Annotated in this window: 93 protein-coding genes, 1 tRNA gene, 2 pseudogenes and 1 riboswitch (2 of these 97 cut by a window edge); of the genes and pseudogenes, 36 read left to right on the forward strand and 60 right to left on the reverse strand. The window is 58.5% G+C overall.

The window, feature by feature from the left end; all coding sequences use genetic code 11:
- Nucleotides 1-1429 carry the 3' portion of a long-chain fatty-acid--CoA ligase gene (locus CORAM0001_RS01280; protein WP_005509674.1) on the forward strand. It extends 290 nt beyond the left edge of the window, so 1429 of the gene's 1719 nt are visible here — the last part of the coding sequence; the start codon falls outside the window, past its left edge; it ends in the stop codon at nucleotides 1427-1429.
- Between the two features lie 45 nt (nucleotides 1430-1474).
- On the opposite strand, the gene thrB is transcribed toward CORAM0001_RS01280, so the two are convergent.
- The 4 genes from thrB to argS form a co-directional block, all read right to left on the reverse strand.
- A complete protein-coding gene (thrB, locus tag CORAM0001_RS01285; protein ID WP_005509404.1) occupies nucleotides 1475-2401 on the reverse strand; it encodes a homoserine kinase in 927 nt (308 codons plus the stop codon).
- Nucleotides 2402-3736, reverse strand: a complete 1335-nt coding sequence (locus tag CORAM0001_RS01290; protein WP_005509536.1) for a homoserine dehydrogenase — start codon at nucleotides 3734-3736, stop codon at nucleotides 2402-2404.
- Nucleotides 3733-5151, reverse strand: a complete 1419-nt coding sequence (gene lysA / locus CORAM0001_RS01295) for a diaminopimelate decarboxylase (protein WP_005509544.1) — start codon at nucleotides 5149-5151, stop codon at nucleotides 3733-3735. Before lysA ends, CORAM0001_RS01290 begins: the two co-directional genes overlap by 4 nt.
- A gap of 65 nt (nucleotides 5152-5216) precedes the next feature.
- A complete protein-coding gene (gene argS, locus CORAM0001_RS01300) occupies nucleotides 5217-6818 on the reverse strand; it encodes an arginine--tRNA ligase (RefSeq protein ID WP_425265854.1) in 1602 nt (533 codons plus the stop codon).
- 264 nt (nucleotides 6819-7082) lie between these two features.
- Here argS and CORAM0001_RS01305 point away from each other — a divergent pair.
- The 3 genes and pseudogenes from CORAM0001_RS01305 (at nucleotide 7083) to CORAM0001_RS01315 (ending at nucleotide 10216) form a co-directional block, all read left to right on the forward strand.
- Nucleotides 7083-7872 (forward strand): annotated as a pseudogene (locus CORAM0001_RS01305) ((Fe-S)-binding protein).
- On the forward strand, nucleotides 7872-9470 hold the full coding sequence (locus CORAM0001_RS01310; protein WP_005509540.1) for a LutB/LldF family L-lactate oxidation iron-sulfur protein: 1599 nt from the start codon (nucleotides 7872-7874) through the stop codon (nucleotides 9468-9470). The pseudogene CORAM0001_RS01305 and the gene CORAM0001_RS01310 overlap by 1 nt, the downstream one beginning before the upstream one ends.
- A gap of 2 nt (nucleotides 9471-9472) precedes the next feature.
- Nucleotides 9473-10216, forward strand: coding sequence for a LutC/YkgG family protein (locus tag CORAM0001_RS01315; RefSeq protein ID WP_005509417.1), 744 nt, complete (start codon nucleotides 9473-9475; stop codon nucleotides 10214-10216).
- A gap of 196 nt (nucleotides 10217-10412) precedes the next feature.
- Here the strand turns inward: CORAM0001_RS01315 and CORAM0001_RS01320 are convergent.
- The 10 genes from CORAM0001_RS01320 to CORAM0001_RS01365 all read right to left on the reverse strand — a co-directional run bounded on the left by CORAM0001_RS01320 (nucleotide 10413) and on the right by CORAM0001_RS01365 (nucleotide 23138).
- A tRNA-Arg gene (locus CORAM0001_RS01320) sits at nucleotides 10413-10485 on the reverse strand.
- A 117-nt stretch (nucleotides 10486-10602) separates the two neighbouring features.
- Nucleotides 10603-11394: an ABC transporter ATP-binding protein gene (locus CORAM0001_RS01325; RefSeq protein ID WP_005509556.1), complete on the reverse strand. Its 792-nt coding sequence runs from the start codon at nucleotides 11392-11394 to the stop codon at nucleotides 10603-10605.
- On the reverse strand, nucleotides 11394-12569 hold the full coding sequence (locus tag CORAM0001_RS01330; protein ID WP_005509669.1) for a FecCD family ABC transporter permease: 1176 nt from the start codon (nucleotides 12567-12569) through the stop codon (nucleotides 11394-11396). Before CORAM0001_RS01330 ends, CORAM0001_RS01325 begins: the two co-directional genes overlap by 1 nt.
- A gap of 30 nt (nucleotides 12570-12599) precedes the next feature.
- Entirely contained in the window at nucleotides 12600-13802 is a 1203-nt protein-coding gene (locus CORAM0001_RS01335; protein WP_005509388.1) for an ABC transporter substrate-binding protein, read from the reverse strand.
- Between the two features lie 169 nt (nucleotides 13803-13971).
- Nucleotides 13972-14424, reverse strand: coding sequence for a MarR family winged helix-turn-helix transcriptional regulator (locus CORAM0001_RS01340; RefSeq protein ID WP_005509415.1), 453 nt, complete (start codon nucleotides 14422-14424; stop codon nucleotides 13972-13974).
- 71 nt (nucleotides 14425-14495) lie between these two features.
- Nucleotides 14496-14987 carry a MarR family winged helix-turn-helix transcriptional regulator gene (locus CORAM0001_RS01345; RefSeq protein WP_005509393.1) on the reverse strand — a complete coding sequence of 164 codons (492 nt, stop codon included), beginning with the start codon at nucleotides 14985-14987 and terminating at the stop codon, nucleotides 14496-14498.
- A 14-nt stretch (nucleotides 14988-15001) separates the two neighbouring features.
- Nucleotides 15002-17659, reverse strand: a complete 2658-nt coding sequence (locus CORAM0001_RS01350) for an ATP-binding protein (RefSeq protein ID WP_005509555.1) — start codon at nucleotides 17657-17659, stop codon at nucleotides 15002-15004.
- A gap of 3 nt (nucleotides 17660-17662) precedes the next feature.
- Complete coding sequence (locus CORAM0001_RS01355; protein WP_005509591.1) at nucleotides 17663-18838, reverse strand: metallophosphoesterase family protein; 1176 nt, start codon at nucleotides 18836-18838, stop codon at nucleotides 17663-17665.
- A 2-nt stretch (nucleotides 18839-18840) separates the two neighbouring features.
- Nucleotides 18841-19899 (reverse strand): hypothetical protein, encoded by a 1059-nt coding sequence (locus tag CORAM0001_RS01360; protein WP_005509512.1) that lies wholly within the window; start codon nucleotides 19897-19899, stop codon nucleotides 18841-18843.
- Nucleotides 19899-23138: a DEAD/DEAH box helicase gene (locus tag CORAM0001_RS01365; protein WP_005509368.1), complete on the reverse strand. Its 3240-nt coding sequence runs from the start codon at nucleotides 23136-23138 to the stop codon at nucleotides 19899-19901. The genes CORAM0001_RS01360 and CORAM0001_RS01365 overlap by 1 nt, the downstream gene beginning before the upstream one ends.
- Before the next feature lie 580 nt (nucleotides 23139-23718).
- On the opposite strand from CORAM0001_RS01365, the gene putP reads away from it, so the two are divergent.
- The 3 genes from putP (at nucleotide 23719) to CORAM0001_RS01380 (ending at nucleotide 26590) form a co-directional block, all read left to right on the forward strand.
- Nucleotides 23719-25242, forward strand: coding sequence for a sodium/proline symporter PutP (gene putP / locus CORAM0001_RS01370; protein WP_005509733.1), 1524 nt, complete (start codon nucleotides 23719-23721; stop codon nucleotides 25240-25242).
- A 97-nt stretch (nucleotides 25243-25339) separates the two neighbouring features.
- A complete protein-coding gene (locus CORAM0001_RS01375) occupies nucleotides 25340-25981 on the forward strand; it encodes an HNH endonuclease family protein (protein WP_005509350.1) in 642 nt (213 codons plus the stop codon).
- A gap of 108 nt (nucleotides 25982-26089) precedes the next feature.
- Nucleotides 26090-26590 (forward strand): hypothetical protein, encoded by a 501-nt coding sequence (locus tag CORAM0001_RS01380; RefSeq protein WP_005509498.1) that lies wholly within the window; start codon nucleotides 26090-26092, stop codon nucleotides 26588-26590.
- A gap of 202 nt (nucleotides 26591-26792) precedes the next feature.
- Here CORAM0001_RS01380 and CORAM0001_RS01385 read toward each other — a convergent pair whose 3' ends face one another.
- Complete coding sequence (locus CORAM0001_RS01385; RefSeq protein ID WP_040360725.1) at nucleotides 26793-28976, reverse strand: DEAD/DEAH box helicase; 2184 nt, start codon at nucleotides 28974-28976, stop codon at nucleotides 26793-26795.
- Between the two features lie 637 nt (nucleotides 28977-29613).
- On the opposite strand from CORAM0001_RS01385, the gene CORAM0001_RS01390 reads away from it, so the two are divergent.
- Complete coding sequence (locus tag CORAM0001_RS01390) at nucleotides 29614-30546, forward strand: bile acid:sodium symporter family protein (RefSeq protein ID WP_050773568.1); 933 nt, start codon at nucleotides 29614-29616, stop codon at nucleotides 30544-30546.
- On the opposite strand, the gene CORAM0001_RS01395 is transcribed toward CORAM0001_RS01390, so the two are convergent.
- The 5 genes from CORAM0001_RS01395 to CORAM0001_RS01415 all read right to left on the reverse strand — a co-directional run bounded on the left by CORAM0001_RS01395 (nucleotide 30543) and on the right by CORAM0001_RS01415 (nucleotide 36660).
- Entirely contained in the window at nucleotides 30543-31925 is a 1383-nt protein-coding gene (locus CORAM0001_RS01395) for an MFS transporter (protein ID WP_005509592.1), read from the reverse strand. The two genes, CORAM0001_RS01390 and CORAM0001_RS01395, sit on opposite strands and share 4 nt — an antisense overlap.
- 52 nt (nucleotides 31926-31977) lie before the next feature.
- Nucleotides 31978-32979 carry a DNA cytosine methyltransferase gene (locus tag CORAM0001_RS10965; RefSeq protein WP_005509735.1) on the reverse strand — a complete coding sequence of 334 codons (1002 nt, stop codon included), beginning with the start codon at nucleotides 32977-32979 and terminating at the stop codon, nucleotides 31978-31980.
- Between the two features lie 164 nt (nucleotides 32980-33143).
- Nucleotides 33144-34073 (reverse strand): NaeI family type II restriction endonuclease, encoded by a 930-nt coding sequence (locus tag CORAM0001_RS01405; protein WP_005509391.1) that lies wholly within the window; start codon nucleotides 34071-34073, stop codon nucleotides 33144-33146.
- Nucleotides 34074-34182: 109 nt separating this feature from the next.
- Nucleotides 34183-35322 (reverse strand): trypsin-like serine protease, encoded by a 1140-nt coding sequence (locus CORAM0001_RS01410; protein WP_005509576.1) that lies wholly within the window; start codon nucleotides 35320-35322, stop codon nucleotides 34183-34185.
- A 255-nt stretch (nucleotides 35323-35577) separates the two neighbouring features.
- Entirely contained in the window at nucleotides 35578-36660 is a 1083-nt protein-coding gene (locus CORAM0001_RS01415; protein WP_244261960.1) for a chymotrypsin family serine protease, read from the reverse strand.
- A gap of 276 nt (nucleotides 36661-36936) precedes the next feature.
- Between CORAM0001_RS01415 and CORAM0001_RS01420 the strand changes: the two genes are divergently transcribed.
- Nucleotides 36937-37491 (forward strand): hypothetical protein, encoded by a 555-nt coding sequence (locus CORAM0001_RS01420; protein WP_005509559.1) that lies wholly within the window; start codon nucleotides 36937-36939, stop codon nucleotides 37489-37491.
- A gap of 28 nt (nucleotides 37492-37519) precedes the next feature.
- Here CORAM0001_RS01420 and CORAM0001_RS01425 read toward each other — a convergent pair whose 3' ends face one another.
- The gene (locus CORAM0001_RS01425; protein ID WP_005509671.1) at nucleotides 37520-38350 is read right to left on the reverse strand and encodes a hypothetical protein; all 831 of its coding nucleotides are present in this window, start codon (nucleotides 38348-38350) and stop codon (nucleotides 37520-37522) included.
- Between the two features lie 198 nt (nucleotides 38351-38548).
- Nucleotides 38549-39361: a (2Fe-2S)-binding protein gene (locus CORAM0001_RS01430; protein ID WP_005509358.1), complete on the reverse strand. Its 813-nt coding sequence runs from the start codon at nucleotides 39359-39361 to the stop codon at nucleotides 38549-38551.
- A 138-nt stretch (nucleotides 39362-39499) separates the two neighbouring features.
- On the opposite strand from CORAM0001_RS01430, the gene CORAM0001_RS01435 reads away from it, so the two are divergent.
- The 3 genes from CORAM0001_RS01435 (at nucleotide 39500) to CORAM0001_RS01445 (ending at nucleotide 48081) form a co-directional block, all read left to right on the forward strand.
- Entirely contained in the window at nucleotides 39500-40366 is an 867-nt protein-coding gene (locus tag CORAM0001_RS01435) for a hypothetical protein (protein WP_005509482.1), read from the forward strand.
- Nucleotides 40367-40472: 106 nt separating this feature from the next.
- Nucleotides 40473-44309 carry an ABC transporter ATP-binding protein gene (locus CORAM0001_RS01440; RefSeq protein WP_005509602.1) on the forward strand — a complete coding sequence of 1279 codons (3837 nt, stop codon included), beginning with the start codon at nucleotides 40473-40475 and terminating at the stop codon, nucleotides 44307-44309.
- A gap of 103 nt (nucleotides 44310-44412) precedes the next feature.
- Entirely contained in the window at nucleotides 44413-48081 is a 3669-nt protein-coding gene (locus tag CORAM0001_RS01445; protein WP_005509335.1) for a multifunctional oxoglutarate decarboxylase/oxoglutarate dehydrogenase thiamine pyrophosphate-binding subunit/dihydrolipoyllysine-residue succinyltransferase subunit, read from the forward strand.
- A gap of 181 nt (nucleotides 48082-48262) precedes the next feature.
- On the opposite strand, the gene CORAM0001_RS01450 is transcribed toward CORAM0001_RS01445, so the two are convergent.
- Complete coding sequence (locus CORAM0001_RS01450) at nucleotides 48263-49018, reverse strand: type 2 periplasmic-binding domain-containing protein (RefSeq protein ID WP_040360731.1); 756 nt, start codon at nucleotides 49016-49018, stop codon at nucleotides 48263-48265.
- 43 nt (nucleotides 49019-49061) lie between these two features.
- Here CORAM0001_RS01450 and CORAM0001_RS01455 point away from each other — a divergent pair, with 43 nt between their 5' ends.
- Nucleotides 49062-50285 (forward strand): magnesium and cobalt transport protein CorA, encoded by a 1224-nt coding sequence (locus tag CORAM0001_RS01455; RefSeq protein ID WP_005509597.1) that lies wholly within the window; start codon nucleotides 49062-49064, stop codon nucleotides 50283-50285.
- 46 nt (nucleotides 50286-50331) lie between these two features.
- Here the strand turns inward: CORAM0001_RS01455 and CORAM0001_RS01460 are convergent, their stop codons facing one another.
- A complete protein-coding gene (locus CORAM0001_RS01460; RefSeq protein WP_100066758.1) occupies nucleotides 50332-50865 on the reverse strand; it encodes a YflT domain-containing protein in 534 nt (177 codons plus the stop codon).
- A 268-nt stretch (nucleotides 50866-51133) separates the two neighbouring features.
- Here CORAM0001_RS01460 and CORAM0001_RS01465 point away from each other — a divergent pair, with 268 nt between their 5' ends.
- Nucleotides 51134-52267, forward strand: a complete 1134-nt coding sequence (locus CORAM0001_RS01465) for an Mrp/NBP35 family ATP-binding protein (RefSeq protein WP_005509629.1) — start codon at nucleotides 51134-51136, stop codon at nucleotides 52265-52267.
- Between the two features lie 330 nt (nucleotides 52268-52597).
- Here the strand turns inward: CORAM0001_RS01465 and tatB are convergent, their stop codons facing one another.
- The 4 genes from tatB to sigE form a co-directional block, all read right to left on the reverse strand.
- Nucleotides 52598-53194 (reverse strand): Sec-independent protein translocase protein TatB, encoded by a 597-nt coding sequence (gene tatB, locus CORAM0001_RS01470; protein ID WP_005509737.1) that lies wholly within the window; start codon nucleotides 53192-53194, stop codon nucleotides 52598-52600.
- A gap of 99 nt (nucleotides 53195-53293) precedes the next feature.
- A complete protein-coding gene (locus CORAM0001_RS01475) occupies nucleotides 53294-54613 on the reverse strand; it encodes a S1C family serine protease (protein ID WP_005509606.1) in 1320 nt (439 codons plus the stop codon).
- The gene (locus CORAM0001_RS01480) at nucleotides 54613-54990 is read right to left on the reverse strand and encodes an anti-sigma factor family protein (RefSeq protein ID WP_050773569.1); all 378 of its coding nucleotides are present in this window, start codon (nucleotides 54988-54990) and stop codon (nucleotides 54613-54615) included. Before CORAM0001_RS01480 ends, CORAM0001_RS01475 begins: the two co-directional genes overlap by 1 nt.
- 66 nt (nucleotides 54991-55056) lie before the next feature.
- Complete coding sequence (gene sigE / locus CORAM0001_RS01485) at nucleotides 55057-55710, reverse strand: RNA polymerase sigma factor SigE (protein WP_005509312.1); 654 nt, start codon at nucleotides 55708-55710, stop codon at nucleotides 55057-55059.
- Nucleotides 55711-55869: 159 nt separating this feature from the next.
- On the opposite strand from sigE, the gene CORAM0001_RS01490 reads away from it, so the two are divergent.
- The gene (locus CORAM0001_RS01490) at nucleotides 55870-56544 is read left to right on the forward strand and encodes an O-methyltransferase (protein ID WP_005509638.1); all 675 of its coding nucleotides are present in this window, start codon (nucleotides 55870-55872) and stop codon (nucleotides 56542-56544) included.
- Nucleotides 56545-56810: 266 nt separating this feature from the next.
- Here CORAM0001_RS01490 and glgC read toward each other — a convergent pair whose 3' ends face one another.
- Entirely contained in the window at nucleotides 56811-58028 is a 1218-nt protein-coding gene (glgC, locus tag CORAM0001_RS01495; RefSeq protein ID WP_040360733.1) for a glucose-1-phosphate adenylyltransferase, read from the reverse strand.
- Nucleotides 58029-58140: 112 nt separating this feature from the next.
- Here glgC and glgA point away from each other — a divergent pair, with 112 nt between their 5' ends.
- From glgA to budA, 3 genes are all read left to right on the forward strand, one after another.
- A complete protein-coding gene (gene glgA, locus CORAM0001_RS01500; protein WP_005509527.1) occupies nucleotides 58141-59337 on the forward strand; it encodes a glycogen synthase in 1197 nt (398 codons plus the stop codon).
- Nucleotides 59338-59590: 253 nt separating this feature from the next.
- Nucleotides 59591-61114, forward strand: coding sequence for a glycoside hydrolase family 5 protein (locus CORAM0001_RS01505; RefSeq protein WP_005509700.1), 1524 nt, complete (start codon nucleotides 59591-59593; stop codon nucleotides 61112-61114).
- Nucleotides 61115-61251: 137 nt separating this feature from the next.
- Nucleotides 61252-61992 (forward strand): acetolactate decarboxylase, encoded by a 741-nt coding sequence (gene budA / locus CORAM0001_RS01510; RefSeq protein ID WP_050773576.1) that lies wholly within the window; start codon nucleotides 61252-61254, stop codon nucleotides 61990-61992.
- 3 nt (nucleotides 61993-61995) lie between these two features.
- Here budA and CORAM0001_RS01515 read toward each other — a convergent pair whose 3' ends face one another.
- The 6 genes from CORAM0001_RS01515 to CORAM0001_RS01535 form a co-directional block, all read right to left on the reverse strand.
- The gene (locus CORAM0001_RS01515; RefSeq protein WP_005509473.1) at nucleotides 61996-62871 is read right to left on the reverse strand and encodes a methyltransferase domain-containing protein; all 876 of its coding nucleotides are present in this window, start codon (nucleotides 62869-62871) and stop codon (nucleotides 61996-61998) included.
- A 295-nt stretch (nucleotides 62872-63166) separates the two neighbouring features.
- Nucleotides 63167-63334, reverse strand: a complete 168-nt coding sequence (locus CORAM0001_RS10970; RefSeq protein WP_005509573.1) for a DUF3117 domain-containing protein — start codon at nucleotides 63332-63334, stop codon at nucleotides 63167-63169.
- Nucleotides 63335-63557: 223 nt separating this feature from the next.
- Nucleotides 63558-64370: a dihydropteroate synthase gene (folP, locus tag CORAM0001_RS01520; protein ID WP_040360837.1), complete on the reverse strand. Its 813-nt coding sequence runs from the start codon at nucleotides 64368-64370 to the stop codon at nucleotides 63558-63560.
- A 45-nt stretch (nucleotides 64371-64415) separates the two neighbouring features.
- Entirely contained in the window at nucleotides 64416-65243 is an 828-nt protein-coding gene (locus CORAM0001_RS01525; protein ID WP_005509515.1) for an LOG family protein, read from the reverse strand.
- Between the two features lie 69 nt (nucleotides 65244-65312).
- Complete coding sequence (gene dapE / locus CORAM0001_RS01530) at nucleotides 65313-66449, reverse strand: succinyl-diaminopimelate desuccinylase (RefSeq protein ID WP_005509625.1); 1137 nt, start codon at nucleotides 66447-66449, stop codon at nucleotides 65313-65315.
- Between the two features lie 5 nt (nucleotides 66450-66454).
- Nucleotides 66455-67345, reverse strand: a complete 891-nt coding sequence (locus CORAM0001_RS01535; RefSeq protein WP_244261961.1) for a hypothetical protein — start codon at nucleotides 67343-67345, stop codon at nucleotides 66455-66457.
- Between the two features lie 83 nt (nucleotides 67346-67428).
- Here CORAM0001_RS01535 and CORAM0001_RS01540 point away from each other — a divergent pair, with 83 nt between their 5' ends.
- From CORAM0001_RS01540 to dapD, 3 genes are all read left to right on the forward strand, one after another.
- Nucleotides 67429-68421, forward strand: a complete 993-nt coding sequence (locus CORAM0001_RS01540; protein ID WP_005509497.1) for a 2,3,4,5-tetrahydropyridine-2,6-dicarboxylate N-succinyltransferase — start codon at nucleotides 67429-67431, stop codon at nucleotides 68419-68421.
- Nucleotides 68422-68530: 109 nt separating this feature from the next.
- Entirely contained in the window at nucleotides 68531-69949 is a 1419-nt protein-coding gene (locus tag CORAM0001_RS01545; protein WP_005509539.1) for an amino acid permease, read from the forward strand.
- Nucleotides 69950-70065: 116 nt separating this feature from the next.
- On the forward strand, nucleotides 70066-71037 hold the full coding sequence (gene dapD / locus CORAM0001_RS01550; protein WP_005509389.1) for a 2,3,4,5-tetrahydropyridine-2,6-dicarboxylate N-succinyltransferase: 972 nt from the start codon (nucleotides 70066-70068) through the stop codon (nucleotides 71035-71037).
- Here dapD and CORAM0001_RS01555 read toward each other — a convergent pair.
- The 7 genes from CORAM0001_RS01555 to typA all read right to left on the reverse strand — a co-directional run bounded on the left by CORAM0001_RS01555 (nucleotide 71034) and on the right by typA (nucleotide 79455).
- Complete coding sequence (locus CORAM0001_RS01555) at nucleotides 71034-71987, reverse strand: pseudouridine synthase (protein WP_005509730.1); 954 nt, start codon at nucleotides 71985-71987, stop codon at nucleotides 71034-71036. The two genes, dapD and CORAM0001_RS01555, sit on opposite strands and share 4 nt — an antisense overlap.
- A 90-nt stretch (nucleotides 71988-72077) precedes the next feature.
- Entirely contained in the window at nucleotides 72078-73205 is a 1128-nt protein-coding gene (gene dapC / locus CORAM0001_RS01560; protein WP_005509504.1) for a succinyldiaminopimelate transaminase, read from the reverse strand.
- Between the two features lie 53 nt (nucleotides 73206-73258).
- Complete coding sequence (gene fdxA, locus CORAM0001_RS01565; RefSeq protein WP_005509435.1) at nucleotides 73259-73582, reverse strand: ferredoxin; 324 nt, start codon at nucleotides 73580-73582, stop codon at nucleotides 73259-73261.
- Between the two features lie 249 nt (nucleotides 73583-73831).
- Nucleotides 73832-74353: a hypothetical protein gene (locus CORAM0001_RS01570; protein WP_005509570.1), complete on the reverse strand. Its 522-nt coding sequence runs from the start codon at nucleotides 74351-74353 to the stop codon at nucleotides 73832-73834.
- Nucleotides 74346-75299 carry an N-acetyl-1-D-myo-inositol-2-amino-2-deoxy-alpha-D-glucopyranoside deacetylase gene (gene mshB, locus CORAM0001_RS01575; protein ID WP_005509479.1) on the reverse strand — a complete coding sequence of 318 codons (954 nt, stop codon included), beginning with the start codon at nucleotides 75297-75299 and terminating at the stop codon, nucleotides 74346-74348. The genes CORAM0001_RS01570 and mshB overlap by 8 nt, the downstream gene beginning before the upstream one ends.
- An 8-nt stretch (nucleotides 75300-75307) precedes the next feature.
- Nucleotides 75308-77458 (reverse strand): ABC transporter family substrate-binding protein, encoded by a 2151-nt coding sequence (locus tag CORAM0001_RS01580; protein ID WP_005509595.1) that lies wholly within the window; start codon nucleotides 77456-77458, stop codon nucleotides 75308-75310.
- An 83-nt stretch (nucleotides 77459-77541) separates the two neighbouring features.
- Nucleotides 77542-79455, reverse strand: coding sequence for a translational GTPase TypA (typA, locus tag CORAM0001_RS01585; protein ID WP_005509572.1), 1914 nt, complete (start codon nucleotides 79453-79455; stop codon nucleotides 77542-77544).
- Between the two features lie 636 nt (nucleotides 79456-80091).
- On the opposite strand from typA, the gene CORAM0001_RS01590 reads away from it, so the two are divergent.
- The 5 genes and pseudogenes from CORAM0001_RS01590 to CORAM0001_RS11480 form a co-directional block, all read left to right on the forward strand.
- Nucleotides 80092-80784: an Rv1157c family protein gene (locus CORAM0001_RS01590; protein ID WP_005509431.1), complete on the forward strand. Its 693-nt coding sequence runs from the start codon at nucleotides 80092-80094 to the stop codon at nucleotides 80782-80784.
- Between the two features lie 97 nt (nucleotides 80785-80881).
- Nucleotides 80882-81526 (forward strand): DUF402 domain-containing protein, encoded by a 645-nt coding sequence (locus CORAM0001_RS01595; RefSeq protein ID WP_005509586.1) that lies wholly within the window; start codon nucleotides 80882-80884, stop codon nucleotides 81524-81526.
- Nucleotides 81527-81556: 30 nt separating this feature from the next.
- Nucleotides 81557-82168, forward strand: coding sequence for a suppressor of fused domain protein (locus CORAM0001_RS01600; RefSeq protein WP_005509695.1), 612 nt, complete (start codon nucleotides 81557-81559; stop codon nucleotides 82166-82168).
- 107 nt (nucleotides 82169-82275) lie between these two features.
- On the forward strand, nucleotides 82276-82773 hold the full coding sequence (locus CORAM0001_RS01605; RefSeq protein WP_005509308.1) for a hypothetical protein: 498 nt from the start codon (nucleotides 82276-82278) through the stop codon (nucleotides 82771-82773).
- Between the two features lie 11 nt (nucleotides 82774-82784).
- Nucleotides 82785-82919, forward strand: a pseudogene (locus CORAM0001_RS11480) (amidohydrolase); the annotation flags it as partial.
- A gap of 8 nt (nucleotides 82920-82927) precedes the next feature.
- Here the strand turns inward: CORAM0001_RS11480 and CORAM0001_RS01610 are convergent.
- From CORAM0001_RS01610 to CORAM0001_RS01635, 6 genes are all read right to left on the reverse strand, one after another.
- Nucleotides 82928-84112 (reverse strand): acyl-CoA dehydrogenase family protein, encoded by a 1185-nt coding sequence (locus tag CORAM0001_RS01610; RefSeq protein WP_005509589.1) that lies wholly within the window; start codon nucleotides 84110-84112, stop codon nucleotides 82928-82930.
- A gap of 107 nt (nucleotides 84113-84219) precedes the next feature.
- The gene (locus tag CORAM0001_RS01615; RefSeq protein ID WP_005509462.1) at nucleotides 84220-85065 is read right to left on the reverse strand and encodes a YdcF family protein; all 846 of its coding nucleotides are present in this window, start codon (nucleotides 85063-85065) and stop codon (nucleotides 84220-84222) included.
- Nucleotides 85065-85580 carry a nucleoside/nucleotide kinase family protein gene (locus CORAM0001_RS01620; RefSeq protein WP_005509378.1) on the reverse strand — a complete coding sequence of 172 codons (516 nt, stop codon included), beginning with the start codon at nucleotides 85578-85580 and terminating at the stop codon, nucleotides 85065-85067. The genes CORAM0001_RS01615 and CORAM0001_RS01620 overlap by 1 nt, the downstream gene beginning before the upstream one ends.
- Nucleotides 85581-85599: 19 nt before the next feature.
- A complete protein-coding gene (locus CORAM0001_RS01625) occupies nucleotides 85600-86331 on the reverse strand; it encodes an energy-coupling factor transporter transmembrane component T family protein (RefSeq protein ID WP_244261970.1) in 732 nt (243 codons plus the stop codon).
- A gap of 83 nt (nucleotides 86332-86414) precedes the next feature.
- The gene (locus CORAM0001_RS01630) at nucleotides 86415-88031 is read right to left on the reverse strand and encodes an ABC transporter ATP-binding protein (RefSeq protein ID WP_005509315.1); all 1617 of its coding nucleotides are present in this window, start codon (nucleotides 88029-88031) and stop codon (nucleotides 86415-86417) included.
- An 8-nt stretch (nucleotides 88032-88039) separates the two neighbouring features.
- Nucleotides 88040-88648 (reverse strand): ECF transporter S component, encoded by a 609-nt coding sequence (locus tag CORAM0001_RS01635; protein WP_005509517.1) that lies wholly within the window; start codon nucleotides 88646-88648, stop codon nucleotides 88040-88042.
- 156 nt (nucleotides 88649-88804) lie between these two features.
- Between CORAM0001_RS01635 and CORAM0001_RS01640 the strand changes: the two genes are divergently transcribed.
- On the forward strand, nucleotides 88805-90856 hold the full coding sequence (locus CORAM0001_RS01640; RefSeq protein WP_081451077.1) for a DUF2339 domain-containing protein: 2052 nt from the start codon (nucleotides 88805-88807) through the stop codon (nucleotides 90854-90856).
- Between the two features lie 89 nt (nucleotides 90857-90945).
- The gene (locus CORAM0001_RS01645; protein ID WP_005509524.1) at nucleotides 90946-91143 is read left to right on the forward strand and encodes a hypothetical protein; all 198 of its coding nucleotides are present in this window, start codon (nucleotides 90946-90948) and stop codon (nucleotides 91141-91143) included.
- A gap of 155 nt (nucleotides 91144-91298) precedes the next feature.
- Here the strand turns inward: CORAM0001_RS01645 and CORAM0001_RS01650 are convergent, their stop codons facing one another.
- From CORAM0001_RS01650 to CORAM0001_RS01660, 3 genes are all read right to left on the reverse strand, one after another.
- Nucleotides 91299-92642 carry an alpha-amylase family protein gene (locus CORAM0001_RS01650; RefSeq protein ID WP_005509448.1) on the reverse strand — a complete coding sequence of 448 codons (1344 nt, stop codon included), beginning with the start codon at nucleotides 92640-92642 and terminating at the stop codon, nucleotides 91299-91301.
- A 4-nt stretch (nucleotides 92643-92646) separates the two neighbouring features.
- Entirely contained in the window at nucleotides 92647-94059 is a 1413-nt protein-coding gene (locus CORAM0001_RS01655) for a M20 metallopeptidase family protein (RefSeq protein ID WP_005509537.1), read from the reverse strand.
- A 134-nt stretch (nucleotides 94060-94193) separates the two neighbouring features.
- Nucleotides 94194-95576 carry a M18 family aminopeptidase gene (locus CORAM0001_RS01660; RefSeq protein WP_005509729.1) on the reverse strand — a complete coding sequence of 461 codons (1383 nt, stop codon included), beginning with the start codon at nucleotides 95574-95576 and terminating at the stop codon, nucleotides 94194-94196.
- Between the two features lie 265 nt (nucleotides 95577-95841).
- Between CORAM0001_RS01660 and CORAM0001_RS01665 the strand changes: the two genes are divergently transcribed.
- The gene (locus CORAM0001_RS01665; protein ID WP_005509390.1) at nucleotides 95842-96039 is read left to right on the forward strand and encodes a hypothetical protein; all 198 of its coding nucleotides are present in this window, start codon (nucleotides 95842-95844) and stop codon (nucleotides 96037-96039) included.
- Nucleotides 96040-96041: 2 nt separating this feature from the next.
- Here the strand turns inward: CORAM0001_RS01665 and CORAM0001_RS01670 are convergent, their stop codons facing one another.
- From CORAM0001_RS01670 to thiC, 3 genes are all read right to left on the reverse strand, one after another.
- Entirely contained in the window at nucleotides 96042-97547 is a 1506-nt protein-coding gene (locus tag CORAM0001_RS01670) for a glycosyltransferase family 87 protein (RefSeq protein ID WP_244261962.1), read from the reverse strand.
- A 151-nt stretch (nucleotides 97548-97698) separates the two neighbouring features.
- Nucleotides 97699-98883, reverse strand: coding sequence for an HtaA protein (locus tag CORAM0001_RS01675; RefSeq protein ID WP_244261963.1), 1185 nt, complete (start codon nucleotides 98881-98883; stop codon nucleotides 97699-97701).
- A gap of 180 nt (nucleotides 98884-99063) precedes the next feature.
- Complete coding sequence (gene thiC / locus CORAM0001_RS01680; protein ID WP_005509590.1) at nucleotides 99064-100770, reverse strand: phosphomethylpyrimidine synthase ThiC; 1707 nt, start codon at nucleotides 100768-100770, stop codon at nucleotides 99064-99066.
- Nucleotides 100769-100890: riboswitch (TPP riboswitch) on the reverse strand. Its footprint overlaps the gene before it by 2 nt.
- Nucleotides 100891-101151: 261 nt before the next feature.
- Here thiC and CORAM0001_RS01685 point away from each other — a divergent pair.
- The 4 genes from CORAM0001_RS01685 to CORAM0001_RS01700 all read left to right on the forward strand — a co-directional run bounded on the left by CORAM0001_RS01685 (nucleotide 101152) and on the right by CORAM0001_RS01700 (nucleotide 105890).
- A complete protein-coding gene (locus tag CORAM0001_RS01685) occupies nucleotides 101152-101805 on the forward strand; it encodes a hypothetical protein (RefSeq protein WP_100066766.1) in 654 nt (217 codons plus the stop codon).
- Nucleotides 101802-103649, forward strand: a complete 1848-nt coding sequence (locus CORAM0001_RS01690) for a hypothetical protein (protein WP_005509661.1) — start codon at nucleotides 101802-101804, stop codon at nucleotides 103647-103649. The genes CORAM0001_RS01685 and CORAM0001_RS01690 overlap by 4 nt, the downstream gene beginning before the upstream one ends.
- A 212-nt stretch (nucleotides 103650-103861) precedes the next feature.
- On the forward strand, nucleotides 103862-105358 hold the full coding sequence (locus CORAM0001_RS01695; protein WP_005509503.1) for an MFS transporter: 1497 nt from the start codon (nucleotides 103862-103864) through the stop codon (nucleotides 105356-105358).
- A complete protein-coding gene (locus tag CORAM0001_RS01700) occupies nucleotides 105345-105890 on the forward strand; it encodes a TetR/AcrR family transcriptional regulator (protein ID WP_005509365.1) in 546 nt (181 codons plus the stop codon). Before CORAM0001_RS01695 ends, CORAM0001_RS01700 begins: the two co-directional genes overlap by 14 nt.
- A gap of 6 nt (nucleotides 105891-105896) precedes the next feature.
- On the opposite strand, the gene CORAM0001_RS01705 is transcribed toward CORAM0001_RS01700, so the two are convergent.
- Entirely contained in the window at nucleotides 105897-107099 is a 1203-nt protein-coding gene (locus CORAM0001_RS01705; RefSeq protein WP_005509738.1) for an alpha/beta hydrolase, read from the reverse strand.
- Nucleotides 107100-107474: 375 nt separating this feature from the next.
- On the opposite strand from CORAM0001_RS01705, the gene CORAM0001_RS01710 reads away from it, so the two are divergent.
- Together CORAM0001_RS01710 and CORAM0001_RS01715 are read left to right on the forward strand one after the other, a co-directional pair.
- Nucleotides 107475-109064, forward strand: a complete 1590-nt coding sequence (locus CORAM0001_RS01710; protein ID WP_040360739.1) for a Re/Si-specific NAD(P)(+) transhydrogenase subunit alpha — start codon at nucleotides 107475-107477, stop codon at nucleotides 109062-109064.
- Nucleotides 109065-109070: 6 nt separating this feature from the next.
- The gene (locus tag CORAM0001_RS01715; protein ID WP_005509672.1) at nucleotides 109071-110546 is read left to right on the forward strand and encodes an NAD(P)(+) transhydrogenase (Re/Si-specific) subunit beta; all 1476 of its coding nucleotides are present in this window, start codon (nucleotides 109071-109073) and stop codon (nucleotides 110544-110546) included.
- 34 nt (nucleotides 110547-110580) lie between these two features.
- Here the strand turns inward: CORAM0001_RS01715 and CORAM0001_RS01720 are convergent, their stop codons facing one another.
- The 5 genes from CORAM0001_RS01720 to CORAM0001_RS01740 form a co-directional block, all read right to left on the reverse strand.
- Nucleotides 110581-111036, reverse strand: coding sequence for a GNAT family N-acetyltransferase (locus CORAM0001_RS01720; RefSeq protein ID WP_040360740.1), 456 nt, complete (start codon nucleotides 111034-111036; stop codon nucleotides 110581-110583).
- A gap of 87 nt (nucleotides 111037-111123) precedes the next feature.
- A complete protein-coding gene (locus CORAM0001_RS01725; RefSeq protein WP_040360742.1) occupies nucleotides 111124-112008 on the reverse strand; it encodes a 5-oxoprolinase subunit C family protein in 885 nt (294 codons plus the stop codon).
- Nucleotides 112009-112025: 17 nt separating this feature from the next.
- Complete coding sequence (locus CORAM0001_RS01730; protein WP_040360744.1) at nucleotides 112026-112679, reverse strand: 5-oxoprolinase subunit B family protein; 654 nt, start codon at nucleotides 112677-112679, stop codon at nucleotides 112026-112028.
- 70 nt (nucleotides 112680-112749) lie between these two features.
- Nucleotides 112750-113523, reverse strand: a complete 774-nt coding sequence (locus tag CORAM0001_RS01735) for a LamB/YcsF family protein (RefSeq protein ID WP_005509681.1) — start codon at nucleotides 113521-113523, stop codon at nucleotides 112750-112752.
- Nucleotides 113524-113613: 90 nt separating this feature from the next.
- On the reverse strand, nucleotides 113614-114825 hold the full coding sequence (locus CORAM0001_RS01740; protein ID WP_005509331.1) for an NRAMP family divalent metal transporter: 1212 nt from the start codon (nucleotides 114823-114825) through the stop codon (nucleotides 113614-113616).
- A gap of 148 nt (nucleotides 114826-114973) precedes the next feature.
- On the opposite strand from CORAM0001_RS01740, the gene CORAM0001_RS01745 reads away from it, so the two are divergent.
- On the forward strand, nucleotides 114974-115343 hold the 5' portion of the coding sequence (locus tag CORAM0001_RS01745) for a GntR family transcriptional regulator (RefSeq protein ID WP_005509634.1). The gene runs 320 nt beyond the window's last position; 370 of the gene's 690 nt are visible here — the first part of the coding sequence; it begins with the start codon at nucleotides 114974-114976; its stop codon lies beyond the right edge, outside the window.

Here is a 115343-nt window from a genome sequence, read left to right on the forward strand (position 1 = left end):
GCTCATGCCGGATCAGATTGTGCACATTATCAATCACGCCGATGACCAGGTCATTATCGCGGACCCGACCGAAATCGAACTGCTCGCCGAGGTTCTTCCCCACTGCCCGCGCGTCCGCGCTGTCATCATTATCGGTATTGGTGATCTGTCCGACGTGGCTGAGCAACTGCCAGATGGCATCCCGTGGTACTCCTACGAATCACTCATCGACGGACGCCCGAGCCGGTTCGACTGGCCTGAGCTCGACGAAAACTCCGGCGCGGCCATGTGCTATTCGACGGGCACCGAGGGCGCACCTAAAGGTGTCGTCTACAGCCACCGCTCGCTGTACTTGCACAGCCTGAATATGCGCACCACTGACTCCTTTGCAATTTCGCATGGTAACCCGTGGCTGTGCTGTGTGCCGATTTACCACGTCCTGTCCTGGGGCGTGCCGCTGGCCTCCTTCATGTGCGGGGCGTCGCTAATCTTCCCCGGCGCGGACCTGTCCGCACCACGCCTGGCGGAAATCATCGAAACCTCAATGCCGCGCGTAGCTCAGGGCGTGCCGACGCTGTGGATTAACCTCATGGCGCACTACCTCAGCAATCCTCCGAAGCGCATGAGTCTGCAGGAGATTTTCTCGGGCGGTTCTCCTGTCCCACCTGCACTGATTCGACTGTGGGAAGAGCGCTACGGTGTCGATGTCATCCACTTCTGGGGCATGACCGAGACTTCGCCTATCGGTACCGTGGCACGACCTCCGTACGGCGCCTCCGGTGAGGCTCGCGAACGCTACCGAGTCAGCCAAGGGCGTTTCCCGGACATCATGCAATTCCGCATTGTTGATGACAACGACCGCGTGCTCGACCTGCATGACCGCAACCAGGGTGAGCTGCAGGTGCGCGGCAACACAGTCACCGGAGGCTACTACAGTTCTCCGGAAGCGCAAGATGGAGGCACCGCGCACTTCTTCCGCGGTGCCGAGGTCGACGAGGCCAGCGAACAGTTCACCGAGGACGGGTGGCTCCGCACTGGCGATGTCGGCTCGATTACTCACGACGGCTATCTGACTATTCATGACCGTGCTCGCGATGTCATTCGTTCCGGTGGCGAGTGGATCTACTCTGCTCAGCTGGAGAACTTCGTAATGGAAAGCCCACAGGTACTCGAGTGCGCGATTATCGGCATGCCGGATAAAAAGTGGGGTGAGCGCCCGCTGGCCATTACGGTGCTGATGCCGGAAGTTGAACCGAGCAAGGAGACCGCTGAAATGCTCCGCGATGAGCTGCGGCCAAAGCTGCCGAAGTGGATGCTGCCGGAGTACTGGGCCTTCGTGGACTCAATCGATAAGACCTCAGTTGGCAAGTTCGACAAGAAAGACCTGCGCTCGCACTTGAGCGCAGGTCAGTACAGCATCGTGAAACTGAAGGGGCCGGGCGAAAAGTAGGTGGCAGGCTAAGCCACCGGCTCGGCACCGGGCCGCAGCGGCGGCTTAGCCGTCGACTACGACCTTAACTGGCTCGCCGATTCCCAGCTCCATGACCTTGATGCCAGCCTCGCGGGCATCGTCCAAGATCTTCTCATCCACTGCAGTAGTTCCCAGAACCATACAGGTCGGGCCAGCACCCGAGAGGAATGCCGCGTAGCCACGGTTACGCAGGCGGTTGACCCACTCTGCGGTCACCGGCAGCACGTCGGAGCGGTACGGCTGGTGCAGGCGATCTCGCGTTCCCTCCCACAGTAGTTCCGGGTGGGACTGCAACGCTGCGGTCATAACCGCTGTACGGGAGACATTGAAACGAGCGTCGACATGCGAAACATCGCTCGGCAGCACCTGACGAACTGCATTCGTGGAGGCGTGGAATGCCGGTACGAGTGCGGTCGCCTGAATGGACTCATGCACCGGAATGCTCACTGCTCGGTACTGAGGTGCGGTGCGACCATCGACAGGCTTGTCAGTCCAGCTGACCACTGCCCCGCCGAGGACGGATGCACCAGCGTTATCCGGGTGGCCCTCAAAGACCGAGGATTCCTGGATTACCTGGTCGTCGGTAAGCGGGAAGCCCGCCAGACCGTTAGCGGCAGCGACACCAGCGACGGCGGCGGCTGCGGAAGAGCCCAGACCGCGCGACTGCGGAATGGTGTTGTGGCAAATAACCTTCAGCCCCGGTGCCTCGACACCTGCGGCGCGAAGGCCCGCGCGAATCGCGCGCACAACCAGATTAGATTCGTTGCGCGGCAAATCGACTTCGCCCTCGCCGTGAATCTCAACGACGACACCGGACTCGATGACCTCGACCTCGACGATGTCGTAGAGCGCAACGGCCAACCCCAGGGTGTCGAAGCCCGGGCCCAAGTTCGCTGACGAACCTGCAACCGTGACGGTGACCTTCTGACCCGGGAAAAGCTCCTGTGCCATTTAGATATCCATTCCTTCGATACGAATGACGTTGTTGACGGCCAAAACCGCATCGTTGGCACGCAATTCGTCGACCGTTGCTTCCAGATCCTTTTCCAGTGCCTTGTGGGTCACGATGACCAGTCGAGCACCGTTGGCACCCTCTTCCTGGCGGACGGTGCGCAGGGAGATGTTGTGATCAGAGAAGGTGCGAGCGACATCGGCAAGCACTCCGACGCGATCGTCGACGTGCAGGTCGATGTGGTAGCGGGTACGAACATCACCGAAGTCGAGAATCGGCAGGTTAGCGTAGGTGGAATCTCCCGGTGCGCGACCACCGTGGACAATGTTGCGAGCAGCTGCAACAAGGTCACCGAGCACTGCGGAGGCGGTCGGGTTACCACCAGCGCCATTACCGTAGAACATCAGGCGACCAGCGGCCTCGGCCTCAATGAAGACAGCGTTGAAGGACTCACGCACAGTTGCCAGCGGGTGGCGACGTGGAATCAGCGCTGGGTACACGCGGGCGGAGATGGACTCCTTGCCATTTTCGTCCGTGACTCGCTCACAGGTAGCCAGCAACTTAATGGTGCAGTCTGCGCTCTTGGCGGCTGCAATATCGTCAGCGGTGATCTCAGTAATGCCCTCGCAGTGAACATCATCAGCAGTCACGCGGGTGTGGAATGCCAGGCTGGCCAAAATAGCTGCCTTGGAAGCGGCATCGTGACCCTCGACGTCTGCAGTCGGGTCGGCCTCTGCGTAACCCAGGCGGGTGGCCTCTGCCAGCATCTCGTCGTAGTCCGCACCAGTGGAGTCCATCGCATCAAGGATGAAGTTGGTAGTGCCGTTGACAATGCCCATCACCGTATTGACCGTGTCACCGGCCAGCGAACGCCGCAGCGGCCCGACGACCGGAATAGCGGCGGCCACAGCTGCTTCAAAGAACAAATCCACACCGGAGGAATCGGCGGCCTCGGAGAGCTCCTCGCCGTGTGCGGCGACGAGTGCCTTGTTGGCGGTCACGACCGACTTGCCGGCACGCAGTGCCTCCAGCACAACGCGACGTGGGTAATCAATGCCGCCGATGACCTCGACTACCAGGTCAACGTCATCGCGCTGAACCAGCGAAAAAGCATCGTCGGTAAGAAGATCCTCGTCCACATTCGGACGCGGCTTGGTCTTGTCGCTCACAGCAATACCAACGACCTCGACCGGACCGCCGATGCGGCGCTCGAAGTCCTCAGCCTTCTCGTTGAGCAGGCGGTAAACCTCAGTACCGACTGTGCCAAGACCTAAAATAGCGACACCAACTTTGTGGCCCTCGCCCTTTCCAGGATTATTCGTTGCGGCAGTCATCGTGGCGTTTCACACTCCAGGCTTAGTAAGTCTTGTACGGTTTCTCGTCTTAATATTTGGGTCACTTGACCATCGCATACCGACACTACTGGTGGTCGCGTCAGCATGTTGTAGCGGCTGGCCATTGCGTAACAGTATGCCCCAGTAGCAGCGAGCGCGAACAGATCCCCCTCGACAATGTCGCTCGGGTAGTTCGCATCGTTAATCAGAATGTCTCCCGATTCACAGTGCTTTCCGACGACGCGGGTGGGAATCCTGGAACCGGACACCTCGCGATTAACGACGCGACCATCATAGTTCGAGCCATAAAGCGCCGGACGAATATTGTCGCTCATTCCGCCATCGACCGATACGTAACGACGGGTCATGCCATCATCGATGGTCACATCCTTCAAAGTACCCACTTCGTACACGGTGACCATGGACGGGCCAACGATGGCACGACCTGGTTCAACGGCCACTGTCGGAGCCGCAATGCCGATACGCTGCGCAAGCTTGTCCACGGCAGTGAGAATCTCGTCGGCAAGCGGAGCAACGTCCAGGGGCTGCTCGCCTGCGGTGTAGGCGATACCGAAACCGCCGCCGAGGTCGAGAGTGTTGAAGTGTTCCGAGATTTCAGTGCCGTGGCGTTCGACCAGCTTTTCCACCAGTGAGAACACGCGCTCGGCGGCGAGAATGAAACCGTCGGAATCGACAATCTGAGAGCCGATGTGGCAGTGCAGGCCGACTAAACGCAGGTTCTCGTCTTCTTCCACGAGGCTGGAGGCCTCCAGCGCCGAACCGGACGCGAGGGAAAAGCCAAACTTCTGATCCTCATGCGCGGTAGCGATGAACTCGTGGGTGTGCGCTTCCACGCCGGGCTTCACGCGGACGAGCACATCCTGCACCACGCCTGCTTCAGCCGCCACCTGGGACAGGCGACGCAGCTCCGAACGGGAGTCAAGCACAATCTTTCCCACGCCAGCGGAGATAGCATCACGCAGCTCAGCGGTGGACTTGTTATTGCCGTGGAAGGTCATGTCCTTGGCTGGGAAGCCCGCAGCCAGAGCGATAGCCATCTCGTTGCCCGAGGCGACATCGAGATGCAGCCCCTCCTCCATTACCCAGCGGGCAATGGTCTTCGACAGGAAAGCCTTGGATGCGTAGTGGACATTCTCCGCGCCGCGGAAAGCCTTGGCCATCGAGCGGCAGCGGGAGCGGAAGTCCTGCTCATCGACGACAAAAACCGGCGTGCCAAATTCCTTGGCAATGTCGACCAGGCTCACGCCGCCAATCTCCACCGAGCCGGGATTCTCTTCGTCAGCGTCCCGACGACGGGCGGTAGTTGGCCAGACATGCGCTGGTAGTTCATTAAATTGGGTGGAATCGGGTCGGGTGTAACCACCCAGTTCGAAACCATTGCCGTCGATAGGCACGAAACAGCTCTCTTTCTCCGTTACCCGGACGGAGCAACGGGGTGTAGTTTTACGGGCGCGTTCGACTACATGCGCTCAGGTGCGGTAACACCGAGCAGCTGCAGAGCATTGGCCAGCGTCTGGCGGGTAGCCTCAGCCAGGCCGAGACGAGCACGGTGCAGCTCGGATACCTCTTCGTCTGCCTTTGGCAGAATCTGGCAGGTGTCGTAGAAGCGGTGGAAGACACCGGCGAGCTGCTCAGCGTAACGGGCAATGCGGTGTGGTTCCCGCAGGTCAGCAGCAGACTTGATGATGGCCGGGAACTCACCGATAGTGCGGATGAGCTCACCTTCGTGGTCCTCTACCAGCAGGGAGAAGTCAGCGCCTTCGCTGGTCACACCGGTCTCTTCGGCACGGCGACCGATTGAGCACAGACGAGCGTGGCCGTACTGGACATAGTAGACCGGGTTGTCGCTGGACTGCGAAGCCCATAGCCCCAGGTCAATATCCAGGCTGGAGTCGACGGAGGAACGGATTAGCGAGTAGCGAGCAGCATCGACACCGATGGACTCAACCAGGTCGTCCAAGGTGACCACTGTGCCCGCACGCTTGGACATCCGGACGGCCTTGCCGTCGCGAAGCAAGTTGACCATCTGACCGATGAGTACCTCGACGCCGTCGGCGTTGTAGCCGAGCGCGGCAGCGGCGGCGCGCAGACGCGCGATGTAGCCGTGGTGATCGGCACCCAGCATGTAAATGCATAGGTTGTGGCCGCGGTCGAACTTGTTCTTAACGTATGCGATGTCACCTGCGATGTAGGCTGCGTCGCCGTCGGACTTGATGACCACGCGGTCCTTGTCGTCACCGTAATCGGTGGACTTCAGCCACCATGCGCCGTCAGCTTCGTAGAGCTTGCCGTTTTCCTTCAGGGAATTGACAGCTGCTTCCACCTGACCGGACTCGAACAGCGAGTTTTCGTGGAAGTAAACGTCGAAGTCGGTGCCGAACTCGTGCAGAGATTCCTTGATGTGCTCGAACATCATGTCCACGCCGATGGCGCGGAAGTGCTCCTGAACCTCTTCCTCAGAGCCCTCGAGTGCCTGCGGGTTCTTCTCCAGCACGGCAGCGGCGATGTCTTGGATGTACTCTCCGCCGTAGCCATCTTCCGGAGTCGGCTGGTTGCGAGCGGCTGCAACCAGGGAGTCGGAGAAGCGGTCAATCTGGCGACCGTGGTCATTGAAGTAGTACTCACGGGTGACCTTGGCACCGGTGGCGGACAGGACACGACCGAGAGCGTCACCGACTGCTGCCCAGCGAGTACCACCCAGGTGGATTGGCCCGGTCGGATTTGCGGAGACAAACTCCAGGTTCACGTCGAGGTTGGAGTTGAAGTCGGCATGACCCCACTTCTCCCCCGCTGCCAGGACCTCCTCGACGATCTTGCCCTGGGCATCGGAGGCCAGGCGAATGTTAATAAAGCCCGGGCCTGCGATGATTGCTTCATCGATCCCTTCAGAAGCGCCGAGTGCTGTGGCAATTTCAGTTGCCAAGTCACGCGGCACCATGCCGACACGCTTGCCCAGCTGCATGGCGATATTGGTTGCGTAGTCGCCGTGCTCAGGGTTACGCGGACGCTCGACGGTCGGGTTTTCCGGCACGATAGAGACATCGGCATCGTGGGAAGTCAAAACCTCGACGGTGACTTTTCGGACTAGTACAGCAAGATCAGCAGGATTCACGATTGCCTATCCTATTAGGTCAATCGCAGTCGTGGAAACATCAGCCACCAAAAGATTGTTTTGAGGGGTATCTGCAGGCCACCGCATCCGGCTGCCCTACGCCCCTTTCACGATCCAGCCGAATTCAAGTTGAGAACAGATTTAATCCGGGTCTAGGCGTAGCATTCAGGTAGGAAATTATTGCCTTACCCCTCAACCCATTTTGGAGCGACCGTGAAAGTAGCACTTTTCGCGACCTGCATCGGGGACATGATGTTTCCAGATGCAGTGAGTGCGACCGCCAGAGTTCTCACGCGTCTAGGATGCGATGTGGTCTTTCCACCACAACAAACCTGCTGCGGCCAAATGCACGTCAACACCGGATACCAGAAGGAAGTCCTTCCTCAGCTGGACACCTACGCTGATGCTTTTGCAGATTCCTCGATTGACTACGTTGTCGCCCCGTCCGGTTCCTGCGCCGGTGCCGTTCGCCACCAGCATCCGATGATTGCGGGCCGCTACGGTACTCGTGCCCAAGTCCATGCGGCACAGGCCTGCGCGAACAAGACACTGGATCTCTCCGAGTTCATCACCGATATCGCTGGTGTGACTGACGTCGGTGCTTTTTTCCCCCCACTCAGTGACCTACCACTCCACCTGCCACAGTTTGCGGGTGCTCAAGGTGGGTGACCGCCCGTGGCGGCTGCTCAGTGCAGTCGATGGAATCGACCTGCGCGAGCTGCCCGGCGCGGCGGAGTGCTGCGGTTTCGGCGGCACCTTCTCGGTGAAGAATGCGGAGACCTCTGCTGCAATGGTTGCCGACAAGACAGCCAATATCCGCGCTACGGAAGCGGAGTTCGTCACCGCTGGCGATGCTTCCTGCTTGCTCAATATCGGTGGCGCGCTGCGTCGCCAGGACTCCGGCGTGCACGCCATCCACATGGCCGAGATTCTGGCCTCCACCAAGGAGACCCCGTTTGATGTGCGCAACCGCCAAGAGGCTTCCCTGCGAGGTGAACAGTAATGGTCGCAATTAACGTCGGCATGCCAGCCCTTCCTCCACGCGCACCGCACAACGTCGGGCATCTACGTGGTACGCGCGGGTTCACGGCCGCCGCGCACGAGGAACTCAAGAACACTCGCATGCGCGAAAATGTCGGTCATGCCACGCGTTCGATTCGTAAGAAGCGCGCGCACGTCGTAGCCGAGAAGAATGACTGGGAGCAGCTACGGCTCGCAGGCAGCCACATCAAGCGCGATGTTATGGCGCGTCTGCCGGAACTGCTGGAGCAGTTCGAAGAGTCGGTTACGGACGCCGGCGGTCACGTCCACTGGGCGCGCGATGCCGCCGAGGCAAACCGCATCATCACGGACTTGGTGAAAGAGACCGGTGAAGAAAAGGTCGTCAAGATTAAGTCGATGGCCACGCAGGAAATCGGCTTGAACGAAGCGCTTGCCGACGCCGGCATCACCGCCCGCGAAACCGACTTGGCGGAACTCATCGTTCAGCTTGCCGACGATATGCCGAGCCACATCCTGGTTCCTGCTATCCACCGCAATCGCGAGGATATCCGCGAGATCTTCCTCAATGGAATCCCCGGAGTCGACCCGGACCTGAAAGCCAATCCGGCCGAGCTGGCCGAGGCATCCCGTAAGTTCCTGCGCGAGCAGTTTATGGAGGCCAAGGTTGCAATTTCCGGCGCCAACTTCGGTGTGGCCGAAACCGGTACTGTGGCCGTCGTCGAATCTGAGGGCAACGGCCGTATGTGTCTCACACTGCCGGAAACACTGATTTCGGTGATGGGTATTGAGAAGTTGCTTCCCACCTTCCAGGACTTGGAAGTCTTCTTGCAGCTACTGCCACGGTCGTCGACAGGCGAGCGTATGAATCCCTACACCTCTCTGTGGACGGGAACGACGGACGGCGACGGCCCGAAGAATTTCCACATTGTGTTGCTGGACAATGGGCGCTCGGCCACTCTTGCCGATCCGATTGGGCGTGAAGCGCTGAAGTGCATTCGCTGCTCGGCATGCCTGAATATCTGCCCTGTTTATGAACACGTGGGCGGGCACGCTTACGGTTCGGTCTACCCGGGCCCGATTGGTGCGATTTTGTCCCCGCAGCTCACTGGCATGGATTCCTACGATGATCCGAATGCTTCGCTGCCCTATGCGTCTTCGCTGTGCGGGGCTTGCTTTGAGGTCTGCCCGGTGCGAATTGACATCCCTGCGGCACTGCTGGAGCTGCGCCACCGTAAGGTCACGGAACACCGCCCGCCGGTGGAGGGCAAGCTGTTTGCCACACTCGGGTTCATCATGGGCAATCAGAAGCTGTGGAACATGAGCGCAAAGATGGCCTCCCTCGCCCGCGTACTCGGGTTGAAGGACGGCGAGATTCACGCCCTGCCGCTCTTCCTCAGCGGATGGTCCGATGCGCGTGATACCCCGGTTCCGCCGAAGAAGCCGTTCCGCTCACTGTGGGGTTCGGCGGATTTCTCGACGCAGCTGGCACGCGAATCGGCCAATCAGGTTCCGACGAAGATTAATGGGCTGTCAGGTTCTGATCAATCTGACTCGTCCGACACATCCGGCAAGTCTGACGCGACCAACAAGGAGGCCTAGCTATGCCCCACTCCTCAGCATCCGCGAACATTGCCAAGAGCGAAATCCTCGAGCGTATCCGCAATGCTCAGAAAATCGCCTTCGAAGGCCGTGATTTGGCCTCTGACGTGGGCATCATCCCTGGCGAGCCCGGCGCGCATTTCGACATCCCACGCGACTACGAGCGCTCCTCCAACCTGACGGCCAAAGAGATCATTTCGCTTGCCGACGAGCGCATCGCCGATTACAAAGCCGACGTGCGCCGCTGTGGCAGCTCGGCAACCGACATCAATGAGGCTGTGAAGAAGGCAATTGCTGATGTCGGGGCCTCGTTGATTGGTATTCCCGAAGGCCTAGACCGCGAGTGGGTTGCGGGGTTGGGTGGCGCTGTTGATGAGTCAGCTGCTGCCGATTCGTCGGTTGAACTGCGCGTCGACACCGGTTTCACCGCCGAAGCGCTGGACGAGCTCGACGCGATTGTCACCAGCTCTGCTGTCACCTGCGCCGAGACCGGCACCATTTTCCTGGACGGTTCGGCCACTTCTGGGCGCCGCGCGCTGACCTTGGTACCAGATATTCACATCTGCGTTGTGCCCACTTCCACGGTCGTCTACGGTATCCCGGAGGCAATTTCCCGTCTACGCGAGAGCGATCCCACCGCTCCAATCACTATGATTTCGGGGCCTTCTGCGACCTCGGACATCGAGCTTTCCCGAGTCGAAGGTGTTCATGGTCCGCGCACGCTGATTGTGATTATCGCTGGGTAGTAGCACCAAGGAGAATTGTCATGAGCGACTCGCACACGGGATTCACACGCAGCGATGAGTGGTTCGAATCGAACGGAGTACGGTGCGCAGCCGCTGTCTATCGCCCCAATGGCAGATTCCAGGTGCACCCGAAAACAAAAATCCCTAAAGCAACCAGGCGAATCTAATCGAACCTGACCGCTTAAGGGATAAAACGTGCCCCCGAGAGGAGTCGAACCTCCGACCTTCGGTACCGGAAACCGGCGCTCTATCCACTGAGCTACGGGGGCTTGTGGCACAAGTACAACAAGTGCAACGAGAAGAGATGTTACCACTTGGCTGGGACGATTAGCGAAATGCCCCGCACCCCAGCCAAAACTCCACGGTGCAGTCCACTATGGATCCAACTATGCGGCCTCAGAAACCTGGTCTTCCTCAATAGGACACACCACGGGCACGCCTTCGTCATCAAGCACGCGGGCTCGAATTCCATAGACGCGGGCCAAAAGGTCCGGAGCGAGAACATCAGCAGGACTCCCCTGGGCAACCACGTGGCCGTCGTGAAGCATGACAAGCTCATCGCAGTAGCGGGCGGCGAGATTGAGATCGTGGATTGCGACGAGCGCCAAGGAGCTCCGTGAGGTGACCTCCGCGCGGACGAGCTGTAGGAGTTCCACCTGGTGGCGCAGGTCGAGGGCGGAGGTGGGTTCGTCGAGAAGCATGACCTCGGGATCGCGGACAAACATCTGCGCGACGGCGACGAGCTGACGCTGACCGCCGGAGAGCTCGCCGACGAAGCGGTCGGCAAGGTGCTCAATACCAACCTTGCGGAGAGCCGCCGCCGTGTGCTCAATCTCGGAGCCGCGCACGCGCAGACGCCCGGCGCGCCGCCCAGAGACCAACACCGATTCAAACGCGGTCAGCGAGGCACTTGCTGGCAAATCCTGGGGCACGTAGCCGACGACATCGCGCAGTTCGGAGCCGATGACCCGCTCACTGTCACGAGTCAGCACAATCTCCCCGGACATGGGCTTTCGAATCCCCGCCAGGGCGGTCATCAGTGTGGACTTGCCCGCAGCGTTTGGGCCGAGCAAACCCGTCACCGTACCTGGTTTCAGCGTGCGTATTGATGCCCCGCGCAGCACCTTCCGCTTGCCATAGCCTGCGGCTACTTCCTTGACATCGAGAAATACGCCCATTAGTTCCACACCGTCCTCTTACGCAGGAAAACCAAGCCAACAAAGAATGGGACACCGACGATTGCGGTAATGATGCCAATCGGCACTGCCACACCCGGCACCACCGTGATGGATACCGCATGAGCTGCCGCAAGCAGCGCCGCGCCTGCCGCCATCGATGCAGGGGCAAAGAAGCGCTGTTCTTCACCGACCAGCATGCGCGCAATGTGTGGGCCGACCAGTCCGATGAAGCCGATGATGCCGGCAAAGGCCACTGCGGTTGCCGCCAGCAGCGAGGCTACAATCAGCGTCGCAATGCGCAGCCTATCCACATTGATGCCCACGGCTTTTGCGCGGGCATCGCCAAGTCGCAGCACCGTCAGCGCCCACGCATAGCGGATGGTGAACGGAACGGCGATCAGCAGCGCTGCCGCAATGATGCCGTTAGCCACCCAGTTCGCGCGCTGTAGCGAGCCCATTGTCCAGAACACAATCTGCTGGAGAGCCTCGGTAGTCGCGCGGTATTGCAACAGCGCCAACAGCGCTTGGAATAGAAAAACGAGACCAATACCCAGCAGAATCATCGATTCCTTACCCGAGCCGCGCCATACCGACGCCGCCGCCACAATCGCCACAGCGACGACGGATGATACCCAGGCCACAGCCGCTAAGTTGAACTGCGCATGCGGAATGATTACCCAGCCCAGCACAATCGATGCCGCCCCACCGAAAGCCGCTGCAGCCGAAATACCGAGCGTAAACGGCTCCGCCAGAGGGTTGTCGAGGATTGTCTGCATCTGTGCGCCGGCAAGCGACAGCGCTGCACCAATCAGCACTGCCATCACTGATGCAGGCAGGCGCAGCTTCCACAGCACCGTACGAGTGGTTTCGTCAACATCATTCGGGCTCACGATGCCCCGGACGACATCCCCCACACTCAGTGACATCGGCCCCACGATTGTCGCCACTACAAACGCGCACACGGCCAGACCCACCAGCACCGCAATAACGGCAATCTTCCGGGCTGAGCGTCGTCGGTACTGTCGCGCAGAGTCGTAGGTCGTGCTTGACGACGGACACTCGTGCTGTTCGGTGGCGGGCTGCGACTCTTGACCACCTCTGTCATTGGTGGAGGTGGGTTCGCGGGGTTCGTCGTCAAGCCCTGACGCGGGAGCGTGCAGATTGGTGTAAGTCATCTGATTCCTTCTTCGATGGTGGAAGATGGGTTACTTGGTCGGCTCCAGCGCGGTGAAGAAGGTGCCGCTGAGTTCGAAGGGCAGGTAGTCCTTGTGGAACTTGGCGAAGTCAGCGACTGGGTCGAGGTCAGCGAACTCTTCGGGGTGAATCCACTTAGCGAACTGCTCGAGGGCGAAGACGTTGTACGGCGAGTCGTAGAACTGGTGGAAGGCGGCGTACAGGTCCCCCTTCTTCGGCGCGGTCAGGGTGTCAAAACCCGGCGTCTTCAGCAGACCTTCCAGAGTGCGCTGTGCGGTCTCTGGGGTGGCGGTGTAACCGAGCTCAACGTGTGGCAGGATTTCCGGCTTCTTCGGGTCCAGTGCCCAGGAACCGCCTGTGGCGATGATCTTTTCCGGCTGGACGGACAGGACCTTCTCTGCGGTCACGTCGCCCGATTCGGTGTCGAGGAGGCTGTCTCCGAGGTTCTCGCCGCCGGCTGCTGTGACGAGGTCACCGAGGTTGGACTTGTTGACGGTCGAGCAGCAATCCTTGAGGCCAGCTGCTCGCCAAACGAAGGTCTTTGGCTTGTCTTCGAGTTTGGCGGCGCGTTCGGCGATCTCGTTGACGCGCTTAGTGTAGAAGTCGGTGAACTTCTTGGCATTGTCCTGCTCGTCGACGATCTGGCCGAGGAGCTCGACGGACTTGGCGGTATTCTCCAGGGGCTTCTGACGGAAGTCGGTAAATACGTACTTCAGACCTGCCTGATCGAGCTTGGTGAGGAAACCAGACTCCTCCGCGGCCTTCTTATGATCAAGGGTCATGACGACCACATCTGGGTCGTGGGAGATGAGGTTCTCCACTGTGACATCGCCCTTGGCAATATTGCCGATGGTCGGCAAGTCCTTCAGCTCTGGGTTCGTCTCGAAAAGCTTGGTTTCAAACGACGGTGCGCCCGAATGCAGATCGCTGCCCATGGCGACAACGTGGTCACCCGGGTTTTCTTGGTCAAGCATCGCGGTGACAAACATGGCGCGGCCTTCACCGAGCACGACTCGTTCTGGCTGCTTGTCGAAGGTCACAGTGCGACCTGCGACATCAGTGACAGTGAGTTCTCCCTTGTTGTCGGCGGCTTCGTTCGACTCCGCGTCCGCACCGCATGCTGTAGCGACGAAGCTCAGCGCTGCACACCCGATTGCGGCCAGAGTTTTGGTCTTTGGCGCGGTTTTAGCCTTGGCGAAAATATTGACTCTCATGCGTTCTTGTTTCTGCCCTATTTATCTCTGCGTAGTTTTTTGGTGTTTAGGGTGCACAAAGAGAAGTGAATACTCACCCCTTTGCATTAGGCACGCCTTACCTTACAGCTTGGGGCGGAGCGAAAAAAGCGCCCTGCTAGTGGTGGTTTTACTAGCAGGGCGTAGGGGCTTATTTCCTGTCGAGAACCGCCTGGAAGCACCTCAGCATCACTTCGCGGTCTTCATTAGCAAGTGGTGAAATAACTTCCTCGCGAACGGTGTCTACGTAATCCGGTGCCGCTTCGGCAAACACGTGCCGACCAACACCTGTTAGGACGACGACATAATCCGAGTCCGGGTCTTCACCGTGATCTTCGGTGTGAATAAATCCGCGCTTCTCCAACCTGTTGGTATGCAGCAGCGCGCGAGGATGGTTCCACTTCAATCGATCACAAATCTTGTCAACATGCAGAATCCCATCTTCTACCTCATGCAGAGCGATGAGCAGGGTAAAGTCCGCGAACGTCAGCCCGGTTCGAGTGCGCAGGCTCCGCTCAATATTGCGCTCCACCTCGCGAAAAGCAGCTACCATCGACTGCCAAAAGAGCTGTTCATCATCACTCAGCCATTCAAATGAGTTCATACTGCTCTAGGCTAATGGTGAGAGCCTCGAAGCGGAGACAAATGAGAAAACACTCACAGAAAAACTTTTGGCTACTCTGCTTTTCCGTCGGCGGAATCGGTGACCGTAGCATTGGCGGTCTCTGCAATCTTATCGAGCACAGCGGAAATCCCCTGATAGTCGATATTTTCACCGAGCACATCAAACAAAACATGGCGCACAAGCTTCACATGGTTCGGCGCCGCCTTCTCAATCACGGTTCGACCCTGTTCAGTAAGCGTGACATCGATACCACGGTTATCGCAGGCGCAGCGTTCCTTAGTTACTAGTCCCCGTCGCTCCATGCGAGTAATTTGGTGCGACATTCGGCTGCGGTCCCATTCCAGGGACTCACACAGGGTGCGCATGCGCACAACATTGTCTTCAGCCTCGGAGAGAACAACCAGAACCGAAAAGTCTGCAGTGGAAATATCGAGAGTTTCTTGCAGCTGAAGGTCGATTGACCTATCAACGGCCCGCTTTGCGTTCAGAATTGAGCGCCATAACCGCTGTTCTTCATCACTTAACCACGGAACATCTTGCATGTGTACAGAGCCTACTATCTTGAAACCAAATCCTGAATTTTCATAAATTCCGCTCCTGTCACACGATCGAAGCGTGCTTCATCGCACGTCAGGACTAGTACCTGCATATCGCGCCCCGCTTTGGCAAGAGCATTATTCATCCGCCGCAAACGGTGTTCGTCTGAATAGCCTAATGCATCATCAATAATCACCGGTGCGCCTTGTCCGCCCTCCATTACGCCGGCGACGGCCAAGCGCAGCAGAATGTCCAGCTGTTCCTGCGCTCCACCAGATAGCTCATCGACATCGAACCTGCCGTCGGCGTTAGACCGTGACTCGATCTGCAAGTCCTCGTTCATCGTGAACTGGGTTCCTGCACCGAACACTCCCCCGCCATACTCTTCGAGCTTGCGGAGCAAGGGGTCAGCCAGCGCATTCCGCGATGCCGCGCGTGCCTGTGTCATTACCTCCATCAGAGTCTTGGCGGCAGCTGCACGCCGACGCATTGAGTCCCGATCGCGCTGTGTTCGCTCCACCACGCCTTCTGCTGCTGCAAGCTTCTCATTCGCGCTGTCGAAATAATCCAAGTGCACCCGAATTTCTTGCCGACGCTTTTCCAGCTCAGCCAGGCGCTTCTCAACTGCATCTCGCCGCTGCTTAGCACCCGCGAGCGATGCCTCCACATCGTCGGCATCCCGCTGTGCCAGCTCCTTCTGAGCCGCCGCTAGCTGCTCTTCCGCCACCTGGAAGTCCTTGCCTCGGTTTTCCACCGCAGCAAAGATCTCGGCATCCGAGGCTTTTTCTCGCGCCGTCGTGAGCGAATCTTCGCGGACCTTCAGGACGGACCGAGCCCCTTCAAGCTCGCTGCTGGCCTTCGTATAGTTGGCGTGTGCAGGACGCTTTTCCAGCTTCGACAAGCGCATATCAGCATTGTCGCGCTCCGACTCGGCATCCCTACGCCCCACTGCGGCTTCTTCCAGCCGCGGCTTTGCCGCTACCAAGTCAATCTCCGTCGGCGCATCCTCGCCCGCAAGTTCCCGATACCGCTCGCCGTGTACTCGCGCTTCTTCCTTCGCATCGTCCAACTCTGCTATGAGCTGGTGATACTCCACACCGTCGGACACCGCTGTTATGGATGTCTCCACCTGGAATTTTGCTTTTTCCGCTTCACGACGTCGTGCGTATGCCTTTTGTGCTTCCGCGACAGAATCAGCGCCTGCCGCCTCAAGCTGTTCCTTTAGCGATATCTCTGCTTTTTCCAGCTTGCGCTGCTGCGAATCTGAGCCATCTCCGGGCTGGATAGCAACCGTGACGTCGCCAACTTCGATGACCAATGGTTTAGTAACCGCACGTTGAACTGTCCCAGCCTCCGGAGCGAGCCCCACTTTCTCGCCGTCGACCGTGACCTCCTGCGCACTACTAGCCGAGAGCTGCACACTCGGGCTCGACGCCTCCAGCACAGCGGTGGCTGTTGCAACTTCGCGTTCGCAGGTCAACAGTTTTTCCATTACCTCCTCGGTAACGGAATTGCGAGCAATTACCTCCTTGTGCTCTGCCAATTGCGCGCGGAGCGCATCGAGCTTCTCCACTCGCTTCGACAGGGCTTCAACCAAGCCGCGCTTCTCCCCCAATGCGACTTCAGCTGTAGCCAGCTCTTCTGCCTTTCGAGCTTCGCGGTACGCGGTCACAACCGCATCGCGATTTTCCTGCGCCTTCTTTAAAGCTGCGACCTCCTTATCGAACGCTTCCTTAAATTCAGCAACTTTCTTCTCTGCGGCGGAATGCTGATCCTTGGCATCTTGTGCCTGCTGAATGAAGGTTTCCCGCTCTTGCTGAGCCTGTTTAGCTAAGTCCAGCTGCTGCTTCGCCGCTGCAGAGACCTCCTGTGCCTGGGACACGGCAACCCTGAACTTTTCGAGTTCTTCTAGCGCCTGGCCCCAGTGCTCGACTTCGTTTTTGGCCTCTGGCAACGATGCCCGCTGTGTGTGTTGGCTTTCTTCATTACGAGCAGCTTCCTCATTGAGCGCCTCGAATTCCCGGACCTTTTTCGCCGCTTCGTCGCGCACCTGCTGGGCTTCCGTCAGCTCTTTGTCTACGTCGGTAAGCTGCTTGCGCTCTTTGCCATTTTTTTGGAAATAGTTGCCGTATTCAGCTTCAACGGCTTCAAACAGACCTACCTCTTCTGCGGTTTCCGCGCGCTGCCCCGATGCCGACTGCAGTGCGCTTGTGACCTGCGCATACCCGCCCAAGGAGAGTGTCTTTTGTGCTTGCCCCTGCTCGGCAACGAAGACCTGCCACAGGTTCTTGGTGTCTGCATTGTGCATTCGGGCGGCCAGCCACTCTTCCGCCTGGTCATCTTTGAGAACCTCGGCTGACGGAGAGTGGACGGTGACGATTGTGCCGGTGTCCTTGGTGCTACCAAAGATCTTGTCCAGCGTAAATTCGTAGCCGTCAAGCTCCAGCCGGAGCTTAACCTGCGGCTTTTCCTGGCTGGAGTGACTGTTCAGACTAAGCGCTTCACTTGACTTGGACTTCCATTTTGTCGTCAGCGCAACGTGAATAGCTTTGGCGATTGTCGTCTTACCCGACTCGTTTTCACCGGAAATCACTACCACACCGCGTTCGGCTAGTCCCGTGATTGAGAGTGAATCAATCGCACGTACATTGTGTAATTCGATGTCGTGAAAACGCATGATTTATTCCTTCTCTCCTGCCAGGCGGGCCAGCAAGCGAAGCGCATCGGCTGCTGCGGTGGCTTCAGATTCTGATAGGGGGCTACCGCTCTCGGTTCGTCCTTTACTCAAGACCGTTAGTTTTTCTGCAGCTATGAGCGGATAACCGGTGAGATTGAGATTAGAGATATCCCCCTCGGACGGAACCACCGTCAAATCGGAGCCACTTTCCCGGCGATAAAGTGCAGCGAAAAGCTGTTGATACTGCTCAAGTCGGTTTTCAAAGGTAGTCGACTCTGACAGTGTCACGGTTCCTCGCAATGAATACTTCACCGCTGTGTCTGTCTTCGCCTCGATACCGTCCAGCTCAGCAAAAAACTCATCGAGGTCTTCCGCGCCAGTGATATCCATGTCGATGGCATGAAAAGCCCACTGCCCCACTCGGTGGGAGGCCACGGTAACTGAGCCTTTTACGGGGTCATCCTCTGCGATTTCGACGACTAGCGCATTGCCGGAATCCCGTTCTTTGTCGTCATACGCTGTGGTTTCGTGTGCGCCGGAGAAATAAATTCTGCCAACATGATCGAGTCGGCTCGTGGAGTGGGAATCCCCCAGCGCAACATAGTGCAACGCCCCACGGTCAATAGCTTGTTCCAAGCTGGTCAAATCAATGGTGGCGCCTGCATCAGCACCAAAGCCCTCTACTTGGCCGTGTGCGACCATCACTCGAATTCCATCGGCGGGCTCAAGCTCCGTGGCTATTTCCGCCACGATGTCATCTGCCGAATACTTGCCGCGTACTGGCACACCGATGAGTTCCACCCCGTCACGGATGGAAATGGGCTCGCTGTCTCGAATTACGTAAACTCCTCGGTCTTCCAAAGATTCGAAAGCGCTACGTCGAAAAATGGAAGAGGCATCGAGCGCATCATGGTTGCCGGGTAGGAGATACACCGGCACCGGTAACTTGGCGATTCGCTCAAGAGCCCGCAGGAACACCTTGTCCGGCAGTGTGTTGGAATCGAACACGTCTCCAGCGACGACAATGAACTCAGCGCCTTCGCTGGTCGCCAACTCGCCGATGCGATCGATGGCGTTGAGGCGACTTTCGTGGAACCTAGCTTGGGCTTCACCGCCGTCGAGCTCTAGGAACCACCGAGTCATTCCCAGTTGCCAATCTGAGGTGTGAATGAATTTCATGACTAGCGCTCCTTTTGTCCCAGGCTCAGCGATTCCTGCAGATGTTGCCAACAATCTTCCAAATCGGCGACTGCACGAATGGTCTCTCTCGAAATTACGCAGGTTGGCTGCAATGCTTCATGCAGCAAACTGCGGTCGGTAACTGTTAGTGGATCAATAACCTCAAGCGAAGGAACGCTGACTCGTTCCAAGTCATTGCCCCAGTAGTCGGCTTCGACAGCGAAAAGCTCGGCAACCTTTTTCTGCTCGTTGTCACCGCCATCATTTCCACCAGCAACATCCGACTTCTGGTCGGTTTTATTGGGATCCTCCCGAACCGCGCCGCCAAGCCCGAGGCGCTTCGGCGCAGTCCGGTTTCGCAGCTGTGTTAGTTCCTGAAGCCGGCGTTGCAATTCGCGTTGCGGATAATCGCGCAGCTGCAGTAGCGACAGCGGATCGCGGTCGATATCAGCGACAAGTTGAGCTGCGATTGCAACGGTGTGCTTACACACAGGTGCCGGGTCCGGGCAGGTACATTCGCTGTAAATGTGCTCTTCGCCATCGCAAAGCAGCATTTCCATCTGCTCATACGGCAATTCACCGTGCTCAAACTCCGTGAAAGCCGACGGATTGTTCACTAACCACCGCAGTACGTCGTCAGTTTGTTTCTGCTCCCGCCGTGGGAACCGAATAAAGACTGAGAATGGTTCCGGCTGGCTGCCCTGCACTTCACCGATGATGTAACCATCCGCGATTCGAAGCCCCAGCACATTGCCGTCGAATCGGTACTTCTCACCTCTGTGAACACGACCCGAATCGGCGCCACGGATGATGAACTCCCACACCCACCGGGCAAAAGTAGTACGCGGCTCGACCGCCACGCGCGCTGCGGTTCCACGGCGCTGCTGTCCGGTAAATGCACCGGCCCAGTCCTGGGTGGCTAGGAGCTTTTCAATCGTCGAGCTGGTCGCTGGCGCGCTTCGCGCCGTAGTCCTTTTACGACCGCGCTTCCCAGAGGGGCCCTTGCCAAACTCGGCAAAGATGACATTGTCGCCCCATGTCACGTCTCCGTCACCGGCCATTAGTACCACCTCTTCTGGACTCTAAACGGTGTCACATTGTTGGGAATCGAATCGTCATCAGAGGTTGCGGAATCCGATGCCGTGGCCTCTGGGGTCACCCCATCGGTCACTGTCCTACCGGACTTTGACTCCGCTGCGTCCATCGATTCACGCAGTGACTGAATCTTGTCCTGGTCCAATTGCCACAGAGACCGCAAACGGTGAAAGTCCATCTCCGTGAGCTTGGTTTCACCAGCGCGCACAACCGCATCGGCCAATTCTGCCTTCTCGAAAATCAGCTCGTCGATACGCTCTTCCAGCGTTCCCACGCTGACCAGCTTGTGCACGTGTACGTCTTTACGCTGACCGATGCGGTAAGAGCGGTCCGTGGCCTGGTTTTCAACCGCTGGATTCCACCACCTGTCAATGTGAATGACGTGGTTGGCGGCAACCAGGTTGATACCGACACCTGCCGCGAGAGTCGACAGCAAAATGATTGGTGGACCGTCCGGGGCATTAAACTCTGCCACTACTTTCTCGCGCTGTGCCGGAGTCATTGCCCCTTGAATAAACGGAATGTCCACGCCAAGGCGCTTGCTGAAATGAGGGGCGAGCATCTTTCCAAACTCCACGAACTGCGTGAACACAAGCGCGCGTTCACCGTTTTGGACAATCTCATCGACGAGCTCTTCCAGCCGTGCAACCTTGCCCGAGCGATGCTGCCCATGATTGAGCAGCCCCGAGCCGTCGTGCTGGTAGTGCGCTGGGTGGTTGCAAATCTGCTTCAACTTCATGATGCCGCCGAGGATGATGCTCTTTCGCCCGAAGTTGCCAGAGCGGTTCCGCTTCGAGCGCTTAAGCTTGTCCTCGATATCCTTCACGGCTTCCTGATACAAGAAAGCCTGCTCCGTCGTGAGAGGAACCATTTCCACCTGCTCATTCTTCTTAGGCAGGTCCGGCGCAATAGCTGGATCCGACTTGAGTCGGCGCAGGATAAAAGGTGCTGTAATCGACTGCAATTGCAGTAGCATTTCCGCATTCCCATCACGCTCGATGGGAATCGCAAACTTGTTGCGAAATGCATTCGCCGACCCCAGCATGCCTGGGTTACAGAAATCCATGATGGTGCGTAGCTCGCCCAAGTCGTTTTCCACCGGAGTACCAGTCATGGCGATGTTGTGTCGCGAGCCCAGGCTCCGTAGCGCTCTGGATACCTGCGCGTTGGGGTTCTTAATTGCCTGTGCTTCGTCGGCAATAACATGATCCCACTGCACTTGGGAAAGTTCCTTCACATCGCGGGTAGCAACACCATAGGTCGTCACAACAACATCGTGTTTTCCGATAAATTCCTGTAGTTCTTCACCATGAGGGCGGTTTGAACCATGCAGCAGCCCAACCTTGAGCTCTGGAGTGAACTTTGCCGCTTCTGCTGCCCAATTGCGCAGCACACCTGTCGGAACGACCAGAAGCGAAGCCTTGTGCTCTTGATCCGTCGCATCCGCTTGACGACGGCAGCGCTCAAACTCCAACAGCGCCAGAATTTGCACAGTCTTTCCAAGCCCCATGTCGTCAGCGAGAATGACACCGAAGCCGCGGTTGGACATATCCGCCAGCCACTCAACACCGCGCTGTTGATACTCTCGCAGCTCACCGACAAAACTCGGTGGCACCTCGACCGACTCTATGAGAGGCGTGGAACCGTCTGAGTACTTCGACACCAAAGCCTTGAGCCAAGAGGGATCTCTGGGGGCGACTGGCACTGCTGATGGAGCTTGCGACTCCAAGCCACCGTCGAAGACCAGCTCTTTCAGGGTGGCTTGCCCCTTACCGGTTTCCTCCCCGGCCTTGGTCTGCTCCACCAAAAACTTCAGGGCTTCCCTAGCTACCTCTGGATTCGCGTGCACCCAATGGTCTCGCAGATGCACTAGTCCCGTACTCGATGCAGCGAGCTCACGCATTTCTGCTTCCGTCAGTACGGCATCCCCCACGGCCAGCTTCCACTCGTAATCAACCAGTTGGTCAAATCCGAGTTTCGGTTCCGAACGGCGCCCAGCAGGCCCCGTCGGGTCTAACTGGACGACTTCAGTGTGCAACTGCAGGGTGGTCTCCACCGACTTCCAGTTCGGCGGCAGCATCACATCGATATCGACCTTTGCCAGCTGCGAGATGCCATCAGTCATAAGCTCTATCAGCTGCTCTGAGGTCAGCAGCAGATCTAAGCCCGGGTGGCCCGCAGCTTTCGCGTATTTGAGCGTTGGGAATGCCTCTTGCGCAGCCAATAGCTGCGGGCGAAGCAACGACAACACGGACCGGCGACACATTTCTGGGTTCAGGCGCTCCGGAGCTGCGACGCCGATGCGGTAGTACATCCGCAATGGCCATAGAGTCTCATGTTCCACTGCGGCCGAACGAGGATCGAAGCGAATTACTGAGCCGCCTTCTTCATCCGCTCGATCCCGCAACTCCAACAGCTGCGGGAGATCCACATCCGGCAAATCTTCCAGCTGGCCTTCAAAACCAACGGGTTCCTGCACCATTAGCTGCAGGCGAACATCCTCGCCATCGGCCGACAGCCTCCACTTTGCCAGCGACTGAGCCACCCCCGGCGTCGCACGCCCCAGGGACTGCGACTGCAACAACGACCGCACGAAGCTCTGACGCTGTTCTGCCGGTTCATCCAAATCGGCCAGGAGCGCGTTGGTGACCCAATGAAACATCCGATTGATGAAATCTTCAGCCACCGTGGCACCTCCGTTATCAATCAACACCGGTGGTGTACGGGAAATGACCTGACTCTGCCAGGCAATCTCACTCAACCCCTCCGACATCCGCCACGTCGGCCACCACTCATTGTCTTCCCACGTCAGCCCCACCAATGCCCGCCCAGAGCGTGCGAAAGCATCCAATCCCTGTACAACATCTACAAAGAACCGAAGATCCGGCGCCATCGCCTCAGAGGAAGCTTCCTCCTGCAATTGCACCAGTACTGTCACAGCGGCCCATGGCGGGAACACCCATGTGGGTACCGCTTTCTCTACTGCCCGCCCCTTCGGTGTGCGCAGTTTTAGCGTCAGTTGCGCTCGACTCCCCCGGTCCAGGACTGCAAAAAGCCGACGCTGATGCGCCGGGACTTCCAGCAAATCCACGTCCGCAATAATCCGGTGCCCTTCTGGCCGCTCCACCCATAGGTGAAGACCCGAATCATCCTTCCAGACCGCGTGCAGCAGCAACGGCACCGCTGACTTTGCAACTTGGTCCATTACTTCCTCCCCACTGCTTGCTCAGTCATCACCGTCTAATCACCCGGCGGCTTCGCCACCGGATATTTGCTCAATGAAGATTCTGCCACGCACCCCGGAGCAGCTTTTTCATCACATCACAACATTAGCACGCGTGTTCGAATTATGTATCTTGCAAAAATTACTCCCCCTCTACCCAAATACCCCTTTTCCCAGGTAATTTGTCGCACTTAACCGATTTTTAAAACCTTTTTCGACGCTTCTTATCTTGCAATGCAGCGCATCACATGCAAACGTCGTATGAGCTACAAGAATTAAAAAATGTGTGACTCGTGCAATATTTCTGCCATGGTTCGCATGTGCCAGTAGGCTCCGCTGACTGTCGTAGACAGCCCGGAAGCTGAAGTTGTGTTTCATTGCGAATCGCAGGATCCGCTGTTTCTGTCGGCCACTTACTGGCTCGATGTTGCTGCGACGCTGTGAACGTCGTCAAGCGGACTGGCTCAAACGAAATTGAGTGATACGTCAGGAAGCGATTTCCGGCGCGCTGGGCAGTGTGCGAGTCCGACTGTACGCCTAATAAATAATGAGGAGTTGCCCTGTGGACCAACAAACATGGTTCATCATCGCACTAGTCATTTATCTGCTGTTGATGGTCTACATCGGTTGGACCGGATGGAAAAAGACCGCAGAGTATGACGAATACATGATTGGCGGTCGCGGTCTGCATCCGTTCGTCGCAGCACTGTCAGCGGGTGCATCGGACATGTCCGGCTGGCTGCTGATGGGTCTGCCCGGCGCGATTTACCTTTCAGGCCTGAATCAGACCTGGATTGCAATCGGCCTGGTCGTTGGCGCATGGTTGAACTGGAAGTTCACCGCACCGCGCCTGCGTAGCTACACCAAGATTGCTCGTAACTCGATTACCGTGCCGTCGTTCCTGGAGAACCGTCTGCACGATACGTCGAAGGTGCTGCGCGTTTCCGCAGGCCTGATTATTCTGCTGTTCTTCACCTTCTACGTCTCCTCGGGCATGGTCGCAGGTGGCCGCTACTGGGAGTCGACGTTCGGTGGCAGCTACCTCGTCGGCATGCTGCTGGTTGCGGGGATCACTGTCGCATACACCCTGTTCGGCGGCTTCCTTGCTGTCTCCTACACGGACGCGGTGCAGGGCATCATCATGTTCATTGCGCTGCTGACGGTCCCGACTGTCGGCATTATCTACCTGATCAACAACGGCAACTCCTTCTCGGATGTCTTCAGCTTTGCTGCTAACAACCCATACCCGGGCAGCGAGGGACAGCCGGTTGAAACCTTCTTCGATCCGTTCGCTGGTATTCCGCTAATTACGATTATCGGTCTGCTCGGCTGGGGTCTGGGCTACTTTGGCCAGCCGCACATCATCGTTCGCTTCATGGCTCTGCGTAGTGCAAAGGACGCAACTGAGGGCCGCCGCTGGGGCGTTGGCTGGCAGGCACTGTGCATGCTCGGCTCCGTCCTCGTGGCGCTGAGTGCAACTGTTTTCTTCGCGACGAACCCAGATGCTTCGGTCACTGATGCGTCTTCCTACGAAACCATCTTCCTGGACATGACCCGCATCCTGTTCCACCCGCTGATTGCAGGCCTGATTCTGACTGCAGTGCTGGCAGCAATCATGTCCACCATTTCTTCGCAGCTGCTGGTGTCTTCCTCCGCGCTGATCGAGGATCTGTTCAAGGCAACGGTCAACAAGTCCCTGCGTCCGAAGACCTACATGACGCTCTCCCGCGTCGCCGTCGCGCTGATCGCCATCATCGCCGCAATCATCGCTGCTAACCCGAACAGCTCCATTCTGGATCTGGTTGGCTTCGCGTGGGCTGGCTTCGGCTCGGCATTCGGTCCGGTGCTGCTGGCCGCCCTCTACTGGTCGCGTCTGAACACCCCTGGTGCGGCAGCCGGTATGATCACCGGCGCGGTTGTCTCCTTCGCATGGGGCATGAGCTCGCTCAGCGACACTCTCTACGAGATCGTCCCGGGCTTCGCCGCTGCAACTGTCGTGATGATCATTGTCACGCTGCTTACCAAGGAGCCGAACGAGAAGATCAAGGAAGAGTTCGACCATGCAGCAAAGCAGGCTCTGGTCTAACGCTTTGACCTAGGCTTGGCCTCCGCTAGCCCCGCAGGCTAGCCCCGGCGCATACCTACAAGGGAACCGAAAAAGTATTTTTCGCGCCCAACTAGGTATGCGCCCTTTTTTATTTGCCATCCTGGCCGCATCCCTGACTGCCGCCTTTGTCTCATCCTTTGCGCTTACGCGAGTTCTCGTCACCTCCTCCCCCGCAAGGTCGGATACGGAGATCGTCGTCAAGCAGCTTCGCACAGTTCGCGTCGTTACTGCCCGCCCCACTGTCACCGGCTACAAACGCGAGCGCTTCGACATTTGGGACGGTTCTGCCGACTGCAATACACGTCATAAAGTTCTGGTGACGTGGTTCGGGGGTTCTGCATGTTCGCTTAACGACGGGCCCCTGCGCGAAATCCTCGATCCTTACACGGACGACCCGGTCGGTGCACATGAGGTCGATATCGACCACATTTATCCGTTGGCAGCGGCGTGGGATTTTGGAGCCTACGCCTGGGATGCCGAGCGGCGTCGGCAATTTGGCAACGATATCGAGACCAACCTCGTGCCCACGCGAAGCGCGGTCAACCGGGATAAAGGAGATGCCAGCCCGGCGGAATGGCTTCCCGAGGATGCGAAGGCGTGTGACTACTCGCATCGTTACTTAACGGTGGCCATTAAATGGGACCTGCCCGTATCTTCGGCAGACTGGAAGGCGATGGCAGCTGCGTGTGGGATCCGCGCGGGAAAAGGCACGAAATAGAGAAAATAGTGCGAGCACGTTAAGTTAAGGACTGGTCTTAATAAAGAAATATCCAGGCCACTCCTCGCTTGAACGCGAGGCCTACATTCAGTCGTGGAAAGGTAATACGTGCAAAACGTAGTTCTTATGGTTCACGTCCTGGCGGCAATTCTGCTGCTTGGACCGGTGACTGTCGCAATTTCGATGTTCCCGAAGCTCGCGCTTGCAGCCCGCGGCGGAGAGGCAGGAACGGTCGGCGCCGCGCGCACCATGCACGCCATTTCGCGCACCTACGGCATGTGGTCGCTGCTCGTGCCGCTGCTCGGCTTCGGTGTCATGTTCACTGATGTGTCGACCTACATGAAGTCCGGGGAAATGCACGCCGCAATCCTGCTGGCTATCATCGCCTGGGCACTGCTGTTCTTCCTGGTCATTCCGCGTCAGCGTCTGATGATGGCCGGCCTCGGCATCGCTGACGAAGACGAGGATGCTGACGATCCGGAGTTCATCGAGCGTCGCAAGAAGGCTGAAGAGCTCGACTGGGACAAGCAGAAGAGCCAGCTGGCTATGTTCTCCGGCATCTTCTCCCTGCTATGGGTTGTCGCCGGCATCCTGATGTTCTTCATCTAAGGATTGAGCTCAAGCGCTTGGGCCCCGCGCCTAAGCGCACTCCCCTCATGCATAGCAAAACTGCCGGTGCGCCTGTACGTTTCGGCCCAACCTTTAGGGCTTGGAAGTACATGCGCACCGGCAGTTTTTTAATTTCTAGGTTCGCGCCACGGGCGGTAGTCGGTAGTCGCCTGCCGACGACCACCTCACTCACCTAGCAGGATTAGCGGCGTCCACCACGGTAACCACCGCGACGGTCATCACGGTCACCACGGTAGCCACCGCGACCGCGACCACGGCCACCGAAATCGTCACCGTCATCGAAGTTTCCACGGTAGCCACCGCGACCGCGACCGCCACCACGACGGTCATCCCGACCGCGACCACGGCCACCACGGTAACCTCCGCGACCACGGCCGCCATCACGACGATTGCCACGGTAGCCACCACGGCCACCGCGGTAGTCATCGCTGTCGTCGACCGAGGTGCCGTCGTCAAGCTTCAGCCCAATGAGCTGGCCGGAGATGCGGGTATCAGAGAGGTTGTTGATGACTTCTTGCGGCAGGTTAGCCGGCAGTTCAACCAGAGTGTGGTCGCCACGGATGTCGATGTGTCCGAAGTCCTTGGAGGACAGGCCGCCCTCGTTGGCGATGGCGCCCACAATGGCACCCGGGCGGACGTGCTGGCGACGACCGACGCTGATGCGGTAGGTGGCGGTACCCTCGCGGTCGAATTCGACCAGGTCAGCGCGCTTGCCCTGACCGCGCTCACCACGGGAGCGACCATCGCGGCCACGGTTGCGATCGCGGTCGAATCGATCACGGTCGCGGTCATGGCGGCGGCCACGCGGCGGCTCCTTCATCAGGAAGTCGCCCGACTGTGCCTGCGCAGCGATAGCAGCGGCGATATCAACCAGCGGGGTGTCGTGCTCTTCTGCGTACTCCTCGATGAGCTCGCGGAAGACTGGAACTTGCGAATCAGCAAGCGCCTCAGTCAAGTCATCAGCGAACTTCTGCTTGCGAGAGTCGTTGACCTCATCAACGGTCGGCAACTTCATCTCGTGCAGCTGCGACTTGGTTGCACGCTCAATCGAGCGCAGTAGGCGGCCCTCACGCGGGGTGACAAACAGCAGCGCCTCGCCGGAGCGGCCAGCGCGGCCGGTACGACCGATGCGGTGGACGTAGGACTCGGTGTCGTGCGGAATATCGTAGTTGACCACGTGGGAAATGCGGTCAACGTCCAGGCCACGAGCAGCAACATCGGTTGCCACCAGGATGTCCAGGCGACCGTCCTTGAGCTGATCAATCGTGCGCTCACGCAGAGTCTGCGGGATATCGCCGTTGATGGCAGCAGCGGAGAATCCGCGGGCACGCAGCTTCTCGGCGAGCTCCTCGGTCTCATGCTTGGTGCGCACGAACATGATCATCGCTTCAAATTCCTCGACCTCGAGGATGCGGGTCAGCGCGTCCAGCTTGTTGCGGTGGCTGACCATCAGGAAGCGCTGGCGAATATTGTCCGCAGTGCGAGTCTGGGACTTGACGGTGATCTCTTCCGGCTCCGTCAGGTACTGCTTGGACAGGCGACGAATCGAAGCCGGCATGGTAGCCGAGAACAGTGCGACCTGCTTGTCATCCGGAGTGTCGGCAAGAATGCGCTCGACATCCTCCTGGAAGCCCATCTGCAGCATCTCATCGGCCTCGTCCAGCACCAGGAAGCGCAGGTCGGAGATGTCCAACGAGCCCTTTTCCAGGTGGTCGATGACACGACCCGGCGTGCCGACGATAATCTGTGCGCCTCGACGCAGACCCGACAGCTGCACTCCATAGGACTGACCGCCGTAGATTGGCAGGACCTGAATCTTGCCCAGGTGATCAGCAAACGACTGGAAGGAATCCGCAACCTGCAGTGCCAGCTCACGGGTCGGAGCGAGCACCAGCGCCTGCGGTGCACGGACGGAACGGTCAATGCGAGCCAGAATCGGCAGCGCGAACGCCGCGGTCTTACCGGTACCAGTCTGAGCCAGGCCGACGACGTCGCGGCCGCTCATCAGAGTCGGGATAGTTGCAGCCTGAATTGGGGACGGAGTCTCAAACCCAACCTTGCGAACTGCATTGACAATGTCATCCGGCAGCTCAAGCTCATCGAAGCCGACGGTGTCGTCGCCGTTGTCGTCTTTGTTCTTTTCGTTCTTTTCCTCAGCGACCTTCTCTTCGGCCGCTGGTGCTTCCTCGGCCACTACATCCTCGGCCTTCACAATTGCGTCCTCGCGCTGGTCTTCGCGCTGATCCTCGCGATTCTCCTCGACGCTGCCATTCATTTCATTATTAGCCATTTGGGGCTCTTCCTGGGCCTTTTCGCCCGCACACTCAATATTCAACAGTTGATTACTCACAGTTGGGTCGCACATACATGACCCGCCCAATTTACGTTCTTGTTTTTCAGTGCTCTCACGTCGGAATTGCGATGACATCGCTTCTCTTGCACATACTTCGAAAAATTGCGCCCAAACCCAATTCAGCTTTTACTTCCGAGGAGGGGCGCCCATCATGCACTATGCATTTTCAAGCGTTTCACCAGCGAACTTATACCGCTGCCAGATTCTCTGCGACATTGTCGTCAGGATTTCACACCGACTGCCCAGACTACGCCACCGTCGGTCAAAAAACCATTTCCCGTCAGCAAGGTCACAACACTAGGCGGTCGATTTTTTGGACGAGGCCCGGCGCTGGGACCGTCGTTAAGCGAGCGCGTTGCACCCACTTCGGGGTGCCTATTTTGTAACTCCCCGGGGTGAGATGGCTAACATTTCCCCTACAAGTTTGTACACGTATCAGCTATTTCCCGCCGTGGAACACCCACCGTTCGGCGGACTTTTGCAATTACACAACGTATAAACCCAAGGTCGCTCGAAAATGCTCAGCAATAGTAATCCATCTGAACCGCAGCCGTCATCGCCCCGGCAGTCCCCGCTAAAACCACATTCTCCCGACGAGGTTTCTGGGAATGGCGGGCAGGCGGATAAGGAGCCGTCGAAGCTTTCGGCAATGATTGAAGTTCTCGGATTTCCGGGCTTTATTTTGGCGGGTTCGGCGCTGGCATTCTTCTTCCCCACCCCGTTTACTCCGCTGACAGATTACATCACGTACTTCCTGATGATCATCATGTTCGCGATGGGCCTCACCCTGACCATCCCGGACTTTAAGCAGGTCACTAAGCGCCCGTTGGCGATTCTCTTCGGCGTTATTGCGCAGTTTGTCGTCATGCCGTTGCTTGCGATTGCCGTGGCGAAAGCCCTTGGGCTCAACCCGGCACTCGCCGTCGGCCTGCTGATGCTGGGCTCCGTCCCCGGCGGCACCTCGTCGAACGTCATCGCTTACCTGGCACGCGGTGATGTCGCACTGTCCGTCGCTATGACCAGCGTGTCGACGCTAGTTTCGCCAATCATGACGCCATTTCTCATGCTCGTGCTTGCCGACGCGCACACGGAGGTCGACGGTCTCGGGATGGCCTGGAGCCTCTGTCAGACAGTCCTCCTGCCTGTGGTTGGTGGCCTGGTTATTCGCGTTGTGGCCGACTCTTTTATTAATAAGATCCTGCCGATTCTTCCGTGGATTTCCATTCTCGGTATCGGTGGCGTGGTCTTCGGTGCCGTGGCCAAGAACGCAGAGAGCCTGGCGAACATTGGCCTGATTGTGTTTGTGGCTGTGATTATCCACAACGTGTTGGGCTACGTGCTCGGCTTCTTTGCAGGCCAGCTGGTGGGGATGCCGACTGCGGGCAAGCGCACGGTGGCCGTGGAGGTCGGCACGCAATCCGCGGGTCTGTCCTCCGGTATGGCAGCGAAGTTCTTTACCCCGGAGGCCGCGCTTCCCGGTGCAGTGGCCGCTGTGGTGCACAACATCACTGGCGCGATCTACGTGGCTATTTGCCGAAAGCTCGATGAAGGCAAGGAAACTAGCGAATCCGCTTCTGCTTAAGCTGTTTTCGCTTTGGCTTCTTTGGCTCCGCTGTTCGACGACTGGGCCGGCAGCGTCTCGCGCCCGAAGATCCAGCCCACCATTGCGACCAGCGAGATGACACCGCAAACAAGGAAACCGGCCTTGAACCCTGCGGCATCCACGATTGCGCCGACAATCAGCGGGCCGGAAATCGCTCCGAAGTCCTGAGCCATCTGGAAATTGGCGAGCACCTTTCCACCTTGGCGGTTGGCGCCGATGACGTCGGCAAGCACGGCCTGCTGCGATGGATTGATCATGCCAGCGCCGAAGCCCGCGAGGACGGAGAGAATGAGTAGCGGAATGGCGCCGCTGCTAAATCCGATAGCGCCAGTGAATACGCCGTTGATAAACAGGCCCGTGATGAGCAGTGGACGACGGCCGATGCGGTCGGAGAGACGGCCGGAAAACTGCAGTGCCGTAACATTGCCGAGTGCGAAGGCCGTCAGCGCAAAACCAGCTGTGGCAGTGGCGGCCACTGCCCCATTGCTGCCCGGTTCTGGGGCGCCGACATGGGAGAACGTTGCCGCAGCGAACAGCGGGACAATCGCGACGCGCACGCCGAAGTTCGACCAGCCGTTTGCGAAAGCTCCGACTAGTGCACTTCGATATGCCGAGTCGCGGATTGCCTCGGAGAACTTCAGCACCGGGGTCGTGCGCTTGGGCACTACGTGGCGAAGATGCTCCGCACTCAGCGACATGCCCACCACAATCGTTGCCGCAATCAGCGCGCCACCGTAGATGAAAAACGGTACTCGCATGCCCCATGCACCCATTGCAGCACCAATAATTGGGCCAAAGACATTGCCCAACAGGAAAGCTGTGCCGTAGGCGGCCGAGCTCTTACCGCGGATCTCCGGCGGCGAAATCCGCACAATCAGCCCCATTGCCGAGACCGTAAACATCGTCGAACCGATGCCTCCGAGCGCACGGAATGCCAGCAGTTGCCAATATGTCTGCGCAACGCCGACAAGCAAAGTCGAGAACGCGACGATACTGATGCCGGTTAGGTACGTGCGCCGGTAACCGAGCTTCTCTACCAGTGAGCCCGATGCCGGCGCGAAGATTAGCCGGAAAATGGAGAACGAACTGACCACGAAGCTGGCCGCGAACACACCCACATCGAAGCTGCGCGCGTACTGCGGCAAGATTGGCGCGATTAGCCCGAAGCCCAGCGCAATGATGAACGCAGCGCTGACTAAGATCCAGATTTCTCGCGGAATCGGCTGCTTTGTCCGGTCTGATTCCCCCGGCTGAGGGCCTAGGCCTTGTGCTTTGCTTCCCACCTCCGACGCAATGTCTGGCTGAGATTCGCACTTTGCTCTACGACGAAGCAGGTCGCGCGAACGGGAAGCTGACAAGGTAACGGTCCTTTCTTGCTCAGTTGACCGATTTCAATAAAAGACTCGACTCTTATACAGCTATGACCTCTTGAATCGGCACCTGTGCTGTGTTTTTATTTAGTGCATTTGAAATCGAAGTTCCCAATGCTCTTGCCACAGGAGGCGGAAATGCATTTCCGACCTGTCTCCAGGCAGCAGTTTTCTTTCCAGAAATTTTCCACTCCGGTGGAAAACCTTGAATTAGAGCTCCCATAGCAACTGTAAGCCGTGGAGGTTGATCCACTGGATCATCAGCGGCAGGCGGATACTCCGCGATTGACGACCCCTTAACCCCTAGCTTGGCCCATGCTTCTCTTGCACGCGAAGGACCGACATCTGGGCCACCATGCTTCTTAGATCCGCCAACGAGAGTCGGCGCAATTTTATTCGCACGAGCTGCCCAACTTTCCGCTCCTGGCCACCCCTGCGAAGCCATCTCCGCATAAAGCGTTTCACCTACTGTCGGGGCTTCACCTTGCGGTTCAGGCCAGTGGAAAAATGGAGCATACTCCTGTTTCACAGCTACCAACACAAAACGAGGACGAAGTTGCGGAACACCGTGTTCCGAAGCATAAATTAATCGCCAATGTGGTTCATATCCAAGACGATAGAGTTCGTTAAGAACGGACTCTCGGTAATTCTTAAACCGTGGTTGCGACAACCCCTTCACGTTCTCCAAGAGCACTGCTTTCGGGTCGGCCAAAGCAATAATCTCAAGCGCTTTTGGGAAAAGATCTCGCTCGTCATCAGCCCCGAGCTGCTTTCCGGCAATTGAAAACGGTGGGCAAGGCACACCCCCAGCCACTAGATCTACGCCTTTGAAATCCGCACCGTTTAAGTTGAGGACATCGTCCTCGCGAACGTTCCAACGCTGTTTTGCTGCAACGAGATCGTTGTCCCTATTCAAACGCAGCGTATTACAGGCATCTCGGTCGTTCTCTACCGTGCATACATGATAGAAACCGGCTTGCTCAAGCCCCAAAGCTTGGCCACCAGCACCGGCGCAAATCTCTAGCGATGTGAATCCACTCATCTCTAACGCCACCTCCTACATCGCCAACCAATGGTTCTTCGAACTGGAAGCTACCCGATGCTCAGGATCCACCACGAGACATAATTCGAACATCCATTCGATACCGTGCTTAATGACGCTTTCTACCCTACTACCCCGATTGATTTTACGGTCAACATACCCGATCAGAATGAAATAGGTGCCTGTACCACCGGGTCAGTGCTCGTAGCTACTCGCCAAGACTGACCGTCAATTTCCACAGCGCCCCGCCCCCGATGAGAATCAGTAACCGACACAACTCTCAGCGCAATCAACTCATCGGAACGCAGTTTCACACCAGCCAACTGCTCCGCGATTTCCATCTGCCGCATATACTTTCCGGTTAAGATAATTATGCCCTCAGCTGCCAGAGCTGTACGCGCACCACCATTGCCACGCACACGCTTCATGTAGTCGCGCTGTTTCGCCACCGTTGCAATATCTTCTCGATTGATGACCAATCCGAGCGCCTGCCGGAAAAACTCGTTAACTCGCTTTTGCCCAGATCGATTGGAGAAGATCTTCTCACGAGCACTTTCCGACAAATGAAGCAATCGATTTACGGGCAGCGGAGCGTCATCAAAGATCCAATCAATTCCAGATCGAGCTGACCGAGTAAACGTCCGCTTCCGATCACGATTCCCACCTTTCGTCAATTTGTCCGACGAAGCTCGCTCAACACATACGCTGAAACAGGAATCCTCATCAGAGGAATGCAGTCCAATAATAATCTCGTTTTCGGCTTCTACCGGGATCATCCACGATCCCTTATTCATGGAAAACTTGCAGTCTACGTCGATTCCAGCGATCCGATAATCAAGATGTTTCTGTATGCCGTCATCAATGATCTCCGCAAACTCATGACGGATAGCGATTTCGATCAATGTTCCAAAATGGGTCTTCTCAGTCTTGTAAAGCTGTTCCCAGCGGTAACGTCCTGTTTTCTGGCCGTTATATAGCAAGTAATAGGTTTCCCTAAAAACCTTTGCAAACCGATCCCCTACTGGATCCGCATCACGAATTAGTGCCTTGACCTTTTCGACCTCCGAATCGGCAGCACTGGTTATCTTTTGCATAGTTAAGGACCTTAAGCCACAAACCCCCTACCCGCCACCATGGCGGAATAGGGGGTTAAACGGAGCGTCGTAAAGCGAACGCCCTATCTACGAGACTGCGGTGGCCTGATTAGAACAGGCTCGGCAGGTTCGCCTGCGAGGAAATGCTGTCGGCTGCCTGTGCTGCCTGAGCGGTCGCACCAGACAGCTCCGGGATCGGCAGCTCCGGGAGAGCTGGGCTCTCCGAGATGATGTCAGCAATCTCCGGTGGGACCTCGACGCCCTCTGGGAGCAGTTCGCCAATCGGACCCAGGTCCGGCTCTTCCTGCGGGACGTGCTGGTTGGTGAACTGGACGTCCTCGTCAATCGTGCGGAACTCGGACTGCGGTTCAGTGGAGGTCTCTACCTTGAAGCGCTCGTTAACCTGGCCGTCTGGGATGTCGTACTGCTCTTCAAGAGCAACGTCAATCGGCTGGAAGCGGCTCAGCGGGCCGATGCCCATAGAGTTAACGCCAATGGCCTCGCGAGTCTCCGGGTTGTAAGCGTTTCCGCCCGAATCTCCGTGGTCAATCGGAGCGATGGCCCAGACACCGTTGCGGACACGGAAGACCTGGAAGCCGCAGCCGCGGCCAGTACGGGAACCGTCGGTGCACACGGGCTCACCGAAGTTGTCGACGGAAATCTCCATCGGGTCGAGAGTGCGCTTGTCCTCGATACCGACAATCTGAACCGGCTCGCCGTGGACGTTGCCGAACTCATCCACAGAGTGGGACATAGAGGTGGTCTTGATGTCGTCCTGAACCTCAATGATGCCGTAGTCACCGCTATTGAAGAGGTCGTTGAAGAACTCCGGCATAGTGGTGTTCTCGTCGAAATCGGACTCTTCCGGCATGATATCTGTGCCCATGTAGTCCTTGTTGACCAGCTTGTCGCCATCCTTGGTTGGGATGAAGAACTGGCCAGTGACCTCTTCGCCGGTTTCAGTATCCTTCGCCACAACACAGTGGCCGGCAGTCATGATGACACGATGCGAAACGCCATTCTGATCCACAACGGTGCCAGGAACGCCCAGAGAGCACATCGGGGACTGGACATGACGTCCGTCGATGTTCTTGCTGCTCGGGAACGGCATTCGCAACGGCGAGCCCGGGCCGATGACAACATCCGAGTTTGCCGGTGCAGCCTCAGCTACCGCGATTCCGGGCACAAAGCCACCCGCAGCTACCGACAGTGCAGCCGTGAGTGTGGCGACCTTCTTCGAACTGGCCATAGTGTGCGGTACTCCATTTCTGTACAGAAAACTTGTCCCTCATAGTGTATTAGGGACATCTTTACAAAGCTCTCCAAAAATGGAACCTAGGGTGAAATTCTCAGCCGAGGAAACGTTCATTCGTCTTCATTCCACGCGCATTGCACATCAAAAAGTTTGTTCAGCAGCAACGCAAGAGCCAGAACCATCCGCAGTGGATGATCCTGGCTCTCTTAACGGTTCGGGGGTGATTTTTGCCAGATTCTCAGACTGGTGCTAGCCCTCAAAGCTTGGAAGCTGAATTTCTGCCAACTGAGGCAGCTCAAACGACTGTGACGATTGTGGCAATTGGGGCGATTGTGGCAGTTCAGGGGCCTGCGGCGACTGCGGCAACTGATCCACAAGATCGACTAGCTGCTGCGCTGAATCATTCTGCGAAGCCTGCGGATCCTGCGCCCGGGCATACTCCTGATCCGCCGCCATATCCTCATTGAGGGTGCGGTAGGAGGAGTCACGCTGAGCCGTGGAATCCGATACCTCAAAGTGGTCGTTTACTTGACCGTCAGGAATGCCGTAGGCCTCCTGAATGGCAATATCCGCGGGCATCACACGCGAGACCGGACCGAAGGTCATCGAATTCACGCCAATAACTTCGTTAGTGGTCGGGTCATAGGCATTTCCGCCGGAGTCACCATGGTCAACGCCAATACCAACCGTCCAGATGCCGTTTCGAGCCCGGAATACCTGATAGCCACAGGCACGTCCGGTACGCATGCCGTCCTTACAGATAGGTTTGCCAAAATTATCGAAGGAGACTTCGCCACGCGGCAGGTCTTCATTGTCCTGAATGCCAGTCATCGCTACAGGCTCCCCGTAGCTCTGACCATTTTCATCGATGGAGTAACTTGCGCCGGTAGTCTCTACGCCCGGATCAAGGTTGATTACTCCATAGTCCGCGCCATTAAAGGCCGCCGGCAACGACTCCAGGCCGGCATCTTCCTGCGGCACTTCCCAACGGTGAGCACCTGTCGTACCAATGCGCTTATCGCCTTCGGTGGTCGGCACATACACCTCACCAGTGACGATTGGCAGCCCCACATCCGGAGTATCATTCACGCAGTGTCCTGCGGTCAACATGACCCGATGCTTTTCCCCATTGCGGTCCGTCACCGTTCCCGGAACACCCGCCGAACACATCGGCGAGTTGATATTTCGATACCCATCCCACGGACTTCCCTCCATGGGAGTTCGAATCGGGTCACCCGGACCAACCACTACAGCGTGCGCCGCGGCCGGGGCCACCAAGGACAAAAAGGCTGCGAAAGCCGATACCGCCATTCGACTTCTTGCGTGCTTCATTGAGATGAATCTTTCAAATGTTTAGTTTTTCCTTAGGACTACCACTCACACTAATCCACCACCCCACCCCAGAAATAGCGTTTTCTCAGACTCTTGCACTTTTACAAAAGTCGTTACCGAATCGTTTCCACAACCCCACGCGTCCCTGCAATAACACCAGACACTTAGCCAATTGACTACCCCCACTTGGGTAGCCCATTGATGCCAAACATATATCGAACATATGTACTATCCATTCGAAAATATGAGTCCGGGGCGTTCGATAACTTGTGAGCCATGAACACAGCAAACGAGTTTCCCATTCATCGCCGCCTAGCTCTTCGCCCACTATCCGCTACCTACCGTGCAGAATGTTTCGAAGACCTCGACCTCATCCGCACAATCCTCTGCCACCCCACCATCGGCCGTAGGCATTCGCCTGGCGCGCTAGATCACACCTTCTCGCTTCCCGACGGGCCTGTGGTCACCGTCCGCGCGTCACGGATAGCGCTTCCTCGCGCACTAGTCTCCCAGCTTGCCGACGTGCACGCGGAATATTTCATCCTGAAGGATGAGCCCATGTTCATGTACTCCGTTTCCGTCAAGGTGGAATCCTCATCGGAGGTAGTCCTCCGCGGAATTGGCGGTTCGAATCGGACGCGGGAAGAAAACCGCCGACGTACTCGGGCTGTGGCTGAGGCTCTCCATCGAGCGCAGGACTGCAGCAAGATACACGAAAACGGCACTGACCTCGCGCTCCCCGGGCGTCGTTATAGCTGGATTGGCACCAGGGACGCGCGGCCGCTGCCGTGTCCTAACGAGCTCTTTTCTTCTCGCCCATCAGCGGCTTAGCACTGATCACAGCACTGCCGCAGTACGGCTACTCGCTGTCGTCGCCTTCTTCGTCGTCCTCGTCGTCATAGTCGCCATCGTCGTAGAGGTCATCATCGTCCTCGTCGTCATCATCCTCGTCCAAGGAGGCAACGTGATCAGAGTAGATGTACTCCGCATACCCGTCATCGACGGGTGCCAGCTGATCTTCCCATTCCTCTGCGCGGTCTACCACGAGCGCGAGGACATCCATCAGCTTGTCAAAGTCCTTGAAGGTGCCCAGCGTCAGAACCTCATTGCGCAAGGTCTGGATGTCAGAGTAGAGGTCAGCAAACATCTTGCGACGGTCATCATCGGTGAGAACCGTTTCGGTGTCCGAGTCCCAGAACTCTGCGATGGCCTGGTCGACGATGTCGTCCAAGTTCGCGTCCTGAGCGATGAAGCGGACGTGTGCGCTGGGCTCGTTGTTGTGGGCAGTTACCAAAACCTGAACCAACGAGGAGGTACCAACTTCGGAGGTGACCAAGGTTGCCTCTTCGGGGTCCTGTTCAAACTCCAGGTCAGCAATGCGGTCATCATCGCCATCGAGCAGAGTGCGCAGCAGGCCAACAACCTGGTCAGTAGCTACATGGTGGGCGACTGCCGCGACGGCGTCTTCGACGGAGAAAACAGCGGAGACCAGAACAGCTTCGAACTCGTCGTCCTCATCATCCACATCGGCAGCGGCTACGTAAACTTCGGCAGCCGGGATGTCCTCATCAATGGTGACGAACTGAACCTCCAGGTCAGAGGTAATGGGAACGAAGAGGGTGTCATCGTTGACACGGCTTTCAATGCCCTCGCGGTCCAGTGCCGCAGCAATCTGCTCGAAAAAGCTCATGGGTGGAATCCTCCCTTGAAAGATAATTGGCCTCTACCCGCAGCCAATCGTAGCGACAAACGCGCAATCTTGGGGCGGCTCATGCCCCCGACAATTGCTGCGAAAGATCACGCCGGCAGCGTTCGTACTACTTCAAAGCCGCCAACGCGGCCGGTTGAGGGGCAGGCCTCCAGCTGTCGATTCTCGAAAACAGAGCGCTCAGTAGCGTGCCCAGAGTTGATGGCGTTCCTCACGCGAACGTTTCGGACACGATACACACAGGTCGGCATCTGGGCTGTAATAAATCATGCAGCAAGTAGCTCTCTCCAGGTGAGTAACTACATCGAAGTCCGGTTCTTCTCCCGCCTCAGCAGCAGCTTCATCCCAGGGGCGCACCTCGCCTCCGCAGGAATCCATGAAACGAGGAAGAGGGGCCCGATGTACTCTCTGCATTCCCTCAACGACATGTTTGCCAATAAGCGCTCCACGCCAGGGCTCCATCAGCTCATTACCGGCGGAGATTGCGGCGTTAGCTACGGCATCGGCAGCCACGGCCCAAAGAGGGGCAGGCTTGATTTCCCCGACTTCTCCAACAACCTGAGCCAACGGCTCCAAGAAATGCGCCAGTGCTTCGCCGGTATCCTTCAGCTCATCCGCATCCTCAGCGGAAATGCTTTCAAACTGTTGAGCTTGAAACCCAACCCAATAGTCATCTCGGAGAAATGCGAACCAAGAAGACCACTGCCACACCGGAACTCGATCGGAAACCAACACGCATGCCAGCGATGGCCCCACCAATGCTCCGCACATGGACCACCACCACAACTGAGCCTGGAAACGGGTATCCCCCTCAACCTCGGGCATGGGAAACAGCTTTCTCCCAGCCTCAATTCCTGCGGCTACAGCTTCGGTAGAAAGGTGCCACTCCGCAGCACCGTCGTGAGGCATGACATCTGCGGAAAACCTAGGAAAGTCCGCCAAAAGCTGGGAGTACTCGGGAGGCAATGCGGCACCCCGCGTTACATCGTTCACCAGTCTCATCCTTCTATCGACTGTGTTAATCGCCGTACACCTGCCTATTTTTCCACCGACTACGGAATTTCCCCACAGCTCAGTAGTGTTTATATGGGCATATGGCTCTCAACGGACCCGTTTAGGAGGTCTACTACTTTGTTCCAAAAGACGAAGAAGGATTCAACTCGCACAGTAACTGATGCAGTGAACTCCACCCCCGAAGCGATCGAACGTGATGCCGGAAAACTGGGAACCCTTCTTATCCAAACTCTGGATAAGACCATGAGCTGGCAGTCGTCTGCCATCACCGGGTACGTCAGTTCCCTGCACAAGCGCAAAAAAGATGAAACTCCGGCGCAGGTACAGGAACGTATTGATTCCCACTACCTCAACCTGGTCACCGGCACCGGTGGTGCCGCCGGCGGCAGCGCGGTTCTCCCCGGCGTCGGCATGATTACGGGCTTGGCTGCGGTTACCGGTGAATCTCTGCTGTTTCTGGAAGCATCAGCCTGGTACACACTGGCCTCAGCAACCCTGCGCAATATTGACATCACCGATTCGCAACGCCGTCGCACGCTGATTCTTGCGGCCATGAGCGGTTCAGAGGGGACAGCTATTATGGCCTCTCTGCTTGGCGAGGAATCGCTGCGGAAGCAGACCAAAACTTCCGTCAATTCTCTACTGCCACGGCTTGGTGTTCCGCAGCTGGGCGCAGCAAACCGCCTGCTGATTCGCGAGGCACGCAAGCGCTTGATGAAGAACGCTCGTCTCGCCATCATCGGTAAGATTTTGCCATTTGGAATTGGCGCCGTGGTTGGGGCCTCCGCAAACCGCAAGCTCGGTGGCATTCTTATCAGATCCACTCGCGCATCTCTGGGCTCGCTTCCCCAGGATTGGTCGGACTTTGAACGAAAGCTTCCGGCTAAATCCAACACCTCTGAGGACTCGAAGAAGGACTCAAAGTCATCGAGGTTCTCTATTCCCTCGGCGCTGAAGTGGCCGAAGAAAAAGAAGAATAAGTAGTTTCTCTTACCCCAATTACCCTTCAGCGACTTACCCTTCAGCGACGTTTTTCAATGGAAGAGCGGTACCCACGATGGCTCAGAGCAAACCCCTCAGAACCTCTCCCATGAAGTTCTTGTGGAAACAGTCTCTTCAACGGCCACTACCGCTCTATGGCGTCATTGTCGCAGCGCTAATCGTTGTCGGGCTGGAGTCCGTACTTCCGCTTCTCACTAGAGATGCCATTGATGTGGCAACGGGCTCTTCCGACGGCGGTGTCCCCGCACGCCTGCTGCCTTCCCTAACTCCTCTACAGGCAGTCATTTCAGTATTTCTGGCCATCGCGTTAGTACGCTTCGTCGCCCAGGCGGGACGCAGATTCTTCTCCGGCAAACTCTCCATTGATGTTCAGCACGACCTGCGACTAAACATCCTTCGCTCCCTACAAAACCTCGATGGTCCAGCACAAGACCGAGTCAACACAGGCCAAGTTGTATCACGGTCAATTTCCGACCTTCAGGCAGTGTCCGGACTACTGGCGATGTTGCCGTTGACGCTGGGATCCGTCGTCAAGCTGTTTATCACTATCGGCATCATGCTCGCCCTCTCGCTGCCCCTGACACTGGTCGGCCTCGCGGTGGTGCCAGCGATTGTCTACATTGCAGTGAATTCGCGTGACAAACTCCATGCCGCAACCTGGGCTGCCCAACAGCAAGCAGGCGAGATTGCCGGACAAGTCGAGGAAACCGTTTCCGGCATCCGTGTTGTCAAGGCGTTTGCGCAGGTCGACAACGAAGTTGCGAAGATGGAGCGTAACTCGTCGCTGCTCTATTCCCTCCGCCTGCGAGCGGCAAAACTCAGCGCTCGGTTCCAACCGGCGTTGCAGTCGTTGCCGCAACTGTCCCTCGTCGGAAATATCGCGGTCGGTGGCTGGCTCGCAATTAACGGACACATCACCCTAGGCACATTCGTGGCTTTTGCCACGTATCTCACCAGCCTGACTGCCCTGTCGCGTCTGGTCTCCAACATGGTCATCTCGATACAGCTGACGTCGGCAAGCATCGACCGCATTTCCGATGTCATCGACGCCCGACCAGACAACCCCGAACCCACCGACGCGCTCCCTCTCCCCGACGGCCCCGTTGGCATCAGCTTCAACCACGTCACCCACAGCCGTGGCGGACGCACGCTTATCGACGATGTCTCATTCTCCGTCGCGCCAGGGGCGACCTTAGCGTTGATTGGCCCACCGGGGTCCGGAAAGACTATCGCCACGGAGTTACTCGGCCGTCACTATCTGCCGGATTCGGGGACTATCACTATAGATGCGCCCAGCCACGGAACATCCACAGATACCGCGCGCATTCTCTCCAGCGACGTATATGACGCTATTACTGTCGTTCCGGACACTCCTTATCTATTTGCGGGCACGTTGCGTGAGAACATCGCATTCGCCAATCCCGAGGCGTCCCAGGAAGAGATTATCGCCGCAGCGACCGCCGCCCAGGTCAACTTCGTCGACGACCTGCCTCAGGGATGGGACACAGCCATCGGCGAGCGCGGGCATAATCTCTCCGGCGGACAAGCTCAACGCGTGGCCTTAGCACGGGCATTCCTCGCCCGTCCTCGGGTTTTGGTTCTCGATGACGCGACCTCAGCAATCGATGCTGCGACAGAGTTAGAAATCTTCAACGCGCTGACTTCACAGCTGGCGGATACAACTATCGTCATCGTGGCGCATCGATCTTCCACTCTCGAGCAGGCGGACGACATCGCCATTTTCGAAGACGGTGCCATCACCGGCATTGGCACCAAGGCCGAACTGATTACTTCTCATCCGCGCTTCACCGAGCTGATGGACATCGACCAGAGCGCCTACCCCGAAATCGAAAACCTTGTTCTCGACCCCATCGACAGTGAAGACCCCAGCCCCGAGGAACTCTGGCCCGACGAATCCGCACCAACCTCCGATGACTCCACGTCAGACACCGCTTCCCGCCGTCTCGGAGGTGCCACTTCTCAAATGAGCCGCGGGGTTGGCCGAGCCGGAGGAGGTCCAGGTGGTCCCGGTGGTCCCAGTGGCCGCGGCGGCGGTCGTGGTGGTATGGGGGCGGCTCTCGCCAATGCTCCTGCGACGCCTGAGCTTCTCGAGCGCGTGCGGAACCTCCCACCCGCTGCCGAAAAACCGCGTGTGCCCGCTGCGGCACTCGACAACTCCGAGCCTTTTTCTCTGCGCCGGCTACTCTCCTACGTCCGCGGCCTATTTATAAGTGTCATTGCGCTGCTCGCCCTCATTGCCGTTGCCGATCTGGCGTTCCCCATGCTCGTGCGCTACGCCATTGACCACGGCATCAGTGCGCACGATGAGGCCGTGCTGTGGGCCTGCGCCGCAGGTGGTTTGGCGACGGTCCTCATCAGTTGGATTGCCGTAGCCACAAATGCTGTTATTACTGCGCGCACTGGTGAGCGGCTGCTCTATGCCCTGCGCGTGCGCTGCTACCGTCACCTGCAGTCGCTTGGCATTAACTACTTCGAGGCCAATCGCTCGGGCGCCATCATGACCAGGATGACAACCGACATCGACGCGCTGTCCTCTTTCCTACAAACGGGACTGGCACAAGGGGCAATCGCCGCGTTTACTCTGCTCGGTGTCACGGCACTGTTGCTTGCCACACAGGTGTCACTCGCCGCGGTGGCGTTGGCGTCCCTTCCCATCATTGTGGTGGCCACCCTGGTATTCCGCCGAATCTCCTCGCGCCTATACAAGTCTGCACGCGAGCAGCTCTCCTTGGTCAACGCTGATTTTCAGGAGACCATTGGTGGGCTTCGCGAGATTCAGATGTACCACCGCGTCGCCGATATCGAATCTTCCTTTGCCGAGGAATCCGATAAGTACCGCGCAATTCGTCAGCGAGCACAGCTGGCCGTGGCTCTATTCTTCCCCGGCATCAACTTCGTCTCTGAGCTGGCAACAGCCGCGGTATTGGCTGTCGGTGCCCAACAAGTTGCTTCGGAAACTACAACGCCCGGCGTACTCGTCGCCTTCACGCTGTACCTGGGAATGCTCTTTGGCCCGATTCAGCAGCTGTCCCATGTTTTCGACGGCTACCAGCAGGCGAAGGTCGGCCTCAATCGTATTGATGACCTCCTACAGACCGCCCCCATGCCAGACCACGGCACTACTGACGGCGCGTCCCGCGCAGCTGATGGCGACCTGCGCTTAGACAAGGTGACTTTCTCCTACCCCGCCGCCAACACTGAACACGAACGCCCACAGGTTCTCGATGCTCTCGATTTGCAGATTCCTGCCGGAGAAACAGTCGCAATTGTCGGATCCACCGGTGCCGGAAAATCGACAATCATTAAGCTGTTTGCCCGTTTCTACGATCCGGTTGGCGGCGTGGTGCGAGCCTCCGAAACTGACATCCGCGACTTCCCTCTTAACGATTGGCGACGCACCCTCGGCTATGTCCCCCAAGAATCACACCTTTTTTCGGGGACAGTAGCAACAAATATTTCCTACGGTCTACCGGACAGCAGTCATGCTGAAATTCAGCAGGCCGCGAAGAACGTCGGTGCTCTCAGCACCATTGCCAGCCTGCCCGGCGGCTTCCACCACCCTGTCGGCCCAGATGGCCGAGGGCTCTCCTCCGGACAGCGTCAGCTCATCGCACTCGCTCGTGCCGAAATGATGCGTCCTGAACTGCTACTTCTCGACGAAGCCACCGCGACACTCGACCCTGCAACAGAGTCGGCAATCCTTGAAGCCACTGACCGTGCGTCGCGTCAACGCTCGGCAATTATTGTGGCCCACCGCCTAGCTACGGCGGCTCGGGCAAACCGGATTTTGGTACTTGACCACGGGCGTATTGTCGAGGACGGCTCCCATGACGAGCTTCTCGCGGCGGGTGGCCAATACGCAGAGCTCTGGAGCAAGTACCATATGGGGAGCGCGACGGTGTAGTAATTCAGAATTTTCGTTATCCTTGAATGACACTTTGACGCTTGCGCTAATTAGAATAAACGTGAGTTAGTAAAACTAAGACGAAAAGAGGCGAGTACCTGCCGTGAGCAGCGACATGAGCTTCGGCCAGAACGAATGGCTGGTCGACGAGATGTACCAGCAATTCCAGAAGGATCCACAATCTGTGGGTCAGGAATGGCGCGAATTCTTCGCAACCCACACCCCGTCCCAAAAGGGCGAGGACCTTTCCGATATGGCAAAGCCCGCAGCAGCCACGAAGGAGGAAGCTAAGGCAACCGGACGCCGTGAATCCAAGGGGGTCGAACCAACTAAGACCCCGAACAAGCCGGCGTCTCCGAAGCCGAAGAAGTCCCCGATGGATGCAGCAGCCAAGGTCTCGGCTGTTGAATCCGGCGAGGAACCTCTGAAGGGCGTCGCACGGGCTATCGCTAAGAACATGGATGTCTCCCTGGAGATGCCGACTGCTACGTCGGTTCGCGATATGCCGGCACGTCTGATGTTTGAAAACCGCACCCTGGTTAACAACCATCTGGCACGCGCCCGCGGCGGCAAGATTTCCTTCACCCACATCATTGGTTACGCCATGGTGAAGGCTGTCATGCTCCACCCGGACATGAACAACAACTACAAGGTGGTTGACGGCAAGCCAGTTCTGGTTACCCCGGAGCACATTAACCTCGGCCTGGCCATTGATATGCCAGCTAAGGACGGCTCTCGTTCGCTTGTGGTTGCCGCTATCCGCGAGTGTGAGACCCTGACCTTCAAGCAGTTCGTCGACGCCTACGAGGACATCGTCGTTCGTGCTCGCCACGGCAAGCTGACCGGAAAGGACTTCCAGGGCGTCACCATTTCCCTGACCAACCCGGGCGGCATCGGTACCCGCCACTCCGTCCCGCGCCTGACCAAGGGCCAGGGCGCGATTATCGGTGTCGGTTCCATGGACTACCCAGCTGAGTTCGCCGGCGCTTCGGCTGACCGTCTGGCAGAGATGGGCATCGGCAAGCTGGTGACCATCACCTCTACTTACGATCACCGCATTATCCAGGGTGCAGAGTCCGGCGAGTTCTTGCGCACCATGAGCAATCTGCTTGTCGACGACAAGTTCTGGGACCACATCTTCCAGACCATGCATGTTCCTTACACCCCAATCCGTTGGGCGCAGGATCTGCCGAACACGGGTATTGACAAGAACACCCGCGTCATGCGTCTGATTGAGGCCTACCGTTCCCGCGGTCACCTGCTGGCTGACATTGACCCGCTGCGGTACGACCAGCCAAATACTTCCGCTCCGAACCACGCTGACCTGGATATCCAGGAGCACGGTCTGACCCTGTGGGATCTGGACCGTACTTTCAACGTCGGTGGTTTCGGCGGTAAGGAAAAGATGACGCTGCGTGAGGTCCTCTCTCGCCTTCGCAACGCATACTGCCTCAAGGTCGGTTCAGAATACGCCCACATTCTTGACCGCGAAGAGCGCGAGTGGCTCGAGGAGCGCATTGAGGGCGGCCAGCCTAAGCCTTCCCACGCCGAGCAGAAGTACATCCTGCAGAAGCTCAACGCAGCTGAAGCGTTCGAAAACTTCCTGCAGACCAAGTACGTCGGTCAGAAGCGCTTCTCGTTGGAGGGCGCTGAGGCACTGATTCCACTGATGGACTCCGCTATCGACACCGCTGCTGGCGCTGACCTGGATGAGGTCGTCATCGGTATGCCACACCGCGGTCGACTGAACGTGCTCGCAAACATCGTCGGCAAGCCACTGCGCCAGATTTTTACCGAGTTCGAGGGCAACATTGACCCGGCTCAGGTTGGCGGTTCCGGCGACGTCAAGTACCACCTGGGTACTACTGGCCGTCACATTCAGATGTTCGGTGAGGGCGAGATTGATGTCACTCTGACCGCAAATCCGTCCCACCTCGAGGCCGTTAACCCGGTTGTTGAGGGTCTTGCTCGTGCACGCCAGGACAAGATCAACAAGGGCGAAGAGGGCTACTCCGTCATGCCGCTGCTGCTGCACGGTGACGCTTCCTTCGCTGGCCTGGGCATTGTTCAGGAGACCCTGAACCTGATGTCCCTGCGCGGCTACAAGGTCGGCGGGACCGTCCACATCGTGGTGAACAACCAGATTGGCTTCACCACTTCGCCGGACTCCGGACGTTCCTCCTACTACGCAACCGACATTGCCAAGGCATATGGCTGCCCGGTTTTCCACGTCAATGGCGATGACCCGGAGGCTGTCGTCTGGGTTGGCCAGCTGGCTGTTGAGTACCGTAACCGCTACGGCAAGGATGTCTTCATCGACCTGGTCTGCTACCGCAAGCGTGGCCACAATGAGGCTGATGATCCGTCCATGACTCAGCCGCTGATGTACAAGATCATCGACGAGAAGGAAAGCGTCCGCGCTCAGTACACCGAGGACCTCATTGGTCGCGGTGACATCTCCGAGGAAGAGTACGAGGCAGTGCGCCGCGACTTCCACGATCAGATGGAGGCGGTCTTCAACGAGGTTCGCGCAGCTCAGGATGCAAAGCCGGGCGACCAGTCCGGTATTGCGGGCTCCCAACCACTGCCGCACGGTTTGAAGACCAGCATTGACAAGGCTGAAATCGTCGAGATTGGTCATACCTACGTCAACGTCCCGGAGGGCTTCAAGGTTCACCCGCGTGTTGCACCGGTGGCTAAGAAGCGTGCCCAGATGACCCAAGAGGGTGGCATCGACTGGGGTATGGCTGAGCTGCTGGCAATCGGTTCCTTCACCGGTGCTGGCATCGACGTTCGCTTTGCGGGTGAGGATGTCCGTCGCGGTACCTTCACCTCTCGCCACGCCGTGCTAATCGACGCCGAAGACGGTTCGGAATACAACCCGATTGACGCCTACGGAAAGTCCAAGGACGGCGGACGCTTCATGATCTACAACTCGGCATTGACCGAGTACGCAGGCATGGGCTTCGAATACGGCTACACTCTCGGTAACCCGGATGCAGCCGTGTTCTGGGAGGCACAGTTCGGTGACTTCGCCAACGGCGCGCAGACCACCATTGACCAGTATGTTTCCTCTGGTGAGGCTAAGTGGGGTCAGACTTCCAAGCTAGTCCTGCTGCTGCCACACGGCTACGAGGGAATGGGGCCGGACCACTCTTCGGCACGCATCGAGCGCTTCCTGCAGCTTGCAGCTGAGGGATCCTACACCGTTGCTCAGCCCTCCGAACCGGCTAACTACTTCCACCTGCTGCGCCGCCACATCCTCTCGGATCTGCACCGCCCATTGGTTGTGTTCTCGCCGAAGTCGATGCTGCGTAACAAGTTGGCAGTCTCCGACATCGAGGACTTCACCGGCGACACCAAGTTCCGCGCTGTCATTGATGACCCGCACTTCGCTTCTAAGGACAAGTCCGGCATCAAGACCCTGCTGCTCTGCTCCGGCAAGATTTATTGGGATTTGGAGAAGAAGCGCAAGAAGGACAAGCGAGACGACATCGCAATCGCTCGCCTGGAGATGCTGCACCCGCTGCCGCATAACCGCCTCCGCGACCTCTTCGAGTCCTACCCGGATCTTCAGGAAGTCCGCTGGGTTCAGGATGAGCCGGCTAACCAGGGTCCGTGGCCGTTCCTGGCACTGAACCTCCCAGAGGTTCTGCCGGATATGCCGAAGCTGACCCGCGTTTCCCGCCGTGCACAGTCCTCCACCGCAACTGGCGTGGCTAAGGTCCACCAGATTGAGGAGAAGGCTCTGCTGGAAGAGGCTCTCAAGTAGGTCTCATTGGCTGGTCTTACCAGCTGGCGTGTAAACGTTAAGGGGCTCCAACCGTTCGGTTGGAGCCCCTTTTTTGTTGCTTGGGAGATCGTTGCCAGGAATCATGGGTTAATCAACAAAAATGGCGGCAGCCAACAGCAGATACGCGTCAGATACCGCCCACAACTAGCCCCGCCCCCGACTACGCCTTATCCAGCCACTCCTGAGCGACCAGCTCAGGGCTGGCGCCACCAGCCACAGCCCGGGTCATCAGCTTTAAGTCCTCAGTGCTCAAAGAACCCGCAATCTCATTGAGCACGCGGACTCGATCATCCCGGTCCAACGCTGGCTTGACGTAGAAAGGCACAAGCCATTGCGGCAAGTCAGCCCCAGCATTGTCAGCTGACACATTTGCGCAGCCCTGTGCCATGCCCGCGTCGGTGGCCATTACTTCACCCGGCAGCGACCGCGAAAATGCGTCGTACACGCGGTCGCGCCACTCGCCGCTGAACTGCTTGTCCGGGGTCGAGTCGCCGGCGTACTCCTCCGCCAGCGAAGCTGCCGACGCGGGATCGCTCAGGCCGAGCAGCTCACCTGTGCAGCCGAAGGAGACCAGGACCGCTCCATTGCGTACAGCCCGCAACCGGTCGTCAGCATCGCGAATGCCGACGACCTCCGCTTGCCGCCCTACCCGTTCAAAGCTTTGCGCATACACGTACGCAAGAGCTGCTTGCTCAGGGTTGCGCAGGTCTGCCCCGACAGTCACCACCGCCTCCTGCTCGGGAGGAACGGGCATCTGCGGATCCAAATCAGAACATGCGGCAAGACCGAACCCCGCCGCCCCAGAAACCAACGCCAGGGCGGTAAAAGTGCACGCAGTAGCCGTGAAGCTACCCTTGCACCCCATTGAGCGGATGCGAAAGTGGAACCCGGCGTTCGCACGTCTAAAATCAATCATCGACACCAGCGTAACCTACGAACGGATTGTGAGGTCACCCAAAATGGGCGAAGAGAAAAGCCGCAACCACAGCGCTTCGGCGAAGGCTCGCAATCCGCGAACTAACTCGGTCAGTAAAAGCCCAACGCCGTCGGCCACAGCAAAACCCGGTAAAACCGCTCGGGCGACGAATGCGGCTAAATCCGCAGCGAAGTCGGCTGTCTCGAAGGTGACGCGCACCAACGGCTCGTCGTCAAGCACAGGAACAGGACAGTCGGAGGCGGTGCGCGATGCCCTGCGCGATTGTGGCGTCTACATCGGCGGCAAGCGTTTGCCCGGCACCTACGACCACTTCTCCGGGCTGTCCGAGGTACGGAGTTTTGGCGAGGGCTTCACCTGGCTGTCGTTGTCGCGCCCCAACGCGACACAGATGGACGCCATCGCTGAGCTTTACGGGCTGGATGAGCTGACGGTGGAGGACGCACTGACTAACCGCCAGCGTCCCAAGATTGAGATCCACGATGATCACGTGGTTTTTGTAGTTCGCTCGATTCACTACTCCCCGGAAGGTCTCGCGGACGACGAAAATGAGATCATTCGCTCCGGCCAGCTGATGATTGTCATCGGCCCGGAGTACGTCATCACCATTCGCATGGGCATGCCGAGCTCGGATATGCAGCGCATTAGCGCACGCGTGGAGAACACCACCGACGCCATCGACTACGGCCCCGCGGGCGTGCTGTGGGCGCTGACGGACAACCTCGTCGATGCGTACCTGCGCATCGCTATGCAGCTGGAAGATCGCGTGGAGATCATGGAAGACGAAGTCTTCGAGCCGAACTTGGATTCGGATATTGAGGACATTTACATCCTCAAACGAGAGATCCTGGAAATGCGCCACGCAATCGATCCGCTGACACCGGCGCTGCGCTCCCTAATGAATCTGCGGGAAGACATCATGCCTAAGGACGTCAGCCGTTACCTTTCCGATGTGCTCGACCACCAGCTCGCCGCCGCCGACCTCGTCACCGGACTCGACGAACGACTCTCCGCCCTCATCGACGCCGCCGCCGTGAAAATCCAGCTGCAGCAGAACCAGGATATGCGTACCATCTCGGCGTACGCGGCTATTCTCGCCGTCCCGACCGCCCTGGCCGGTATCTACGGCATGAACTTCGACCGTATGCCCGAACTGCACTGGGAGTACGGCTACTTCTTCGTCCTGGCCATCATGTTCGTCATCGTGGCGTTTTTGGTGTGGGTCCTGCGCCGCAACAAGTGGCTGTAGGCTCTGCTTCTGGCAGGCATCGCTTTACGACGGCGGATGCAACAACCTACCCGCGGTTCCCGCCGAGCGCCCGCTGCGCAAGCAGGTCACGGGCGCGCTCGGCATTGCGGGGGTTGCACAAGACGTCGTAGCGACGAGCAACAATCTCCGTCGTGGTGGAGAAATCCCGCTTGCCGTTCTGCATGGCGTATGGAACTGCGGCCAGCACGATGCCGAAGATGGCACCCATACCGAGGCCAACAATCAGCGGGCTCACCCAATCTTCCTGGAAAAGCCCCAGAATCAAGCCGAAGAACAAGCCCATCCACAGTCCGTACAGCGCGCCGCCGCCGAGAACCTTCGGCCAGGTCAGCCTGCCCACCACACGCTCCACCTGCATTAGGTCAACGCCGACGATGGTGAGGTCGGAAACCGGGAACTCATCGCGGTCACTGAGCGAATCCACTGCAGCCTGAGCATCGGCGTAGTTGGTAAAGCTGCCCACCGGCCATCCCTCAGGCACCTGACGCTGAGGCAACCGAGACTTAATGCTTCGCTCCCGGTCGCTACCCCAGCCGCTGTTCGCTTCCCCATTTGCCATCGGTACTCTCACCGTTCCCTTGCAGTTGTTGTCACAGCAATTGGTGACTCAGTTGCTAAAAGTATTGCTAAAACTATCGCCTAAAGGCGTTCTATCAAGGACAACGTCAGACGGTTGGCAATTGTTCCGCCGCCTGCCCCACCACACATTTCACTACCACCGCACTCCCCGGAAGGATTGGACGCTGTGACCGTCGTAAAGCGGCAAACTACTGATTCTGTCAGTAGTTCTTTGTCTTGCGGGGTCTCACGATAAGATTCACTACATAATGTCTACGATTACTGAAGCTGAAGTTCGCACCGCCCTGGCGCAGGTCGAAGATCCTGAGGTACGTCGCCCGATTACCGAGATTGGCATGGTCAAGTCCATCTCGGTGGCGGACAACAATGACGTGGCCGTGGAGATTTACCTCACCATCGCCGGTTGCCCCATGAAAAACACCATCATCGAGCGCACCGAAGAGGCGCTGAACGGTATCGAGGGCGTTGGCAACGTCACCGTCACCACCGATGTGATGAATGACGAGCAGCGCCGCGAGTTCCGCAACGCCGTCCGCGGCACCGCCTCCGAGCCGGTGATCCCATTCGCCCAGCCGGACTCTCGCACCCGCGTGTTTGCCGTGGCCTCGGGCAAGGGCGGCGTTGGCAAGTCCTCCGTGACCGTGAACCTCGCCGCCGCGCTGGCCGCGAAGGGCCTATCTGTCGGTGTCCTCGATGCCGACGTCTACGGTCACTCCATCCCGCACATGATGGGCTCCGAAGAAAAGCCGCACCAGGTCGACGACATGATTATGCCTCCGCAGGCACACGGCGTGTCACTGATTTCGATCGGACACTTCGTCGACGACAACGCACCGGTTGTCTGGCGTGGGCCAATGCTGCACCGCGCAATCCAGCAGTTCCTCGCAGACGTTTTCTGGGGCGACCTGGACGTCCTGCTTTTCGACCTGCCTCCGGGAACCGGCGACATCGCCATCTCCGTGGCGCAGCTCGTGCCGAACGCTGAGCTGCTGATTGTTACTACCCCGCAGATGGCCGCCGCCGAGGTCGCAGAGCGCGCCGGCACAATTTCGCTGCAGACGCGCCAGCGCATCGCCGGCGTTATCGAGAACATGAGCTGGATGGAAATGCCCGACGGCTCCAAGATGGAGGTCTTCGGCACAGGCGGCGGCGTGACCGTTGCCCGTCGTCTTACCCAGATCACCGGCGGAAAGGTCGAGCTGCTCGGCCAGGTGCCGCTGGACACCGAGCTCCGCGAGGGCGGTGACAAGGGCACCCCGATTGTCCTGTCCAAGCCGGATTCGGGCGCGGGCGAGGCCCTCAACGCTATTGCTGACAAGCTGGTGGTTCGCCGCGAGTCGCTGGCCGGCAAGTCGCTCGGCTTGGGCGTGACTCCGAAATAGGCCTTCGCTTTACGACGGTCACAGCGACGCCGCCCACGGAAACTGCTAGAGGTTTCCGCTGGGCGGCGTTTTTGTTTGCCTATGGCCTTTGCCTTCGCTCTTATCGATGCACTACTCACTGATGGCCACGCTGCAGCGCACCGATAGGTGAATAGCGTGGCCACAAGTGGCGGGCACCTTTTGCTGCTTACCCCAATGCGAGTTACTGACTGCGTTTATGACACCGGCGGCGGGGCAATGCGAGTTACTGACTGCGTTTATGTCAAAAATGGCCGGTAGGTTCAGGCGGTGAATGCATCACCACTTGCGGTCGGGAACGCTTTGCGACCTCTATAGGTTGTCGTCGTCGACCCAGGCCTGCACCCCGCGGGGCTGCTGAGGTTGTTGCGGTTGTTGCGGCTGCTGTGGTGTTTGCTGTGCTTGCTGTTGACGGGCCTGGGCAACTGGATCCTGCCACGTTCCCGGCTGCTGGGCTGGCTGCTGAACCGACTGCGGGGCTGGCTGCTGCGACGGAGCCGGCTGCACTGGCTGGTTCGTATTAGGCTGCTGGTACTGCTGCCCCGCAGCCCCGGCCGCGCCTGCAGCGCCCGCAGCTCCGGCTGCACCAGTTCCGCCACCACCCGCTGCGGGCTTACCGGAGAGCATGTCCAGGTAGGTGTCATCGCCGTCGAAAAGCGTCCTGGTGATGGCGGTCTTCGGGTTGAGACGACGGAGATCGTTGAGCTCCTGCAGCGGCTTGCGAAGATCATCGAAGTCTTCACCGAACTCGTCCGAGAGGTTATCGCGTGCGTCATTGATCGCGGTGCGCGCAGCCAGAAGCAATGCGCGGACGTCCTCAATTACCTTCGGCAACCGCTCAGGTCCGATGAGAATTAGTCCGAGGATAAAGAGGACGAGAATCTCGCCCCAGCCAACATTAGAAAACACGTTATACCACCTTAGTTACCGTGCACCTCGCATGCAGCATTGCGCGGCCAAATCCGCCAAATCCACCAAATCCGCAGAAACCAGGAAACCAGCGCCACCCTACTCCGGCGTAATCTTCGCCTCCAGCTCGGCTCCGTGGCGAACGATCTTCAATACCGCCTCATTACCAGCGCCAACAGTCCACAGCGCCACCGTGAGCTCATCTGCGGACGATACCGCGCGGTCTCCCACAGCCGTAATCACGTCGCCTTCCTGCAGACCTTCCCGATCAGCGACACCTCCCGGCAGGATGCTGGCAATCTCGGCACCAGTCAGTGCGCCGTTGGAAACCGTGCGCGCTGTCACGCCAATCCCCGGATGAACCGGCTGCTCACCGGCAATGAGCTGCTCAGCGATGGCAACGGCTGAATTGATTGGAATCGCAAAGCCCAAGCCCTGCGAGCCACCCGAGCTACTAAAAATCACCGTATTAATACCGACGATCGCACCGCGGATATCCACCAGTGGACCACCCGAGTTACCCGGGTTGATGGAGGCATCCGTCTGAATCGCATCGGCGTAGCCATCCGTATCAGTCCCCTCAGCAGCCAGGCGTACCGGCCGATTAAGCGCCGAGACAATGCCCGAAGTCACCGTTCCGCCCAGCCCCTGCGGCGACCCCATCGCAATCACTGTGTCACCGACCGCAACCGCATTGGAATCACCAAGCTGCGCCACGGTCAGCCCCGCAACATCTTCGACCTTAATCACGGCGAGGTCGGTCTTCGGGTCACGGCCAATAATCTTGGCCGGCACCTCTTTCAACTTGCCGCCGTCCCAAAACGTTACCGAGACCTGCATATCCTGACGGTCCGCCACCGCCGAAACGACATGGTTATTCGTCAAAATATGACCGTCACCATCAATGACAAACCCCGAGCCCACGCCCGAGACCTCACCGGCACTGACCGCAATCGACACCACGGCGGGACGAAGAGTCTCCGCCACCTTGCCGATTTCAGTCAAATCACCGTTGCCCGGCCGCCCCTCGATCTGTTGCAGCTCCACACGCTGGTAGTCCGAGCGGAAAGTCTTGCCAGCCCAACCGCCAACAAAGCCGCCAACACCGCCAATGAGCAGCACCACGGCCGACGACGCCGCAATCACACGCCACGGCACCTCGCGGCCAAAAATCACTTCCCGCGCGCTGACGCGGGGAGCCGTCTTCGGGCGAGGTTTCTTCTTCGCTTCGGGTTTGCGGGCTGGACGCCCCGTCGTCATGCGTGACGACGAATCCTGCCACGGCGAATACTCTTGGACGGTGGCACTGGCGTCGTCGTCAAGCTTTTGCCCTGGAGCACGCTGTAACCCACCAGTTGCGGCGGCACGATCGGCGTCCGGGGCAAACGCGGAATCATCGAAAGAGCGATGTTTGCCCACTAGTGACTACCACCTTTACGAAAACCGCGAACGATCTGCTCCAACGCAGCGCTAAGCGACTCCGGCGGACGGTGCGCGAGATGCCGCGCCGACCGATGGGGCTCTGAGTCCTCGCAACTGCCTGCGAAATCAGCAATACGAGCGCGCAGCTCAGCTGGAATGTGCAAGGGCGCGCTATCACGCAGGCGCTTGGCTGCCTGCCGCTGCTTCGCGACCTCCCGGCGGCATTCCGGGCATGCCATCAGGTGCGCCTGCGCACGACGCTCAGCTACGACCGACAACTCGCCGTCAACAAAAGCGGCAATCGCCTCGGTGCCGAGATGCTCCGTTGACAAAAAACGCTTGTCATCGCCCTGCTGAATCACAGACTGCAGCACCTCCAGAAATCACACCTATTTAACTAGCCCCACAATAGCCGCTCCCGCAGATTGAGTGCGGGAAATCTAGCCTGCGGTGACCGACTCCGGCAGCTCCTGCCGTTCCTTCTCCAGGCGCTCCAACGTCGCCCGCAAGCTGGAACGTGCCCGGTGAATACGCGAACGCACGGTGCCCATCTTGAGCCCAAGAGTGCTAGCAATTTCCTCGTAGGTCAGCCCCACCACATCACAGAGGACAACCACCGCGCGATAGTCCGGCTGCAGCTCAGCCAGCGCGATTTCCAAATCCGGGTCGAGCATCGCGTCATCGACGGCCTGCTCCGGCGTCTTCAGCGTGCCCGGGACCCGGTCGTAGTTCTCCGGCAACGCCTCCATCCGGATGACCTGCCGGTGCCGGACCATATCCAAAAACAGGTTAGTGGTAATCCGATGCAGCCAGCCTTCAAAAGTGCCGGGACGATATGACTTCAGCGAGCGGAACACACGCATGAATGTCTCCTGAGTCAGGTCTTCCGCGTCCTGCTGGTTACCAGTCAACCGATATGCGAGCCCGTAAACACTATCCGCGTGGGCCTGGACCAGCTCCGACCACGACGGCATCTCCCCCACACCTGCGTCAAAAGCCGCGGTGCCGGACAGTTGCTCAGTTACGTCAGCGGACGGGGCATCCTCACGGCTGGCGCCTGCGCTGACTCGTTCGGACTTGACTCGTTCGGGCATGAGGTTCAGTGTTCCTTACCAACCTTAGGTTTGTAGTGACCTTACCCTGAAAATAGTTTGAGAGTCCAGACAAAATTTGAGGCTTGTTTACCCACCTAGTCCGGCACTAACCGGCGCGCCCCGCTGCCCTGCACGAAGTTTTTTCCTACGCTATAGAGCGTGTCCGAAACGAGTTCTTCTGCTACCCCGCTATCCGCACGTGACGCTATCGCACAGCACGTCAACAACACGACCGTAGTCTCCGAGGCCCTTGAAAGCGCCCGAGAGAGCGCTCGCGAATACGGAGTTGCCGTCCCCGATACGATGACCGGCGCCGCTTTGACCTCTCTCATGGCTCTGACCAGTGCCCGCCGCGACGGCCACCCCGCCGCTGTCATCGCATCGCCTGCGGCAGGCGTAGTCGGTTTGCACCTGGCCGCCGGTCTCGGCGATGACGGCGTTCTCACCTGCATCGACCCGGAGCTCGAGCACCAGTCTCTGGCGAAGTCCGCTTTCCGAGCCGCTGGCATCCGCCCCAACCGACAGCGCTTCCTGCCCTCGCAGCCACTGGAGGTCATGGATCGTCTGGCCGCCGACTCCTACGACTTGGTCTATTTGGACGTCGCCCCGGCAATCCTCCGCGCCGCTCAGGAAAAGGCCTGGCCGCTGCTTCGCTCCGGTGGCGCGCTCGTCCTGACCGGCGCGCTCCTCGACGGCACTATCGCTGACTCGTCACGCACTGACCGTGACACCGTCGCTGCCCGCGAAGCCGACGAATACATGCTCCAGCTTGACGACGCTTTCGTGATGCGCCTACCCCTAGCAGCCGGCACCACTGTGCTGGTGAAGAAGTAGTTTTCTACTGCAGACCGGATAGCTGGCGACCGCGGGCCAATGCGACTTACTGACTGCGTTTATGACAAAAATGGCCAGAAAAATAGCTTGAAAGTGTCATAGACTCGCACAGTTTCACATGTGCTGCCCGTATTCACATGTGCTGCCCGCAAATTTTGGGGTTGCCGGTTTTTGGGCTAGGTAGCAACTAGGTAGCAAAAAGGGTTTAAAGAAAAAGGCACGTACCTCGCGGTACGTGCCTTTTCAGCCGGTCGGACTCAACCAGCCTAAATAACCTGGCCCTTACCAACGGCCACAACGCCGCCAGCGCTGACCTTGAAGCGCGCTGCGTCCTTCTCCGGATCGACACCGATAATGGCGCCGTCGGAAACTACAACGTTCTTATCCAAAATCGCGTGGCGAACCACTGCCCCGCGGCCGACGCGGACACCTGGGAAGAGAACCGAACCCTCCACCGTCGCGCCGTCCTCGACCACAACGTTGGTGCTAATCACCGAGTTGCGGACCGTACCACCGGAGACAATCGAACCGGCACCGACCATCGAAGCCTGAGCAATACCGCCCTGGACAAACTTGGCCGGAGGAAGGTTCTCCTCCGAGAAGGTATGGATTGGCCACTTCTTGTTGTAGAGGTTAAACACCGGGTGGACGGAAATCAGGTCCATGTTGGCCTCGTAGAAGGCATCGATGGTACCGACATCACGCCAGTAGCCCTTGTCACGTTCGGTCTCACCCGGAACGTAGCTATCCTTGAAGTCCCAGACGAAAGCTTCGCCCTCCTCTACCAGCATCGGAATGATGTTTCCGCCCATGTCATGGTCGGAGTTTTCATCTTCCGAGTCACGCTTAATAGCGTCGATAAGCGCGGAGGTAGTGAAGATGTAGTTACCCATCGACGCGAACGTCGAGTTCGGGTCATCCGGGGTGCCGGGCGGATCAGCCGGCTTCTCCAGGAACTCGGTGATTCGGTTGTTGTCATCGGCATCGATGACACCGAATGCGCTGGCCTCAGAACGCGGGACGCGGATACCAGCGACGGTCACGCCAGCGCCAGACTCGATGTGGGCCTCCAGCATCTGCTGCGGGTCCATGCGATAGACGTGGTCGGCACCGAAGACGATGACGTACTCCGGATCCTCGTCGTAAACCAAGTTCAGCGACTGCAGAATCGCGTCCGCCGAACCGGTGAACCAGCGCTTACCCAGACGCTGCTGAGCCGGCACCGGGGTGACGTACTGGCCGGTGATGCCGGACAGTTGCCACGCCTGCGAAATGTGACGGTCGAGCGAGTGGGACTTGTACTGGGTCAGCACACAGATCTTCAGGAAACCTGCGTTGACCAGGTTCGACAGCACGAAGTCGATAAGCCGATAGCTACCGCCGAAAGGCACGGCGGGCTTAGCGCGGTCTTCCGTCAGCGGGAAGAGACGCTTGCCTTCGCCACCGGCAAGGACAATGGACAAAACATGTGGTTGACTCCTCACACCAACCAACCTATATGCGATTTACGTTCCTCGCTGCCAGTCTCCCCTCCCTACTACCCACGCCCAGGCATATCAAGCGACGGAAATTGTCAAATCTGGTTACGCTGGAACTATGCGTGTTGCCATGATGACCAAGGAATACCCTCCGGAGATTTACGGCGGAGCAGGTGTTCACGTAACTGAACTGACTCGTTTCATGCGCGGCCTCGACGGCGTTGACGTCGATGTGCACTGCATGGGTGCTCCTCGCGATGAGGCGGATGTATATGTCCACGGCGTTGACCCGGAGCTGAAGGATGCCAACGCCTCGATTAAGACGCTCTCCACGGGGTTGCGCATGGCCAATGCCGCCGCGGCAACCGACATTGATGTCGTCCACTCTCACACCTGGTACTCAGGCTTGGGCGGTCACCTCACCGGTCTGCTCAAGGGCATTCCGCATGTGGCCACCGCGCACTCGCTGGAGCCGCACCGCCCATGGAAGCGCGAGCAGCTCGGCGGTGGTTACGACGTTTCCAGCTGGTCCGAGCGCAATGCGATGGAGTATGCAGACGCTGTCATTGCTGTTTCCGCGCGAATGAAGGACGCCATCCTGGACGCCTACCCGCGTATCTCCCCCGACAAGGTCCACGTTGTCCTGAACGGTATCGACACCGAGCTGTGGTACCCGCGCCCGACGTGGGAAGAGTCCAAGGAACAGAACGGCTGGTCTGTTCTGGAGGAACTCGGCGTTGACCCGTCTCGCCCGATGGTTGCGTTCGTCGGCCGCATCACCCGTCAGAAGGGTGTCGCTCACCTGGTCAAGGCCGCATCGCTTTTCGACGACGGTGTGCAGCTCGTTCTGTGCGCCGGCGCTCCGGACACCCCGGAAATCGCGAAGGAGACTGAGCAGCTCGTCCATGACCTCCAGGAGAAGCGCGATGGCATTTTCTGGGTGCAGGACATGTTGCCGAAGGAGAAGATCCAAGAGATCTTGACGGCCGCGGATTCCTTCGTCTGCCCTTCCATCTACGAGCCGCTGGGCATCGTTAACCTCGAGGCTATGGCCTGTGGCACCGCCGTTGTCGCCTCTGATGTCGGCGGCATTCCGGAGGTTGTCGTCGATGGCGAAACCGGCACTTTGGTTCACTACGACGAGTCCAATCCGGAGGGCTTCGAGCGTGGAATCGCTACCGCTGTCAACAACATGGTCGCCGACCGCGACCGCGCTGCCAAGGTTGGCCAGGCGGGTAAGAAGCGCGCTGAGGATGTCTTTAGCTGGGAGAACATCGCCGAGCAGACCGTCGAGGTCTATAAGTCTTTGATGTAACAGGCTGATTACTGCTGGCAGGCTACTGCTTTTGTTGCACACTGCTTTTGCCCGCACCGCATAGCGGCACTCTACTGCGCCACTGATCAAGACCCATCGCTTCCTACGAGGATGCGATGGGTCTTTTCTAGGGTCTTTTCTAGGGTCTCTTCTAACCCCATTCAAGACATTTCGCCTTGGCTTTACCCACATTTACTAGACCTAAGACAAATTTTGGATGACTTTATCATTAAAGGTCAATAGCATAATTAGTATGAGATTCACTAAGAAGGTGGCAGCTGTTAGTGCCGCCATTGCTATAGCGCTAGCGGGTGCAGTACCGCATCAGGCGCTCGCTACAGAAGTAGCACCATCCCCTAGTACCGCTACCATCACCGAGCGCGGTCCCCTTGGGCAGTCCGGTCGCTGGTTTACCGACGGTGACGGCCGTGCTTTCCTCACCCAGGGGTCGAACATCGTCTACAAGCACGATCCTTACACCCCCGAGGCCGGAGGCTTTAATGAGGACGATGCTGACTGGCTCGTGCAGCAGGGCTTCGACTCCATGCGAGTCGGCATTATCTGGAAAGCAGTAGAGCCAAAGCCCGGCGAGTACAACGACGAATACCTGGATTCCATTGCCCGCACTATCTCCATGCTCACTGAGCGTGGAATCGCGGTCTTGGTCGATGCCCACCAGGATATGTACAACGAGAAGTTCGAAGGCGAATTTGCCCCGGATTGGGCTGTCATTGACGACGGCGTTCCCAGCCTCTTGAAGGTTGGCTTCCCCACTAACCAGGCCCTCAATATCGGTCTCATTAGGGCGTACGACAACTTCCTGAATAACCGCAAAGGACCAGACGGCGTTGGGCTGCAGGAGCGTTACGCAGCCATGTGGGGCCATGTCGCCGAACGTCTCGGTGATATGCCGGGACTGATGGGCTACGACATCATAAATGAACCGTGGCCGGGTTCGGCATACCCACTGTGTTACCTGGCTCTCGGTGACTGCGGCCCGGCTAAGGCAAAGCTCGATGAACTGAACCAGAAGGCTGCCGACCAGATTGTCGCCAAGGACCGGGACGCTATTGTCCACTACGAGCCCTACTCCATGTGGAACACCGGATTGAACACTAATCCGGCAGCCCCGAAGGTTCCTGAAACCGCTGGTACGGCCCTCAGCTGGCATGTCTACTGCACCACGAATGCCCTGTTCAATACCTATACGGGCTGTGACTTCTTCGATGGTCGTGTCTTCGACAATGCGGAAATCGTCTCATCCGGTAACGGCTCGGCCACACTGCTGTCCGAGTTCGGCGCCACCGACGATGCAGATACCCTCAATGGCGTAATTTCGCTTGCTCGGCGCCACATGGTCGGCTGGCAGTACTGGTCCTACTGCGGATGCAACGATCCGACGACACAGAACCAGAAGGAACAGGGCATGGTCTTCGATCCGACGGTTCCAGGACCTGTAGGTGCCGATGCCTTCAACCGCGACAAGATGACCATCCTCGCCGCTCCACACCTGCGGGCGGTCGCTGGCACTCCACAGTCTACTGACTGGAACCGCGACACCCGTGTCTACCAGGCCAGCTGGAACAATAGCCGCGTCGATGGCACCGGAGTTTTCGGACCTGGTTCCACCAGCGAGCTCGTTGTGCCCGAAATCAATTTCCCGAATGGGTTTACAGTGAATGTCGAGGGTGGCCACGCCACTGTCGCTGCCGATGGCCAGACGGTTCATATCGTCTCCACTGCTGACCACGTGTCAGTCACCATCCAGCCGAAGTAGAACCAACCGATCGATTCACCAAATCACGCCCTGTGGATTTTTCCGCAGGGCGTTTTTGTTGCCACGATTTCCTCCCCGGAGCAGACCGAAAACGCCGAACAAACTGAGCCGCAAGCACCGCGAATATAATGGCTTCCATGACCACTCACGAGAATTTTCCAACGGTCCGACACACAATCTTCCAAAACTCCCTGATGTCCGCACTGCTCGATGGCATCTACGACGGCGAGATGACCATTGGCGAAATCCTTGGTCATGGAAACTTCGGCATCGGCACCTTCGACGGTCTCGATGGCGAAATGGTAATCCTCGACGGTGTCTGCTGGCAGGTGCGTCACGACGGCTCCGCGACCCGGGCCACTATGGATCAGCGCAGCCCCTACACGGTGGTGACGAACTTCGTCCCACACACGGTGATGGATGCGCCGGAAAGCCTGACTCGCAAGGAAATTAGCCCCATCATCGATTCCCTGGTACCGAGCCAAAACTTTATGTACGCACTGCGGATTACCGGCGAATTTGAGTGGGTGAAGACCCGAACCGTCGTAAAGCAGGAAAAGCCGTACCAGAAGATGGTTGATGCGACGGAAGAAGACGCGTCGGTTGATTTTGAGAATCTGCGGGGCACGATTGCGGGCTTCCGCACGCCGGTCTATGAGAAAGGAATTTCGGTGCCCGGCTGTCACGTGCACTTCCTCGCGGAAGGCGGCACCGGCGGCGGGCATGTGCTGGACTTTAAGCTGCGGTCGGGCACTATCGAGTTGTGCCCGGGCACTGACCTGCAGCTTCGCCTTCCGCTAACGGCGGAATTCTCGGATGCTGACCTGGATCCGGAAGACCTGGATGAACAGATTCACAAAACCGAGGTAAAGGAGTAGGCGCTAGTCTCCCGGGCGACCAAGACGGGTGACGTAGGCACGGGCGGTGACGTGCATCTCTGCCGGTAGCGCCGCAATGCGTTCCTGCAGGACCTCTGGGTGAATATGGCGTGCCGACGGGCTCATACCGATCTGCGCGGCAATTGCACTCTGGTTGAGGTTCATACCGAACTCCACCAGCTCCGGGTCACCAATAGGCACGAGGTGACCCTCTGCCTGGGAAATCATGCGCTCGACCTTGCCGCGCTCGACATCGATGATGCCCAGCGGCTCGCGCAGTTCGCCCAGGTGGCCGGTGGTGGCCGTCAGCACCACGACCTGGCCGCCCGGCTTGAGCACGCGAGCAAACTCCTCTGCGTTGCGAGGTGCGAAGACAACCGTAAGCGCATCGATGGAACCATCACGCAGCGGCAACCGTGCCCACGCATCGGCCACAACCGCACCGAGTCGTGGATGGCTCTTGGCCAGGTGCTTGGCGGCCGGCACAGACACATCAATGCCTACGCCACGGGAATTGGGAATGCTGTCCAGCGTGTGTGCGAGGTAGTAACCAGTGCCCGCACCGACTTCGCAGATGACTGGGCTGGCGGCCTCGGACACGTTGGCGTCATCAAGTACGTCCTGGACGTTGCCTGTAACTGCCTCAACGAATGGAGCATAGTGGCCACCAGAGAGGAACTCCTCCCGGGCGGTAATCATCTTGGCGTCATCGCCGGTGTAGCGCAGACCAGCCCCACCGGCGAGCGTAACGTACCCCTGGCGGGCGACATCATAGCTATGTCCGGATTCGGACTTCAGAGTCATTCGTTCGGCATCACCAAACTTCAAATCAGTGCCATCGATGGGGTCAGCAAGCACATCAATGATGTCAGCTAGCACGTCGGTCACTCCTCAAACTGAGCTAGAAAAATAATTTTCACTATCTTAGCCCGTGTCGAGCTCAGCCAAGTAACTCCAATGCGAGTTACTGACTGCGTTTATGACAAAAATGTGCCGAAAAATAGCATGAAAGTGTCATAAACTCGCACAGTTTCACATTTGCAGCCTGTACTTTCTGTTCACAACCCCTCATTCGAGCCGTTATCACCTGAAAAAGAAAAGGCGACCTACACCACTTGTGTAGGTCGCCGCTGGGGCAAAACCGGACAAGCCCGGCCACTACCCCGCTACTCTGCTACTCCACTACTGCTACGAGCTCTGCGCCGAGCTCCTTGGCTTCCTCCGGAGACAGTTCCACCACCAGGCGCCCACCTCCATCTGCGGGGACGCGCATTACAATCTTCTTGCCCTCTTTGACTGCCTCCAGCGGACCATCACCGGTACGCGGCTTCATTGCTGCCATGTGAACTCCTTCGTTCTAAGACAATGTCGATGCAGGAGACGACCAGCTACCCCAGCTCAGCTGTGGTAGCCAGGAGATTGACAATCCCGATTCAAGACCTCGGTCTAAGACCCCGGCTCAAGATCCCGGTTTAGAATCCCTGTCGGCATTTTCGACTACTTCTCTTCATCATAGTCCTTTGTTTCACGCAGCGGAATGGGTGAAGCGTCTCAAACTACGCCCCTTACACCAGCCCACGCACCGGATGCAGTGGTGCAAAATCACCGGAAATAGCCAGAGTCATACGGCAAACATCAAGGGTTTCGGACACCTGATGCGAACGGAACACCGCAACGCCGGCAGCTGCCGCATGGGCGGTCGCAGCCAAGGTGCCGGGCACACGCTGCTCGACCGGGCGGTCCAAAGTCTCACCGACGAAGTCCTTATTCGACAGCGCCATAAGCACCGGCCAGCCTGTAGCCACGAGCTCATTGCAGCGCCGCAGAAGTTCAAGGCCGTGGTAGGTGTTCTTGCCAAAGTCGTGGGTGGGATCGATGAGGATGCGGTCCTCCGGCACGCCAGCGTCCACTGCCCTCTGGGCGAGCTTGCCGGTTTCTGAGATGACATCGTCCACGACGTCGTCGTAACGCACGCGAACCGGATTGGTGCGTGGCAGTGCTCCACCGGTGTGTGAGCAGACGTACCCCATCCCGTGGGCGCCCGCGACTTCCAGCAGCTCCGGGTCATGGCCTGCCCAAGTGTCGTTAATGAGGTTGGCACCAGCTTTGATGGCGGCCTCCCCGACTTCGGCACGCCAGGTGTCGACGCTAATGTGCAGTTCAGGATAGCGCTCGCGAACCTTCGCGATGGTCGGCACCACGCGCTCAATCTCCTCGGCAACGGTTACTTCCGCACCGATACCGGCCTTGACGCCGCCGATGTCGACAATGCCCGCGCCTGCCGCAACAACTTCGTCGACGCGAGCAAGCGCGGCCTCCTCCGCAGCCGTTGCGCCACGGTCATAGAAGGAATCCGGGGTGCGATTGACGATGGCCATCACCGTCGGCACCGCGGAGTCCTGATAAAAACTCCGCACAGCGTCTTACCTCTCGCTGAAGCGACGGACTCGGCGGAGCTTTTCGTGAACGTCAGAGGTCGGCTCGCACTCTTCCATCAGCTTTTCGTGCGCGGCCTCTATATACTCGACTGCTTCCTCAATAGAGTCGGTGACCAGGAAAAGGTCCATATCAGTCGGAGAAATCAGCTCCATGGCCACCAGTTTCTCACGCATCCAATCAACCAGCCCCGACCAGAACTCAGTGCCCAGCAGCACGATTGGGTGATTTTCCACCTTCTCGGTCTGCACCATCACCAGTGACTCAAAGAGTTCATCGAGCGTACCGAAACCACCCGGCAGACAAATAAACGCCTGCGAGTACTTCAGGAACATGGTCTTGCGCACAAAGAAGTAGCGGAAGTTCATGCCCAGGTCGACCCAGTCATTCAAGTGCTGCTCGTGCGGCAGCTCAATGCCCAGCCCAATGGACAGGCCGTCGGCGTCGTAGCAGCCGCGGTTGGCGGCTTCCATAATGCCCGGGCCGCCACCAGTGATGGTCGCGTAACCCGCCTCCGCCAGCGCCTTGCCCAGGTCGAAGCCCCACTGGTAATACGGGCTGTCCTCTGGCAGACGTGCTGAACCATATACCGTCACCGCCGGCGGAATCTCCGCCAACGCACCAAAGCCGTCAACGAACTCCGACTGAATGCGCAGCACACGCCAGGTGTCGTTGTGCAGCCAGTCCGTGTTCGGATTGTGCGACAACAGCCTGCGGTCGGTCGTAGACGCCTGCTGTTCGCCCGCCTGTCGGATCGCGATTGGGCCGCGGAGTGCACGGCGCTTAGCTGGGGACGGAGTACGTACAGGTTTCATAACCTCACAATGTATGCCAGCAATGACATACTCGCACCCGCTCAGCGAGGGCAGGGTGTGATTCTAGGCTCACTCAGCCACCGGCGCCGTGGTCAAGTACCGCCGCAAATCCTCCCACAGTGCCGTAATGCACTCGACCGGAATCTGCTCGTCCTTCTTGTGGCAGTACGCCGGATCGCCCGGGCCAAAGTTCACCGCAGGAATGCCGAGCGCCGAAAAACGCGCCACATCGGTCCACCCAAACTTGGGCTTTACGACGTCGCCTGCGACCGCAACCAACTCCTTCGCAGCAGCCGCATGCAGTCCCGGCAGTGCCCCAGGGCTCACATCCTCGACATCGACGGTGAGATCCTCGGCCACAAACTCGTCGAGTCCCAGCACCTCGCGGAAGTGTGCCATGGCCGCATCGGCACTGCGGTTGGGCGCGAATCGGAAGTTGACTCGCAGCACCGCCTCGTCGGGAAGCGTATTGGTGGCAACCCCAGCCTCCAGCCAGACGACGTTGAGCCCTTCGCGGTACGCCAACCCGTCGATGTCCACAGTCTGCGGTTCATAGGCGGCAATGCGTGACAGCACTGGTGCTAACTTGTGCACGGCATTGTCGCCGAGCCACGCCCGAGCCGAGTGCGCGCGTGTGCCGTGAGCGGTCAAACGCAGGCGAATAGAGCCCTGACAACCGGCTTCGATGACATTGCCGCTGGGCTCGCCCAGCAGAGCGACATCCCCAGCCAAGAGCTCCGGATGAGACTCGCTCAAGTGCCGCAACCCGTTGAACTCCGCGGCGATTTCTTCGCATTCGTACATGATGAGCGTCAGGTCGCGCTGCAGCTCCTGGCTTGCCGCCAGCGTCGCAAAAGCATGCAGGTAGACCGCGTCACCGCTTTTCATGTCCACAGTTCCGCACCCAAAGAGTGTGTCTCGCCCCTGCGCGTCTACCCCACGCGTCGAGGGCACATTGTCCGCAGTCGGCACCGTATCCAGGTGTCCTGCCAAAATCACGCGCTGCGGCAACCCCCGATGGGTCCGCGCAATCACGTTGTTGTCAATGCGCAGGACCTCAATCGACTCATCTGCTTGCGCTACCTCGCGCAATGCCGCCTCGACGGCATCCGCTATCGCGGTCTCATTGTGGGACACCGATTCGATGTCCACCAGCGCCGCCGTGAGGTCTACAGGATCTTGGAGCAGATTTAACTTCGATTTCACATCAATTAAGCGTACAAACCATTGTGCGCCAGCGAAACCAGAATTTTGTGATGAATATGTGCCGCACGGCCATTGATTGCATCACCATTGGCAGGCGCGCCACCGCCGAGGAACAGCGCCAACTCATGCGGTTCGGCGGAGGTCACACCAATTCTCCCCTCCGCCGGCCGCTTAAACCCATCAGCCACCTCAAAGACCAGGGTTTTCGCTCCTTCCGGGAGAGTTTGGGCAATGATTGCCTCCGGAGTTTCGCTTGCCGACGACCCCAGCGCCCGCTCCTCCCCCGCAGAATCGGTCACCTCTCCGTTGCCACTTTCTTCCTCGACAACGCCCGCGCCGGGACCATAGACCACAGCCACACGGGAGCCATAGACCGCAATCACCGGACGCAGCTCATTCGTGCTGACAATCACCGTAGAACCGGCCAGTGGCTTGCAGACGGCCGCGACAATCTTGGCCGTTGCATGTGGCAGCTGCACTGGAGTGGGATCGATGTCTCGTCGATAAGCAGGACGAAGCGTTTCGGCGACATCGCCCAGCTCATCGCGCTCCCACATCGGCAGGGCATCGATACGTGCCTGCTGATCGCGGTTCTTGCGCTCCAGCAAAAGGCGGGCAATCATGCCACCGCCGAGCCCCACCGCGATGGCAACTGCGATAACCAGCACAAGTCGGTTCGGCGCGATCAGCGCAACCACTGCCGCAATAGCCACACCGACTGCGCCAATTGGCATTGCTCGCGGCGGCAAAACGAAACCAAAGAAGCTGGCTACGGCAAGAATCCAAGCACTCAGCAGTGCGAATCCGACATAGAAGACCACCGGCAGGGACAGGACGAAGCCGAGTCCGAGCACACTGACAGCAATGATGAGGCAAACTAAGAACCACTGCTTCATTTTCTGTGTGCTTTCAAGGCCAGCTAGGGGCATCGTTCATCCTTCCGCGAAGATTCCTCAAAGGGATACTAATATTAAGAATCATGATTACATCTGGTGCTGTCGCTACGGGAATCGCCAACATCGCCATGGACGGTACAGTTCTCGATACTTGGTTTCCCGCGCCTCAGTTAAGCGATGAGGTCGTAGAGTCGAGCACTCACCGGCTCGGCGCCGCTGATTTGACCCCACAGCTGCTTCGTCAGGTGATTTTGGACGAGGATCGCCGCGTGGAGCAGGTGGCAGTACGCACGTCCATTGAGGATTTGTCCAAGCCTGCTGTCGACCCGCACGATGCCTACCTGCGCTTGCATTTGCTCTCTCACCGTTTGATCAAGCCGCACCAGCTAAACACCAAGGGCCTCTACGAGCTGCTCCATGTTGTGGCGTGGACCAACAAGGGGCCATGTCTGCCGGACAACTTTGAGCAACTGCGGACCCACTTGCGCGTCCGCGGTCTGATTCACGTCTACGCCATCGACCGAATGCCGCGCATGGTCGACTATGTGCTGCCCGCCGGTGTCCGCATTGCAGAGGCCGAGCGCGTGCGGTTGGGCGCTTATCTGGCACCGGGTACGTCCGTACTGCGCGAGGGGTTTGTCTCGCTGAATTCGGGCACTCTGGGGCCATGCAAGATTGAGGGACGTCTATCCTCCGGTGTTGTCATTGGCGCGCACACGAAAGTGGGGTTGTCCGCCTCCATCATCGCTGCCCACGATGATTACGGTCAACGTAAGCCGCTGACCATCGGTGAGCGCTGCCACATTGATATCGCGGCCGGCACCGTCGGCGTCAGCCTCGGGGATGACTGCATTATTGACCGAAGCATCCTCATTGCCCCCGATACCCCCATCGATGTCCCCGCGGAGAACCGCCGTATTCAAGCATGGGAAATCTCGGGCCGCGACAACATGCACTTCTACCATCACCCGGACCACTCAGCGGTGTGCGTCCGCCGCACGGAACGCTCGGGCAACGACGAAGGTGCCGCTGCTTTCGCTCAGCTTGCCGACGTGCCGGATGAGCTGGCCGGATAACCTCCTTTAGGTGCTCTTGAAGGCACATTAATCGACCCCAAAACGGTGAACGGGGGTAAACCCGTAATACGGTTATTGCCCCTGTTATCAGCGAGGTAATGTTTGCGACATGACCGAATCGCAAATTACCTCCACCTCCGGCGAGACAACTCAGCTGGGCAAGGGGCTGCAGGTTCGACACCTGACCATGATGGGTCTTGGCTCCGCAATCGGTGCCGGTCTTTTCCTTGGTACGGGCGTCGGTATTAAGGCAGCTGGCCCGGGTGTTCTGATTTCCTATGTCATCGCTGGCTTCATTGTCGTCCTCGTCATGCAGATGCTCGGCGAGATGGCCGCTGCCCGCCCGACACCGGGTAGCTTCTCCACCTACGCCGAGATGGCCTTTGGCTCTTCGGCTGGCTTTGTCCTCGGCTGGCTCTACTGGTTCATGCTCATCATGGTGCTCGGTGCTGAAATCACCGGTGCCGGTGCCATCATGGGTGCGTGGTTCGGTATTCCGGGCTGGATTCCAGGTCTAGTCTGTGTTGTCTTCTTCGCTGTAGTGAATTTGGCGAATGTGCGCGGTTTCGGCGAGTTCGAGTTCTGGTTCGCGTTCATCAAGGTCGCGGTGATTATCGCGTTCCTGGTCATTGGCGTTCTTCTTTTCTTCGGTCTGCTGCCAGGCACCAGCTTCGTCGGTACGACGCATATTGCCGAATCCGGATTCCTCCCGAATGGCGTGTCCGGCATTGCCGCTGGTCTGTTGGCTGTTGCCTTCGCCTTCGGCGGTATCGAGATTGTCACGATTGCCGCTGCTGAGGCCGAGGATCCGCAGCGCTCCATCGCTGCTGCTGTCCGCTCGGTCATCTTCCGCATCTCTGTGTTCTACCTGGGCTGCGTGGCCGTTATCATCCTGCTGTTGCCGTACTCCCAGATTGACGGCGCTGACTCCGCAGCTGAGTCGCCGTTCACCCAGGTTCTGAAGCAGGCGAACATTCCGGGTGCCGTTGGCTTCATGGAGGCCATTATCGTTCTGGCGCTGCTGTCCGCATTCAACGCTCAGATCTACGCCACCTCTCGCCTGGTCTACTCGATGTCCACCCGCGGTGAGGCACCGCGCTTCTTCGCCCACACCAATGAGGGCGCAGTTCCGAACCGTGCGGTCATCATGTCGATGGTCTTCGCCTTCGTCTCCGTGGGCCTGCAGGTTGTCTTCGATGGCTCGAGTGTCCTGGTCTTCCTGCTGAACGCTGTCGGCGGCTGCTTGCTGGTGATCTGGCTGGTCATTGCCCTGTCTGAGATTAAGCTGCGGCCGCAGATGGAGGCCAACAACGAGCTTTCCGTTCGCATGTGGGCCTACCCTGCACTGTCTTGGGTAGCGGTCATCCTGATCATGGGCCTCGCTGTTGGCATGCTCACCGATCCTGGTGCTCGCCAGCAGGTTATCGCCGTTGTATGTGTCACTGCGTTCCTTGCCGTGCTCGCTGCACTGACCAAAAAGAGCCGCACCGCGGCCCGCGAGGCTCTAGAGTCCAGCGATAGCAACTAACCCATGACAACTAATCGCAGGGCCTAACCACCCTGCTACCCCTATCCGAGCACTTCCTTGCTACACATTTGCGGAACACTTTTCATAGATAGGGATATGCCGGTAGCCTGTTTTCCATGAAATTTGGAGCACAAGCTACCGGCATTGCCACTTTTAACAACGATACTGTTCTCGACGTCTGGTTCCCCGCCCCCAAGCTCATCGAAGAGGGCACGGCAACCTCCACCACGACCGGAACCATCGACGCCGACGCGCTGCCCGAAGATTTCACCTATCTCGCAGATCTGGCCGTAGCCGATGCGGACCGCGGCACCACCCGCCGTCTGGTCACAGCTACCATTGCTTCACTCGATGACGCACCAGTCGACACCATCGATGCCTACCTGCGTCTCCATCTGCTCTCCCACCGCCTGGCCACCCCCAACAGCATCAACCTGGACGGCATCTTCGGCAAGCTCAACAATGTGGTGTGGACGAATTTTGGCCCCTGTGCGGTCGAAGGCTTCGAGGTAACCCGAGCCAAGCTGTCACGCCGCGGGCCTGTCACCGTCTACTCCATTGATAAATTCCCCCGCATGGTCGACTACGTCACTCCCGCCGGAGTCCGTATCGGTGACGCTGACCGCGTGCGCCTTGGAGCCCATCTCGCAGAGGGCACCACAGTCATGCACGAGGGCTTCGTCAACTTCAACGCAGGCACGCTTGGACACTCCATGGTGGAGGGCCGTATCTCTCAGGGGGTCGTCGTCGACGACGGCTCCGATATCGGCGGTGGTGCGTCCATCATGGGCACACTATCCGGTGGCGGTAAGGAAGTTGTGTCCGTCGGCAAGCGATGCCTCCTCGGCGCGAACGCTGGACTCGGAATCTCGCTCGGCGATGACTGCGTACTCGAAGCCGGGCTCTACATCACTGCCGGCACCAAGTGCCACGTTGCCCTGGACGGCGTGAAGAAGACGCTCAAGGCCCGCGAGCTCTCGGGCGGATCGAATATGCTCTTCCGCCGCAACTCGCTCTCTGGTGCAGTCGAGGTTGTGCCGTGGGCCGCCGAAAAGGTGAAGCTCAGCGCGGAGCTGCACGCTAACTAAGGGGTGGTCGGCACGTCTGCCGGGGCCGCGATATTCCGCGCGCTCCGGTAGGCACGTCGCTCACCAGTGACGGGGTCGACAAAGGCCAGCGCGGTCGCCGTCAATCGCAGCTGCGGCGTGTACGTTGGCGCGCTGCCCGCGCTTGCCGACGGCCCCTGCGCCCCCGCTTCCCGGCCATAGGTGTCCTCACCGAGAATGGGATAGCCCAGCCAGTCCATCGTCACCCGCAGCTGATGCGTGCGGCCCGTATGGGGCTGTAGCCGCCAGTAGCCAACCTGCATGCTGCTGCCGCAATGCCCGCAACCACAGCCGACCGCGTGCAGCGGAATGCTGGCGCTGGTCGCACCACCGCCACTGCCACCGCCACGGCTGCTCGCCAGCACATCGCCGATGTCCGCTGCTACCGGGCCTAGAAAGGTCACGGTTGTGCGTGCGAGCTTGAACTTGGGATTCTTCGCGGCAGCGCGAGCGGAAACGTCGGTCTCCACAACTTTTACTCCGCGCCCCGCAGGGTTGGGATCGAGCAGGAGTGTGACGTCCCTGGTTTCCCCCACATGCCAATCATCGGGCATCACGGTGAGGCATTCGTATTCTTTGGTGATTTCCTGGTTTTGGAAAAGCTGCTGGTAGCGCGCACGGGTAGCCGGATTCCGAGAGAGCAACAGCAGCCCGCTGGTCAGCAGGTCCAAGCGGTGAACGGCCACAATCTCCGATTCCCCGAGACTACGTCGCAGGCGCTCCTGCACGGTATTGGCCACGATGCGACCATTGGGGGTCGCTGGCAGAAAAGGTGGCTTGTCTACGACCAAAAATTCATCAGTGCCGGCCACAATTACCGGCTCAAAGGGGATGTACTCCTCGCGCTCGTGAGCGGCGGCAACGACTTGCGCTGCCTGACGGTTCTTCTCAAGTCCCCACCAAGCATCTCGATTGCCTGCGGCACGTCCCACGGCACACTCCCTTTTTTATGATTTGGTCTATGCCGATGTCGGCACCGTTTGCAGCATTCGGCCTACTCGGGCCAGCAAATCTGGCCGGGGCTAGCCGCGAATACGCGCCGCAGCCACTTCGATGTCGTTGAGCGTCGCTGTGAGCCCCACCCGCACGTGCTGCGCACCCTTGGGGCCGTAGAAGCTACCCGGCGCGACCAGGATGCCACGTTCGGCCAGCCAATCAACCGTCTGCCAGCAGTCTTCCCCGCGAGTAGCCCACAGATAGAGCCCGCCCTCGGAGTCATCGATACGAAAACCTGCGGCTTCCAGTGCATCGCGCAGAATCTCACGGCGGTCACTGTAGCGCTGCTTTTGTTCGGCCTCGTGGGAGTCGTCGTTAAGCGCGGCGATCGTGGCGTGCTGGATGGGCCCCGGCATCATCAGCCCCATGTGACGGCGCACGGAAACCAGCTCGGCAATGAGGTCCGCATCACCGGCGAACCAGCCGGTGCGGTACGACGCCATGTTCGACGTCTTCGACAGCGAGTGGATAGCCAGCAGGTTGGTGAAATCACCGTCGCACACTCGCGGGTCGAGAATACTGACCGGCTGTTCAGTCCAGCCGAGCCCCAGGTAACACTCGTCTGAGGCGACAATGACGTCCCGAGAACGCGCCCACTCAACCACCTTGCGCAGGTGTTCAACACCGAGGACCTTGCCGTTGGGGTTGCCCGGGGAATTGATGAACATCAGCGTCGGCGAGGCGGGACCGATTTGCGTCAGCGAGTCCGCACGCAGCAGCTCAGCGCCTGCGATGCGAACGCCGACCTCGTAGGTGGGATATGCCAGCTCGGGGATGACGACGGTGTGCCCCGCGCCTACTCCGAGGAGGAAGGGCAGCCAGCCAATCGCTTCCTTGGTGCCGATGACCGGAAGCACATTGCCGCCGTTGACCGCTGACTCCTGTCCCGTCACGCCGTAGCGTCGCGCCATCGCTGCAACAATCGCCGCGCGTAGCTCAGACGTGCCGACGGTCTGAGGGTAACCTGGTGCGGCAGCGCCTTCGGATAGGCCCTGCTGAATTATCGGAGCGACTTCATCGACTGGTGTGCCGACCGAGAGATTGACCATTCCCTCTTTATGCGCAGCCGCAGTGGCTTTCGCCTGCGTGAGAGAATCCCACGGAAACTGAGGCAAAAGAGAACCGGGAGTTACGCGCTTGCGGGCAGCTGACATGGGCGGTGATGAAGTCCTTCCCGGGAAAGAAATAGGTTTAGTCCTCTGTGGTTTTAGTCTTCTGCCTGCGGCGGCAGAGCTGCCACGAATGGCACATCGAAGTCCTGAGGGCCGAGCTTGGCGGCACCGCCCGGAGAACCCAGCTCATCGAACCAGTCGACATTGGCATCGATGAATTCAACCCACTCATCCGGAACATCGTCCTCGTAGAAGATGGCCTCGACTGGGCAGACCGGTTCACAAGCGCCACAGTCCACGCACTCATCAGGATGAATGTAGAGCATGCGCTTGCCCTCGTAAATGCAGTCAACCGGGCACTCTTCGACACAGGCACGGTCGAGGACGTCAACACATGGCTGGGCAATAATGTAAGTCATGGTTTTAGGTTTAAGAACCTTTCTCACAAGATATGGGATGAGGCTTTCGCTATCTGTCAATTATGCCGTTCCGACGAGAAACAGAGCAAAATAGACAGAGCGGTATATTCAGATTGGAGTCTACACCCAACGTAGGTGTTGTTTTCAACTGGTTCCAGAAAGGGCCACATTGATGCAGGCCTGCCCTGCATCAATTCCTCACCGTCTCCAATTCCTCACCGTCTCCTGCAGTATCCGCTGCCGTTTCCGCTAGAGTGCTCGCAGATGGCGTAGCGGCCAGGCACCACCCAGCACACCACAGACAAGCAGCAGCACTGTTCGCAACCACTGCCCCATTGCCAAATCACTACCGAAGGGCAGCACTGCCCACAGCAGAATGCCTGCAAAGCCCAGCACCCAGATGACAGTCGGAATTGCAGCTTTGGAGCGATCACGAGTCCACAGCAACGAAGTGTTGGTAATGATCAGATTGGCAATATAGGCCAGCGGAATAGTCCACGGCAACGGAATAGCAACCGAGCCGATGGTAATCCACGCTCCGAGGAAAACTACCTCAATCACCAACGCCGCCAGCGCAGCCAGCGACAGCCAGACCAGTGCTACCGTGGCTTCACCCTGATGGAAATTCTCGCGTGGCTGGGAACGTTCCGGATCACCCCAATAGCGCTCATCCCCGAATGTGCGCTTTTCAATACTCAAGCGCTCATTCTTCAACTTTCCGCCAGCAGCGTTAATCAAGTCTTCGCTTTCGTGAGGCTGAGGGTTACTCATCGTCCACACTTCCCTCCGCCGCCAAATCCGCGCTCGGTACAGAGTCGACGCTCGCTACCGGCTCTGGCAGCAATTGAATATTCACCAGCTCCCCCAGCGCTTCCAGGGACGCAGCGGTCGCCGTACCAAAACGGTATGCCTCAGTCGGCGTCACCGGCTGACACAGCAAATTGGAAAATGCCCAGACGGCTCGAGCGCGACCAGAGCCATCTGTCTGCCCATAGACAGCATCCGGATTGACCTCGCTGACGGAACCATCGGCGAACCACACTTGTGTCGCATGCGCGCGCATGGCCTCAACCTTGGCAGCCACAGCGGCATCGTCCAGCTCCACCTCGAAATGGCCGGTCACGGTGGCGAAGTCGTCGACATCGCACGCTTGCCAGCTCTCCGGCACCACGGTAATGGCATCCAGCCCCGCCGCCATTGCCTCACGATCGGTGACCGCCCACAGCGTCGGAAAGCGATTTCCGCACGCCGCGACAGTGATATCGTGCGCGCGAATGTGGTCCGGATGCCCATAGCCACCATCGGCATCGTAAGTAATGACCAGGTCTGGCTGCAGCTCATCGAGGATGGTGCGAAGCTGGGCGACCGCCTCATCACCTGAGTTCACGAACGCACGGGGATGCCCATTGCCCTTGTCCCCTGCCATACCCGAGTCACGCCAACGCCCAGCACCGCCGAGGAAACGCGGCGCATTGTCTGGGCCATTGGCTCCCAGCGCACGCAGTGCCAAGCGCAACTCGGCGACGCGGAAACCGCCCAACTGGTCAGCTTCATCAGCAACTAGCCCCTGGTACGGCGCGCCGATGACCTCTCCCAGCTCGCCCATCGTGCAGGTCACTACGCTTACCGACGCTCCGGAGCGCGCGGCAGCCGCAATCAAACCACCTGTCCAAATAGACTCATCATCTGGATGTGCGTGAACAAAAAGTAACTTCACGGGCTTTCTTACTTCCCCTTGTTCTCCTGGTCGGCGTTATCACGGACTTCTTGGTTCTGCTCCGAACCGTCCTGCTCAGTATCTTCGCTCGAATTATCTCCCGGTTGAGAATTCTCCGACGATTCTCGAGTCCCGCTTTGCGTCGCGACTCGGCGAACCTCGCCCAGAACACCGAGGCGGCCCAACACTGGGTCATCGGTCCACTGCGAAGAGTCCTTCCGTCCGGTAATTGTAATTTCCGGGCTGACCACCGTCAGCAACCCGTCTTTCACCAAGGTCAGCTCGATGCTGTGGCCAGCAACGATATCGGCAAGTTCAGCGGGCATCGCAGAACTGTCGGGAGCGAGCAGCTCATCAACCTGCGGGTCACAAAGGCCGGAAAGATTCTCGCTCCGAGCAGCCGATTTCGGAGCAACAGGTACTCCATTTAGGTCAGCCGGTTCCGCTGAGGTAGAAGATTTGGACTGCTCAGACGATGTTGTCCGGTCCAGCGAGCTCTGCTCTTCAGCGCTCTCTTTCCGATCTCCACTTGGCGCTGGTTTTGTCGAACTGTCAACGTCCTCAGACTCAGACTCGGCCTCTGACTCAGACTCAGAAGCCGACTCTGCGCCCGCTTCGTCCAGGTCCTTCGGCGGTAGCGAACTTACCGAGCCTTCCGTACACGCATAGCGTTCCCGGGCCGCCTGGACAGAATTGGGCTGCTCTGCCCATGCCACCACGGCATCGATAGTTCCGTAGGGCAACGAAGAACGCAGCATGTCCGCCGGAGAATACGAAACAACGGTGGCGGGGATACCAGCTGCAGTCAACTGGTCAGCGACCGCAAAAGCCGCAGCGCGTGCCGCTATACCGTCGCTAATGATGCCAATTCGTAGCGGATTGTCCTCAGTAAAACCGGCCTGTGGCGCCTCGGGTTTCTCCTGGTCACCACCGTCACCAGGACCACCCGCGATTCGGCGCCCGGTGGCCACCTCTGAGACCTCTGCAACGTTGATGGTGCTCAGAATGGCCCGACGGACGGACTCGTCGGCAAGCCTGCTCGACGCGAGATTGGTACTGAAAACCAGTTCCCGGTTCGGCTCATGGAAGAACTCAGCAACACCGGGGACCAGACCATACGTCAGCTCAGAGGTCTCCGTCGGACGGACCTGCACGGCCTGGATCTGCTTCGAACGCAGTTGCTCCGCACCATCGATGGCACTACGCACGGCACGCAGCGTAATAACCTCCGAGGCTGCTGGCTGCTCACCCCAGTAGCGGTCATTTCGAACCAGCCGAATGATGTTACGGCCGACATCCATCGACTCGACGGTGTACTGCCCACCGGAGGCCGGGAAACGGCTGGCCAGCCCTTCGGAAAAACCATCAGTGTTCGACCGCATCAAATGCGCTGGCAAGAGATGGGCAAACAGGCGCTGCCAATGCGTAATCGGCTGAGTGAACGTCACATCAATCTGACGACCACCGTCGGAGACATCAATGGATTTAATCAGCTCATAGGTCGCCGTATCCAGCGATCCTGGCGTGGACGTGACTTGGGAATGCAGGTAGCGGAAGTCCTCGCCACTGATTGGCGTGCCATCGCTCCACTGCGCCCCTTTTCGAATGCGGTAGCGGACATGCTCTGCCGCTACCGTCGGATCCGTGATGTCAACATCGGCAGCTTTCCAGCTTCCAGCTCCATTACCGGCGTCACCGTCTTTACTGTCATCGCTTTCGAGGACCTGCACGGAATCCAGCAAGTCGGAGTTGAGCAGCCACTGGGGAGCACCTGCCGAGCGAGCATTGGCAGCGTTATCCACCACTCCGGGAGCTTGTGCGGAGGCAGTAGCGTCACCAACCTCGCCCTCAACCGGCGCAGGGGTGAAAACACTGGGCAGTGTCAGTCGCGCTACCAGACTGGTCACTGGGGAGACGTCGGCAAGCAAATGCGGATTGAAGCCTTCGACAAACTCGTCGACACCGACCGTGACTTCACGCATCTTTTTGGCCTGGTCAGCGGTATCATCCTGCTGCACCGGCGCTTCCTGCTGCCCGGGCACAGTCGGAGCGTCCGACGGGCGAGCCATGCACGAAGACGCCAAAGCCGCCGTCAAGCAGAGTGTCGATGCTACGAAAAATCGACGAGAAGCTGCGTGACGACGGCTGCGAATAAACATATCCACGAGATTACTCGACACCTGGCCGAGTCAGTTACCCCGAGACTGGTTTTTCAGGTGGGCTAGCCCCTTAGCAACCCGAACTACTTCTTATTCATCGCCTTCGCGCGGGAACGAGCGCGAGCGCGATCGGTGGCGCTGAGGATCTGCTTGCGTACGCGGATACCCTCCGGGGTGACCTCAACACACTCGTCAGCGCCACAGAACTCCATAGCCTCATCAAGGGAAAGCTTGTGCGCCTTCTCCAGAGTCACGGTCGCATCAGCCGAGGCTGCGCGCATATTGGTCAGCTTCTTTTCCTTGGTGATGTTGATGTCCATGTCCTCATCACGCGGATTCTGGCCAACGACCATACCCTCGTAAGCTTGGTCGCCCGGCTCGACAAAGAAGGTGCCGCGGTCAGAAAGCTGAATCAGTGCGTAAGCGGTGATCTGGCCAGTGCGGTCAGCGACCAACGATCCTGTCGGACGGTCCTTAATTTCGCCTGCCCACTCGCCGTAACCGGCCGAGTAGTGGTTGGCGATACCGGTGCCCTTGGTCTCCGTCATGAACGTGGTGCGGAAACCAATCAGACCGCGGGACGGAATGAGGAACTCCATGCGCACCCAGCCGGTGCCTTGGTTACCCATATGCTCCATGCGCCCCTTACGAGACGCCATCAGCTGAGTGACAGCACCCAGGTACTCTTCAGGAACGTCGATGGTCAGGTGCTCGTACGGTTCCTGGACCTTGCCGTCGACGGTCTTGGTAACAACCTGCGGCTTACCGACGGTCAGCTCAAAGCCCTCACGACGCATAGTTTCAACCAGAACGGACAGCGCCATTTCACCACGGCCCTGCACCTCCCAGGCATCCGGACGCTCGGTCGGCAGCACGCGCAGCGAGACGTTACCAATCAGCTCCTGGTCCAGGCGGGCCTTGACCATACGTGCGGTCAGCTTATCGCCACCACCCTGGCCTGCCAGTGGCGAGGTGTTCACGCCGATCGTCATGGAAATAGCCGGCTCATCGACCAGGATGCGCGGCAGCGGGTCCGGGTGCTCGACATCACAGAGAGAGTCACCGATCATGACCTCGTCGATGCCGGAGATAGCAGCGATGTCACCTGCAATGGCCTCTTGAGCAGGAACGCGAGTCACGCCGACGGTACGCAGCAGCTCCGCGACCTTCGCGTTCTTGACATGCTCATTGCCCTCGGAGTCGTAGTGAATCCACGAAATCTGCTGTCCCTTGCGGATACGCCCCTTATGAATACGAATCAGACCAATTCGACCAAGGAAGGAGCTGGAGTCCAGGTTGGTAACCTGCGCCTGCAGCGGGGCATCAATCTCAGCGGACGGCTCCGGGAGCACCTCGGTGATGACGTCGAACAGCGGCTGCAGGTTCTCGGACTCCGGCAAGTTGCCGTTACCCGGGTTCTCGGTCGAAGCCTTACCGGCACGACCAGACGCATAGAGAACCGGCAGCTCAAGGTTGCGCTCAGCGACCTCAGCAGCTTCCGGGTCTTCCAGGGTGGAGGCTAGCTCGAGCAGCAGATCCTGTGCTTCCTCGACAACCTCGTCGATACGTGCATCTGGGCGGTCAGTCTTGTTGACCACAATGATCACCGGCATGCAGGCAGCAAGCGCCTTGCCCAGGACGAAGCGGGTCTGCGGCAGCGGACCTTCAGAGGAGTCGATCAGCAGCACGACGCCGTCAACCATGGACAGTGCGCGCTCCACCTCGCCACCAAAGTCGGCGTGACCAGGGGTGTCAATGACGTTGATGATGAGGTCTTCGCCGTTCTTGCCCTCACCTTTTCGGCGAATAGCGGTGTTCTTCGCCAAGATGGTGATGCCCTTTTCCTTTTCAAGGTCACCAGAGTCCATCACTCGGTCTGCAACTTCTTCGTGGTCGCTGAAAACGCCGGACTGCTCCAGCATGGCGTTCACGAGAGTGGTCTTGCCATGGTCGACGTGTGCGACAATGGCGACATTACGGAACTCGGTATCGCTCACAGGCGGATAGCTCCTAACAAGCTAAGAGGACTAAAAGAAAAAGATACGGCCTTGCTCTAAAGGACTGTCTTGACGACTGCCTTCAACGCCCCCGCATCAACGCGTAATAAAGCGTTATACAGTGTACTCCCTCTTAATGCACCTGCGCATCTGACAGAGCTTCTCGCAACCCCGAGCACCTATCCGTCATGCAAAGTGACACTGCCGCGCCGCCTTTAGGCATAAATTACCCCCTTGCTACACCCCCGCTTTACCGACAGCCATAACGGCATATCCGCCAACACCACAACGCTTCACGACGGCAATCTCTCAGCCCACCATGTGATAGATGTGACCAAATGTCATAGTTGTAACCCCATGGGATGAGACTTGACTTCGCCCACTTACGTGCTGCGAAACACCATTAACCCCATGCGTATCCATTGAGCCTCAATCTTCTCAATCGTCTTGTTCTACACCAAGGATCACTTTAATTGACTTGCGACACGCGGGAATCCGTGCGTTAATCTCCTGAGAAGATTCTGAACATTTCTTTTTCAAATCTTTCCAATTCACGTTGGAGTCGTTCTAAGATGAGCAACGATTCCGAAATTTTGATTCCGACTCCAATAGCCCACGAATGAGAGGTACTTCACCGTGGTTACGACTGGACGCTCCTTCCTGCGCCGTGCCGCAGCGACCTTGGGTGCAGCTGCAATTCTCACTGCGGGCATGACTCCCGCCGCTTCTGCTTCCCCGTCGCTGGACTCCATCACCAACGCTTCGCCGAATGTTTATGGCACTGCGCGCGACATCATCAACGCCCCAGGAGTTCCGGAGGAAATCTCCGGCGTACTGAACAAGGGAATTGACTTCTTGACTGGCGAAGGGGAAGGCGAGCCGGGCTTCAACGTTCCGGATCAGGCTCCTAAGACCAACCAGTTCCTGCTGCCAACTGTTGCTGACAAGTGCATCGGCGGCGAAGGCCGTTCCTTCGGCTTGGCAACCACGGTTCCTGGCCCAGCCGACCTGCCTCTGCCAGGTGTCCCGGAGAACCAGCTTGGCTTCATCTTTACCGGCTTGGGCACCAAGCAGCTGGCTAAGGAACAGAACACCGAGATGAACGTCTACTGGGTCAACGTTGCCAACGGCAAGTACGGCAAGACCACCCTGGAGAACAACGGCATCAACGCCGAGGAAGGTCCGGGCGCTGTCAACGGCACCGCTGACACGGGCAAGGGCTTGGTCATCGCTGTCATGCAAGGCGGTATCACCACTCAGGAAGAGCCTGGTCCGACCAACTGCAACTACACCCCGACCGCCGGTGTCTTCCCGGTCGGCTTGAACTAAGTTTTTCTAGTTCTCCCCTAGCCCTTTTTGCATCACGTATGCAGAAAGGGCTTTTCTATGCCCAAAAAAAGCAGCCCGCACACGTTAAGGTATTCGCATGTCCACTTCACCGGCCACTTCGGCTTCGACCGCGGCAGCTCCTGCACTCTCCCCAATTCGCTCGAGTCAGGACACACATCCTCCGAAAGTCGAGACCTTTGACCTACGTGAAATGGTCAACACCGACCCCAAGGGCTTTCAGCGCAAAGTCGACGAGTTCCGAACTCTCACTCCCAGCCGCCTTTATATGCGCCGTGGGATGGATCATCCAAAGTTTGGTTATCTTGAGTCATTCCTGCTTGCCGACGAAGGGTTGCGCATCAGCATTTATCACTTCCGCCCGGGCGTGAAGGTGGAACACCAACGCTACGTCGATATTGTCAGCATTGACCGCGCTGATCCGCAGTGCTGGCGTATGACCGATTTGTATCTCGACATCCTGCAGGCACCGACCGACCCCGAGGCCATAGCTCCCCTACCTGTCGATGCGGCCACACAGATTCGAGTTGAAGATGTCGACGAGCTTGTCTCGGCCCATACTCGGGGACTGATTAGCGATGAACTCACCGAGTTCGCTATCGAGACCACACTGACTGCACGCGCCGCAATCGCTGCAAACGGTGACAACATTGATGCGTGGATGCAGACTTTGAACCTCGATGCGACGTGGGCTGATGCCGTTGAGCTTTCGCCTGCGGCCTAGAACGACCACCTCAACAAAGGAGTACCGCCCGTGTTCGATAACTTAACCGGCCCCATTCCTCCCGTCGGCCCCGATAGCAATGCGATTATCAAAGCAGTCCGAGCAGCATTTACCTCCTATTTTGAAGAGTCCAACCCCGGCGAAGCCCAGCTGACCTTCCTTGGTTCTTCGCCACTGAAGATGCTGCGCTTCGGGCCTGACACAGACCGGATTGTCACCTATGCAACACTCGGTTGCAGTGCCGAGGCGATGCAAGATCCGTCCGCAATGGTGGTGGACACCAACTCTGGCCCGCGTGCCGAGCTCATCTTGCCTATTCGTGGTGGACTGGACGAAGTCATCCGCCCGCTGGGTATTCTTGCCGCTTCCCCAAGCATCGAAGGCCTCATCCTCACCGAGGGTGCACTTATCGACTTCGGCCAGCCACTGTGGGATCAATCGCGCTTCACCGGTTTTGTGCTGCTCAAGACAGAAATCCCGTCGGTCGCGGTAGAGGAAACCGAAGTCACGATCTTCCAGCCAGTCCCGGCCACGACCAACGAATTCGCCCTTGCTCGCGCTAAGGGCGTTGACGAACTGCGTCAGGTGTGGGAAACCCAAGGTGTCGACTTCACCGACCCGCACCGCACCAGCGCTGTATAAAAGTTAACTTTTGTGACGGTTGCCGGTTATCTGCTCGTCGGCAAGCGATAAGTGCAACCTAGCAGTGACGTTTCGCGCCGCGACAGCGTGGTTTAGAGTGTGGAGTTATGGCAGTCAATTCGGCTAAAGACGTTCCTTTCCATGCGGCGCAGTCCTTTCGGTGGTGGCGGCTGGCGGTATATGTTTACGTCCCAGCGCTAATCCTCACCGTGGTCAGTTCCCTTTTGAAATGGGACGCGACTGTTGCGGAAGCGGCAAAGACCAACAACATCGAGATTTCTGCTGCTCAGACCAGCTTGGCCGTGAGCTTCGCGTTTGCGATTCTCGCGCAGACGGCAACGGCGATTGCGTGCTGGTGGCTTGCCGGCAAACTCCTTGAAGGATCGACGGCAGCGCGCACGGTGCTGTCCGTGGCGGCGGCAGTTTTTGTCATTAATGCATCAATGACCCTGGTCGGAACGATTTCCCAGGTGCGCGCCGGAGACTCGTCGGCGCTCGGTTTGATTACAGCTGGCCTGCTGATTGTTGCCTCTATCATCGCCGCAACTGCAACCGCCCAGTCCTACCGCGGCGAGCGAAACCAGAAGTTCTTTGTGACAACGTAGGCAGCTCTTAGGGGCTCGGCGGCTTCGCGGATGAGAGCAGCGCCGTTGGCAACCACAACCCAGCTTCTGCCCCTGACCTCCAACCCACTCTTGACCGGAGAGCAGAGGCAATCGTTGTAGCTGCCTGTGCTTGGTTGGCGAAATGAGGGTGTGATTAGCGCTTTTGTGCGTCTGCGAGGATTTGGCGACCTGCGACCATGCGGCAAATCTGGTTGGTGCCCTCGTAGATCTGGGTGATCTTGGCGTCACGCATCATGCGCTCAACCGGGAAGTCACGGGTGAAGCCGTAACCGCCGAGCAGCTGCACGGCATCAGTGGTGACCTGCATAGCAACGTCAGAGGCGAAGGCCTTGGCGTTTGCGGCCATCAGACCCAGGCGAGCGCCGCCCTCAGCAGTGCCACGCTCAGCGTTAGCGGCTGCGGTGTAGACCATGAGGCGAGCAGCGTCGATCTTCATACGCATGTCAGCCAGCATGAACTGGGTGTTCTGGAAAGCGGCGATCGGCTTGCCAAACTGCTGGCGCTCCTGCACGTAACCAACCGCGTAGTCGTAAGCACCCTGCGCGATGCCCAGTGCCTGTGCACCAATAGTCGGGCGGGTGTGGTCCAGGGTCTCCAGGGCAGTCTTGAAACCGGTGCCCTCGTCGCCGATGATGCGGTCAGCCGGGATGCGGCAGTTTTCGAAGTACAGCTCCGCGGTCGGGGAACCCTTGATGCCCAGCTTGTGCTCCAGGCCACCGACGCGGAAGCCCTCGTCGTCCTTGTGGACCATGAATGCGGAGATGCCGTTGGCACCCTTCTCCGGGTCGGTGACAGCCATGACGGTGTACCAGGTGGAGCGGCCACCGTTAGTGATAAAGCACTTGGAGCCGTTGAGGACCCACTCATCGCCCTCACGGACAGCGCGGGTCTTCATGGAACCGGCATCCGAACCGGCCTCACGCTCAGTCAGTGCGTAGGAAGCCATTTCACCGTTGGCGATGTCCGGCAGAACCTTGCTCTTCAGCTCGTCGGAGCCCTTGAGGATCAGGCCCATGGTGCCCAGCTTGTTCACAGCCGGGATAAGGGAAGCCGAGCCACAGACGCGAGCAACTTCCTCAATAACGATGCAGGCCGCAACCGAGTCCGCACCCTGACCACCGAACTGCTCCGGAACGTGGACGGCGTTGAAGCCAGCCTCGTTGAGAGCCTTCAGGGCCTCCTCCGGGAAACGCTCGTTCTCATCGACGTCCGCTGCGTACGGAGCAATCTGCTTCTCCGCCAGGTCACGGATAACGGCGCGGAGCTCCTGGTGCTCCTCTGGCAGCTGGAACAGGTCGAATCCTGGGGTCAAAGCCATGTGGGTGTTCCTCCCGATTTAATGATTCCGATGTCGTGTTCGATATCGCGCTCAACGCATTTCTACGCAGCACCATCGCCGCACGACGTAATTATCTTCGTTTGATACTAATGGCTAACACTTTGTTGCACCCGCGAAATTCGTAAAATTCTCGCGTTGCCGCGCGGCGCCCACAGAATAAACTGCGCTAGAAACTCCCGCAGCAGCGATGTCGCCCAGTACCTCAACGGCGTATAGGCCCCGACGATACACCAGGATTCCAGCCCTCGCTCGCGCACGAGCTTCGCTACCCGTGGCGCATGAAAATCACTGGTCACAACAACCGTTCCAGCGCTCAACGCACCGTCGGTGCCGCGCATCAGTTCGCACGCATAGTCAATGTTTTCCGACGTATTCGTCGATTGGTCCTCGGGGATCAACTCGATGTCGCCACGCTTTACGACGTCCCCCGCGTTCGCCTCCAACCACTCCACCATGGCGTCCGCTTCGGAGCAGGTGGCATCTGTCACCGCTTCACTGCCGAGCCCACCGGAGCAGATAATTCGCTCGGTACGCTCATCACACGCTGCGACTGCTCGCTGTAATCTTCTGGCCAGCAGCGCCGAGGGCCGATTGTTCTTCAATGCGCACCCCAGCACAACCACAGTGTGTGGCGGCACAGTTGGTTTTTTGGCTGCACATCGAAGGCGAACGGCCTCGAAAACGATCGCTGCGGCTCCTGGTACTGCGAGGCCGGCGAGCAGGGGCGTCGTCAAGCGATGCGATGCGGCGGCGTAGTAGGCGCGGTAGCTGGCCAGTGTCCACGCGGCACCAACTGTGGGAAGAACCCACCGCGGAGGTCTGCGATTGGGCAGGCGTGGTGGGCGTAGCTCCGAACTAGCGGCGACACGTAGTCCGCCGACCAGAAGCATGGAACCGAAGCCTGCACCGAGGCACGCGAGCGTTTTTCTCATCAGTGCTTCCACGTTAACTGTTCTGGGACGTTGATGGTCCAGTCGACGAGCTGTTGCGGATTGTGTTTGGCCATATGCTGGGATTCCTGCTCTGCCCACATGTCCCAGTGCTCCTCGAAGTGGTCGTCGCGAGCCATGGCACGGGCAAATCGAGTCTGCGTGTCCAGCTCTACCCAGACTCCCCAGACGTTGCCGTCGCCGATGGCGCGGGCAGCGGCAAGATTAGCTTCGGTGACAGCGCCGCAGCCTTCGACGATGAGCGAGGAGCCCGGTGGCGTTTGGACCCACTCGGCGAATTCACTGGCGTACCAGTCCCACCGGCGGTACCCGCGTTCTTCGGCCGGTAGCGCGGGGTTCAAAATGGTCTCCGCAACTGCGGCCGATGCTTTCTGCAGGCCGGACCAGCCCGGATAGACATCCTCCAAGTGGATAACTGGCCAACCGAGGATACTGTGCAACTTTGCCGAAAAGGTGGTTTTGCCACTGCCGGAACGGCCGTCAATAAGCAGAATCATCGTGATCGAAACGCCTTTGTTACGCCACGCCCAGGAAGCGGAACTCCCCAGCCCACACGGAAATACCGATTGCTGCGATGGCGATGGCAAGGCAGGCGGCCATGGTGACATAGTCACGCCCGGCCAATGTCGAGGTGTGCCACCACGTACGCTTAATCGGTGCGCCAAAGCCGCGGGCCTCCATGGCCGTAGCCAGTTTGGTGCCGCGGCGCAGCGCAAACACCAGCAGAGCGAACACCTGGGAAATAGTCCGGCGGATTGCGCCATGGTCACCCAAACCGCGTGCGCGACGGGCTCGGGTCAGCGCCTGCCAATCGCTGATGAACAGGCCGACGAGCCGCAGACTGGCCACCGTTGCCAGCACAAACCGGCTGGGCAACCTGAGAATCTGCGCCAGCCCATTGCCCAGATCGGTGGGGTCGATATTGGCTGTCAGCACGATAACTGGAGTACCGATAGCCAGCACACGCAACATAATCGCGATGGCCAGGGAAATGGAATTATCCGTCACATGCGCAAGCAGAAAGGAGAAATACTCTTTGCCCTCCGGGTTGCCGTAGAGCGCCATCGAGATGCCCGAGATGGGCACGGCGATAAGAAGTGGCAGACTGCGTCCTAGAAAACGACGAAAACCCAAACCCGACAGCGGCACCAAGAAAAGCGTGCAGACAAGCGCGACCACTGCGGAGACCCAGTCGATGGAAATCAGCAGCGGCGTAGTGAGCAAGAACAGGCCCAGCACTCTCGCCACCGGGTTGACCGTCGCGAGGAAAGGCCGCTTGCTCGAAGCAGCGCGCTGCGTCCCTTCAGCCGTACCGGCGGAACCGACTTCAGTCACGCTTTCCCTCCTGCTTCGTCCTTGCCGCGCGAACCGCTATTGCTGCTCGGACCGGCCTGCTCCCCTGAACCACGCTGGCCCGGCACCGCACGGTGTGACCTCTCCGGATGAAACATATCCATGTCGATGACGTAGTCCCCCATCGCTTGAACCACCAGCGGATCGTGGGTAATCGAAATAACAGTTCGGCCGTCGTCAGCAAGCTGGCGAAGCAAAGTGAGCAGCTCGGTGAATGTCCGGCGGTCTTGGCCGAACGTCGGTTCGTCGAGAAGCACAATATCCGGCGCTGTCGCCAGCATGGTCGCCACCGACAGACGTCGCTTCTCACCGCCGGAAAGCGAGAATGGGTTCGCCTTGGTCAGGGCCGTTAGCCGCAGACGCTCAAGCAGTTCTTCGATGCGCTTATCAGCGTTGACACCGACAAGCTTGGGGCCAAGCTGCAACTCTTCCAGCACTGTGCCGGTAACGAATTGATGCTCGGGATCCTGGAACACCGTGCCAATCCGAGTAGCCAACTTCTTCGACGGCCATTTCCACGGCGCACTACCGCTGCCTGCCACTTGGACCGTGCCCGACATCGGCTCAAGCAGGCCGCCGAGCGTCAACGCTAACGTGGACTTTCCGCTGCCATTGTGACCAACGATGCAGGTGGAAGCTTCAGATGGGATAGAAACGGATACATCGCGAGCGATCGGCTCAACAGTTTCGCCACCGCTGAACCACGACTTCTTCGCGCCATAGCCGATGTCCAACTCGCAGGTTTCAATCGCGATGTCTCCGCTAGGGCGCCCGTCCTGGTCGCAGGCAACTGAACGCGCGTCCGGCAGCGCGGGCGGAGCACCCGGAATCCACACCCCAGCATCCGTCAGAGCTTGCCCGTAGTCTTCCAAGACCCGATGAGGCGCACCATCGGCAATCACGCCTCCGCGGCCCAGCACGATGATGCGGTCGACCACATCGACCCACGCATCCACCCGATGCTCGACCACAATCAGTGCCGCACCGGTTCTCTCCGCTGCGGCAATCGCAGCATCGCGGAGTAACGGCACACCGGCCGGGTCGATGTTGGCCGTCGGCTCGTCCAAGCAAATGACCCGTGCGCCCATTGCCAGCACACCCGCCAATGCGAGGCGCTGCTTCTGCCCACCCGAAAGCCTGTGCGTGGGATGATCCAGCGGCAAATCCAGCCCCACCAAATCCAGGCTGGCGCGCACTCGGTTGCCAATCTCAGCCGGGGCAACGCCAAGGTTTTCCGCACCAAAGGCAACATCGTCGCCAACGCGAGCACTAATCGTCTGCGAGTCAGGGTCTTGCAGCACTAAGCCCACCGCGCCCCGTGCGGAAGCGGGAGTACGACCTTCAATCAGGAGCGTTCCGGTGGCTTCGCCATCGGAGTCGTCGCCAAGCACGCCAGCAATAGCGGCGAGCAGCGTCGACTTCCCCATCCCCGACGCGCCGAGCAACAGCACCTTTTCACCGCGCTCGATGTCCAGCGTGATGTCGTTCAGTACCGCAGCTTTGCGCCCCGCGTGCCGATATCCGAATCCCCGCGCGCTCACCGCAGGGACATTTCCGCTTGACGACGGCCCCCGCGTCAACGCCTCATCTGTCATCGATTTTCCTAGACGTCGTCGTGCCGCTCTCGCCCGATGGCAAAACGATCCAGCGCTCCAGTTGCCGCCAGTGCCTTAGCCAGAAAGTAAGCCAGCAGACCGGCGAGGACGGCACCAGACAGCGCCGAGGAGATCAGGTAGATGACGTTGAATTCGAAAGTCTTGGCCAGATTGCCGGTGAAAAGCTCAAAAGTCCATGCGCCGACACCTGCCATGAGACCTGAGATAACCACGGTGGCAAGGTTGTAGCTCTTATACGCCAGAATGAGGAACACCAGTTCCGCGCCGAGCCCCTGCGCCAAACCTGAGTACAGGGTGGTGATACCCCACTGGTTACCGATCAGTGCTGAAACCGTCGCCGCGATTACCTCGACGAAGATAGCTGCGCCCGGCTTGCGAATGATGTACGCGCCGAGCGGACCACCGAGGAACCACATACCAGCGACCAAACCGCCAAGACCAGGAGTAAGCGCATTGACTGCTTCATAGCCCGCACCGCCGATGATGTTCCAGATAACAAAAATCAGGCCAACGGCCACGCCGATAACAGCTGCGATGATGATGTCAATATTGCGCCACGAGAAGTTAGCGCGCGCTGCACTCGCCGATTGCGTCATCCCACTTGCTCCTATTTTTCTTTAACTCGAGCGGTATTGCTCAAACATTATTGATGTATTCATTATCGGCATCTGGGGCTTTGCCGACACGCCCTAAGCACTAACTTTTGCCTACCCTACCGCGCCCAGCAGATGGCCTAGATAACATAAGGAACCATGACTAAAGCCGAGCGGTCATCTACAGGAGATACCCCAACTGCCCAAACCCCTCATACGCCGACAGTCGGCGATGAGGGGACAGCCGCGGATTCCGCAGTGAAAACTGCCGAGGCCCCTGGTGCTGACAACACCGCTGAGCAGGAAAGTTCTCGCCCATACTACATGCCCACATTGACGTGGGGCGAGAGACTTGACCTGTCTGCGAAGCAGTGGTGGCCACTCATCGGAGTTGTTATTGCGATACAGCTTGTCGCTCGCATTCTGGTGCTGACTAGCCATGGTTTTTACTGGGATGACTTCATCATTATTGGCCACCTTTACGACACCCCACTGCTGAGCAAGGACTACCTGCTTCAGGATCACGACGGGCACCTTGCCCCACTGGCCTTCTTGGCGCAAGGCCTCTATCACCTCATCGCGCCGTGGAACTGGTGGCTACCGGCTACCACCATGGCCGTGATGTCGGTAGTGCTGACATACGCCACAGCGAAACTCTTTGAGCTTCTCACTGGCCGCACGCTGGTGTCGCTCTTCCTCATCACGGTCGTCGCCTGGACACCGCTGATGCTTCCGGGAGATACCTGGTGGTCGGCCGCGGCCAATTCCCAGCCGTTCCACCTGGCATTCGTGATCTTCATGATTGTCGCCATTCGCACCACTATGCGCCGTTCTTTCGGCCCCCGCCTGTGGGAAGCCGTAGGCCTGTTCGCGCTGCTGGCAGTGGCGCTCGGGTTCTTTGAGAAGTCCCTGGCTATCGCACCGATTTCCATGCTGGTTGTCATCACGTTGGCTTACATGGAGCGCAGAAATATCCTGCAGGTTCTCCGCCGTGGCCTCGTCATCTGGATCCCATCGATGCTGCTGACCGGCGCCTGGGCACTGTGGTACTACTTCGGCCCCGCCGAAACCACCGGATTCATTTCCGACAAGCTACAGCCCGAACTGTTCTTCAACGGCCTCGGCCAGATTTTTGCCGGCATCATCGGCGGACCAACAAGCTGGGAACGCTGGGCTCCGGGACAGCCGTTTGCCTCCGCTTCGTCTCAGCTGATTACTCTCGGCGGCATTATCCTGTTGATTCTGTCTGCCACCCTCATCGGCCGCGATTACCGTGGCTGGGCTCCGTGGACGCTATCGGTGGCGTACATGTTCACCACCTTGTTCGCCATCACTCTGTTCCGCTCGGGAGAGAACACCTCTGGCGTGCTGGCGCACACTTTGCACTACTACTCTGATGTCGCGCTCGTGATCGTAATCTGCGTCGCGATCTCCCTGGCTGGACTCCCACCGAAGGACGAGGCACCAGCGCTGCTACCGGCTCGTACGCACATTCTGATTTGGTCGCTGGGCATCGCGCTGGCTGTCACCTCCACGATTTCCGTGGTCACTTACCGCAATGCCTGGTCTGATGACATCGCAATGGAGTGGATCGGCAACACCAAGGCGTCGCTGTCCGCGCTGCGCGAGGAGGCCGATGCCGCTGGCCCTGACAAGGCGATCGACTACAACCTCATCGACCAGCCCGTCCCCTTCGAAATCCTCGTGCCCGTCGCCGCTCCGATGAACATGTACTCGCGGGTGTTTGATGCGGTCTCCGATCGCCCTCCGTTTGAGCGCGTCACCGGACACCCGCGCATGTTCAATACAGACGGTTCGCTTATCGACGCCAAGGTCTCCGAGATCACCCGTGTCACCGATGGCCCTGTCGAGCAGTGTGGCCATCGCATCACAGTTGGCGAGGACGGCACTGCCTCGGAGGACATCAAGTTGGAGAACATCATCAAACTCGGTGACTGGGTGCTTGAGTTCCCGGCCACCGCCTCTGAGGACATGGATGTGCGCCTGTCACTCCCCAATCCTTTCGAGACCGAAGAGCAAACCCGCGGTGGTTCCACAGTCGTGAAGATGAACAATGATCTACGACCGCGCTATGTGTACCTCAACGGTGGCGGAAATACTCTCCATGTCGATGTGGAAAAGGCGACTCCGGGGGCAACGCTATGCATCGGCGCGGGGGCGATTGGCCCCTTGGTTCCCGCAAGCCGTTAAGATTCCTCTAAGATATTGCTTTAAGATAATGTGAGAAAAGTTCATTAGCCCCTAGTAGCTATTGTTTTTCCGACAGAGGAGCCACATCCATGCGTAACCGCATCGTCGGCGCTATCGCCGCATCCGCCATTGCCGCAGCAGCCCTGGTCGCTTGCTCTCCCCCGAATCAGGTTGACTCTGACGTGAAGGTCGGTGACCAGGCCACCCCGTCGGAGACCTTCGAGCAGAAGGCCACCACTCCGGCATCCTCCGACGAGATGACTCCTGCTGAGACCGCAGAGATGTAATCACTGCATCTGCGAAAACAGGGTTAGCTAGCAAACATAAGCGCAGTCACTACCCCTTGTGCCCACTCACCGATGGGGCACGAAAGAATTACCGCCCGGACATGGTGTCCGGGCGGTTTTGGTTCTCCGGGGCAGCCTAGAGCCGCGATGAGAGCCTAGGAAAACTCAAATTCCACGTGGTCGCCATCACGGATCACCGCGCTGGTTGCGCCGTTTTCCAGGTTCAGTTCGACAACGAGCGAGGGCATCTCGCCGGAAGCTCCAACCTCACCCGAGGCTCCGGCAGCATCGTCCACGAGCGCCGCGTCAGTCGCGGTCACGCGGTAGCGAAGAAAACCATTACGCAATTCATCAGTCTCCACGCGAGCGGAGTGCAGCCATGGGAAGCGGCGTCGCACCGCAACGAGCTGCTGGTAAGCGCGATACAGATCCGCGCCAAGCGTAGAGAGTTCCTCCGGGCAATCCGGGAACACTGGACGAATCTGGTCGTCACCACCGATGCGTTCCTCTTTGAGACCGGTATAGCCCTGTTCGTCGCCGTAGTAGACCAGCGGCACACCGGCCACGGTAAACAGCACAGTTGCCGCCAGCACGGCCTTGTCGGCCCCTACCTGCGTCGCAATGCGTGAAACATCGTGGTTTCCCACAAACGTCACCGGCACAAAAGACTCCGCGAAGGTGTTATGGCGCTTCAGAGTCCAGTCCAACTCGAAAAAGTTTTCCTCCTTCAGCGCAGACCAGGTCGCTTTCCACAGCTCGTACTCCGTCACCGAGTCCATGCCGGACACCGACACAATCTCCGCATAGTCACCGTGGATGACCTCGCCGTAGATAAAGGCGTGCGGGTGCTCAGCACGCACTCGCGGCAAAACCTTGTGCCAAAACTGTGGATCCACTGCGTAGGCCGCATCCAGTCGCCAGCCATCAATCCCCCGCGCCAGCCAGTAATTCATCACGTTGACGACAAAATCAACAGTCGCGTCACTGGTGTGATCGAATTCGACCAAACTCTCATGGCCCTCAAACACCGGCGCGGTCATGTTGCCAGCTGAGTGCGTAAAAGCAAAAAGCTGCGCTTCTTCAGAGTCAGGGTTTTCCTTCGCAGTCTTCAGCGCGGGCGCCTCTGATCCGATGTGGTTGAAGACGCCGTCGAAAAGCACTTTGATGCCGCGCTCATGGGCAGCTTCGATGACAGCCTTCATGTCCTCTTCGGTACCCAGGCGCGAGTCAATGCGGTAGTAGTCCTCGGTATCGTAGCCGTGGCTAGTCGACTCGAATACTGGCGCCAGCTGCAGCACGTTGAGCCCGAGCTCCTGGACGTACGGAAGCCAGTCAATCAGTTTGCGAATTCGATTGACCGGCGCGGCGCCTCGATCCTTCTCACGGATGGGCGCTCCCACAAACCCCAGTGGATAGACGTGCCATCCAATCGCCCACTTCGACCACTCAGGTGCGGCGGCAGCGAGCGTCTTACCAGGGGCGTTGGGGGTCGTGGACATTGTCCTATGCATCCTCTCTAGGTGCCTGAGGCTGATTGGAATTATCTGATGCCGCCGCCTCAGGACTCGGTGAGGTCTCCCTCGCCGATTCGCTTGACGACGCCCGCGCCTGGCCCGCATGCGACTGCGGCGTGCCAAGGCCTGCCTTCCGCGGCCGTGGAGGCACGGAACCTGCTGCGGGCATGGTCGGAGATGTAGCAGGGCGCTCCGGCGGATGATTCTTCGACGGGTTCAGTGCGTCGAGCGCGATTTGGATTTCCGTGCGCATGCCATTGACCATGGCTCTCTCCACAATTTTAAACTTGGAATTGTGGAGAAAGAAGGGATTACCCGCTTCCGGGCCACCGGTGCCGAGGAACATGTAACAGCCCGGCGCTTCACGGGAAAAATAGGAGAAATCATCCGAAGGAGCCCACGGATCGGCGGCGAACACCTTGGAGTTACCCACCGCCTTCGTCGCCGCATGCCAAGCACGATTAACTGCAATGTCGGCGTTGACCACCATCGGGTACGGAATCTGCCAGTCAAAAGTCGCCTGTGCGCCGTGAGCTTGGCAGACGCCGTTGACGACGGCCTCGATACGCTGGCAGACAATCTCCCAGTCGGCCTCATCCACCGAGCGGATGGACACTTCCAGGTTGGCCGTATCCGGGATCACGTTGCCGGCCTCACCTGAGTGCAGTGAACCGACGTTGACGATGTTCATGTGCTTCGGATCCACATCACGGGAGACAATCGTGTTCAGCATGAGAGTCACCTCACTGGCGATGAGCACCGGGTCAATCGACAGCTGCGGGTTCGAGGAATGACCGCCACGGCCACGAATCGCGATTGAGACGATGCCCGACATGGTTGTCACTCGCCCAGCGCAGATTCCCACATGCCCCACCGGATGCGGCGCAACGTGGAAGGCATAGACCTCATCCAAGTCATCGGCGGCACCCTTGTCGACCAGCTCACGAGCACCGCCCGGCAGCATTTCTTCGGCGTGCTGGAAGATACACAGCACCTTGCCGTGCAGCTGATCGCGCATTCCAGAGAGTACCTTCGCCGTGCCCAGCAGCATCGCCGTGTGCACATCATGACCACAGGCGTGCATCACACCTGACGTGCGCGAGGCGTACGGCAGTCCCGTTTCCTCCTGAATCGGCAGCGCGTCAATATCCGCGCGGTAGCCGATCACACGGCCAGTGCTGGGGTCGCCTGCTGTTCCCTCGATGACGCCAATTACGGAAGTCGGGGTCAACCGGTACGTCGGGATGTCCCATTGATTGAGCAGATCCTCAATCATGTCCGAGGTCTTGTACTCCCGGAAGCTCAGCTCCGGATTCTGGTGCAGTTGGCGACGCCATGCCACCGCCTCTTCGATAGGTACTTCAAGGCGGTGCGACGGCAGGGTGTCGTTAGCATCAGTCATGGTTCATAGCATGACAGAAAATAGGCTCCACGACGAGCAGCTACGGAAATTCTCTCACCAATTTTGCTTCACGACGGCCCCAGCGCCCCGACATCTCCCCTGCTAGAGGTGACTTAAGCGCTGCCAGCGAGCTGCTAATTTCCGGCACCCCAGAAATCCACGGTGAGTTCGGCCAACCACCATGGATCAATCGTGCCGCACATCTCACGCGCCGAGTGCATGGAGACCATCGCAGCTCCGATATCGATGGTGTCGATGCCCAGTCGCGTTGCAGTGATTGGGCCGATAGTGGAGCCACATGGCTTATGGTTCGCAGAGACAAAATACTGCACTGGCACTTCCTGACCAATGCGCTTGGAGGTTTCCGCTGCGATTCGGACAACCTCGGCCTGACCGGCCGCCGTGGTGGCGTAGCGCTGGTTGGCATTGATCTTCACCACCGGGCCGGCATTGAGTTCCGGCTGGTGCCCCGGCTCGTGTTCGCCTGCATAGTTCGGGTGCACACCGTGTGCGCCGTCGGCAGAGAGACAGAGGGAACCGCGGTAGAGCTGCTGGGTGCGTTCCAGGTCAGCGCCTGTGGCCGCTGCGATGCGGGACAGAACGTCGGCAAGCAGTGGCCCTGCAGCGCCCGTGGTGGAGGCGGACCCGACTTCCTCGTGGTCGAAAGCGACCATGACGGGGATGGTGGTTGACGTGCTCCAGTTTTGACGGAGCAAGGTCTCGAAGGCGACCAGGGAGGAGTGGACACTGAGCAGGTTGTCGAGTCGACCAGAAGCCAGGAACTCATCGTGAGCACCGAAGGTGCGCGGCTGCTGGGTGTCGAAGGAAATGAGGTCCCAGGCGACGATGTCGTCGATAGGAAGGCCCGCAGCATCGGCGATGACCTGGTGCACATCGGTGCCGAAGGCATCCAGTCCGATGATCGGTGCAGTGTGATTCTGCTTGTGGAGCTTCAACCCCTCTTCGTTAACCGCACGATTGAGGTGGATAGCCAACTGCGGGATGCGCGCGACCGGGCCGGTGCGAGCAAGGTGCTCATTGCCGTTTTTATCAATTACCCGACCCGCGAACTCGATTTCGCGGTCGGTCCAGCTTCCCAACAACGCGCCGCCGTAGACCTCCACAGCGACCTGCGCATAGCCTGTGGCCGAGGCGCGCGCGTTGGGCTTCACACGAAATCCGGGAGAATCCGTGTGGGAACCCACAATACGGAAACCGGTGAAATCGGTAGCCGACGTCTCCGGAACGATCCAAGCAACGGCAGCGCCATCGCGACGCAGGACGTAGGCACCGGGTTTACTTGGCCACTGTTCGTGCTCGTCGACGACCGTGGCACCGGCCGCACTCAGACGGTCAACGACCTGTTGTGCCGCATGAAATGAGCTTGGCGACGCAGCCACAAAATCAATTAAATCCTCAACGTGACTAAGCGCTGCCGCCGGAACGCTGCGTGATGCCACTTCCGAGGTATCCGCCGAATCCGGGGACTCAGGGGTGGGCGTCGAAGAAATAGCCATAACCAAACTCCTACTTCACATTTGATTCCGCATTTCATTGTATTGGAGCCCCACAACTGACCGTGACCGAGCATTAAGCCGGGCCATTGTGTGATGCAGCTTTCATGTTGGGAACGGTATCCACTTAGTCACTTTTGCCCGTTTTAACTCGATATCGGGCATATTCAGACATATAGTGGCTACCGCATCAAAGAAAACCATTTGAATACAGAAACTCTCAAACCGGAGTCCCGACCGGATTCCGACCACAGAAAGGGTTTATACCGTGAGCCTTGAAAACCTGTTCCCCCGTTCTTTCACTACCAAGCGCGCCTTTTTCTCTCAGCCGCTGCGCGAAGCTCTTACCCGCGACACCAGCAGTGACGCTAATGCAGTCCACTTCGGCCACCAGGTTAAGCGCGCCCGGAATGAGATCTACAGCGACATGTCTGCCCGTGACATCGTCTCCATGCTGAGCCGCTAAATCTAGCGCTTCCTCAAGTCGAACAGAACCATTGGCTCTGGCTGAGGAAGTTTCAACGTCTCCGCGGCAGCTAAATCACTGCCCAAACCAGCTCCAACCTCGCCTGCATCACCATCGCCGTACCGATGTACCGCAAACGCGTGGCAGCCACCAACAACTAGCATCAATGCCAGCGTCAAGAGCATCGCAGTAATCCCCGAGTACACAAATCCGCCGGTATACGGCGTAGCAGCAATCGGGTTTGTCACAGGGAACGTCAGCAGGACCACTAGCAACGCAATACCGATATACGGCCACTGTCTGGTCAATCGGGTCCGCGCCATGGCAGCCAAACCGAACACAGATGTGACCAGCATCAACATGTAGTGGGTCCAAAGAATCGATGAGAATGTGGCTGCAACAAGCCACGCGCCGGTAATCAGAAATTCAAACCGGTAGACCGGGTTCCACCACGCAACTGCCGTGACCATCAACACCACGCCAAGCGCAATACACAGTGGAATCATTCTCACGTGACTCGGATAATCACGAACCACTGTTACTAATAAATCAGGTTTGCCCAGGTCTGTGGCTAAAGTCGATGCCAACGACTGATTCGCACCACCGACCAAGACCGAATCACCAATGTCGCGGATTCGGTCAATCCAGTCGGAAATAACCGGCATGTCAATGCGGATAAACATCCAGACCGCCAGTACCGCCGTGGTGGCCAGCGACCAGAGGGCTGCGCGCCGTCGATAAGCGAAAAAGAGCATGACGGCGATGAGCGCATACGGAGTCAATTTAATGGATGCGACGATGCCGAGCACGATGCCCGCAAGCCAAGGACGAGTGCGCGAGGCGGCAAGACCATAGGCGACGCCCGCGACAATCAGCGGTGTCGTCTGACCGATCCAGAACGAATTAATAGTGGTCGGCAGAGCGCATACGCAGGCGGTAACCAGCGCTGCGATGCCCCAGGGCATGGTGGACCGAAACCACAGGTGGTAGGAAGCTGCGACGAGGACCACAACGGCCATTCCAGAGAGAAACAGCAACCAAGCAACCGAGGTTTCAAAGCTCATGACGTGGGATATCGTTCCCAGAGCTTTTGCAAACAAAGGGTTTTGCACAAAGGGATGCGTAAATGGCGCAGACACTTCCTGCGCCAGGCGTGGCCAGACCTCTCCACTCATGGCGGTGAAATCGATTGAATCGGCGTCATAGAGATGGGACTCAAGCCCCCTGTCCATAAGTAGCCCGCCTACCCAGAGCGAAGCCCAATCGTCCGGCTGAGTACGACCATTCCAGGCCAACAGCGAGGCAAGACCACCGAGCAGCGAGACCAGCATAAGAGGCCAGCTCATCACAGGCGATTGCGTCAGCGCAGGGGCCTGACGGGTTTTGCGAGCCCGCACTTTTCGCGAGGCCCGTGGCGGAGACTCCGCAACAGCACGTTGCGACTCCGCAGCCTGTGACGATGCCCCATCCTGTGACACCGGTCCTTCTGCCCGACTATGCCGTCCCACGTTCCTCCTCATCGCTGGTAAGCGCCTCTATCTAATGTAGTGATTCCAATACGGCAGTGGTTACAACCCGCAAGAACCCGCAAGGTATGACGGCTTACTTGGAACGAAGTGCCAGGTAGACGACAGTTGGCGGCAGTGATGGTCGGAGGGACTACCGGAACTGTGAAATAGTGCCGATGGTCGTGATCAGCTGATCTCCATCGCTGTCGACCACAGCGGCAATGGGCATACGCTCCATCTCATCCGGACCGACATCGTAGCCCTGCGAGACCTCTGCCGTAATAATCTTTCCGGTCGGGCCTTCCTCAATGCGAGGATTACGGACGACCACGTGAACCAGACTGAACTTCGCGGTGATGTGAATTTCTCCGCGGTAGCTCTCCCCTTCGGCATCGCTGTTGTCATTGTCGCGGGTGAATGAAACGACACCGTCCTCAGGCTCTAGGGCACCGTTCTTGGCAGTAACACCACCGCCCAGTGCGCCAAACACTTTCTCCAGCGCAGGCACAGAAATTACTAAATCCTCGCTCGAGGGAGCCGGAGCATTCTTGCCCGGAGCATCCGAATAATTCAACGGGATGTAGATTTCCTCGGCCTCATTAATCGAGCCGGCTGCCGGGTAGACGTAAATGCCCCAGTTATCACCAGCTGGAGTCTCTGGCGGGTCAACAACAATGCGAGCCGCAAAACTGCCGTCATCTGCCATCGGGGTAGCCTGACGAGCGATAGAACGCCGCATGTCGACGCCCTGGTTCGGTATCGCCTCGAGAGTTCCAGCCGGCGTGACCCAGGCAATGTTGTCGTGCGGATGTTTCCGCGACGAGGACGGAGCACATTCACTCGGCTTCCACGAGTCCGGGAACGCACTGTAGAGAACGTAAACACCATTGGGCACACCCGGAGGAATTGGAAGCGGGTAACCACCACGGTTGGCCGACGGATTAAAACCCCTGCCGCGAACAATGAGAACATCGCCGCGATGAACTGTGGCACCTTCAGCTGGTGTGCCGTCCTCAAAAGTGACAGTAACTTCCGGGGATTCGACATACTGCGAATCCTGCGGCTGGAAGTTCTCCGCTGGATTAATCACATTGGGAAAATCGTCCGGCACGATTGGCTTCGCAGTTTCAGCCATTGCCGGGGACACAAACGCCGAAAGGACCATGGCGCCGGACAGCGAAACCGCAGTAGCAGCTCTGCGCGCACTCCGCCCCACCGGTCGACGAACGCCTTTTCCAACCGTGGATGATTCAGAGCTGAATAAACGGCGAGTTTCGCGAGCACCCGCTAGATGGCGGTGGGAAATATCGAAAGTCAGGAACCTCAGGCTGTGCATACAAGCAATGTACATCCGACTACTTAGGTTTGCCTAACGCCTTTATTAAGGTGCGCCTTACCCACCCCCGTTTGAGGCTCAACACTGAAGTCGGCAGAAATAGGTCAGACCAAAAGAAGACCGCGGCCAGCCCAATAGAGCTCGACCGCGGCTTACTTCAGAAGCTTCTGAGACAATCCACTACTCCGCAGTAATCGGCAGGTAGACCCGGCTACCCTGATCAGCGAACTCCTGAGACTTCTCAGCCATGCCGGCCTCGATCGCTTCAACGGAGTCCAGGCCGTGTTCCTTCGCGTAGTCCTGTACGTCCTTGGAAATACGCATGGAGCAGAACTTCGGTCCACACATGGAACAGAAATGCGCGGTCTTTGCCGGCTCTGCAGGCAGGGTCTCATCGTGGTAATCCAGCGCAGTGTCCGGATCCAGAGCCAGTGCAAACTGGTCATGCCAACGGAACTCGAAGCGGGCCTTCGACAGCGCGTCGTCACGCTCCTGAGCGCGCGGCAGGCCCTTTGCCAGGTCAGCGGCGTGCGCGGAAATCTTGTAAGTAATCACGCCGACTTTGACGTCGTCGCGGTTCGGCAGACCCAGGTGCTCCTTCGGCGTGACGTAGCAGAGCATGGCGGTGCCAGCCTGCGCAATGATTGCCGCACCGATAGCCGACGTGATGTGGTCATAGCCCGGCGCGATATCGGTTGCCAGCGGGCCGAGGGTGTAGAACGGTGCTTCCTCACACCACTCCTCTTCCCACTTCACGTTGTCGGCAATCTTGTGCATCGGAACGTGGCCCGGGCCTTCAATCATGACCTGACAGCCACGGGACTTAGCGATCTTGGTCAGCTCGCCGAGGGTGCGCAGCTCAGCCAGCTGGGCCTCATCGTTGGCGTCGGCAATAGAGCCCGGACGCAGGCCGTCACCGAGGGAGAACGTGACATCGTACTGCGCCAGAATGTCGCATAGCTCAGCGAAGCGGGTGTAGAGGAAACTCTCCTGGTGATGCGCGAGGCACCATGCGGCCATAATCGAACCACCGCGGGAGACAATGCCCGTCACGCGGTTGGCGGCCAGCGGCACATAGCGCAGCAGCACACCCGCGTGAACGGTCATGTAGTCCACGCCCTGTTCACACTGCTCAATGATGGTTTCGCGGTAGATTTCCCAGGTCAGCTTGGCCGGGTCACCCTTGACCTTCTCCAGCGCCTGGTAGATCGGCACCGTACCAACCGGCACCGGGGAGTTACGCAGAATCCACTCGCGGGTTTCGTGAATGTCCTTACCAGTAGACAAATCCATGATGGTGTCCGCGCCCCAACGGGTTGCCCACACCATCTTCTCCACCTCTTCAGAGATGGACGAAGTCACGGCCGAGTTGCCGATGTTGGCGTTGATCTTCGTGGCAAAGCGCTTGCCAATAATCATCGGCTCAGTCTCCGGGTGCTTGTGGTTGGCCGGAATCACCGCACGCCCCGCAGCGACCTCTTCCCGCACAATCTCCGGATCCACATTTTCACGAGCGGCGATGAAAGCCATCTCCGGGGTGACAATTCCCGCACGAGCCCATGCCAGCTGCGTCTTGACCTTCGGAGCCTCCTCAGAACCCGCAACCGCCGGCACTGCCGGAGCCTTCGGCCACGAGTCACGAGTCTTAGCCAACCCCTCCTTCAAATTCAGCTTCGGGTTTTCCTCGGTGTAAATACCCGAGGTGTCGTACGCATCGAAGTGAGTGCCGTCCGTCAGATTGATCCGACGAACTGGAATGCGCAGGTTCGCCTCACCGAAATCATTGCTGAACGCAACCTCGCCGTAATGCTTGTTGCTGCGGTAAATCGGACCAGTTGTAACCTCTCCCTCTTTTGGCGGAGCGGATACAGATACACGTGCGGCCATGAAGCAACACATCCCTTTCCTACGCTGGTATTACCCAGATTCAGGTTCGTCCGGTCGACGCTCGATCCCTAGCGTCCTCTCAGTGCCGGAAATTCGGTTGGCACTCCCGTGGTTTTGTAATGCGCCTCATAGTCTAACCAATCGTTCAGATTACTTCGGTCATTACGCCCACGATTGCCATCAACGCTTAACGACGGCACGGAGAATGCACCCCAAAAGTGCAGGTTGTGGCTGTGCAGCGGCGCTGTTTTGCATGGCGACCGCGTTGTCCACACCCCTAAAAAGTTATCCACAGTCGGTCTATTTTTTCGGCTTCTCAACAAGCGCGATTGTGATCGCAGTGTTATATCTTTCTCACACAAATTCTTTGGGGAGGGAAAATTGAAAAAGGCGACTACTGCCGCCCTACTGTCAGCACTTCTATGGGGAATAACGGGGACTAGTTGCGCATCGACTACGACCTCCGGCGAGGATATTCAACCTGCCGGCGACAATGCGACAGCTATCACTACTGACTCGGGCGTGACGTTACCTGCGGGTGTGCTTCCACCCAACAATCCGCCGAAGCCCGGTGATGCTCCACTTGGCCCCGATGGGCACTACAACTACGACGCACCCGAATTCGTCCTGACCAATCCGTGTGACGACCCTGAGATTATGGGGCGTTTAGACAGGCTGGGGTTCCGGGAGCAGACGTACATGGAGGGCCGAATCGAAGGAAATAAGCAGATTGGCTGCGTTATCGAATCCGCCACTTCCGGCCTGTTGAGCATCTGGCACGCCGCGGTCGCTCACTCGCAACTCGAGCGATACAGTGCCGAGCCTTTGGCCCATCACGAAGGGATTTTCAATTGGGTGACATTCACTCAAATCAATCCACTCGGAAGCTCTGCCTGTATCGCCTCTGTCGAAACAGAACAAGGGGCTCTCGGATTCGTTATCGACACAACAGGACAAGATAGCCCTGACCCACAACACCGACGGTGCGCTCCCGTAAATGAGCTGTTAATTGATTACTTGGGGGAAGAATCATGATGCATGCCGTAATTCCAACAATCGACTCTGCAATTCAGAAGTTCCATTCCACGAATTTGCTGGCAAATAATGCCATCCATATCCAGCCCAACTTGGCCGGCTACTCACAGGTTCCGTCACTCCAGCTGGTGGCGACAGAACACAGTCTCGCAATTTCCGGCAGTTCGGGAAGCTCTGCCGCCGTCGGACTGTCTCTGGGCAAACAGCTCACGTGGGCACAAACGAATCTCGCTGACTTCCGCCGCGTGATCACTGAGCACGAATCCACGATGAACCGGATTCTTCGAAGCATTAACCCGTTCAATGGTGACGGCGCTTCTCTTGCTGAAGTAGCGCGAACAAGCGGTGTATTTCAGCGTCGGCCAATGTTTGAAGCTGGAAGTCTAACTTTCGCGCCAGTCACACTTTCTGCGGAACTCGGTCTCGATGCGAAGTCCCTACTATCCATGTTTTCCTCGACAAACGACGGTGCCGTAGCCGAGGCAATCGCCTACTGGAACAACTTCGCCGAAACTATGACCACGTTGGCCAGCAATCTAACCTCCATCTCATCTGGCTTGGTGTCGAGCAACAGCGGTGCGGTCTTCTCTGCTGCTGACTCCACAATGAAAGGTCTGGCCGCACGCGCAACCAGCATCGCCACCGCATCTGAGGTCATGGCCGGACACCTTGCCGTTTTGCCGTCCGTGAAGGCGATGGCTGTCAATGCACTATCGGCGATTGAGGCCGAGTCCAAGGCACTCCCAAACCCTGGCGCGCAAAAGGCTTTTGAGCAGGCCGAGGTAGCGGCCTTTCTCTCTGGTCCGTATACCGCACAGCTACAGACAGCTATTCCCCGAATTCCGAACCTGGTATCTGCCGATGCGGGAAGTGGTGTGACTGCCGAGGTTTCCGTTGGAGCCACAGTCGCCGGGCGTTCTGGAACTAGTCAGTTCGGTCTTTCGCCTGCGGGGATGACTGGAAGCATGCATGCCGCCAGCGCACCAGTTGGCGCCACCTCAACTGTTCCGGATTCTCCAACACCGCAATCCACAGCCGCGAGTGCTTCCGCTCCTTCGCAGGTTCAACCGAGCACTTCGACTTTGTCGAGCCCCACCAATCCGTCTGCTACCCCTGTGCACTCCGCATCACCTGGCAGCCCAACGAGCTCCACAATCTCGTCAACATCCCCGACCGGTACATCAGCCATGGCTCAACCGAACGCGGCGAATCCGACCATGGTCGCCCCTTCGGGAGCGGGCGCCCCACTTCAACACACATCACCGCAAGGAGTTTCGTCTTACGGAGTTCACGGCAACCGGCCAGCTGGCTCCCTCGGTGCAGGACGCACTGCGGGGCTTACGCCAGCAGGCAATATCCCGGCACTGCCTTCTTATGGAAACGCAAACCCCCGTCCGCCGGCCTCGGGACTTCCGACTTCGAGTCCCGGTCGTATGCCAACGCCAACAGCAGGTCGTGGGATGGGAACCGGCTTGGGTGCCGGGGTCGCGGGTTCTGCCTTGCCAAACGCCTCGAATAGCCCCGCACAGCGCGGAAGTGGATTGATGAATTCTCTAATCAGCGCGCGCAACAGCACTGCTACCGGAACTACGGGTGCAGCTGGCGGAACCGCGGGCACCGCTGCTGGAAACCGTGGTACAGGGGCTTTCGCGGCCACCACTGCGGGTAACCGTGGCGGACTGCTCCAAAAGGACTCCGCACCGTCGGCACGCAAGCTGACAAATGTTGCCACCATCAGGGATAACGATGCCGGCGCTTTCGAGCAGAACGAATACCAGAAGGAGCTTTTCGGAGATGCGCCAATTACTATCCCGGCGGTGATTGGGCACAACGTCCGAGCGTAAAATCAGCGCGTCCAAGCTGATCCTTACCCGCTCGGGCGCCACGGGGAGATTGAACGGCGTCCGTGAATTCGTACCTCAACAACGCCTTCAACTTAGACACTTTTTCACCGGCTCCTTGGGCGGGATTGGCTCACTTTTCTCGTAGTTTTGGGACTAATTCGCCGCTTCTCCAAAAGTTGTAACTAAACCGAACGTTCGTTACAGTTACTGGAATGTCAAGTACCGACCACGCCGCTTCCACTAGGGCTAATCCGCCCACTCCAGTCACCCATAGGTGGGTCTTCCTCGCTATCATCAGCGCCGGCCTACTACTCATCGGCATAGATAACTCGGTGCTCTACACTGCCCTGCCGGTTCTGCGCGAGCAGCTCCACACAACCGAGTTGGAGGGTCTATGGATCATCAATGCCTACCCACTGGTGATCTCCGCACTCCTCCTCGGCACAGGCACCCTGGGCGACCGCATCGGTCACCGCAAGATGTTTCTTGTGGGCCTGACAATTTTTGGCTTCTCTTCCCTGGCCGCGGCCTTTGCGCCGCACGCCTGGGCGCTGGTCATCGCCCGCGGCTGCCTAGGACTGGGCGCCGCGACCATGATGCCGGCCACCCTCGCACTACTACGTGAGACCTTCCACCACCCTCGTGAACTTGCCACAGCTATTGGCATTTGGTCAGCCACAGCAACACTGGGCGCTGCCGCTGGCCCCGTCGTCGGCGGTTTCCTATTAGAGCACTTTTGGTGGGGCTCAATCTTCCTTATCAACATCCCTGTCGCAGTTTTCGCAATCATTGGCACGCTGATTTTCGCTCCACCGAATCAGCCCAACGCGGCCAAGCGCTGGGATTTTCTCACCAGCCTCTACGCGATGTTGGCCATGCTGGGTCTGGTTTCGCTCATCAAGGAACTCGCTGGCCATCGCTCCTCCACCGTCATCGTCGCAGCTATCGCCTGTGGGCTAGTGGGCGCGGTACTGTTTCAGCGTCGTCAGGCACGCCTTACCGAACCCCTCATCGACTTTTCGGTCTTCCGTTCGCCGATGTTTTCCGGTGGCGTGCTGGCAGCCGCGCTTGCCATGTTTGTCCTGGCAGGCGCCGAATTGATGACGACGCAGCGCTTCCAGATTTCCGTGGGATACGCACCACTCGACGCGGGCTTGCTAGTTGCCACCGCGGCACTGGCCTCCTTGCCAGTTGGTGTCATCGGCGGCATGGTGCTGCATCGAGTGGGTTTCCGCACACTCATCACCGGCGGCTTCCTCCTCAACGCCGTCGGTCTGGCAGGCATGTACTACGGCGTTTCTTCGGGCAATTTCCCGCTCATGATTGCGGGATTGATACTTCTCGGCGCCGGCGCAGGTTCTGTGATGTCGGTGTCGTCGACCGCGATTATCGGCTCAGCCCCGAGGTCAAAGGCAGGTATGGCGGCGGCGATGGAATCCGTGTCCTACGAATTTGGCACACTGATCACCGTCGCAATCACAGGCAGTCTCCTACCCATGTTCTACGCCCTGTTCACGCCTGTCGACGCCACTATCTCGCTCACCGATGCGCTTCACACGCCAGCGCTTAACGACGGCGCCCGCGCAGGCCTCGACAGTTCCTACCTGGCCATTTTGATTATCCTGGCTATCGTTGCTGTCATCGCAGCGATTGCGACTGCGGTGACATTCCGCGGCAACCCGAAGGAGACTGAATATGCGCACGAGTAAGCGCACTGCCATCCTCGACACAATCGTTGAGATTATCGAGACAAGCGGTTTTTCCGAGGTCACCTACGAAAATGTCGCAACTCAATGCGGAATGAGTAAATCAGGGTTGATTTACCACTTCCCCTCCCGCGAAGACATGATTCGCAGCGTCCATGAGCACATGGCGCAGTTATGGGAGGAGGAGCTTATCGAAGCCGCCGGCGGACCTGCGGAGGAGGTATCCCCCGCCAACCGCTTACGCGCGAACCTCCAAGTCTCGCTGGATACCGCAACGAGGGCTGAGCTACTTATGTCCATCGACTCTGCCACCAACCCGGAGCTGCGCGAGATTTGGACGCGCCTTTTGCGCCGATGGAATCCACCGGTAGAACAGATCGCCACCAACGAGGATGCCTGCATGGCCTACGTTGTCCAAATGATTTCCGATGGACTCTGGGCCAACGACTACCTCAACGGCAATCAGCTCACGAAAGCGCAGCGTATGGCAATTGCCGAGACTGCGGCAAAGCTGATTCCAGAGTCAATGGAGTAGCCAGCTCTAGACGCCCTTGCGCTGAACATCCTTGAGCTCGGAGTCAGCAGCCAAGCCATAGTTAGCGCCCTCATAGACAGCCTTTGCTCGATTCGTTCCATCGAGCACATACTCACTAAAGGACAACACCAGCGAGCCGAGCACATTCTTGGACGGATCATCCAGGTAGGTGCCGTGGTAGGAACCGGTGACTACCGCCTCCCAGGCAGGCCCTGCAGCATCGCGGTAACCACGTCGATCCGCATCAAGAGGAACGATGTCCTCATGTTCCGCAATGGCAACTAGGCTCGGAATCTCCGGCGGGGTGGAAATCAGTCCAGCGTCGGAAGGCCCTGGGTTGATGGCGACCAGCCCACGGGTGACCATATCGATACCCGCAGCCTGGAAGGCCTTATCCATCCTGTTGTTCAGGAAGATCGCAGAGCCGCCACCTGCAGAGTGCCCGACCAGCATCGTGCGGGAGAAATCGATCTTGCCTGCAAGTGGCGTGGACTCGTCCTCATTGGCCGCTGCAGCAACTGAAGCTGCCAGCACCATCTGTGGCGCGAACCAGTTGGTGAAGTTGTAGCCAAGAGCCACGACATATCCGTGGCTTGCATAGAGTCGCGCTTGCGCGTCGTACATACCTGGCTCAGTACCAATGCCAGGGCTCAGAACCATCAGCGGCGCGGACTCCATGGAGTCAATATCCGCCGGGTAGATAAGCTGTGCGCCAACTGGGGAGGCGTTGGCCGATTCAGGCAATACGTCATAGCAACCGGTGGTGCCGTGGACACCGTGGAGGTCCCGCAGTACGCGGTTGTAGATGGTGTAGACGACACCATCACATGGCATAGCTTCACGGGTTGCGGCAACTGGGTGGGAGCCCATCGCTCCGAACTCCTTGCGCAGCTGCCCCGCTTCTGACGCGAACGGCTCAGTAATATGGCCACTTTCACCGCCGGAGGTGCCGCGGTTGGCGCCACCCATTACATCCACCAGGCCACCGCCAATTTTGTCCACGATTTCCGAATTCTGATAGTCGATGGCGCTTTCACGTGCAGTGATGTCCGGTAGCTGACCAATGCGCGGTGCCGCCTGCGCTGGCACCTGTCCGCCGAGAACTACACCGGCTGCGAGCGAGAGAGCAACCACCTTCGAGAACGTGCGCGCCCACCCTTGACGGGATGCCGGCACGGTCTTTCCGGCGGCACTTAGTGAACCAATCATCGTTTTCCTTAACTCTTACCAAGAACCTAGGAATACGAATCTACCTAATACGTAAAGATAGAAATACCCTCCCCCATATTTCACCCCTCAAACAATCATCCAGGGCGCTAGAAATGTTCACTCTCGCCCAAAATTAACACCTCCACCCCCATTTCCTACCCTCTCTGCAAGAGCGCGCAAATTCAGAAAACCCACCTCACCACCGTTACCCACATATTTTTATTATCTTTTTCCGCAAACGCCTCCGCTGCCTCCCTACCAGCGCATACCTTATTGACACCAAGGAGAAAGCGGCCACACCCACACTCACTGTTAACCGACAATCGAGTGCGCATGGCCCTTAATAAAACCCCCGAACAGAAAAGAACTCCCACAATGAGAATCGGCATCCCCTTAGAACCCGATCCCCAGCAAACAATTGTGGCTGCGACCCCGGAGACCGTCGGCAAACTCGTCAAGCTTGGCTACGAGGTCGCCGTGCAGGCTAACGCTGGCATGGCTGCTAAGTTCACCGACGCGGACTACGAATCCGCCGGTGCCACCATTGTCGACGAGTCCGTCTGGCACAGCGATATCGTCGTAACGCTCGACACTCCGCCGGAGCAGTTCCGTGCACTGCTTAACGACGGTGCCATGCTGATTAGCCGACTTGCGCCAGGCCGAAACGAAGAACTGGTCGAAGAGCTCGCGCAACGCAACATCACTGCCCTTGCTATGGATGCAGTTCCCCGCATTTCCAGGGCACAGTCGATGGACGTGCTGTCGTCGATGGCCAACATCGGCGGCTACCGCGCAGTTGTCGAAGCGGCTTCTGCATATGGTCGCCTTTTCACTGGTCAGGTGACTGCCGCAGGCAAGATGCCACCAGCTACCGTTTACGTCATCGGCGCTGGTGTCGGCGGACTTGCGGCGATTGGTACGGCCAACTCGATGGGCGCGATTGTCAAGGCAACAGACCTGCGCCCTGAAGCCGGTGAGCAAGTCGAATCGATGGGTGCGGAGTTCATCCCGATTCCGGCCGCGACCGAGAAGTCCGAAGATGGCTACGCCAAGGAAATGACCAATGATCAGGCTGCCGCTGCCGCGAAGCTCTACTCCGAGCAGTCCGCCCAGGCTGACATTGTCATCACCACCGCGAATATCCCGGGTCGTCGCTCTCCACTGCTGCTGACTGCTGCCGATGTTGCAGCTATGAAGCCAGGCAGCGTCATCGTCGATATGGCTGCCGCCGGTGGTGGTAACTGCGAGATGACGGTTCCAGGCAAGACCATTGTCACGGACAACGGTGTGACCATCATCGGTTACACCGACCTTGCAGGACGTCTGCCCGCGCAGGCATCGTCGCTGTACGGCCAGAACATCTTCAACCTGTTCAAGCTGATTACGCCAGAAAAGGATGGCTCTCCGGTTCTCAATCTCGAGGACGAGATTATCCGTGGCATCACGGTGACAAAGGCTCGCCCACAGAATGGCGCCGGCTCTACCGGAGCTGAGATTCTCTGGCCACCACCGCCAATCAAGGTCGCTGTCACCCCTGCTGCCCCGCTGCAGGAGCAGCAGGCTCACCAGGCCGCATTAGAAGAGAGTGCGCCGGAGAAGGTTTCCTTCATGGGATCGGGCATGGGCTCGAAGATTGCTCTGGGCCTGACGGCACTGCTGGCAATTGTGGTTATGCTCAGCGCACCGCACAGCGTGAGCGCCAACTTCATGGTTCTCACTTTGGCTATCGTGCTTGGCTTCTACGTGATCTCCGCGGTCACGCCGCGCCTGCACACACCGCTGATGTCTGAGACCAACGCGATTTCCGGCATTGTTCTGGTGGGTGCGATTCTCCAGGTGGGAAGCTCCAACCTGTTGGTTTCCGGTCTCGCGTTCGCGGCCATCGTGGTCAGCTCCATCAATATCTTCGGCGGTTTCGCCGTCACCGACCGCATGCTTGGCATGTTTGTGAAAGAGGAGGCATAAAGTCTAATGGCTAGCATTGATACTGCTTCGCTTCTGGACTGGACCTACCGCCTGTCCAACGTCGGCTACATTGTCGCCGCCGTCCTGTTCCTCGCTGCCCTCTCGGGCCTGTCCAAGCCGGAGACCGCTCGCCGCGGAAACGCCTTCGGTATTGCTGGTATGGCTGTCGCCGTTGTCATTGCCATCTTCCAGGCACTGGTCACCGCTGACACCAAGCCGGACACTCACCTCTCTCCGCTGGCCACTCTGATCCTCATCGCTGTCGCTATCGGCATCGGTGGTGTCATCGGCATCACTCGCGCTCGCAGCGTCGCCATGACTGGCATGCCGCAGCTAATTGCACTGTTCAACGGTCTGGTCGGCCTCGGGGCCATCTTCATCGGCTTCAACTCCTACATCTTCGCCGAAGATGTCACCGCCGATGCTCAGAAGTTCCACCTGGGTGAGGTCTACATCGGTGTCTTCATCGGTGCCGTGACCTTCACTGGCTCCATCGTCGCCGGCCTGAAGCTCTCCGAGAAGATCAAGGGCTCGCCGCTGCTGCTGCCGGGCCGCAACGCTCTGAACATTGCCATCCTGGTGGTCACTCTGGTTCTCCTGGCTGTCTTCATCGCAACCGGTACCAACGGTGGAGCCGTCGCATGGGCCTGCATGGTCGGAGTTACTGCCTTGGGCCTGTTCTTGGGCTGGCACTTGGTCATCGCTATCGGCGGTGGCGACATGCCGGTCGTCGTGTCCATCATGAACTCCTACTCCGGTTGGGCCGCTGCTTTCACCGGCCTCATGCTTGGCAACCCACTGCTCATCATCACCGGTGCACTGGTCGGTTCCTCCGGCGCCTACCTGTCCTACATCATGTGTGAGGCCATGAACCGATCCTTCGCCAACGTTATTCTGGGCGGCTTTGGCTCCGAAGCTACGTCGGCAAGCGCTGTGGAAGGCTCCCACACTGAGGTCAACCACGAGGACACCGCAGAAATCCTGCGCAACGCGGACAAGATTCTCATTGCTCCGGGCTACGGTATGGCTGTGGCACAGGCTCAGTACGCCGTCGCCGATCTGGTACGCAACTTGCGTGCCGACGGTAAGGAAGTGGTATTCGGTATCCACCCAGTCGCCGGCCGCCTGCCGGGTCACATGAATGTGCTGCTGGCCGAAGCCAAGGTTCCGTACGACATCGTGCTGGAACTCGACGAGGTCAACGACGACTTCGCCGATGTGGACGTCACTCTGGTCATCGGCGCAAATGACACCGTCAACCCGATGGCGGAACAGCCGGGCTCTCCGATTGCGGGCATGCCGGTGCTGAAGGTGTGGGAATCTGAGCGTGTGATTGTTTTGAAGCGTTCGATGGGGTCAGGTTACTCGGGCGTCCAGAACCCACTGTTCTTCAACGAGAACACTGACATGCTCATCGGTGATGCGAAGGCCAGCATCGATTCCCTGAACCGCATCCTGTCGGATTCGAAGGTCAACGCTTAGCACTTCGAATAAGCAGCGCCTCGGCAGTCATTACCTATGCTGCGTCACGCACCATCGTGATGTGCTCAATGCCGGCTTCCATGAAGGTCTCCCCGACCTCATGGAAGCCGGCTTTTGCGTAAACACCCTTCGCCTGGGTCTGAGCATGCAAAACCAGCCCGGTATTCGGGTGGTCTGCAATGACCTGCCGCAGTAGCTGTGACGACAGTCCTGTGCCGCGAGCCGCAGCATCGACGACAACGCGGCCGATTGTGCGCGGGTAGCTCGACGAAAACTCATCGAGCGTGTCAATCACACGCAAGTACGCAATAATCTTGCGGGAGTCATTGGCGTCGCGGATGAAATAGTGCTCCGCGGTGTCTTCTAAGTCGCGCCAGTCCATTTCCGGCTCAGCGCAGGATTGCTCTAGGTAGAACACGTCGGTGCGCAGTGCAGAGATGGCGTAAGCATCGGTCACGCTGAGATCGGAAAAGGAAGCGCGTTCAATCATGGTGGCTGATTTTACTGCGAAGAGCTGTGTGACGCTGATAGCTGGCAAACGTAGTGGCGCACCATCGCGCAGAATGACGCCGCAGACCTATGCCGCCCGCACCCGGCGGAATTGTACCTTCGCACCGGGCACCAATTGCCCGGCTCTCGACAATGACGGCTCCGTCAGCACACCAATGACCGGATATCCACCCGTCGCCGGATGATCAGGACCGAAAATAATCGGCTGCCCCGATGCGGGCACTTGTATCGCACCGGGAACCATTCCCTCGCTTGCCAACTCATGGGTGACCTGGCGCTCAAGAGTAGTCCCACTCAGCCGAAGCCCGACGCGGTTGGCCTCTTGCGTCACGGTCCATGTCTTGTGAAAGAAATCACTGACGCTTTCCGACGTAAACCAGTCCGCCCTAGGGCCAGGAACAACATCTAGGCGCGCAGTCTCGCTCGACCAATGAGGCGCGGGATAAATTGCGATTGACGACCCCGTCGAATACTCCGGGTCGCCGACCTGCAAGACCTGACCGGCCTGCAAAGGCGTTGGGCCGAGCTTGCCGAGCGTATCGTATGACCGCGAGCCCAGCACTTCCGCGACATCGATACCTCCTCGAATCGCGACATACCCGCGAAGACCGGCATCGAAGGTACCAAGCCGCACAATTGCCTTCGCCCCGACCACAATTCGGCTATTCATCGAGGTCTTGATGACCTTGCCATCCTGCTCGACAGTCACCTCACCGTGAGCTCCTGCAAAGGAGATGATTGCTCCCTCCGCTACTTGGAACTCCAACCCACCGACGACGCATTCGAGCACCGCCAGGCTTTCTTCGTTGACAACCATCCTGTTAGCAGCTGCCGCGGACTCGCGGTCGAACGCACCGGAGGTACTCACGCCCAGGCTGCCTTGCCCTGCACGGCCCAAATCCTGAATCGTCGTCAAAATACCGGGTCGAATAATCTGGATAGAATTCTTCATCTCTTCCGCACCCTTTTCTACGCCGCACTCACCGTAGAAGTCGCTTCAAATTGCACCTCAGTCCCGGGCTCAAGCAGCGCCGGATTAGGCCGATTTAAGTCCCACATCTCCACATCTGTATGCCCCAAGAGCTGCCAGCCACCGGGCGAATCGATGGGATACACACCTGCGAATTGGCCTGCAAGTCCGACAGAGCCCTTGGGAACTCGAGTGCGCGGCGTCGTAAGGCGAGGAATATCAAGCGGCTCTGGCCACCCCTGACCGCTCCCACGCACCATGTAATAAAAGCCCGGCGCGAATCCACCGAACGCGGCCGTCCACGGGCGCTCGCAGTGCCAATCAATTAACGCTTGAGGGCTCATCCCAAGGCTTTGTGCCAAGGACTCAAGGTCCGCGCCGTCATAGTGAACAGGAATCGTCATTGTTTTTCGCTTGTCGACGGTCTGCCTCTGAGTATTGTTGCCCCGCAGCGCAGTTTCGACTGCGCCGAGGTAGCGACGCGCCGGTCCGCGAAAGCGAAGTAGGAGCGTTTGAGCTGCAGGTACCCTGTCAACGAGTCCCTCGATCTCGGCCGCAGCAGAGTGTGCACGAAGTACCTTCGCCAACGGATTGGCCGATGATGAATAGTCGATAAGCAGCGCATTTGTTCCCATAGGGCGAATCTCGGCCATGGCGGTGCTGATCCTTTCTTTCTTGCGAGGTTGAAAACTGCGGTCGATAAGACCGGTGTACGAGTCCGCGCTATACGTGGGCAGCGACGGTGACTCCGGCGTCGACAAGCCCTTGGCGAATCATACGGGACAGTTCGACCGCGCCAGGGGTGTCTCCGTGCAAACAAATAGAGTCAGCCTGCACGGTCAACGGTGAACCGTCGTAGGCGGCGATTGGTTCCCCACTAGCCATTGCAATGACGCGTTTGACGACGGCATCGGGTTCTACAATGACCGAGCCCTCGAGTGCTCGGGACACCAGAGTTCCGTCGGAGTTGTATGCGCGGTCTGCAAAAGCTTCCCGAATCACAGGGAGGTCCGCGTCGAGGCTGAGCCGTTCGATGACCGACCCCGGCTGCGCCATAATGGCAAGTCCATCTCCGCAGGTGGAGCGAGCGAGCAGGAGCGCCTCCACCACTGCAGCGGCCTGATTTTCATCCACTGCGATGCGGTTATAGAGGGCACCGTGGGGCTTGACATAGGAAACTTCGGTACCCACCGCCCGTGCACACGCCGATAGGGCACCAATTTGATAGATGGTTTCGGCTCGCAATTCTCGATGTGAATAATCCATGCGACGTCGTCCGAACCCGGCGAGATCGCGGTAGGCGACGTGCGCGCCAATGCGAATTCCGCGCGCGGCAGCTGCCTCACAGGTCTCCATCATGACGCTAGCGTCACCCGCGTGATACCCGCAGGCAATATTCGCACTGGTCACAATGTCCAGCAGAGCGATATCATCACCCATCTTCCACGAGCCGAAAGCTTCCCCAAGATCAGAGTTGAGATCGATAGTGGCGCCCATAAACGTCACCGCTCCTTCCAAGTAATAATGCTGGTCTTTGTACCGTTGTTATGTTGGTTCTCATCTGAGCTGTGCGAGAAACCGGGGGGATTAGCCGAGCATTTCAAACACACCGCCGAATGAGCGCCACGCCAAGAACCAGGCGACTGCTACACCCACGATTCCGATAGCCGCCAACCACTTCGGGTACTTGTAGCCATTCATGAGGTCCGCGCGGAACAGGGCGATGTAAATCAGCACAGTAACGCCAATTGGTAGAACCAAGCCGTTGAAGGCTCCGGCGAAAACCAACAGCGTCGCTGGAGCCGTACCGATGACACCGAACAGCAGCGTGGAGATTGCAATGAGGACAATGGTGATTGTGTTTTGAGTCTTGGCTCCTGCACCCGAGGAACGAGTCAGAAACGTTGCCGAGGTGTAGCTGGCACCCACAATCGACGAGATTCCCGCAGCCCACAGGACAACGCCGAAGAAGCGCATACCCCAATCGCCTGCCGCAGCTTGGAATGCCTCTGCAGCGGGGTTTCCATCCGTATTGAGGACCACGCCACCCGCGACCACTCCTAAGACAGCTAGGAAAAGCAGGAAACGCATGATGGCCGTGACGATGATGCTCGTCACAGATGAGCGAGTGGTCTGCGCGAGGTTCTCTACACCGCCAGCGCCAGCGTCAAGCATGCGGTGAGCGCCAGCGTATGTAATGTAACCGCCAACAGTGCCACCGACCAGCGTGATGATTGCCAGCAAGTCAATCGTGTCGGGCATGACCGTGTTTTTCAATGCTTCCCCTACTGGCGGGTTAGAGCTGAACGCCACAACCCCAGTGACCAGGATCATCACGACACCGAGCACGACGAGTGCCTTGTCCAGCGCCATACCTGCCCGCCGGGAGAGAAAGAAGCCAATGGCGAGGATTGCAGTAACAATGCCGCCGATCTTTGCGTCCACGCCTAACATCGCGTTCGCGCCAAGTCCAGCACCGCCGACGTTGCCGATATTGAAGACCACACCACCAATGACAATGAGAATTGACATAAGCCAGCCCAACCCCGGAAGCACGGCGTTGCCGAGCTCCTGCGCGCGGTGTCCAGAGACAGCGATTACTCGCCACACGTTGAGCTGAATCGCGATATCAAGAAGCACCGAGATCAAAATGGCAAAGGCGAAAGCCGCGCCAAGTTTGGCCGTAAAGGTTGCGGTCTGGGTGAGGAAGCCCGGCCCGATAGCACTGGTCGCCATCAGGAATACAGCGCCGAGGAGTGCCGTTCGACGCGCCTTGTGGGCAGATGTTGAAGCGTCCATAGCGTAAGGCCTTTCCCTACAAGCCAGACGATTCCTACGTTGAAGGATTCCTACGTTGAAGATCGTCTGCACCGAGATTGTTGAACAATGTCTCGTATGTTAATTGGTGATGACCGCCACACAAAAGTGCTTTAGTAGTCTGTATTACATGACTACCCCCGGAAGCATCTTCGACGATCAGGCCCACACGTCCTCTGGGGAAAAACAACATGACGTTTCAGTAGCGGATGTCACCGCAACTGTCCTGCGCCGAGAGATTCTCGCCGGAAAGCACTACAGCGGCGAGCAGCTCCGTGAAACCCAACTTGCTGCGCGACTGCAGGTCAGTCGCAACACCATCCGACAGGTGTACCGGAAGCTGGAATCTGAGGGGCTACTTACTCACATCCCTCATCACGGCGTTTTTATCGCCTCCTTCGACAAAGAACGCATCCGCGAGCTGTATGCTTTTCGCCATGTCGCCGAATGCGGAACACTGCGGTCGCTAAGCACGAGCCAAGCAAAGCTCCTCGGCGAGG

Source organism: Corynebacterium amycolatum SK46, assembly GCF_000173655.1.
In the GTDB taxonomy this organism is placed as follows: Bacteria; Actinomycetota; Actinomycetes; order Mycobacteriales; family Mycobacteriaceae; genus Corynebacterium; species Corynebacterium amycolatum_A.

What these genes read in the sequence shown, in the direction of transcription:
- thiC (WP_005509590.1), bottom strand. Translation starts at nt 100,770, where the DNA reads ATGGCCGCACGTGTATCTGTATCCGCTCCGCCAAAAGAGGGAGAGGTT.
- CORAM0001_RS01735 (WP_005509681.1), bottom strand. Translation starts at nt 113,523, where the DNA reads ATGGGCGCCACTATCGATCTCAACTCTGATCTTGGGGAAGCTTTCGGC.
- CORAM0001_RS01570 (WP_005509570.1), bottom strand. Translation starts at nt 74,353, where the DNA reads ATGAGTAACCCTCAGCCTCACGAAAGCGAAGACTTGATTAACGCTGCT.
- CORAM0001_RS01730 (WP_040360744.1), bottom strand. Translation starts at nt 112,679, where the DNA reads ATGGCCGAGATTCGCCCTATGGGAACAAATGCGCTGCTTATCGACTAT.
- CORAM0001_RS01645 (WP_005509524.1), top strand. Translation starts at nt 90,946, where the DNA reads ATGCGTAACCGCATCGTCGGCGCTATCGCCGCATCCGCCATTGCCGCA.
- CORAM0001_RS01710 (WP_040360739.1), top strand. Translation starts at nt 107,475, where the DNA reads ATGAGAATCGGCATCCCCTTAGAACCCGATCCCCAGCAAACAATTGTG.
- CORAM0001_RS01505 (WP_005509700.1), top strand. Translation starts at nt 59,591, where the DNA reads ATGAGATTCACTAAGAAGGTGGCAGCTGTTAGTGCCGCCATTGCTATA.
- CORAM0001_RS01410 (WP_005509576.1), bottom strand. Translation starts at nt 35,322, where the DNA reads ATGGCCAGTTCGAAGAAGGTCGCCACACTCACGGCTGCACTGTCGGTA.
- CORAM0001_RS01620 (WP_005509378.1), bottom strand. Translation starts at nt 85,580, where the DNA reads ATGATTCTGCTTATTGACGGCCGTTCCGGCAGTGGCAAAACCACCTTT.
- CORAM0001_RS01325 (WP_005509556.1), bottom strand. Translation starts at nt 11,394, where the DNA reads ATGGGCGTATTTCTCGATGTCAAGGAAGTAGCCGCAGGCTATGGCAAG.
- CORAM0001_RS01405 (WP_005509391.1), bottom strand. Translation starts at nt 34,073, where the DNA reads ATGCAAAAGATAACCAGTGCTGCCGATTCGGAGGTCGAAAAGGTCAAG.
- sigE (WP_005509312.1), bottom strand. Translation starts at nt 55,710, where the DNA reads ATGCCCGAACGAGTCAAGTCCGAACGAGTCAGCGCAGGCGCCAGCCGT.
- CORAM0001_RS01350 (WP_005509555.1), bottom strand. Translation starts at nt 17,659, where the DNA reads ATGCGTTTTCACGACATCGAATTACACAATGTACGTGCGATTGATTCA.
- CORAM0001_RS01635 (WP_005509517.1), bottom strand. Translation starts at nt 88,648, where the DNA reads ATGACGCAATCGGCGAGTGCAGCGCGCGCTAACTTCTCGTGGCGCAAT.
- CORAM0001_RS01420 (WP_005509559.1), top strand. Translation starts at nt 36,937, where the DNA reads ATGAACACAGCAAACGAGTTTCCCATTCATCGCCGCCTAGCTCTTCGC.
- CORAM0001_RS01310 (WP_005509540.1), top strand. Translation starts at nt 7,872, where the DNA reads ATGGTCGCAATTAACGTCGGCATGCCAGCCCTTCCTCCACGCGCACCG.
- CORAM0001_RS01660 (WP_005509729.1), bottom strand. Translation starts at nt 95,576, where the DNA reads ATGGCTATTTCTTCGACGCCCACCCCTGAGTCCCCGGATTCGGCGGAT.
- CORAM0001_RS01365 (WP_005509368.1), bottom strand. Translation starts at nt 23,138, where the DNA reads ATGGACCAAGTTGCAAAGTCAGCGGTGCCGTTGCTGCTGCACGCGGTC.
- dapC (WP_005509504.1), bottom strand. Translation starts at nt 73,205, where the DNA reads ATGTCAGCTGCCCGCAAGCGCGTAACTCCCGGTTCTCTTTTGCCTCAG.
- CORAM0001_RS01605 (WP_005509308.1), top strand. Translation starts at nt 82,276, where the DNA reads ATGGCAGTCAATTCGGCTAAAGACGTTCCTTTCCATGCGGCGCAGTCC.
- CORAM0001_RS01700 (WP_005509365.1), top strand. Translation starts at nt 105,345, where the DNA reads ATGCGCACGAGTAAGCGCACTGCCATCCTCGACACAATCGTTGAGATT.
- CORAM0001_RS01450 (WP_040360731.1), bottom strand. Translation starts at nt 49,018, where the DNA reads ATGATTGATTTTAGACGTGCGAACGCCGGGTTCCACTTTCGCATCCGC.
- CORAM0001_RS01650 (WP_005509448.1), bottom strand. Translation starts at nt 92,642, where the DNA reads ATGTCCACGACCCCCAACGCCCCTGGTAAGACGCTCGCTGCCGCCGCA.
- glgA (WP_005509527.1), top strand. Translation starts at nt 58,141, where the DNA reads ATGCGTGTTGCCATGATGACCAAGGAATACCCTCCGGAGATTTACGGC.
- CORAM0001_RS01610 (WP_005509589.1), bottom strand. Translation starts at nt 84,112, where the DNA reads ATGGCTTTGACCCCAGGATTCGACCTGTTCCAGCTGCCAGAGGAGCAC.
- CORAM0001_RS01540 (WP_005509497.1), top strand. Translation starts at nt 67,429, where the DNA reads ATGATTACATCTGGTGCTGTCGCTACGGGAATCGCCAACATCGCCATG.
- fdxA (WP_005509435.1), bottom strand. Translation starts at nt 73,582, where the DNA reads ATGACTTACATTATTGCCCAGCCATGTGTTGACGTCCTCGACCGTGCC.
- thrB (WP_005509404.1), bottom strand. Translation starts at nt 2,401, where the DNA reads ATGGCACAGGAGCTTTTCCCGGGTCAGAAGGTCACCGTCACGGTTGCA.
- CORAM0001_RS01690 (WP_005509661.1), top strand. Translation starts at nt 101,802, where the DNA reads ATGATGCATGCCGTAATTCCAACAATCGACTCTGCAATTCAGAAGTTC.
- CORAM0001_RS01425 (WP_005509671.1), bottom strand. Translation starts at nt 38,350, where the DNA reads ATGAGCTTTTTCGAGCAGATTGCTGCGGCACTGGACCGCGAGGGCATT.
- CORAM0001_RS01640 (WP_081451077.1), top strand. Translation starts at nt 88,805, where the DNA reads ATGACTAAAGCCGAGCGGTCATCTACAGGAGATACCCCAACTGCCCAA.
- CORAM0001_RS01675 (WP_244261963.1), bottom strand. Translation starts at nt 98,883, where the DNA reads ATGCACAGCCTGAGGTTCCTGACTTTCGATATTTCCCACCGCCATCTA.
- CORAM0001_RS01340 (WP_005509415.1), bottom strand. Translation starts at nt 14,424, where the DNA reads ATGAACTCATTTGAATGGCTGAGTGATGATGAACAGCTCTTTTGGCAG.
- CORAM0001_RS01630 (WP_005509315.1), bottom strand. Translation starts at nt 88,031, where the DNA reads ATGACAGATGAGGCGTTGACGCGGGGGCCGTCGTCAAGCGGAAATGTC.
- budA (WP_050773576.1), top strand. Translation starts at nt 61,252, where the DNA reads ATGACCACTCACGAGAATTTTCCAACGGTCCGACACACAATCTTCCAA.
- CORAM0001_RS01725 (WP_040360742.1), bottom strand. Translation starts at nt 112,008, where the DNA reads ATGAAGAATTCTATCCAGATTATTCGACCCGGTATTTTGACGACGATT.
- CORAM0001_RS01655 (WP_005509537.1), bottom strand. Translation starts at nt 94,059, where the DNA reads ATGACTGATGCTAACGACACCCTGCCGTCGCACCGCCTTGAAGTACCT.
- CORAM0001_RS01580 (WP_005509595.1), bottom strand. Translation starts at nt 77,458, where the DNA reads ATGTTTATTCGCAGCCGTCGTCACGCAGCTTCTCGTCGATTTTTCGTA.
- CORAM0001_RS01535 (WP_244261961.1), bottom strand. Translation starts at nt 67,345, where the DNA reads ATGAAGCAGTGGTTCTTAGTTTGCCTCATCATTGCTGTCAGTGTGCTC.
- CORAM0001_RS01705 (WP_005509738.1), bottom strand. Translation starts at nt 107,099, where the DNA reads ATGATTGGTTCACTAAGTGCCGCCGGAAAGACCGTGCCGGCATCCCGT.
- CORAM0001_RS01595 (WP_005509586.1), top strand. Translation starts at nt 80,882, where the DNA reads ATGTCCACTTCACCGGCCACTTCGGCTTCGACCGCGGCAGCTCCTGCA.
- CORAM0001_RS10970 (WP_005509573.1), bottom strand. Translation starts at nt 63,334, where the DNA reads ATGGCAGCAATGAAGCCGCGTACCGGTGATGGTCCGCTGGAGGCAGTC.
- CORAM0001_RS01330 (WP_005509669.1), bottom strand. Translation starts at nt 12,569, where the DNA reads ATGACTTACACCAATCTGCACGCTCCCGCGTCAGGGCTTGACGACGAA.
- CORAM0001_RS01385 (WP_040360725.1), bottom strand. Translation starts at nt 28,976, where the DNA reads ATGTGCGACCCAACTGTGAGTAATCAACTGTTGAATATTGAGTGTGCG.
- CORAM0001_RS01375 (WP_005509350.1), top strand. Translation starts at nt 25,340, where the DNA reads ATGCGCCCTTTTTTATTTGCCATCCTGGCCGCATCCCTGACTGCCGCC.
- folP (WP_040360837.1), bottom strand. Translation starts at nt 64,370, where the DNA reads ATGGCCATCGTCAATCGCACCCCGGATTCCTTCTATGACCGTGGCGCA.
- CORAM0001_RS01390 (WP_050773568.1), top strand. Translation starts at nt 29,614, where the DNA reads ATGATTGAAGTTCTCGGATTTCCGGGCTTTATTTTGGCGGGTTCGGCG.
- CORAM0001_RS10965 (WP_005509735.1), bottom strand. Translation starts at nt 32,979, where the DNA reads ATGAGTGGATTCACATCGCTAGAGATTTGCGCCGGTGCTGGTGGCCAA.
- CORAM0001_RS01415 (WP_244261960.1), bottom strand. Translation starts at nt 36,660, where the DNA reads ATGAAGCACGCAAGAAGTCGAATGGCGGTATCGGCTTTCGCAGCCTTT.
- CORAM0001_RS01695 (WP_005509503.1), top strand. Translation starts at nt 103,862, where the DNA reads ATGTCAAGTACCGACCACGCCGCTTCCACTAGGGCTAATCCGCCCACT.
- CORAM0001_RS01525 (WP_005509515.1), bottom strand. Translation starts at nt 65,243, where the DNA reads ATGAAACCTGTACGTACTCCGTCCCCAGCTAAGCGCCGTGCACTCCGC.
- CORAM0001_RS01740 (WP_005509331.1), bottom strand. Translation starts at nt 114,825, where the DNA reads ATGGACGCTTCAACATCTGCCCACAAGGCGCGTCGAACGGCACTCCTC.
- CORAM0001_RS01315 (WP_005509417.1), top strand. Translation starts at nt 9,473, where the DNA reads ATGCCCCACTCCTCAGCATCCGCGAACATTGCCAAGAGCGAAATCCTC.
- CORAM0001_RS01460 (WP_100066758.1), bottom strand. Translation starts at nt 50,865, where the DNA reads ATGGCAAATGGGGAAGCGAACAGCGGCTGGGGTAGCGACCGGGAGCGA.
- CORAM0001_RS01465 (WP_005509629.1), top strand. Translation starts at nt 51,134, where the DNA reads ATGTCTACGATTACTGAAGCTGAAGTTCGCACCGCCCTGGCGCAGGTC.
- CORAM0001_RS01440 (WP_005509602.1), top strand. Translation starts at nt 40,473, where the DNA reads ATGAAGTTCTTGTGGAAACAGTCTCTTCAACGGCCACTACCGCTCTAT.
- CORAM0001_RS01715 (WP_005509672.1), top strand. Translation starts at nt 109,071, where the DNA reads ATGGCTAGCATTGATACTGCTTCGCTTCTGGACTGGACCTACCGCCTG.
- CORAM0001_RS01345 (WP_005509393.1), bottom strand. Translation starts at nt 14,987, where the DNA reads ATGCAAGATGTTCCGTGGTTAAGTGATGAAGAACAGCGGTTATGGCGC.
- CORAM0001_RS01290 (WP_005509536.1), bottom strand. Translation starts at nt 3,736, where the DNA reads ATGACTGCCGCAACGAATAATCCTGGAAAGGGCGAGGGCCACAAAGTT.
- dapD (WP_005509389.1), top strand. Translation starts at nt 70,066, where the DNA reads ATGAAATTTGGAGCACAAGCTACCGGCATTGCCACTTTTAACAACGAT.
- CORAM0001_RS01360 (WP_005509512.1), bottom strand. Translation starts at nt 19,899, where the DNA reads ATGGCCGGTGACGGAGACGTGACATGGGGCGACAATGTCATCTTTGCC.
- CORAM0001_RS01545 (WP_005509539.1), top strand. Translation starts at nt 68,531, where the DNA reads ATGACCGAATCGCAAATTACCTCCACCTCCGGCGAGACAACTCAGCTG.
- CORAM0001_RS01335 (WP_005509388.1), bottom strand. Translation starts at nt 13,802, where the DNA reads ATGAGAGTCAATATTTTCGCCAAGGCTAAAACCGCGCCAAAGACCAAA.
- CORAM0001_RS01355 (WP_005509591.1), bottom strand. Translation starts at nt 18,838, where the DNA reads ATGAAATTCATTCACACCTCAGATTGGCAACTGGGAATGACTCGGTGG.
- CORAM0001_RS01455 (WP_005509597.1), top strand. Translation starts at nt 49,062, where the DNA reads ATGGGCGAAGAGAAAAGCCGCAACCACAGCGCTTCGGCGAAGGCTCGC.
- CORAM0001_RS01615 (WP_005509462.1), bottom strand. Translation starts at nt 85,065, where the DNA reads ATGAGAAAAACGCTCGCGTGCCTCGGTGCAGGCTTCGGTTCCATGCTT.
- CORAM0001_RS01720 (WP_040360740.1), bottom strand. Translation starts at nt 111,036, where the DNA reads ATGATTGAACGCGCTTCCTTTTCCGATCTCAGCGTGACCGATGCTTAC.